Source organism: Martinezella rhizogenes (assembly GCF_007002745.1).
Classification (GTDB): domain Bacteria; phylum Pseudomonadota; class Alphaproteobacteria; order Rhizobiales; family Rhizobiaceae; genus Agrobacterium; species Agrobacterium cucumeris.
The window spans coordinates 506,952-618,815 of record NZ_SGNY01000002.1 but is presented as its reverse complement, the minus strand read 5'-3'; the positions used below and the strand labels follow the sequence as shown (position 1 = coordinate 618,815).

Annotated in this window: 108 protein-coding genes (2 of these 108 running past the window's edge); 55 read left to right on the top strand and 53 right to left on the bottom strand. The window is 59.6% G+C overall.

The genetic code is table 11. The annotated features are described in order from the left end of the window. From EXN68_RS08635 to EXN68_RS08615, 5 genes are all read left to right on the top strand, one after another. Positions 1-391, top strand: the 3' portion of a protein-coding gene (locus EXN68_RS08635; protein WP_142840431.1) for an NnrU family protein. Its footprint begins 194 nt before the window's first position; the window shows 391 of its 585 coding nt (coding positions 195-585); its start codon lies off the left edge, out of view; it ends in the stop codon at positions 389-391. Between the two features lie 155 nt (positions 392-546). Then, complete coding sequence (locus tag EXN68_RS08630; RefSeq protein ID WP_052818143.1) at positions 547-1,218, top strand: tetratricopeptide repeat protein; 672 nt, start codon at positions 547-549, stop codon at positions 1,216-1,218. Between the two features lie 131 nt (positions 1,219-1,349). Further along, the gene (gene der / locus EXN68_RS08625) at positions 1,350-2,780 is read left to right on the top strand and encodes a ribosome biogenesis GTPase Der (protein WP_142840430.1); all 1,431 of its coding nucleotides are present in this window, start codon (positions 1,350-1,352) and stop codon (positions 2,778-2,780) included. A gap of 185 nt (positions 2,781-2,965) precedes the next feature. Beyond that, the gene (locus tag EXN68_RS08620; protein ID WP_142840429.1) at positions 2,966-3,574 is read left to right on the top strand and encodes a DUF2026 family protein; all 609 of its coding nucleotides are present in this window, start codon (positions 2,966-2,968) and stop codon (positions 3,572-3,574) included. Between the two features lie 120 nt (positions 3,575-3,694). Continuing rightward, positions 3,695-4,330 carry a hypothetical protein gene (locus tag EXN68_RS08615; protein WP_161991246.1) on the top strand — a complete coding sequence of 212 codons (636 nt, stop codon included), beginning with the start codon at positions 3,695-3,697 and terminating at the stop codon, positions 4,328-4,330. Between the two features lie 172 nt (positions 4,331-4,502). Here EXN68_RS08615 and EXN68_RS08610 read toward each other — a convergent pair whose 3' ends face one another. Together EXN68_RS08610 and EXN68_RS08605 are read right to left on the bottom strand one after the other, a co-directional pair. Continuing rightward, on the bottom strand, positions 4,503-5,552 hold the full coding sequence (locus tag EXN68_RS08610; RefSeq protein ID WP_142840428.1) for a bifunctional monoglucosyl/glucuronosyl diacylglycerol synthase: 1,050 nt from the start codon (positions 5,550-5,552) through the stop codon (positions 4,503-4,505). A 139-nt stretch (positions 5,553-5,691) separates the two neighbouring features. Next, positions 5,692-6,612 carry a sugar kinase gene (locus EXN68_RS08605; protein ID WP_161991245.1) on the bottom strand — a complete coding sequence of 307 codons (921 nt, stop codon included), beginning with the start codon at positions 6,610-6,612 and terminating at the stop codon, positions 5,692-5,694. 154 nt (positions 6,613-6,766) lie between these two features. Between EXN68_RS08605 and bglA the strand changes: the two genes are divergently transcribed. Both bglA and aac(6') read left to right on the top strand, forming a co-directional pair. After that, positions 6,767-8,431, top strand: coding sequence for a beta-galactosidase BglA (gene bglA / locus EXN68_RS08600; RefSeq protein ID WP_142840427.1), 1,665 nt, complete (start codon positions 6,767-6,769; stop codon positions 8,429-8,431). Next, complete coding sequence (aac(6'), locus tag EXN68_RS08595; protein WP_142840426.1) at positions 8,428-8,880, top strand: aminoglycoside 6'-N-acetyltransferase; 453 nt, start codon at positions 8,428-8,430, stop codon at positions 8,878-8,880. The genes bglA and aac(6') overlap by 4 nt, the downstream gene beginning before the upstream one ends. Before the next feature lie 100 nt (positions 8,881-8,980). Here aac(6') and ade read toward each other — a convergent pair whose 3' ends face one another. Beyond that, entirely contained in the window at positions 8,981-10,675 is a 1,695-nt protein-coding gene (gene ade, locus EXN68_RS08590; protein WP_142840425.1) for an adenine deaminase, read from the bottom strand. Between the two features lie 272 nt (positions 10,676-10,947). Here ade and EXN68_RS08585 point away from each other — a divergent pair, with 272 nt between their 5' ends. Beyond that, the gene (locus tag EXN68_RS08585; RefSeq protein WP_142840424.1) at positions 10,948-11,895 is read left to right on the top strand and encodes a cyclic di-GMP phosphodiesterase; all 948 of its coding nucleotides are present in this window, start codon (positions 10,948-10,950) and stop codon (positions 11,893-11,895) included. On the opposite strand, the gene EXN68_RS08580 is transcribed toward EXN68_RS08585, so the two are convergent. Together EXN68_RS08580 and EXN68_RS08575 are read right to left on the bottom strand one after the other, a co-directional pair. Next, complete coding sequence (locus tag EXN68_RS08580; protein ID WP_161991244.1) at positions 11,892-12,404, bottom strand: GNAT family N-acetyltransferase; 513 nt, start codon at positions 12,402-12,404, stop codon at positions 11,892-11,894. The genes EXN68_RS08585 and EXN68_RS08580 overlap by 4 nt on opposite strands. Next, positions 12,401-14,590 carry an anthranilate synthase gene (locus EXN68_RS08575; RefSeq protein ID WP_142840423.1) on the bottom strand — a complete coding sequence of 730 codons (2,190 nt, stop codon included), beginning with the start codon at positions 14,588-14,590 and terminating at the stop codon, positions 12,401-12,403. The genes EXN68_RS08580 and EXN68_RS08575 overlap by 4 nt, the downstream gene beginning before the upstream one ends. A gap of 282 nt (positions 14,591-14,872) precedes the next feature. Between EXN68_RS08575 and EXN68_RS08570 the strand changes: the two genes are divergently transcribed. Continuing rightward, a complete protein-coding gene (locus EXN68_RS08570) occupies positions 14,873-15,781 on the top strand; it encodes an extensin-like domain-containing protein (protein ID WP_142840422.1) in 909 nt (302 codons plus the stop codon). Positions 15,782-15,837: 56 nt separating this feature from the next. Here EXN68_RS08570 and EXN68_RS08565 read toward each other — a convergent pair whose 3' ends face one another. After that, entirely contained in the window at positions 15,838-18,081 is a 2,244-nt protein-coding gene (locus EXN68_RS08565) for a TonB-dependent hemoglobin/transferrin/lactoferrin family receptor (protein ID WP_142840421.1), read from the bottom strand. Between the two features lie 351 nt (positions 18,082-18,432). Here EXN68_RS08565 and EXN68_RS08560 point away from each other — a divergent pair, with 351 nt between their 5' ends. Both EXN68_RS08560 and EXN68_RS08555 read left to right on the top strand, forming a co-directional pair. Beyond that, positions 18,433-18,954, top strand: a complete 522-nt coding sequence (locus tag EXN68_RS08560) for a TIGR00645 family protein (RefSeq protein ID WP_142840420.1) — start codon at positions 18,433-18,435, stop codon at positions 18,952-18,954. A 100-nt stretch (positions 18,955-19,054) separates the two neighbouring features. After that, the gene (locus EXN68_RS08555; RefSeq protein ID WP_142840419.1) at positions 19,055-19,771 is read left to right on the top strand and encodes a helix-turn-helix transcriptional regulator; all 717 of its coding nucleotides are present in this window, start codon (positions 19,055-19,057) and stop codon (positions 19,769-19,771) included. Positions 19,772-19,798: 27 nt separating this feature from the next. On the opposite strand, the gene EXN68_RS08550 is transcribed toward EXN68_RS08555, so the two are convergent. From EXN68_RS08550 to EXN68_RS08540, 3 genes are all read right to left on the bottom strand, one after another. Then, positions 19,799-20,956 (bottom strand): DUF2333 family protein, encoded by a 1,158-nt coding sequence (locus tag EXN68_RS08550; RefSeq protein ID WP_142840418.1) that lies wholly within the window; start codon positions 20,954-20,956, stop codon positions 19,799-19,801. Positions 20,957-21,197: 241 nt separating this feature from the next. After that, a complete protein-coding gene (locus EXN68_RS08545) occupies positions 21,198-21,650 on the bottom strand; it encodes a pseudoazurin (RefSeq protein WP_065113916.1) in 453 nt (150 codons plus the stop codon). 113 nt (positions 21,651-21,763) lie between these two features. Continuing rightward, positions 21,764-22,345 carry a thymidine kinase gene (locus EXN68_RS08540; protein ID WP_142840417.1) on the bottom strand — a complete coding sequence of 194 codons (582 nt, stop codon included), beginning with the start codon at positions 22,343-22,345 and terminating at the stop codon, positions 21,764-21,766. 385 nt (positions 22,346-22,730) lie between these two features. Here EXN68_RS08540 and EXN68_RS08535 point away from each other — a divergent pair, with 385 nt between their 5' ends. The 4 genes from EXN68_RS08535 to EXN68_RS08515 all read left to right on the top strand — a co-directional run bounded on the left by EXN68_RS08535 (position 22,731) and on the right by EXN68_RS08515 (position 26,583). Next, positions 22,731-23,633 (top strand): choline ABC transporter substrate-binding protein, encoded by a 903-nt coding sequence (locus EXN68_RS08535; RefSeq protein WP_404944520.1) that lies wholly within the window; start codon positions 22,731-22,733, stop codon positions 23,631-23,633. 187 nt (positions 23,634-23,820) lie between these two features. Then, positions 23,821-24,672 (top strand): choline ABC transporter permease subunit, encoded by an 852-nt coding sequence (gene choW, locus EXN68_RS08530; protein WP_142840687.1) that lies wholly within the window; start codon positions 23,821-23,823, stop codon positions 24,670-24,672. Beyond that, a complete protein-coding gene (gene choV / locus EXN68_RS08525; protein ID WP_142840415.1) occupies positions 24,669-25,715 on the top strand; it encodes a choline ABC transporter ATP-binding protein in 1,047 nt (348 codons plus the stop codon). The genes choW and choV overlap by 4 nt, the downstream gene beginning before the upstream one ends. A 544-nt stretch (positions 25,716-26,259) precedes the next feature. After that, entirely contained in the window at positions 26,260-26,583 is a 324-nt protein-coding gene (locus EXN68_RS08515) for an ArsR/SmtB family transcription factor (RefSeq protein ID WP_046797913.1), read from the top strand. 138 nt (positions 26,584-26,721) lie between these two features. Here the strand turns inward: EXN68_RS08515 and EXN68_RS08510 are convergent, their stop codons facing one another. Continuing rightward, positions 26,722-27,897 (bottom strand): DUF3095 domain-containing protein, encoded by a 1,176-nt coding sequence (locus tag EXN68_RS08510; RefSeq protein WP_142840414.1) that lies wholly within the window; start codon positions 27,895-27,897, stop codon positions 26,722-26,724. 286 nt (positions 27,898-28,183) lie between these two features. Here EXN68_RS08510 and EXN68_RS08505 point away from each other — a divergent pair, with 286 nt between their 5' ends. The 4 genes from EXN68_RS08505 (at position 28,184) to queF (ending at position 31,300) form a co-directional block, all read left to right on the top strand. Further along, on the top strand, positions 28,184-29,290 hold the full coding sequence (locus EXN68_RS08505; protein ID WP_142840413.1) for a branched-chain amino acid ABC transporter substrate-binding protein: 1,107 nt from the start codon (positions 28,184-28,186) through the stop codon (positions 29,288-29,290). Positions 29,291-29,358: 68 nt separating this feature from the next. Then, positions 29,359-29,760 carry a glyoxalase superfamily protein gene (locus tag EXN68_RS08500; protein ID WP_142840412.1) on the top strand — a complete coding sequence of 134 codons (402 nt, stop codon included), beginning with the start codon at positions 29,359-29,361 and terminating at the stop codon, positions 29,758-29,760. A gap of 155 nt (positions 29,761-29,915) precedes the next feature. Then, positions 29,916-30,818, top strand: coding sequence for a cation diffusion facilitator family transporter (locus EXN68_RS08495; protein ID WP_142840686.1), 903 nt, complete (start codon positions 29,916-29,918; stop codon positions 30,816-30,818). A gap of 17 nt (positions 30,819-30,835) precedes the next feature. Next, entirely contained in the window at positions 30,836-31,300 is a 465-nt protein-coding gene (gene queF / locus EXN68_RS08490; protein WP_142840411.1) for a preQ(1) synthase, read from the top strand. Between the two features lie 25 nt (positions 31,301-31,325). Here the strand turns inward: queF and EXN68_RS08485 are convergent, their stop codons facing one another. Next, positions 31,326-32,081: a DUF2076 domain-containing protein gene (locus tag EXN68_RS08485; RefSeq protein ID WP_142840410.1), complete on the bottom strand. Its 756-nt coding sequence runs from the start codon at positions 32,079-32,081 to the stop codon at positions 31,326-31,328. Between the two features lie 100 nt (positions 32,082-32,181). Beyond that, complete coding sequence (locus tag EXN68_RS08480; protein WP_142840409.1) at positions 32,182-32,772, bottom strand: HupE/UreJ family protein; 591 nt, start codon at positions 32,770-32,772, stop codon at positions 32,182-32,184. A 232-nt stretch (positions 32,773-33,004) separates the two neighbouring features. On the opposite strand from EXN68_RS08480, the gene EXN68_RS08475 reads away from it, so the two are divergent. Further along, entirely contained in the window at positions 33,005-33,586 is a 582-nt protein-coding gene (locus EXN68_RS08475) for an ATP-dependent Clp protease proteolytic subunit (RefSeq protein WP_142840408.1), read from the top strand. A 174-nt stretch (positions 33,587-33,760) separates the two neighbouring features. Here EXN68_RS08475 and EXN68_RS08470 read toward each other — a convergent pair whose 3' ends face one another. Next, positions 33,761-34,018 (bottom strand): pentapeptide MXKDX repeat protein, encoded by a 258-nt coding sequence (locus tag EXN68_RS08470; RefSeq protein ID WP_142840407.1) that lies wholly within the window; start codon positions 34,016-34,018, stop codon positions 33,761-33,763. Positions 34,019-34,237: 219 nt separating this feature from the next. Here EXN68_RS08470 and EXN68_RS08465 point away from each other — a divergent pair, with 219 nt between their 5' ends. Together EXN68_RS08465 and EXN68_RS08460 are read left to right on the top strand one after the other, a co-directional pair. Further along, positions 34,238-34,753: a sigma-70 family RNA polymerase sigma factor gene (locus EXN68_RS08465; protein WP_161991280.1), complete on the top strand. Its 516-nt coding sequence runs from the start codon at positions 34,238-34,240 to the stop codon at positions 34,751-34,753. Next, a complete protein-coding gene (locus tag EXN68_RS08460; RefSeq protein WP_142840406.1) occupies positions 34,750-35,394 on the top strand; it encodes an NrsF family protein in 645 nt (214 codons plus the stop codon). The genes EXN68_RS08465 and EXN68_RS08460 overlap by 4 nt, the downstream gene beginning before the upstream one ends. A gap of 61 nt (positions 35,395-35,455) precedes the next feature. Here the strand turns inward: EXN68_RS08460 and EXN68_RS08455 are convergent, their stop codons facing one another. Beyond that, positions 35,456-36,538, bottom strand: coding sequence for an esterase-like activity of phytase family protein (locus tag EXN68_RS08455; RefSeq protein ID WP_142840405.1), 1,083 nt, complete (start codon positions 36,536-36,538; stop codon positions 35,456-35,458). A 281-nt stretch (positions 36,539-36,819) separates the two neighbouring features. Here EXN68_RS08455 and EXN68_RS08450 point away from each other — a divergent pair, with 281 nt between their 5' ends. The 4 genes from EXN68_RS08450 (at position 36,820) to leuA (ending at position 40,554) form a co-directional block, all read left to right on the top strand. Continuing rightward, positions 36,820-37,998: a benzoate/H(+) symporter BenE family transporter gene (locus EXN68_RS08450; RefSeq protein ID WP_142840404.1), complete on the top strand. Its 1,179-nt coding sequence runs from the start codon at positions 36,820-36,822 to the stop codon at positions 37,996-37,998. Positions 37,999-38,034: 36 nt separating this feature from the next. Continuing rightward, complete coding sequence (locus EXN68_RS08445) at positions 38,035-38,328, top strand: BrnT family toxin (RefSeq protein ID WP_142840403.1); 294 nt, start codon at positions 38,035-38,037, stop codon at positions 38,326-38,328. Then, positions 38,285-38,527, top strand: coding sequence for a type II toxin-antitoxin system BrnA family antitoxin (gene brnA, locus EXN68_RS08440; protein WP_142840402.1), 243 nt, complete (start codon positions 38,285-38,287; stop codon positions 38,525-38,527). Before EXN68_RS08445 ends, brnA begins: the two co-directional genes overlap by 44 nt. 317 nt (positions 38,528-38,844) lie before the next feature. Beyond that, on the top strand, positions 38,845-40,554 hold the full coding sequence (gene leuA, locus EXN68_RS08435; RefSeq protein ID WP_142840401.1) for a 2-isopropylmalate synthase: 1,710 nt from the start codon (positions 38,845-38,847) through the stop codon (positions 40,552-40,554). 215 nt (positions 40,555-40,769) lie between these two features. Here the strand turns inward: leuA and EXN68_RS08430 are convergent, their stop codons facing one another. Continuing rightward, positions 40,770-41,720 carry a metallophosphoesterase family protein gene (locus EXN68_RS08430; RefSeq protein ID WP_142840400.1) on the bottom strand — a complete coding sequence of 317 codons (951 nt, stop codon included), beginning with the start codon at positions 41,718-41,720 and terminating at the stop codon, positions 40,770-40,772. 66 nt (positions 41,721-41,786) lie between these two features. On the opposite strand from EXN68_RS08430, the gene EXN68_RS08425 reads away from it, so the two are divergent. Continuing rightward, complete coding sequence (locus EXN68_RS08425; RefSeq protein WP_142840399.1) at positions 41,787-42,278, top strand: NUDIX domain-containing protein; 492 nt, start codon at positions 41,787-41,789, stop codon at positions 42,276-42,278. 17 nt (positions 42,279-42,295) lie between these two features. Here the strand turns inward: EXN68_RS08425 and EXN68_RS08420 are convergent, their stop codons facing one another. Next, positions 42,296-43,288 carry a glutathione S-transferase family protein gene (locus EXN68_RS08420; protein ID WP_142840398.1) on the bottom strand — a complete coding sequence of 331 codons (993 nt, stop codon included), beginning with the start codon at positions 43,286-43,288 and terminating at the stop codon, positions 42,296-42,298. Positions 43,289-43,584: 296 nt separating this feature from the next. Here EXN68_RS08420 and EXN68_RS08415 point away from each other — a divergent pair, with 296 nt between their 5' ends. Together EXN68_RS08415 and EXN68_RS08410 are read left to right on the top strand one after the other, a co-directional pair. Beyond that, positions 43,585-44,154: a GNAT family N-acetyltransferase gene (locus tag EXN68_RS08415; protein WP_142840397.1), complete on the top strand. Its 570-nt coding sequence runs from the start codon at positions 43,585-43,587 to the stop codon at positions 44,152-44,154. Positions 44,155-44,477: 323 nt separating this feature from the next. Then, positions 44,478-45,791, top strand: coding sequence for an MFS transporter (locus EXN68_RS08410; protein WP_142840396.1), 1,314 nt, complete (start codon positions 44,478-44,480; stop codon positions 45,789-45,791). 57 nt (positions 45,792-45,848) lie between these two features. Here EXN68_RS08410 and EXN68_RS08405 read toward each other — a convergent pair whose 3' ends face one another. Next, a complete protein-coding gene (locus EXN68_RS08405; RefSeq protein WP_142840395.1) occupies positions 45,849-46,814 on the bottom strand; it encodes an MBL fold metallo-hydrolase in 966 nt (321 codons plus the stop codon). A gap of 87 nt (positions 46,815-46,901) precedes the next feature. Between EXN68_RS08405 and EXN68_RS08400 the strand changes: the two genes are divergently transcribed. After that, entirely contained in the window at positions 46,902-47,855 is a 954-nt protein-coding gene (locus tag EXN68_RS08400) for a LysR family transcriptional regulator (protein WP_142840394.1), read from the top strand. Between the two features lie 122 nt (positions 47,856-47,977). On the opposite strand, the gene EXN68_RS08395 is transcribed toward EXN68_RS08400, so the two are convergent. The 5 genes from EXN68_RS08395 to EXN68_RS08375 all read right to left on the bottom strand — a co-directional run bounded on the left by EXN68_RS08395 (position 47,978) and on the right by EXN68_RS08375 (position 55,330). After that, positions 47,978-48,391, bottom strand: a complete 414-nt coding sequence (locus EXN68_RS08395) for a GNAT family N-acetyltransferase (protein WP_142840393.1) — start codon at positions 48,389-48,391, stop codon at positions 47,978-47,980. An 84-nt stretch (positions 48,392-48,475) separates the two neighbouring features. After that, the gene (locus tag EXN68_RS08390) at positions 48,476-50,560 is read right to left on the bottom strand and encodes a hypothetical protein (protein ID WP_142840392.1); all 2,085 of its coding nucleotides are present in this window, start codon (positions 50,558-50,560) and stop codon (positions 48,476-48,478) included. Position 50,561: 1 nt separating this feature from the next. Beyond that, positions 50,562-53,372 carry a DUF4159 domain-containing protein gene (locus tag EXN68_RS08385; protein ID WP_142840391.1) on the bottom strand — a complete coding sequence of 937 codons (2,811 nt, stop codon included), beginning with the start codon at positions 53,370-53,372 and terminating at the stop codon, positions 50,562-50,564. Then, positions 53,369-54,283 carry a DUF58 domain-containing protein gene (locus EXN68_RS08380; RefSeq protein ID WP_142840390.1) on the bottom strand — a complete coding sequence of 305 codons (915 nt, stop codon included), beginning with the start codon at positions 54,281-54,283 and terminating at the stop codon, positions 53,369-53,371. Before EXN68_RS08380 ends, EXN68_RS08385 begins: the two co-directional genes overlap by 4 nt. A gap of 36 nt (positions 54,284-54,319) precedes the next feature. Then, the gene (locus EXN68_RS08375; RefSeq protein ID WP_065113889.1) at positions 54,320-55,330 is read right to left on the bottom strand and encodes an AAA family ATPase; all 1,011 of its coding nucleotides are present in this window, start codon (positions 55,328-55,330) and stop codon (positions 54,320-54,322) included. Between the two features lie 175 nt (positions 55,331-55,505). On the opposite strand from EXN68_RS08375, the gene EXN68_RS08370 reads away from it, so the two are divergent. The 3 genes from EXN68_RS08370 to EXN68_RS08360 are packed head-to-tail and all read left to right on the top strand — an operon-like array spanning position 55,506 to position 58,023. Further along, positions 55,506-56,135, top strand: a complete 630-nt coding sequence (locus EXN68_RS08370) for a DUF1285 domain-containing protein (RefSeq protein ID WP_142840389.1) — start codon at positions 55,506-55,508, stop codon at positions 56,133-56,135. After that, positions 56,132-56,770, top strand: a complete 639-nt coding sequence (locus EXN68_RS08365) for an NUDIX hydrolase (RefSeq protein WP_080816253.1) — start codon at positions 56,132-56,134, stop codon at positions 56,768-56,770. The genes EXN68_RS08370 and EXN68_RS08365 overlap by 4 nt, the downstream gene beginning before the upstream one ends. Continuing rightward, positions 56,767-58,023 carry a CCA tRNA nucleotidyltransferase gene (locus EXN68_RS08360; RefSeq protein ID WP_142840388.1) on the top strand — a complete coding sequence of 419 codons (1,257 nt, stop codon included), beginning with the start codon at positions 56,767-56,769 and terminating at the stop codon, positions 58,021-58,023. Before EXN68_RS08365 ends, EXN68_RS08360 begins: the two co-directional genes overlap by 4 nt. Before the next feature lie 26 nt (positions 58,024-58,049). On the opposite strand, the gene EXN68_RS08355 is transcribed toward EXN68_RS08360, so the two are convergent. The 3 genes from EXN68_RS08355 to hemF form a co-directional block, all read right to left on the bottom strand. After that, positions 58,050-58,235 (bottom strand): DUF1059 domain-containing protein, encoded by a 186-nt coding sequence (locus tag EXN68_RS08355; protein ID WP_046797940.1) that lies wholly within the window; start codon positions 58,233-58,235, stop codon positions 58,050-58,052. A gap of 133 nt (positions 58,236-58,368) precedes the next feature. Beyond that, complete coding sequence (locus tag EXN68_RS08350) at positions 58,369-58,638, bottom strand: hypothetical protein (protein ID WP_142840387.1); 270 nt, start codon at positions 58,636-58,638, stop codon at positions 58,369-58,371. A gap of 122 nt (positions 58,639-58,760) precedes the next feature. After that, a complete protein-coding gene (hemF, locus tag EXN68_RS08345) occupies positions 58,761-59,672 on the bottom strand; it encodes an oxygen-dependent coproporphyrinogen oxidase (RefSeq protein ID WP_142840386.1) in 912 nt (303 codons plus the stop codon). 131 nt (positions 59,673-59,803) lie between these two features. On the opposite strand from hemF, the gene EXN68_RS08340 reads away from it, so the two are divergent. Further along, entirely contained in the window at positions 59,804-60,076 is a 273-nt protein-coding gene (locus tag EXN68_RS08340; protein WP_142840385.1) for a hypothetical protein, read from the top strand. Between the two features lie 55 nt (positions 60,077-60,131). Here EXN68_RS08340 and EXN68_RS08335 read toward each other — a convergent pair whose 3' ends face one another. Beyond that, positions 60,132-61,784 (bottom strand): Na/Pi cotransporter family protein, encoded by a 1,653-nt coding sequence (locus tag EXN68_RS08335; protein ID WP_142840384.1) that lies wholly within the window; start codon positions 61,782-61,784, stop codon positions 60,132-60,134. 174 nt (positions 61,785-61,958) lie between these two features. Then, on the bottom strand, positions 61,959-62,420 hold the full coding sequence (locus EXN68_RS08330; protein WP_142840383.1) for a tRNA (cytidine(34)-2'-O)-methyltransferase: 462 nt from the start codon (positions 62,418-62,420) through the stop codon (positions 61,959-61,961). A gap of 235 nt (positions 62,421-62,655) precedes the next feature. Between EXN68_RS08330 and EXN68_RS08325 the strand changes: the two genes are divergently transcribed. The 3 genes from EXN68_RS08325 to EXN68_RS08315 all read left to right on the top strand — a co-directional run bounded on the left by EXN68_RS08325 (position 62,656) and on the right by EXN68_RS08315 (position 67,974). Beyond that, positions 62,656-63,531, top strand: a complete 876-nt coding sequence (locus EXN68_RS08325; protein WP_142840382.1) for a phosphodiesterase — start codon at positions 62,656-62,658, stop codon at positions 63,529-63,531. Between the two features lie 379 nt (positions 63,532-63,910). Next, positions 63,911-65,761 (top strand): ABC transporter ATP-binding protein, encoded by a 1,851-nt coding sequence (locus EXN68_RS08320; RefSeq protein ID WP_142840381.1) that lies wholly within the window; start codon positions 63,911-63,913, stop codon positions 65,759-65,761. 344 nt (positions 65,762-66,105) lie between these two features. Then, complete coding sequence (locus EXN68_RS08315) at positions 66,106-67,974, top strand: ABC transporter ATP-binding protein (RefSeq protein ID WP_142840684.1); 1,869 nt, start codon at positions 66,106-66,108, stop codon at positions 67,972-67,974. Between the two features lie 9 nt (positions 67,975-67,983). On the opposite strand, the gene EXN68_RS08310 is transcribed toward EXN68_RS08315, so the two are convergent. Further along, complete coding sequence (locus EXN68_RS08310; RefSeq protein WP_142840380.1) at positions 67,984-68,916, bottom strand: endonuclease/exonuclease/phosphatase family protein; 933 nt, start codon at positions 68,914-68,916, stop codon at positions 67,984-67,986. A 308-nt stretch (positions 68,917-69,224) separates the two neighbouring features. Between EXN68_RS08310 and petA the strand changes: the two genes are divergently transcribed. From petA to EXN68_RS08290, 4 genes are all read left to right on the top strand, one after another. Further along, the gene (petA, locus tag EXN68_RS08305; protein ID WP_142840379.1) at positions 69,225-69,803 is read left to right on the top strand and encodes a ubiquinol-cytochrome c reductase iron-sulfur subunit; all 579 of its coding nucleotides are present in this window, start codon (positions 69,225-69,227) and stop codon (positions 69,801-69,803) included. 14 nt (positions 69,804-69,817) lie between these two features. Next, complete coding sequence (locus EXN68_RS08300) at positions 69,818-71,101, top strand: cytochrome b (RefSeq protein WP_137084964.1); 1,284 nt, start codon at positions 69,818-69,820, stop codon at positions 71,099-71,101. Between the two features lie 22 nt (positions 71,102-71,123). Then, positions 71,124-72,008 (top strand): cytochrome c1, encoded by an 885-nt coding sequence (locus EXN68_RS08295; RefSeq protein WP_142840378.1) that lies wholly within the window; start codon positions 71,124-71,126, stop codon positions 72,006-72,008. Positions 72,009-72,239: 231 nt separating this feature from the next. Continuing rightward, a complete protein-coding gene (locus EXN68_RS08290) occupies positions 72,240-72,782 on the top strand; it encodes an adenine phosphoribosyltransferase (protein ID WP_045019026.1) in 543 nt (180 codons plus the stop codon). 14 nt (positions 72,783-72,796) lie between these two features. Here the strand turns inward: EXN68_RS08290 and EXN68_RS08285 are convergent, their stop codons facing one another. The 4 genes from EXN68_RS08285 to ychF all read right to left on the bottom strand — a co-directional run bounded on the left by EXN68_RS08285 (position 72,797) and on the right by ychF (position 75,833). Next, on the bottom strand, positions 72,797-73,432 hold the full coding sequence (locus tag EXN68_RS08285; protein ID WP_142840377.1) for a class I SAM-dependent methyltransferase: 636 nt from the start codon (positions 73,430-73,432) through the stop codon (positions 72,797-72,799). Positions 73,433-73,494: 62 nt separating this feature from the next. Continuing rightward, positions 73,495-73,962, bottom strand: a complete 468-nt coding sequence (locus EXN68_RS08280) for a MaoC family dehydratase (RefSeq protein ID WP_142840376.1) — start codon at positions 73,960-73,962, stop codon at positions 73,495-73,497. Next, positions 73,959-74,432 carry a MaoC family dehydratase gene (locus tag EXN68_RS08275; protein ID WP_142840375.1) on the bottom strand — a complete coding sequence of 158 codons (474 nt, stop codon included), beginning with the start codon at positions 74,430-74,432 and terminating at the stop codon, positions 73,959-73,961. Before EXN68_RS08275 ends, EXN68_RS08280 begins: the two co-directional genes overlap by 4 nt. Positions 74,433-74,729: 297 nt before the next feature. Then, positions 74,730-75,833 (bottom strand): redox-regulated ATPase YchF, encoded by a 1,104-nt coding sequence (ychF, locus tag EXN68_RS08270; RefSeq protein WP_142840374.1) that lies wholly within the window; start codon positions 75,831-75,833, stop codon positions 74,730-74,732. A gap of 243 nt (positions 75,834-76,076) precedes the next feature. Between ychF and clpS the strand changes: the two genes are divergently transcribed. Further along, positions 76,077-76,388 (top strand): ATP-dependent Clp protease adapter ClpS, encoded by a 312-nt coding sequence (clpS, locus tag EXN68_RS08265; protein WP_046797956.1) that lies wholly within the window; start codon positions 76,077-76,079, stop codon positions 76,386-76,388. A gap of 48 nt (positions 76,389-76,436) precedes the next feature. Here clpS and EXN68_RS08260 read toward each other — a convergent pair whose 3' ends face one another. From EXN68_RS08260 to EXN68_RS08240, 5 genes are all read right to left on the bottom strand, one after another. Then, positions 76,437-76,898 (bottom strand): GNAT family N-acetyltransferase, encoded by a 462-nt coding sequence (locus EXN68_RS08260; RefSeq protein WP_142840373.1) that lies wholly within the window; start codon positions 76,896-76,898, stop codon positions 76,437-76,439. Positions 76,899-76,903: 5 nt separating this feature from the next. Continuing rightward, the gene (gene pth / locus EXN68_RS08255) at positions 76,904-77,620 is read right to left on the bottom strand and encodes an aminoacyl-tRNA hydrolase (RefSeq protein WP_142840372.1); all 717 of its coding nucleotides are present in this window, start codon (positions 77,618-77,620) and stop codon (positions 76,904-76,906) included. 92 nt (positions 77,621-77,712) lie between these two features. After that, entirely contained in the window at positions 77,713-78,441 is a 729-nt protein-coding gene (locus EXN68_RS08250; protein ID WP_142840371.1) for a substrate-binding periplasmic protein, read from the bottom strand. Between the two features lie 16 nt (positions 78,442-78,457). Further along, entirely contained in the window at positions 78,458-80,845 is a 2,388-nt protein-coding gene (locus EXN68_RS08245) for a bifunctional diguanylate cyclase/phosphodiesterase (protein WP_142840370.1), read from the bottom strand. Positions 80,846-81,082: 237 nt separating this feature from the next. After that, the gene (locus tag EXN68_RS08240) at positions 81,083-81,691 is read right to left on the bottom strand and encodes a 50S ribosomal protein L25/general stress protein Ctc (protein WP_142840369.1); all 609 of its coding nucleotides are present in this window, start codon (positions 81,689-81,691) and stop codon (positions 81,083-81,085) included. 305 nt (positions 81,692-81,996) lie between these two features. On the opposite strand from EXN68_RS08240, the gene EXN68_RS08235 reads away from it, so the two are divergent. The 3 genes from EXN68_RS08235 to adh all read left to right on the top strand — a co-directional run bounded on the left by EXN68_RS08235 (position 81,997) and on the right by adh (position 86,818). Next, positions 81,997-84,081, top strand: coding sequence for a putative bifunctional diguanylate cyclase/phosphodiesterase (locus tag EXN68_RS08235; protein WP_142840368.1), 2,085 nt, complete (start codon positions 81,997-81,999; stop codon positions 84,079-84,081). 106 nt (positions 84,082-84,187) lie between these two features. Next, positions 84,188-85,147: a helix-turn-helix domain-containing protein gene (locus EXN68_RS08230; protein ID WP_142840683.1), complete on the top strand. Its 960-nt coding sequence runs from the start codon at positions 84,188-84,190 to the stop codon at positions 85,145-85,147. A gap of 153 nt (positions 85,148-85,300) precedes the next feature. Then, positions 85,301-86,818 carry an aldehyde dehydrogenase gene (gene adh / locus EXN68_RS08225; protein ID WP_142840367.1) on the top strand — a complete coding sequence of 506 codons (1,518 nt, stop codon included), beginning with the start codon at positions 85,301-85,303 and terminating at the stop codon, positions 86,816-86,818. Between the two features lie 133 nt (positions 86,819-86,951). Here the strand turns inward: adh and EXN68_RS08220 are convergent, their stop codons facing one another. Beyond that, positions 86,952-89,216: a methyl-accepting chemotaxis protein gene (locus tag EXN68_RS08220; protein ID WP_142840366.1), complete on the bottom strand. Its 2,265-nt coding sequence runs from the start codon at positions 89,214-89,216 to the stop codon at positions 86,952-86,954. A gap of 187 nt (positions 89,217-89,403) precedes the next feature. On the opposite strand from EXN68_RS08220, the gene EXN68_RS08215 reads away from it, so the two are divergent. From EXN68_RS08215 to EXN68_RS08200, 4 genes are read left to right on the top strand one after another with little or no spacing between them, the layout of a single operon-like run. Then, the gene (locus EXN68_RS08215) at positions 89,404-90,243 is read left to right on the top strand and encodes a glycosyltransferase family 2 protein (protein ID WP_142840365.1); all 840 of its coding nucleotides are present in this window, start codon (positions 89,404-89,406) and stop codon (positions 90,241-90,243) included. A gap of 20 nt (positions 90,244-90,263) precedes the next feature. After that, on the top strand, positions 90,264-90,551 hold the full coding sequence (locus EXN68_RS08210; RefSeq protein WP_142840682.1) for a lipid-A-disaccharide synthase N-terminal domain-containing protein: 288 nt from the start codon (positions 90,264-90,266) through the stop codon (positions 90,549-90,551). Continuing rightward, positions 90,526-92,037, top strand: coding sequence for an ArnT family glycosyltransferase (locus tag EXN68_RS08205; protein WP_161991243.1), 1,512 nt, complete (start codon positions 90,526-90,528; stop codon positions 92,035-92,037). Before EXN68_RS08210 ends, EXN68_RS08205 begins: the two co-directional genes overlap by 26 nt. Next, positions 92,027-92,875, top strand: coding sequence for a phosphatase PAP2 family protein (locus EXN68_RS08200; protein ID WP_142840363.1), 849 nt, complete (start codon positions 92,027-92,029; stop codon positions 92,873-92,875). Before EXN68_RS08205 ends, EXN68_RS08200 begins: the two co-directional genes overlap by 11 nt. Before the next feature lie 290 nt (positions 92,876-93,165). Here EXN68_RS08200 and EXN68_RS08195 read toward each other — a convergent pair whose 3' ends face one another. From EXN68_RS08195 to lgt, 6 genes are all read right to left on the bottom strand, one after another. Continuing rightward, positions 93,166-94,098: a ribose-phosphate pyrophosphokinase gene (locus EXN68_RS08195; RefSeq protein WP_046798416.1), complete on the bottom strand. Its 933-nt coding sequence runs from the start codon at positions 94,096-94,098 to the stop codon at positions 93,166-93,168. A gap of 220 nt (positions 94,099-94,318) precedes the next feature. Then, positions 94,319-95,083, bottom strand: coding sequence for a hypothetical protein (locus EXN68_RS08190; protein ID WP_142840362.1), 765 nt, complete (start codon positions 95,081-95,083; stop codon positions 94,319-94,321). A gap of 89 nt (positions 95,084-95,172) precedes the next feature. Beyond that, positions 95,173-96,324 carry a M24 family metallopeptidase gene (locus tag EXN68_RS08185; RefSeq protein ID WP_142840361.1) on the bottom strand — a complete coding sequence of 384 codons (1,152 nt, stop codon included), beginning with the start codon at positions 96,322-96,324 and terminating at the stop codon, positions 95,173-95,175. 1 nt (position 96,325) lies between these two features. Then, entirely contained in the window at positions 96,326-97,120 is a 795-nt protein-coding gene (gene pgeF, locus EXN68_RS08180) for a peptidoglycan editing factor PgeF (protein WP_142840360.1), read from the bottom strand. Between the two features lie 150 nt (positions 97,121-97,270). Continuing rightward, the gene (locus tag EXN68_RS08175; protein WP_142840359.1) at positions 97,271-98,371 is read right to left on the bottom strand and encodes a class I SAM-dependent methyltransferase; all 1,101 of its coding nucleotides are present in this window, start codon (positions 98,369-98,371) and stop codon (positions 97,271-97,273) included. Between the two features lie 15 nt (positions 98,372-98,386). Then, a complete protein-coding gene (gene lgt / locus EXN68_RS08170; protein WP_161991279.1) occupies positions 98,387-99,199 on the bottom strand; it encodes a prolipoprotein diacylglyceryl transferase in 813 nt (270 codons plus the stop codon). A gap of 308 nt (positions 99,200-99,507) precedes the next feature. Here lgt and EXN68_RS08165 point away from each other — a divergent pair, with 308 nt between their 5' ends. The 4 genes from EXN68_RS08165 to EXN68_RS08150 all read left to right on the top strand — a co-directional run bounded on the left by EXN68_RS08165 (position 99,508) and on the right by EXN68_RS08150 (position 101,889). Continuing rightward, positions 99,508-99,771, top strand: a complete 264-nt coding sequence (locus tag EXN68_RS08165; RefSeq protein WP_046797974.1) for an accessory factor UbiK family protein — start codon at positions 99,508-99,510, stop codon at positions 99,769-99,771. 428 nt (positions 99,772-100,199) lie between these two features. Continuing rightward, on the top strand, positions 100,200-100,700 hold the full coding sequence (locus tag EXN68_RS08160; RefSeq protein ID WP_142840357.1) for a type III secretion system chaperone family protein: 501 nt from the start codon (positions 100,200-100,202) through the stop codon (positions 100,698-100,700). Positions 100,701-100,702: 2 nt separating this feature from the next. Further along, the gene (gene proC, locus EXN68_RS08155) at positions 100,703-101,521 is read left to right on the top strand and encodes a pyrroline-5-carboxylate reductase (protein WP_142840356.1); all 819 of its coding nucleotides are present in this window, start codon (positions 100,703-100,705) and stop codon (positions 101,519-101,521) included. A 26-nt stretch (positions 101,522-101,547) separates the two neighbouring features. After that, on the top strand, positions 101,548-101,889 hold the full coding sequence (locus tag EXN68_RS08150) for a tRNA-binding protein (protein WP_142840355.1): 342 nt from the start codon (positions 101,548-101,550) through the stop codon (positions 101,887-101,889). Positions 101,890-101,937: 48 nt separating this feature from the next. Here the strand turns inward: EXN68_RS08150 and EXN68_RS08145 are convergent, their stop codons facing one another. The 4 genes from EXN68_RS08145 to EXN68_RS08125 all read right to left on the bottom strand — a co-directional run bounded on the left by EXN68_RS08145 (position 101,938) and on the right by EXN68_RS08125 (position 105,395). Then, the gene (locus EXN68_RS08145; RefSeq protein WP_142840354.1) at positions 101,938-103,317 is read right to left on the bottom strand and encodes an ATP-binding protein; all 1,380 of its coding nucleotides are present in this window, start codon (positions 103,315-103,317) and stop codon (positions 101,938-101,940) included. A 30-nt stretch (positions 103,318-103,347) separates the two neighbouring features. Beyond that, positions 103,348-104,061 (bottom strand): response regulator, encoded by a 714-nt coding sequence (locus EXN68_RS08140; protein WP_142840353.1) that lies wholly within the window; start codon positions 104,059-104,061, stop codon positions 103,348-103,350. Between the two features lie 2 nt (positions 104,062-104,063). Beyond that, positions 104,064-104,591: a MarR family winged helix-turn-helix transcriptional regulator gene (locus EXN68_RS08135; protein WP_161991242.1), complete on the bottom strand. Its 528-nt coding sequence runs from the start codon at positions 104,589-104,591 to the stop codon at positions 104,064-104,066. A gap of 198 nt (positions 104,592-104,789) precedes the next feature. Beyond that, positions 104,790-105,395: a DUF1236 domain-containing protein gene (locus EXN68_RS08125; protein ID WP_142840350.1), complete on the bottom strand. Its 606-nt coding sequence runs from the start codon at positions 105,393-105,395 to the stop codon at positions 104,790-104,792. A gap of 233 nt (positions 105,396-105,628) precedes the next feature. Here EXN68_RS08125 and EXN68_RS08120 point away from each other — a divergent pair, with 233 nt between their 5' ends. Then, entirely contained in the window at positions 105,629-106,273 is a 645-nt protein-coding gene (locus EXN68_RS08120) for an MBL fold metallo-hydrolase (RefSeq protein ID WP_142840349.1), read from the top strand. Positions 106,274-106,358: 85 nt separating this feature from the next. Here EXN68_RS08120 and EXN68_RS08115 read toward each other — a convergent pair whose 3' ends face one another. The 4 genes from EXN68_RS08115 to EXN68_RS08100 all read right to left on the bottom strand — a co-directional run bounded on the left by EXN68_RS08115 (position 106,359) and on the right by EXN68_RS08100 (position 109,492). Beyond that, entirely contained in the window at positions 106,359-106,574 is a 216-nt protein-coding gene (locus EXN68_RS08115; protein ID WP_003494703.1) for a cold-shock protein, read from the bottom strand. A gap of 446 nt (positions 106,575-107,020) precedes the next feature. Continuing rightward, positions 107,021-107,923, bottom strand: a complete 903-nt coding sequence (locus EXN68_RS08110; protein WP_142840348.1) for a DMT family transporter — start codon at positions 107,921-107,923, stop codon at positions 107,021-107,023. 184 nt (positions 107,924-108,107) lie between these two features. Continuing rightward, positions 108,108-108,416 carry a hypothetical protein gene (locus tag EXN68_RS08105; protein ID WP_142840347.1) on the bottom strand — a complete coding sequence of 103 codons (309 nt, stop codon included), beginning with the start codon at positions 108,414-108,416 and terminating at the stop codon, positions 108,108-108,110. A 146-nt stretch (positions 108,417-108,562) separates the two neighbouring features. After that, complete coding sequence (locus tag EXN68_RS08100; protein ID WP_142840346.1) at positions 108,563-109,492, bottom strand: EAL domain-containing protein; 930 nt, start codon at positions 109,490-109,492, stop codon at positions 108,563-108,565. 211 nt (positions 109,493-109,703) lie between these two features. Between EXN68_RS08100 and EXN68_RS08095 the strand changes: the two genes are divergently transcribed. Beyond that, complete coding sequence (locus EXN68_RS08095) at positions 109,704-110,906, top strand: pyridoxal phosphate-dependent aminotransferase (RefSeq protein WP_142840345.1); 1,203 nt, start codon at positions 109,704-109,706, stop codon at positions 110,904-110,906. Positions 110,907-111,113: 207 nt separating this feature from the next. Here EXN68_RS08095 and EXN68_RS08090 read toward each other — a convergent pair whose 3' ends face one another. Continuing rightward, positions 111,114-111,864, bottom strand: partial view of a calcium:cation antiporter gene (locus EXN68_RS08090; RefSeq protein WP_142840344.1) — the 3' portion only. The gene runs 356 nt beyond the window's last position; the window shows 751 of its 1,107 coding nt (coding positions 357-1,107); its start codon lies off the right edge, out of view; the stop codon is at positions 111,114-111,116.

Below are 111,864 nucleotides of genomic sequence, written 5' to 3'. Positions count from 1 at the left end.
GTTGTGGTATCCGCCGGTCTGGACGAGCCATCTTGCCGTGACGCTGATGTTGCCCGCGATGATCTGTCTTATCGCCAGCCTCATACCGGCTGGCAACATCGCGGTAAAGACGAAGCATCCGCTCATTCTCTCCGTCAAGATCTGGGCGCTCGCCCATCTTCTGGCGAATGGCGAAACCTCTTCGATCCTGCTTTTTGCGTCCTTCCTTGCCTGGGGTGTGGTGATGCGCATTTCGCTGAAGCGGCGGGAAAGGGCGGGCGAAAAAGTGCTCCGTCCCTTCGTCTCGGGCCGTTATGATGTGGTGGCCATTGTCGGCGGCATCGTTCTCTGGGGGGCTTTCATCCTGAAACTGCACGAATGGTTGATCGGCGTTCAGCCGATCGCGATGTAGGAAATCAACGTTTCCCCCTTACATATCAGGCAAAATAGGCTAGAAGGCCGACCATGATCCGGTCGGCCACGCTTGTGCTTGCCCGGGTAAGCGGCTTGGTATGTCCGCGGACGGATGGATCGGCGACGATCTCCGCGCGGGTAACGGAGAATTTGATGGCAAACGAAAATGATACCTTTATCCGCGAAGTGAACGAGCAGATCCGCTCCGAGCAGCTGTCGCGCTTCTGGGGCCGTTACGGTATCGTGGTTGCGGGCGCCGCCGTTCTCGTGGTTCTCGGCGCTGCCGGCGCAGGCATTTACGAATACTGGAACACCAGCCGCGCTTCCAATTCCGGCGACCAGTTCCTTGCGGCGCTGACGCTTGCTTCCGAAAACAAGACGGATGAGGCGCTGAAGGCCTTTGCCGATCTCGAAACCTCCGGTCATGGCAATTATCCGGTGCTGGCGAAGTTCCGCTCGGCCACGCTGCTGTCGCAGAAGGGTGATGCGGCCGGCGCCATCGCCGCCTTCACCGCCATTGGCAACGACACATCTGCACCGCAGGTCTTCCGCGACACGGCAAAGGTGCGCGCGGCCTGGTTGCTGGTGGACAACGGCACCTATGATCAGGTGGTTGCACTGGCCGAGCCTTTGAGCGCCGAAGGCCAGACCATGCGGGCCTCGGCCCGTGAGGCTCTCGGACTTGCCGCCTACAAGGCCGGCGATTTCGTCAAGGCCAAACAATGGTTCGAGCAGATCGTCAACGACACGCAGGCACCGCGCAACGTGACGAGCCGTGCGCAGATCATGCTCGACAATATCACCGCTTCGGGCAAAGCTGCTTAAAGCCGCTTATCCCGAGCCATCGCCCGGCATTTCTTCGCATTGCCAAAGCGATCCAACTGATTATTTTACGCATGTCTTTTGCCCAAAACAGGTAACGTTTTGGGCAGACTTGCTCTAAGGAACAGACAACAATGAGCTTCACCGTCGCCATAGTCGGGCGCCCCAATGTCGGCAAGTCCACGCTTTTCAACCGTCTGGTCGGAAAGAAGCTGGCGCTGGTGGACGATACGCCAGGCGTGACCCGCGACCGCCGCCCCGGCGACGCCAAGCTTGTCGATCTGCGTTTCACCATCATCGATACCGCCGGTCTGGAGCAATCCGGGCCGGAAACGCTTCAGGGCCGTATGTGGGCGCAGACGGAAGCGGCGATCGATGAAGCCGATGTGACGCTGTTCGTGGTTGACGCCAAGGCCGGGCTGACGCCCGCCGACGAGACGCTGGGCGAAATGCTGCGCCGTCGCGGCAAGCCTGTGGTGCTGGTGGCCAACAAGTCCGAAGCGCGCGGTTCTGACGCCGGTTTCTATGATGCCTTCACGCTGGGTCTTGGCGAGCCTTGCCCGATCTCGGCTGAACACGGTCAGGGTATGATCGACCTGCGCGACGCCATCGTTGCGGCGATCGGCGAAGACGCCGCCTTCCCGCCTGAAGTGGATGAAGCGGAGACGGATATCGTTCTGCCGCGCACTGAACCCGGCAGCGAGGAAGAGGAAGACGAAGAGCCCGTCTATGACGAGACCAAGCCGCTGCGCGTCGCCATTATCGGCCGGCCGAATGCGGGCAAGTCGACGCTCATCAACCGTTTCCTCGGCGAAGACCGGCTGCTGACCGGCCCGGAAGCCGGCATTACCCGCGACAGTATTTCGGTCGAATGGGACTGGCGCGGCCGCACCATCAAGATGTTCGATACGGCCGGCATGCGCCGCAAGGCCAAGGTGACGGAGAAGCTGGAAAAGCTCTCTGTGGCGGATTCGCTGCGCTCCATCCGTTTTGCCGAGACGGTGGTGATTGTGTTCGACAGCACCATCCCGTTCGAAAAGCAGGATCTGCAACTGGTCGATCTCGTCATTCGCGAAGGCCGCGCCGCCGTGCTCGCCTTCAACAAGTGGGATCTGGTCGAAGACCCGCAGGCCTATCTGGCCGATCTGCGGGAAAAGACCGAGCGGTTGCTGCCGCAGGCGCGCGGCATTCGCGCCGTGCCGATCTCCGGCCAGACGGGTTATGGTCTCGACCGGCTGATGCAGAGCATCATCGATACGGACAAGGTCTGGAACCGCCGTATCTCGACCGCCAGGCTCAACCGCTGGCTGGATGGGCAGACCACGCAGCATCCGCCGCCGGCCGTTTCCGGCCGTCGCCTGAAGCTGAAATATATGACGCAGGTCAAGGCCCGCCCGCCGGCCTTCATGATCTCGTGCACCCGCCCGGAAGCCATTCCGGAGAGCTATACGCGTTATCTGGTGAACGGCCTGCGCAAGGATTTCGACATGCCGGGCGTGCCGATCCGCGTGCATTATCGCGGCTCGGACAATCCGTTCGAGAACAAGGCGAAGAAGCGGCGTTGATTTTGACGTGAAGGGTCGCCGCGTCTTTCTTCTCCCCATCGGGGAGAAGGTGGCCCGAAGGGGCAACCTCTCCGCATATCTCGACCCTCGCCCCCTCATCCCGCTGCCGCGGACTTCTCCCCCTCGGGGAGAAGAAACAGGCGGCTGACGCTCATCCAACGCCTTGTTTTGAAGAGTAAAAAACCATGCTGATCAAGCAGACCGACTATCACCGGATTTACCGGGTCATCAACAGCCTGCTCATCAGCCAGAACGCCGATCCCGCCTCGGCCTCGATGTATTTCAGTACCTTCGGTGCTTTCATCCTCAAACAGCATTACAAGGTCAAGGCTGTGCCGAAGGGCGGGCTTGCCGCCTATAATCTCGGTGGAAAGGTCCTGCTGTTTGCGGATCACCGCGATGATGGTTACGTGACGGGTGCTGGCGAGAATTTCCATTGCTGGGTCGAGGCTGATGGCTGGGCGATTGATTTCATGGCGCCGGCTTTTTCAGATGGCGCGCGGGAACTGTCCGTGCCGCCGAAGATGTTTCAGCGGCCGCTTGCTGCAATGGCGGCATCGATCAATGATCTCGGACAATCCGGTGATTTCTTCTACCGTTCAGAAGCAGAAGCGACGGCAAGACGGTTCGCCGACTGGCACAGCCACGCCATGCTCGGTGATATGGCAAGCGTCGCCGCCAGCTGGTTCCGCAAATCGCCAAAGCAGATGTCTGCATCGCTCTCGGTGACGGACAAGGACGGCAAGGCGCGGACTGTACCGCTTTCCGGGCAAATGCTTACCGGAGCATGGTGAAGGCAGGTTTCGCCGCACGGCGTTGATCCCCAGAGGTTTCGGCGGCGAAAGGTCTTTTGATTTATAAGGGCAACCCTGTTACGCAGATTAAACTGCACAGGGACGGGATGACGTGCTCCTATGGCCGATGAAACGATTTCAATAAGCTTCACGCCCGACCCGAAACATGTCCCCGACTATGTCCACGGCTATCAACATCAGGCCTACGAAAATTACGGCATGATTCTCGACAGGTCCTGGACGCGCCATCTTGCCTCGGCAAGAGTGAAGCTGTCGATATTTGCGGGACTGGCGGCCGGTTTTATCTATTCCCTAAGCCTGCCATGGTTCCCGGGTGTCTGGCCGGTGGTCGGTTATTGGGTGTTTGCCCCTGCACCATTTGTGGCCCTCGTCGTCTGGTACATTATCTGGCAGGGCGCGAGACGGGAGGCGAAATCCTACTACGAGGTCCTGGCACACTGGAATATCGCTCACGAGCGTATGTATTCGCCGCACTCGCAGATCGAAATCGGGCCCGATGGCTTCAAGCAGGTCACGCGACTGGACACCGTGCAATTGAGCTGGGCGCGTTATCATCTCGCACTCACGCCGCCGGACAGTCTGGTGCTGGTTTTTCATGGAACAGTGGTTGTCATCCCCAACAGCGCGCTGCCGATGGCGCCGATGCAGATTGTCGAGAAGATCAATGATTGGTGCGCAGCCCAGCAAAAAGAGCTTCTTCCTTTACCCGGAAGCGCATCTCAAGGGGGCGGCTGAGTATCGTCGGGAAATAGGACGGCCAGCGTAATCTCGCGGCAACCGCCTGACGTCAATCAGCAGCCCGACCCCGTTCTGAAGATAACGGCAGTCGCGTCCTGATCGCCTTGTGACATTACCGTCATGTTTCGTCCACTGGCACGGCGCAAAAAAACCGGGGATGTGCTTGCCTTCAGGCAAGCTGTGAACGCGACAGAAGCGGTAGGGATTTTCCCGCCGCATGGATGACATTGTCGAGGAACTGTCGTGAGGCCTTTTCCCAGCTGTAGCTTTTTGAAAGCGCCAAGGCCTCCTGCGGCGAACAATCCAGCGCCGCGAGACAGGCATTGCGAAGATTATCATCCAGCGCGCCGGCGGCCGGGTTGCCACCGAGAATATCGATCGGCCCGGTGACGGGGAAGGCGGCGACGGGCACACCGCTTGCCAGTGCTTCCAGAATGGTGTTGCCGAAAGTGTCGGTTTTTGAGGGGAAAACGAAGACATCGGCCTGCGCATAGGCATCGGCCAGCTCTTCGCCGGTCTTGACGCCGGTAAACAGCACGCCGGGATATTTTTCCTGCAATTCGTGACGGGCCGGACCGTCGCCGATGACGACCTTGGATCCGGGCAGGTCGAGTTCCAGAAATTCCGGCAGGTTCTTCTCCACCGCCACACGACCGACAGTCATGAAGATCGGCCTTGGCAGATCAAAGGGTAGCGTGGTTTTCGGGCGTGGATGGAACAGTTCGGCGTCGATGCCCCGGCTCCAGCGCTTCAGGTTCTTGACGCCGCGTGCTTCCAGCTCGGTCTCGAGGCTTGGGGTCGCCACCATGCAGGTGTTGCCGCCATTGTGGAACCAGCGCACGAAAGCATAAAGCCAGCTTTCGGGGATCGGGAAACGCGCCGCGACATATTCCGGGAAGCGGGTGTGATAGCTGGTGGAAAACCGCATGTGGTTTTTCACACACCAGCGCCGCGCCATGAAACCCAGCGGCCCTTCGGTGGCAATATGCACGAAGGAGGGCTGGCTTTTTTCGATCTCCGCCGCGACACGGCGATAGCCGGCGACGGAGAGGCGGATTTCCGGATAGGTGGGGCAGGGAATGCTGTAGAAACTCTGGGGCGTGACCATGTTCACATCCACACCCAGCCGCGCCAGCTCGGTATTGGTGTTCTCGATCGAGCGAACCACGCCGTTGACCTGCGGGTGCCAGGCATCTGTGACAATCGTGATTCTCGTCATGAAACACTGATCCTGCTCATCTGCGCGCAGGCGAATCCCCATTGCCCGGCTTCCGCCCGTATATGCGGCGCGCGTGTTACAGGATCATGTCAGGCCATATGACTGTCAATATCGTCCCTTTTCAGGGCAGCCTGCCGGCCTATCCGACCAGCGGCAGCAGTTCGGGGCTGATCAGCGCGCCGTGGTGGCCGATGACGGTTGCCGCTGCCCTTGCGGCAAAGGCGGCGGCTTCCTGTGGCGAACTGCCCGTTACATAACGGGCAAGGAAGGCGCCGTTGAAGCTGTCGCCGGCGCTCGTCGTGTCCACCACCTCCACGGCCTTTTCCGCCGGGGCATGGGTGCGGTTGCCGCCGAAATCGAGTGTCGCACCCTTTGCGCCGTCTTTCACCACGATGTTTTCGACGCCGAGGGAACGGTAACGGTTGATGGTCGCTTCCACGGAGGCGTCGCCGAAATGGCTGGCCTCGTCATCAAAGCTTGGCATGACAAGTGTTGCGGCGCGCGCACCGTTGGTAATCGTCTCGAGCATCACGTCTTTGTCTGCCCAGAGGCGCGGGCGGATGTTCGGATCGAAAACCACCGGCTTGCCCGCCGCCCTGGCGCGGCGAAGCTCGGCCAGAAACGTATCGACATCATGGGCGGAGGCGAGGATGGCGAGGGTGATGCCGGAGAAATAGATGACGTCAGCGCTTTCCACCGTTCGGCGCAGGTGATCCGCGTCGGCGGCCAGCTGTCTTGCGGCGGCGGCATTGCGCCAATAGCTGAAGGTGCGTTCACCATCCTTCAGGTTGATGAGGTAGAGACCGGGCGTGCCACCCTTGATGCGGCGGATCTTTTCGGTGCCAATGCCGGCTTCCGCGATGAAGGCGAGCATGTCTTCCGAAAGCGGATCATCACCGAGTGCCGTGAAATAATCGACGGACCAGTCTTCCGGCAGGCAGGCGCGGGCATACCAGGCGGTATTGAACGTATCTCCGGCGAAACCCTTGCGCAGCAGCCCGTTGCCGGCCTGCGACAGTTCCACCATGCATTCGCCAATCGATAAAAACCGTCCGCCCACGCCGTCATCCTCCCGTTTTATCCAGCCATGCGGCTTACGACGAGCGCGCGCCGCTGACAAGGGCGGTTCTGGCCGATTGTGCGTGTGCGAAGTTCCGGTTTACGCGGCCGCACAGGCTTTATATTCTCCCGCCAGACACATCAGGAGATTGCCGATGACGCTACCCCATGCCCCGGTCCACAAACCTCAAGCGCAATCGGACTGGTGGAAGGGAGCGGTGATCTATCAGGTCTATCCGCGCTCGTTTCAGGATACGACCGGCGACGGTTATGGCGATCTCGCCGGGGTGACGAAACGGCTGCCCTATATCGCGTCGCTTGGCGTTGATGCCATCTGGCTCTCGCCGTTCTTCACTTCGCCCATGGCCGATATGGGTTACGATGTTTCCGATTATTGCAATGTCGATCCGTTGTTCGGCACGCTTGCCGATTTCGATGCGCTGATGGCGGAAGCGCATCGGCTGGGGTTGAAGGTCATCATTGACCAGGTGATTTCACACACGTCGGATCAGCATCCTTGGTTTGTGGACAGCCGGGCGAGCCGGACGAACAGCAAGGCCGACTGGTATGTCTGGGCCAATCCGAAGCCTGATGGTACGGCGCCCACCAACTGGCTTTCCGTGTTTGGCGGGCCGGCATGGGAATGGGACGGCGTGCGCAAGCAATATTACATGCACAGCTTCCTTGCCTCGCAGCCGGATCTCAATTTCCACAATCCCGAGGTTCAGGACGCGCTCCTGGAAACCGTGCGGTTCTGGCTGGATCGCGGCGTTGACGGTTTCCGGCTCGATACCGTCAACCACTATTTCCATGACAAGCTGCTGCGTGATAACCCGCCGCTTTTCGACGAGGAGAGCTTTGGTCTCGATGCCTCAGACGTCAATCCTTACGGCATGCAGGACCATCTCTACGACAAGACGCGGCCGGAAAATGTTGCCTTTCTCAAACGCTTCCGGGCGTTGCTCGATGAATATGAGGGCCGCGCCACGGTGGGAGAGGTGGGCGATGGGGCTCGATCACTGAAGACGGTTGCCTCCTATACGTCCGGTAATGACAAGCTCAACATGTGCTACACTTTTGACCTGCTGGGGCCGGATTTCAGCGCAAAACACCTGCGCGGTTCGGTCGAGACCTTCGGCAAGGTGGTGACGGATGGCTGGGTGTGCTGGGCCTTTTCCAACCATGATGTGGTGCGTCACCTCAGCCGCTTTTCCGAAAGCGTGGAGGAACAGACGCGGGTGGCGAAGCTCGCCATCTGCGTTCTTGCCAGCCTGCGCGGTTCCATATGCCTTTATCAGGGTGAGGAGCTGGGGCTGACGGAGGCCGAGCTTGCCTTTGAGGACCTGCGCGACCCATATGGCATTCGTTTCTGGCCGGCCTTCAAGGGGCGTGATGGATGCCGCACGCCGATGGTGTGGGAGACCGGCAAGCCGAATTCCGGGTTTTCAAGCGCTGAAAAGCCGTGGCTGCCAGTGCCCTATGTTCATGCCATGCAGGCTGTGGATGCGCAGGAGCGCAAGCCGGATTCGGTGCTGAACCATTACCGTGCGGTTTTGTCCTTCCGTAAAAGCCATGGCGCATTGCGTGACGGGGACATACACTTCATCAAGACCAATCTCGATGTACTGGCCTTCACGCGCAGCAAGGGTGACGAAAAACTGCTATTTGTTTTCAACCTCACCCGCGAGCCGGTTGAATTTCCCGTGCCCAAGACGATGCGTGTCACGGATATCCTGCCGATGCCGGGTTTTGCGCCGCTATTCGATGCTGATATCGTGAAGCTCGAGGGGCTGGATGTGTTTTGTGGGGTTGTCACATGAGTGGCCAATTCATCATTGGAAATGCCGCCGACCATCGAGATGACTGGTCGCTTTTGCGACATCGCCTGTGGCCGGATACCTCGCCCGCCGAACATATGACGGAATTGCAGGACGTCTCCGAAACCGGGGCTGGATTGATTGTCCATGATCCGGCCGGAGTGGCAATCGGTTTTGCCGAGGTCAGCCTGCGGCGGGACTACGTTAATGGCTGCGATACCACGCCCGTGGCATTTCTTGAGGGAATTTATGTCGAGGAGGCGTTTCGCGGCCAAGGCATTGCTGCCGCACTGGTGGCCGAAGTGACCCGCTGGGCGGTTCGTCAGGGTGTGAGCGAGCTTGCTTCCGATGCCGATATTGCAAACGTCGATTCACATCGCATGCATGCGGCGCTGGGGTTTGAGGAAACGGAACGGGTGGTTTATTTCCGCAAGCTGCTGCCCTCGGATTGAAGGGGAGACACAATGATTTTTGCCGATCCTCCACTCTTGTGACAAGCACAGGAATAGGGATCGGCATTTCATCCGCCCAGCCGGGATGTTTTCCGGTCAATCAAATCAGCGCAAACCGGTCCACGTCCACCATGCCCATATCCGAAATCTTCAGATGCGGGATAACGGGCAGGGGCAGGAAGGCGACCTGCAGGAAGGGCTCTTCCAGCGTGGTGCCGAGCGCATAGGCTGCTTTTCTGAGCGTGTGCAGTGTGTCGCGCACCGTCTCATAGGGTTCGAGGCTCATGAGGCCGGCGACGGGGAGCGGGATTTCGCCGGTCACCTTGCCGTCTTCGACCACCACGAAACCACCCTTGATTTCGCCGAGCCGGTTGGCAGCCAGCGCCATGTCGTCCTCACCGACGCCGACGACGCAGATATTGTGGCTGTCATGGCCGACGGTGGAGGCGATGGCGCCTTTCTTCAGGCCGAAGCCCTGCACGAAACCATTGGCATGGTTGCCGTTCTTGCCGTGGCGTTCGATGACGGCGACCTTGATGATGTCGTTCTCGAGATCGACTGTCGTCTGGTTGCCATCCGTCGGCAGTTTATAGCGGCGATGTTCGGTGATGATCTTGCCGGGAAGCACGCCCATGACGGGTGTTTCGCCTTCGGTGACAGGCACGCCGAAATGGGAAGCGAGCACCGGTCTTGCCTTGACGCTATCAAGCCCAACGGGGGCGACCGGCTTGCGGGTGGCAAACAGGGCGTCATCGACGATCCTGCCGCCGGAAAGCACCATGCTGGCCTTGCAGTTCTGCAGGCTGTCGATGACCACGAGATCGGCGCGCCAGCCGGGCGCGATGAGACCACGGTCGCGCAGGCCGAAGGCCTTTGCGGCGGAAATCGAGGCGGCGCGGTAGATGGCGAGGGGCTCCACACCGCTGGCGATGGCGGTGCGGATCATATAATCGAGATGGCCCTGTTCGGCGATATCGAGCGGATTGCGATCATCCGTGCACAACGCTAGATAGGGCGACAGGCGCTCGGTGATAACAGGCATCAGGGCATGCAGGTCTTTCGAGACCGAGCCTTCGCGCACCAGAATATGCATGCCCTTGCGGATTTTTTCGAGCGCTTCCGGTGCATTCGTGCATTCATGTTCGGTGCGGATGCCGGCGGCGAGATAGCCATTCAGCGCAGTGCCTGACAGAAGCGGCGCGTGGCCGTCGATATGTTGCCCCTGAAAGGCCTCCAGTTTTGCCATGCACACCGGGTCTTTATGGATGACGCCGGGAAAATTCATGAATTCGGCAAGCCCGATGACCTTCGGGTGATTGCGGAACGGCAAAAGTTTCTCGATCGGCAGATCGGCGCCCGAGGTTTCCAGATGGGTCGCGGGCACGCAGGAGGATAGCTGCACACGGATGTCCATGATGGTTTCCATGGCGCTGTCGAGGAAGAATTGCAGCCCTTCCACCCCCAGAACATTGGCAATCTCATGCGGGTCGCAAATGGCCGTCGTGACGCCATAAGGCAAAACGCAGCGGTCGAACTCATGGGGGGTGACGAGCGATGATTCGATATGAAGATGCGTATCGATGAAACCCGGAACGACAATCTTGCCGGTAATATCGACTTCGCGACGGCCTTCATAGTTCTCGCAGGTACCGACGATGGTATCGCCGCAGATGGCGATATCCGAAGCAACAAGTTCCCCGGTCACCAGGTCGAAGAAGCGTCCGCCTTTGAGAATCATATCTGCCGGTTCACGGCCAGTACCCTGATCGATGCGCGTTTCTAGTTTCGAATTCATGCGGTTCTTCTTCAGCTCCTGGTTTACGTCGTAAGCGAGAATTCTGAATATCTACATTCTAAGGTTGTTTCTTGCTTTATTCAGATTGATTCTTCGGTTTTTAAATATATCCTGAGTAAATAATTTTCATATTCGTGCTATCTTATGTTCTGTGTTGCAGAGTTAAATAGTTCGGCGGGCTTATCTTTATCCGTCTCAAGGCTGGTTTTACGTTGGTCTTTACCAATAGCGGGTCACGTTATCATTCCCGGGAAGGAAAATAAAAGCGTCTGATGCTCAAGCGAATTTCCACCCGGCAATTAACTGTTGGCATGTTTATCGAAGCGGTCGAGGGAACGCTGTCAAACCGGCAGGTTATGCAGCGACATCGGTTTCTCCTGCGGCATGAGGATGTGGTGCGCCAGCTGAAATCGAGCGGCGCGGAAAGCATCGTCATCAATACGGCCAGGGGAAATGATGTCGAGGGAAGGTCAGGCGTTGGCGGACCTGCATCAGTAAAACCGGGCAATTCCTCCGAAACCACGGTGGCCGTCAGCCATGCCGTTCGTTCGGCAGCCGATGCGGTTGCGCAGACCTTTGCGGTCGCAGAAGCCGGCGGTGGTGTCTCGCTGAAAGGCGTGGCGGCAGAAACGAGCAAGATTTCCGAAGCGGTGCAGTCGAACCCCGCGATCTTCATCGGCGTCACCCGCCTGAAATCGAAAGACGAAACAACTTTCGTGCATTCGGTTTCCGTCAGCGGTTTGATGATGCATTTCGGCTGCTATCTCGGGCTGGACAAGGCAACGGTGGATCTGCTGGGGATCAGCGGCCTGCTGCATGATATCGGCAAGGTGGAAATTCCCTCGTCGATCCTCAACAAGGCGGATGGTCTTAGCTCCAGTGAGCGGGAGATCATCAATCTCCATCCCGCCTTCGGCCGGGAAATCCTGTCGCGTAACGATCAGATGCCGGAGATGGTTCTGGATGTCTGCTTCAATCACCACGAGCGGATGGATGGCGGTGGTTATCCAAGCGGCCGGTCTGGTGCCGAGATCAGCCTTTACGCCCGCATTGCGGCGATCTGCGATGTCTATGATGCCGTCACTTCGGTCCGGCCTTACAAGAAGCCGTGGACGGCGAATGATGCGCTGACCTGGATGCTGCGCCGTGAAGGCCATTTCGATGTGCAGCTTCTGAAGAAGTTCGCGCTCTGCATCTCAGCCTCGCTGCCGAGGGCTTAATCGCCGAAGATGACCGCCATCTGCAGGCTGTCGATGTAATGCCCGTCGATCAGAACGGCGTCGCGTGACCGGCCTTCATGCACGAAGCCGATTTTTTCATAAAGCGCAATGGCTCTGGCATTGTCCCCATGCACGCTTAATTCAATACGATGCAGCCCACATTGACGGGCGGCATCAAGCGTCCGCCGCATCAGCCGCGCACCCAGTCCCTTGTCACGATAGGCTGGCAGGATACCCATGCCGAGCGTGCCGCAATGGGCGCGGGTTTCTCTGCTCACGCGGCGAATATCGCACCAGCCAATAACTTCATCGTCCACAATCGCCACGAATTGCGGATGGCCGTTTTCGATCATGTCATGCACGAAGGCGCGCACCGCTTCGAGCGGCGGCGCCTCCAGAAAGCTCAGATACTTCCGCTCGCGCGACACCGCATCGAGAGCACGATGAAAGCTTTCAACGTGCTCCGCCCGGATGGGTTCGATGCTGATGGTGTCGGCAGCAACCATCATGCCGCCTTCGTCTTCGCCTTGCGGGTCAGATGGACCACGACGTTTTCGATCATCCGCATGCCGGCATCCTGGCCGAGCGTCATGATCGATTCCGGGTGGAACTGAACGGCGGCCACCGGCTCCTTGGCGTGTTCGATACCCATGATCGTGCCGTCCTCGCTTTCCGCGGTGATGATGAAATCACGCGGCAGGGTGGTGGGATCGGCGAAGATCGAATGGTAACGGCCAACGGTGACTTCCTTGCCGAGACCGGAGAAGACCAGACCGGGTTCCAGTACGCGAATGCGCGAGGGCTTGCCGTGCATCGGCACTGCAAGCTGGCGCAACTCGCCGCCATAGGCTTCTGCCAGGGCCTGAAGGCCAAGGCACACACCGAAGATCGGCAGGTCACGGGCGCGGGCGGCCTTGATCGTTGCCTTGCAGTCGAAATCCGTCGGGCTGCCGGGGCCGGGAGACAGAACGACCAGATCGGGCTGGAAGCGATCGAACACGTCCGCAGCGACCGGCGATCTGACGGTGGAGACAGTGGCGCCCGTCTGGCGGAAATAATTCGCCAGCGTGTGCACGAAGCTGTCCTCGTGGTCGACGAGCAGGATCTTGACGCCGGTGCCAACCTTGGCGGCATCGCGTTTGGTGGCGGCAGAGTTGGTGCCCTTGGCATCACGAATGGCTGATATCATGGCGGAAGCCTTCAGTTCGGTTTCTGCTTCTTCTTCCTGCGGATTGGAATCGTTAAGCAGCGTCGCACCGGCGCGCACTTCGGCGATGCCATCCTTGATGCGGATGGTGCGCAGCGTCAGCCCGGTGTTCATGTCGCCGTTAAAGCCGACCATGCCGATTGCGCCGCCATACCAGGCGCGCGGGCTCTTTTCATGGCCTTCGATGAAGCGCATCGCCCAGAGCTTCGGTGCGCCAGTGACGGTGACGGCCCAGGCGTGGCTGAGGAAGCCGTCAAAGGCGTCCATATCGTCGCGCAGACGGCCCTCGATGTGGTCAACGGTGTGGATGAGGCGCGAATACATCTCGATCTGGCGGCGGCCGATGACCTTCACCGAACCCGGTTCGCAGACGCGGCTCTTGTCGTTGCGGTCCACATCCGAACACATGGTCAGTTCGGATTCGTCCTTTTTCGAATTGAGCAGCTTCAGGATCTGTTCGCTGTCGGCAATCGGATCGTCACCGCGCTTGATGGTGCCTGAAATCGGGCAGGTCTCGATGCGGCGGCCGGAGACGCGCACGAACATTTCCGGCGAGGCGCCGACCAGATATTCCTGATGGCCGAGATTGATGAAGAAGGAATAGGGCGACGGGTTGATCGCCTTCAGGCGGCGTGAAATCGCCGACGGATTGCTTTCGCAACGCTCCATGAATTTCTGGCCGGGAACGACCTCGAACAGGTCGCCGCGGCGGAAGCTTTCCTTGGCCTTGACCACCAGTTCGGAATATTCGCCTGGACGGTGGTCGCCCTTGGGCGGGATCGTATCGGTGGTCTTGAAGGGCTCGGGCGTAATGTCGGAGGACTTGCCGTCCGTCGTCACGCCGGCCTTTTCGAAGTCGTAACGGTCGATCCAGGCCTTGGCGGAATAGTGGTCAACGACGAGGATTTCATCCGGCAGGTAGAGCACCATGTCGCGCTGGTCTTCCGGGCGTGCCAGCGACAGCTTGATCGCATCGAACTGGAAAGCGAGATCGTAACCGAAGGCGCCGAACAGGCCGATGGCCGAATCCGCATTCGAATAGAAGAGATCGACGATGGCTCTGAGCGCCGTGAAGACGGTCGGGATTTTCGAGCGTTCCTCTTCGGTGAAGACGCGGTCCGGCTCATTGACAGTAAGATCGAGACGGCGCGTGGTGGAAGCGCCGAGGGTAAGATCGGGTGTCGTCTTCAGCTTTTCGGTGATGAAGCCGAGCAGCACTTCGCCACGGCCATTATAGGCCTCGATCCACATCTTGCGGCCAAAACAGGAAATGCCGAGCGGTGGGTCGATAATGGCCGTGTCCCAGCGGGTGTAACGGCCGGGATATTCATAGTTGGACGAAAAAACCGCGCCGCGATGGGAATCGAGCTTTTCGATGTAATTATCGATGGCGCTGGCGTAATCGGCGGGCCGACGCTTCCGGCTGACTTTTATGTCGCCTTTCGTCTCGTAGGTTTCCGCTCCGTCATCCTGAATGATCGTTACCATTTCTTTCGTACTTCCTGTTGTTCAGGCCCGATGACAGGCGGCAAAATAACAAAAAAGCCGCCTGAAAATTCGGGCGGCTTGGACTTTGTCTGAAGACATGACTGGTCAAGGCCGCGTAAAGCTGCTCCACCACCAGTTAGCAATGTTCATAGACACGATATTCATGGGAAAATTGTTAGCGTGCACGATCCGCCTTGGCAAGCGGATTTCGGTGGGGGAATGAACCTTACCTGCCGCTGCTGCGTTGCTCTCCTGCCGAAACGGTCAGGAGTACCCCGTATAATGCTTCATCGCCTGTGTCTTCTGGTAGCCAGCCTCGCATTGATTTCCGCCTCGGAACCGCCGCCCCAGGTGCCCGTGCCACAGCCCAAACCGGGTGCGGCGCAATCCTCCACCCCCCCGGAAAAACCCGCTGAGGAAAAGGCGCAAGATCCGGTGGAAGCGCCGAAACCGGTCCCAAAGCCGCAGGCTCCGGAAGAGCAGAAGCCGGATGGTGAAAAGACACCCGCTGATAAGGGTTCGGATGATGCGAAGGGGAAAAGCGAGGGCAAGAACGGCGGGGAACAACAGAAACCGGCTGACGAAGCGGCGAAACCGGAGGAAAAACCGCCGGAGCCGGTAAAGCCGGAAGACCCGGCAGCACTTGAGGCCTGCCTCGGTGCTCTGAAGGAAATCGGCGCGGAATTCAAAAAGCTTGAGCCGATCCGGGACGAGGAACAGGGCTGCGGCATTGAAGCGCCGATTGAGCTTTCCACGGTTCTGCCCGGCATCAAGCTCGAACCTTCAGGCACCATGCGCTGTGAAACCGCGCTTGCCCTTTCCCGCTGGACCAAGGAGATGATGCTGCCGGCGGCAGCCCTTGCCCTGCCGGAGAAGAAGGTGACGGCGATCGCCAATGCCTCGACCTATATCTGCCGCAACCGTAACAGTGCCGAAACGGGCAAGATTTCCGAACATGCCAAGGGCAATGCGGTGGATATTTCCACCATCGGCTTCGATAAGGGCGAGCCGCTGGTGATGAAACCGCGCGGCGAGGACGCGACGCCGGAAGGCGCCTTCCAACGGACGATTACGGCCGCCGCCTGCCTGTTCTTTCGCACCGTTCTTTCCCCCGGCAGCGATGCCACCCATCAGGATCACCTGCATCTCGACGTCCTGGAACGCAAGGGCAGCTACCTCTATTGCCGCTGACAAAAAAGGGGCGACCCGAAGGCCGCCCCGACTGGAGATGATATTTCTGCCCGGTTTTAGAATTTCTGGGTCAGAGAGATTTTGAAGGTGCGTCCGGCTTCGGAATAGAAATCAACCGGCTGGTTGACGGTGCTGGCGGTGTTGGGGTTGATGTCGCGGACACCGACGGCATTCCAATACTTCCTGTCGAACAGGTTGTAGATGCCGGCCTGAATACGCAGGCCCTTCGTCTGTTCAGGCTCCCACCAGCCACTCAGGTTGAAGACGCCGTAACCGGGGGCATCGAAGGTGTTGGCCACCTTGTCGTCACGCATGCCGGATGAGAAGACGCCCGTGAATTCCGTGCCCCAGGTTTCCTGCTCGTAGCCGACGCCGAGGACGGATTTGAACGGCGCAACCGTGCGAATGAACTCATTCGTGTCGGTGTCTTTGCCATAGGCGTAAGCAAGCGAGGCGTGGGCGAAGAAGCCGTTTGCGAGCTCCTTGCGCACCTTGGCTTCCACACCGGAGATTTCGACATTGTTGCGGTTGCGATAGGTGAACAGGCTTCCCGGCGACCCTCTGAAGGAGAAGAGGTTGGTGGTCGTCGTATATTGCTCGATGAAATTCTTGTACTTGTTGTGGAACAGCGTCAGGCTTCCGGCAAGATCGCCGGAGGCGTAGTTCGCGCCGATTTCGAAACCATTGCTCGTTTCTGGCTTCAGTTCGGAATTGCCGATAACGGCATATCCGCCCGAAGTGATGTTCGAGAAGTTCAGATAAAGCTCGTTAATGGTCGGTGCACGGTAAGCCATGGACCATTGTGCGAAAAGCTGCACCTCGGGGGTGAGGTCATAGGTCGCGAGCAGTTTTGGCGAGAAACGCGAGCCGCTGTTGCCACTCGGCAGACCGAAGGTTCTGTAGCCGCTGTTGCTGGATACCGAACCATCCGGATCGTAATCATAGGAATCGAAGCGCAAACCGGGGGTAAGGCGGAAGCCATTGCCGAAGGCGATTTCGTCATCGAGATAAAGACCGAGACTCTTGCCGCTCACGTCAGGCATGTCGGACTGCGACGAAGACGTCACTCCGGCCGTATTGGCGTAAAGCTCCTGGCTGAAATCGGTCGTCATGGCGTTGCCGCCGAAACGGACCGTGTGCTGCACGCCGCCGAGTTCGAAGCCGGATTCAAGGCCGCCGACGATACCAAATGCGCTGTTGCGCATGCTGTCTTCGCGAATATAGAGCGAATTGTTGGTCAGTCGGTCGCCAGCACCGGATTCCTTGGAGAGGCGCGTCCAGTAAAGCGACAGATTGGCGGCATCGATCAGGCCGTCGGTCGAAGGTGCTTCGTATTCGTAGTCGAGAGATACGCGATCTCGCTCCGTATTCTCATAGCCGCGGTAGTCGCCGATCCGATAGCTCGATCCCGTGCCCGTTATGCTGACGCCCTGCAGGGTTTTCATGTCGCTGCGGTTTCTCAGCGAGTAACGCTCTGCTGTCAGGCCGATGCGATGGCCGCCTTCAAGATCCTGACGGATCTTGAACATCAGGTTGCTTTCATAGGTATCGGCGGGGTTGGGCTTGGTGCGGCGCAATCCGTAGATATCGTCCGTGCCCTTGTTATCCGTCTCGTTACCACGCTTGTAGGAGCCCTGGAAGAGAACAGAGGTGTTCTCGATCTTCTTGGCAACGGCAAGCGAGCCGCCGACGCTTCTGTCCTCACTGTCATAGGTGGTTTTGGCAACGCCGCCCCAATCCTTGCCTTCGCCGATCAGGTCTTCCGGCTCGAGTGTGCGCAGCACGAGCGCACCACCGAGAGCGCCGGAGCCGATACGGCTGGAGTCGGCGCCGCGCACCACATCAACCGTCGAAAGCGATGAGAAATCAAAGCTCGAATTCGTATTGCTTAACGTGGTGGTGGCCTGACCCTGGCGAGCGAAGTTTTCAAAGAAGGGGACGGGGATATTGTCGATCAGTGTCACGACGCGTGCGCCGCCGAGGCCGCGAATGAACAGGCCACCAGGCTTGCCGGGCTTGGCTTCGATGAAATCGACGCCTGGCTCGGTGGTGTTTCCAAGATTCTTGATGCTGCCGATATCCTTCTTGCGAATCTCTTCCGCCGTCGTCTGGCTTGCCAGCGGCGTATCGGCAGCGGCGTTGGCGCTTTTAACGCGCTTGCCCTTGACCACGATCTTTTCAAGCGTCGTCGTGCCGTTCGCCTGCGAAGCGGCATCCTGCGCCCGTGCAGGGCCGGCAAGCGGCAGAAGAGACATGGCAGTGCACAGAAGCAGCGCGGAATGTGTGCGCGAGATGGACATTAGTACCCCCGGTATGCGCGCGGATAAACACGGCGCGCGAAAACGCGCCGCACTTGTGCGCGGCTGAAAATGTTCTGAATTGTTACGGGCGAGCCGATAGGTGAGGACTAGAAAACATGATGATAACTGTCAACATATTATATATGACTTTTCGCATCATGTTTTAAAGCATAACGGTATGTTGCAGAAATGTTACGAGCTGTCGTGGCGTCTTCCAGCCGCTGAATGCGGCAAAAACGCCATGGTGCCGCCAAAGTCCCGACATTGCCGCTTGCTAGGATATTCGCAGCCAGTTTACATGGCGAAAGAAAGCATGCTCCAACAGTAAACAGATTATTATCGGATACGGAAATGAAGTCTCTTGAACTGCTCGTCGAGCGGATCATCCTCTCCAGCCGCTGGCTGCTCGTCGTTTTTTATCTCGGGCTTGTCGCGGCGCTGGCGGTTTATGCGTTTTCCTTCGCGCTCAAATTCCTGAAGGTTGCAAAAAACGTCTTTATTTATGACGAGTCGGATATGATCCTCGCCATGCTTGGGTTGATCGATGCGGCGCTGGTCGCCAGCCTGATCGTCATGGTGATGATTTCCGGTTACGAGAATTTCGTCAGCCGCTTCGACAATGCGGATGACGAGGTTTCGTTTCTTGGCAAGCTCGATGCCGGCAGTCTGAAGATCAAGGTCGCATCGTCGATCGTGGCGATTTCGTCCATCCATCTGCTGCAGATATTCCTCAACGCCAACCAATATTCGGACAGCAAGCTGATGTGGTTCACCATCATTCATCTGGCTTTTGTCGTCTCGGCGGTTATGCTCGGTTTTCTGGAAAAACTGATGGCCAAGCCAAAGGGCAAGTCCGAAAAACCCGCGCTTTAATTCAGGTGGTCCGCCGGTCATGAAGGTCGCAACCGTCTTCGCCTTTGCTGTCTGTTCCTCACATTGGGGCATTTTGCGCCCATCGGGTGGTGGTGGCTGAATGTCGAAAACGGAGCGCCAGGCCAGACTTTGCCGTGACCTGTCGGCCGCTGCCGACAGGCAGCAATGGCTGATGGCGCTGCTAGAGGTAATGCGCGCGTTCGGTTATGCGCATGTGACACTGATGAAATTACCCGGCGGCAGCAATGCCTATGCCTTGCCAACAGTTGTGGAAAGCAGCCTGCCGGTCTGGGTTGTGAATGCGATGACGGCGAATGGTGCGCTTGGCGAGTGTCCCGTTATCAAGCGTGGCGCCTCATCGATGATGCCGCAATACTGGTCGCTGGACGACGCGGATATTGCCTGCGGAACCCTGGCGGAAGCGGGGGCATCGCTCGGCAGCATCGGCATCACCTCCGGGCTCATGGTGCCGGTCAGCGGCATGAGCGGAAACCGGCATCTGATGAATTTTGCCGGCGATCGCGATGCCCTCTCACAGGCATCGCTGAATGAACTGGGCATGATCGTGCTGCATGCTCTGGAGGTCTATGACCGTCTTTGCCGCATCGGCTCCAAAAGCCCGTCACCCTTGACGAAACGGGAGCTCGATGTGGTGCGCTGGACCGCGCAGGGCAAGACCTCCGTGGAGATCGCCGAGCTTCTCTCCATCTCGGAGCACACCGTCAATACCTATATGAACAACGCCATGCGCAAGCTCGACTGCGTCAACCGCACGCAACTGGTGGCAAAGACCATACGTCAGCGCCTGATAGATTGAGCCGGCCGCAAAGGGCCGGCATCATTGTCAGCGGTCGAGAACGGAACGGAGCTCGACGAGGTTCGAGCGAACCCGCAGCACGTAAAATCCCATGGTGGCGAGATGCGAGGGCATGATCCAGCCGCTTTCCTCGCCGTTGGAAATGATCGCCGGCTGGATGCGCAGCGCCGCGCGGGTCTGCACCAGCGTGTCGTTCCACAGGTTGGTGAGGTTACGCTCGCGGATGACCTGCGCGAAGTCCGATCCGGCGGCCGAAAGCACGCCGTAATAACCGTAGAGCTGGCCATAGGCGAACCAGAAACGGTCGTCGGCGCGGGTGTCGAACCAGCCGCCATTATAGTTCTCCGAACGCTCGCGCAGAATTGCCGATGTGGAGCCGATATCGCCGGCAATGCGGTCGATGAACTGGATGAGGTTGTCGGCGCGGGTATCGAAAACCGCTTTGCAGGCGGTCAGTTCGCCGTTGAAAGCCTGGAAACTGCGGATGGCGGCGCGGTAGTAGCTGGGTGTCGGCGTCTTCGGACCGAAGGGATCAAGGCCGAAATACCAGGAATATTCGCTGAACTGCATGTTGCCACGCGCTTCCTGGAGATTGTTGTTGATACCAGAGGTGCCGCGCACGCGGCCGAGCGTATCCACCAGTTCCACCGAGGTGCGGCGCACGGCCTGGTTCACGCCACGCTGGAACGAAGCCTTGTTATCCAGAAACGGCGTGCTGTCCCAATCCATGCCGAAGAGGCCGAGACGGTAAAGCAGCATGGAGGAAATCCATGCGTTCTGGTTGACGTTGAAATCGGTGAGATCAGCGGCGGCATCGACGATGGCGGATCGCTGGCACACGGGTGCGGACGTGTTGGCGGCAGCGCCGGTGGCGCCGGCGGCTGCAGCCGGGGTGGCTGCCGGCAATTCCTGTCCGGGCGGCACGGTGCGTTCGGCCAGCTTGTAACGGGAAATGTAATCCGGGTCGAAATTGCTCCAGACCTGCGTCTGCCAGACGAAATATCCGTAGAAGCCGGCAAGCAGGATGAGAACCAGAGCGATCGGTCCCTTGATGATCCAGTTGCGGTCGCGATACCAGCCATGGGCGGCCATGAAGGGCCACAAAAGCCAGGCGACGACCATGCCGGCGGCCTTGCCGATGGCGCTGAAGGCTGCCTGAATCAATGCGGTGATCCGGTCGATCATGTCGTCATAGTCTCCTCTGCCCGTGGGGCTGGACGCCGGAAGAAAAATCCGCGGTTCAACCGGGCGCCCTTCGGTGCTTCGGAAAAACCACGGTCATTTACTGTCTTCCAGATATGTCCCGGTCAACCGGGATACAACATGATTGCGAAACTTTTCTCAACCTGCGGTCCGCGTCGGCCATTCCGGCATGCTCAGACTGCTTAACCGGATATTGCCGGCGCGGAGCCGCGGGGATATGCGGTTACAGGCCGAGTTTGGTGATCTCGGCATTCAGCCGGTCACGGGCTTTCTTCGGCAGCTTGCCGTTCTTGACAGCATCCAGATTGGCCGGCGGTGCGTCGCCAACGACAATGAGAGCGACCATGCCCATGCCCAGATGCGGTGTGCATTTGACGACATAAGCGCCTTCCTTGTCGACCGTCACCTTCACCGTCTCGTTCATCTTGCCCTTGAAGTCGGCGACGCCCTCGGGGATCATTTCCTTGACGGCTGCCGCATCATGGCCCTTGTCGACCGGAACGAAGGTGATGACGTCACCGACGGCGGCCTTGACGGTTGCCGGTTCGAAGACCATCGCCTGGCCGTCGCTGCCCTTGTTGAGCATCTTTACTTCGATTTCAGCCGAGAGGGCGGGAAAGGCGAAAAGGCCTGCGATGATGGCGAGGCTGGCGAATTTGGCAGTTTTGTTCTGCATAATTTTGCTCCTGAGAGAAAGCACATCCACGCGAATGTGTCGTCCTCGTCTTAGCGCAGGAGCAGGGCAGCCATCTTTGCGAAAAATCAAATGCGGCAACCGGACGCAGAGGCTTAGCCGCCCTTGATGGTCTCCACCCAATGGCGGCGGCAGAAGGAAACGTATTTTTCATTGCCGCCGACCTCGATCTGCGCGCCTTCCGTCACGACCTTTCCTTCATTGTCGAAACGGGCCACCATCGTCGCCTTGCGACCGCAATGGCAGATGGTGCGGATTTCGCGAAGCTCGTCGGCGATGGCGAGCAGTTCCTTCGAGGCGGGGAATAGCTTGCCCTGAAAATCCGTGCGCAGGCCATAGGTCATGACCGGAATATTCAGCCTGTCGGCAATGTTGGCCAGCTGCCAGACATGGTGTTCGGAGAGAAAGTTGGCTTCGTCGATGAAAACGCAGGCGACCGGCGCTTCGGCATTAAGGGCCGATACCTCGGCGAAGAGGTCGGTATTTTCATCGAAGGTCAGGGCGTCGGAGGACAGGCCGATGCGCGAGGCGACGCGACCGACGCCCGCCCGGTTGTCGAAGGCGGCCGTGAAGATCAGGGTGCGCATGCCGCGTTCCTGATAATTATAGGACGCCTGCAGCAGCATGGTCGATTTGCCGGCATTCATCGTCGAATAATTGAAATAGAGTTTTGCCATTATCCACTCCCGGAGCGCCTTTGCGTTCGTCAGACGCGTCGCAACCATGCTCCAATTTTCTGAATCGGCGCATCGCGCCTTGCAAAACCGATTCTCATTCCCGAGCCGATGCTGCAATCTGCGTCTTTTGACGGCGAAGAAGCGGGTTGAAAAGTGCGGAGATGGAAAAAACACAGATTTCCGCGGCCTGCCATTCTCGACATTACACGGTTGAAGGCCGACATTTTCACGGTTTTGTCGCAAACGGTGGGCCAAAGCACGCAAATGCACGCGAGTTGATTGTGGCCGGCAGATATTGATAATGGCAAGGGAACGAAAAAAAAGGGAGCAAACAATGTTTGCAAATAGAAGCCGCTGTCTGGCCCTGGCCGCAGCAATCTCCTCCATGACGTTCAGCGCGGCCGGTGCCGCCGAGCCGGCAAGTTGCGGTACGGTGCGTTTCTCAGATGTTGGCTGGACCGACATCACGGCCACAACGGCGACCGCCACCGTACTCCTGAAAAGCCTGGGTTATGAAACCGACGTCAAGCTTCTCTCCGTACCCGTTACCTATACATCCTTGAAAAACAAGGACATCGATGTCTTCCTCGGCAACTGGATGCCGACCATGGAAGGCGATATCGCGCCTTACCGCGAAGACAAATCTGTTGAGACGCTGCGTGAAAACCTGACGGGCGCCAAATACACGCTGGCGACTAACGCCAAGGGTGCCGAACTCGGTATCAAGGACTTCAAGGATATCGCCGCCCATAGCGCCGATCTCGGCGGCAAGATTTACGGCATCGAGCCGGGCAATGACGGCAATCGCCTGATCCTCGACATGGTGGCCAAGGATAGTTTCGGCCTGAAATCATTCGAGGTGGTGGAGTCTTCCGAACAGGGCATGCTGTCGCAGGTTGCCCGTGCGGAAAAATCCGGCGAGCCGATCGTCTTCCTCGGCTGGGAACCGCACCCGATGAATGCGAATTTCAAGCTGACCTACCTGACCGGTGGCGACGAGGTCTTCGGCCCCAATCTCGGGGGCGCGACGATCCATACCAATGTGCGCAAGGGTTATGTCGAGGAGTGCCCGAATGTCGGCGCGTTTCTGAAGAACCTGCAATTTTCCCTGCCCATGGAAAACGAGATCATGGGCAAGATCCTGAATGACGGCCTTGAGGGCGAAGCGGCAGCGACCGCCTGGCTGAAGGCCAATCCGGCAGCGATCGAGCCCTGGCTCGCAAACGTCAAGACCAGGGACGGTAGTGCCGACGCCTTGCCCGCCGCCAAGAAGGCACTGGGCCTTTAACGCAAGACTATGCATGACTGCGTCCGGCCTGTGCGACAGGCCGGATTGCAGCGGGAAATAACGATGCCCATGCATGACCTCAGCCGGCGAATTTTGCCGCATCGCAGGTCACGCGCCAGCACCGCGCCCGGCAGTCCCGCTGCCGGCCGTCGTTTCTGCATTTGTTCACGAAAGGTCTTTTCTTACCGTGGAATGGCTCAGCGCTCCTGAAAACCGCCTGCCTGTCGGCCGATATGCCAAGGAGGCCATCGATTGGCTGACCGGCAATCTCGCTTTTTTCTTCGATTGGCTTTCTTTCATCTTCCAAAGCGTCATCAACGCCCTGCTTTATGTCTTACAGGCGCCGCATCCGCTGATCATCGTCGCGATAGTGACGGCGCTTTCGGCCTGGACACGCCGGTCTGTCGGTATGCCGCTCTTCACGGCGCTCGGCCTGTTGCTCATCATCAATCTCGGTTACTGGAAAGCCACGACGGAAACGCTGGCGCTGGTGATGGCCGCGAGCGCCGTGTGCATGATCATCGGCATACCGCTCGGCATATTGGCGGCGCGGCGCAAATGGATTTATGCCGGCATGCGCCCGGTGCTGGACCTGATGCAGACCATCCCGACCTTCGTTTATCTTATCCCGGCGCTGGTGCTTTTCGGCCTCGGCATGGTTCCCGGGCTCATCGCCACCGTCATCTTCGCCATCCCGGCCCCCGTGCGGCTTACCCGCCTCGGCATCGTCTCGACGCCACCGGCGCTGGTGGAGGCGGCGGTCGCCTTCGGTGCGACGCCGTCCCAGGTTCTGCGCAAGGTGGAGCTTCCCTTCGCCGCGCCGCAGATCATGGCGGGCCTGACCCAGACGATCATGCTGTCACTGTCGATGGTGGTCATCTCCGCTCTCGTCGGCGCCAACGGGCTCGGCGTACCGGTGGTGCGCGCGCTCAACACCGTCAACATCTCCATGGGCTTCGAGGCAGGGCTGTGCATCGTCATACTGGCGATCGTTCTCGACCGGCTTTTCCGACTTCCCGGCGCGGAGGATGACCTATGAGCGACGCCATCATCTTCGGAAATGTCGATATCGTTTTCGGCGACCGGCCCGATGCCGCCCTGCCGATGATCGACAGAGGCAGTACCCGCGACGAGATCAATAACGAAACCGGGCTGGTGCTCGGTGTTGCCAATGCCTCGCTGTCGGTGAGTGAAGGCGAAATCCTTGTGCTCATGGGGCTTTCCGGATCCGGCAAATCGACGCTGCTTCGCGCCGTCAATGGTCTGGCGCCGGTGGTGCGCGGCAATGTCGGTGTGAAGACCAAGTCCGGTTATGTCGATCCCTATCGCTGCCCGGCGAAGGCGTTGCGCGACCTGCGCACGCACACGGTTTCCATGGTCTTCCAGCAATTCGGCCTTCTGCCCTGGCGCAATGTGGCCGACAATGTCGGTTTCGGGCTCGAGCTTTCCGGCGTACCGGAAGCAGAGCGCAAACGCATGGTGGCCGAGCAGCTGGAACTGGTGAACCTCTCCGCCTGGGCCGACCGCAAGGTGGGAGAACTTTCCGGCGGCATGCAGCAGCGCGTGGGGCTGGCCCGTGCCTTCGCCACCGGCGCGCCGATTCTCTTAATGGACGAGCCGTTTTCGGCGCTCGATCCGCTGATCAGGAGCCGTTTGCAGGATGAGCTTCTGGAATTCCAGAGCCGGCTGAAGAAGACCATTCTCTTCGTCAGTCACGATCTGGACGAAGCATTCCGCATCGGCAATCGCATCGCCATGATGGAAGGCGGACGTATCATCCAGTGCGGTACGCCGCAGCAGATCGTCAAGCAGCCGGCCACGCAATATGTCGCTGACTTCGTGCAGAACATGAACCCGATCTCGATGCTCACCGCCGCCGACGTGATGAAGCCCGGTGTCGACGAGCGAAACGGGCGACTGACCGTGGCCGCCACCGCGCTTGCGTCATCGCCGCTGATCGACATTCTCGATGCGCTTGCGAAGCATTCGGGCGCGATCGGTGTCGTCGACAATGGCGCGATCATAGGCACAATCTCCGCCGACGAGATCGTGACCGGGCTGACCCGGCATCGCAAAAAATAATATTCCCCCGCGGTGAAAAAGCAAAAAAGGGCCTTCCGTGATGGAGGGCCCTTTATGCTTTTAAAGCGGGCCTGCGGCGCAAGTTATACCTTCCCACGGTAGCAAAGAATATTTTTGGTATCATAAGTTATGCATGAAAATAATTACTAATAAAAATCATATTGCAAATTTCGAGAAAATTGCGCAAAGTTAATCTAGATTCTGTAGGCCGTTGCTAAATTTAAGGTGGTATAAGATTGCAGCCTCAAAACCGGGCACTGGTCGTCAAGATTTATACGCTCAAATTTTGATCGTTTACTGCTTATAAATACTACTGCTAATACATAAGGTTATTGCTAAATTGATAAAAATCAGGCAAAAAGATTATAATTTAGTCGCGATGTCTTAAGTAAATAAATGGTCAAGAATAGTCTTTGAAAGGGACACGATATAAGCAAGATTTAGGTATATACAACGTATCCGCCGAATTATAAAAACTTCTTTTGGAACACCTATTATAGCCACCATGACGGTCTTTCCGACTGTCATCAGGAGACTTGAGCGTATGGATAACCAATCTCTGTCGGAACATAGCATCGCCGCTGCAGACTTGCTCTCAGCGATGGCGAATCCCAAGCGCCTGATGATCTTATGCACGCTGGTGGATACGGAAGTGCCGGTCGGTGTTCTCGCTTCGCAGGTTGGCCTCAGCCAGTCCGCTCTTTCGCAGCATCTTTCCAAATTGCGTGCGCAACGGCTGGTCAAGACACGACGGGATGCGCAGACCATCTATTATTCCAGCAACTCCGAATCCGTCAAAAAAATCCTCGCCTCCCTCGAGGAAATTTATTGCCAGGTGCAGAAGAGCAGCAGCAAGACCGCCGCTTGATCCCACGGCCATTTTCAGGCCTTCGCGGCAACATATCCGTTGAAACCGGCGCACGACGCCGGTTTTTCGTTTTCAGGTCCTGCGTCTGGATCGGAGGGCCATCAGGCTTAAGAGGTGTACCTCTCACACCGGCGGGTCTTATGGGGATAGCGCCGCCTGCATCTGTTGTTTGAGGCGGCTTGACGCTGCCGCATATCCGCCGTCCGCACCGTCCACGAAATGCATGTGATCCCGCGAAAGCGGCGAGGGCACGATACAGGTCATCAGGGCGGCCTCCTGTTCGTGCAGGCCAAAATAACAGGTTCCAGACAGGCGGGCCTGTTCCAGACGGGCATGGATTTTTTCGAGCCGCGCGGCGTCTATGTCCACCGTCATCTTCAGGCCGTCATCGAATTTCCTGAAATCGGTGTTGCTGGCCACCGAGCGTCGGTAACGCTCCGCATTGAACCGCCCGAGCGACACCCCGGTCAGGCCGAGAAGATTGACGAGCAGGCTTTCGCCGAGGATGCGCAGCGAACGGCGCTTCTGCCCCCAGCCATCGTGATAGGCAGCGCCAGCCTTTGCTTCGAGACCGAGGCCTTCTCCGACAAAACCGAGTTTCGGTCCATCCTCCGGCACGGGGTGGCCATGTCTGGCATCCTGGGCGGCCAGATCAACGAGATCGACGACCAGTTGCCGGAAGGCGGGCATATCCTGCGACGGTCCCGGCACGGCGATGATCGACACCACCTTGCCATGGGTGGCCGGAATGGGGTTCCAGCGGCATGAGAGGCCCGTGAGATCCGGCCGCTCACCCGCTGCGGCGGCTGGCAGGGTATATTGCCCGGCCTTCATCTGCGCTTCCGCCCAGCTGTTGCCGCCGCCCGAAAACATTGCATAGGAAACATCTTGGCTTGCCTGAAAGCGTGCGACCCTGACATCGAAGCCGTTTGTGCGGATGTCTTCGATCGGCACCAGGGCAACCCGCATCGAAAGGTCAAGGTCGTCCTTCACCCAGCGCTGAACGTTCGAAAGGGCGATGCCCGCAAGCGGCATTCCATTTGCCGGCACGGCGACGGCGGCGCCATCGCCACCAAAGACGAATGGCAGGTCATGGCGGCCAAGACTGTTCGAGACGCCTGATATGACCGCCGCGCCAGCCATGTTGACGGACTTGTACCTGCCGGCACCGATCGCGGCCGTCGAATCGACGATATCGGCGATGGCCAGGCCCCATCCCGGCGGCAGGGCGCGGTAAAGCGCCGGGTCTGCCACGTCCTCAAAATGCCGGAAGACGGGAAGGCCCGTCAGAAATGCGTCATCTGCTGCGATCATGCCGGTATTATCCACTTCTGGCAGCCAAACGCCAAGGGTTTACGAAGGGTCGATTATAGGTTCTGATAGCGCAATCATGACGGGCGGGGCGATTGATTTACAGGTAATAGACCTTATCCAACAAAGGTGACTTGCATAAATCATCAAACCTTCCGTATGAGTTGAGATTGAAGGCTCGGAATTCAAACATGGAACGAGTTTTCGCCGGGAGGCGTCCGATAAGTTTCATTCGGTCAACGCCCATGGCGCTCACCGGGTCCGCGACCCCTTTTAAGGAGACACCAGGATGAAACTGAAGACATTGACCAGCGTGACGCTTGCCGCGTCCTTCGCATTCGCACCCCTTGCCCATGCCGAAATCGTCATCGGCCTGATTGCGCCGCTCACCGGTCCCGTCGCTGCCTATGGCGACCAGGTCAAGAACGGCGCGCAGACGGCAGTCAATGAAATCAACAAAAAGGGCGGCATCCTCGGCGAACAGGTCGTGCTGAAGCTGGCCGACGATGGCGGCGAGCCGAAGCAGGGCGTTTCCGCGGCCAACCAGCTTGTTGCCGAAGGCATTCATTTCGTCGTCGGTCCGGTGACGTCTGGCGTTGCCATTCCGGCATCGGATGTCTTTGCCGAAAACGGCGTGCTGATGATCACCCCCACGGCAACTGCGCCGGGCCTGACCAACCGTGGCCTTTCCAACGTCTTCCGCACCTGCGGTCGTGACGACCAGCAGGCCGAGGTTGCGGCGAAATACGTTCTCGCCAACCTCAAGGACAAGAAGATCGCCATCATTCACGACAAGGGCGCCTACGGTAAAGGTCTTGCGGATGCCTTCAAGGCAACGCTGAATGCCGGTGGCGTGACCGAAGTTCTCTATGATGCGCTGACACCAGGCGAAAAGGATCTCGGCGCGCTGACAGCCCGCCTGAAGTCCGACAATGCCGATGTCGTCTATTTCGGCGGTTACCACCCGGAAGCCGGTCTTCTGGTGCGCCAGCTGAAGGACATCGGCTCCAAGGCTGCCGTCATCGGCGGCGACGGCCTGTCGAACAGCGAGTTCTGGAACATCGGTTCGCAGGCTGGTGAAGGCACCATCTTCACCAACGCCTCCGACGCGCTGAAGAACGACGACTCCAAGGCCGCAGCCGAAGCGCTGAAGGCTGCCAACATTCCGGCGGAAGCCTTCACCCTCAATGCCTACGCCGCCGTTGAAGTGCTGAAGGCCGGCATCGAGAAGGCTGGAAGCGCCAAGGATGCCGAAGCGGTTGTCACGGCTCTGAAGAGCGGTGATGCTTTCGCCACGGCAATCGGCAAGGTCACCTATGGCGAGAATGGCGACCTGACGTCGCAGACCTTCTCGCTCTTCAAGTGGCAGGACGGCAAGATCGTCGCCGCCGAATAAGCTGACGATACCGGCCGCACCTGTTGCGGCCGGTATTTTTTCATGGCCTTAAAAACGGGAAAGTGCGCATGCGCGACGCCGAAAAGCACAGCCTTTCAGAAATCGGTTTCGAGCGGACCTTCCCGATCGTCAGGATTTTCGACGAGGCCAAGGCCCGGGAATTTTATGTCGATTTTCTCGGTTTCGAGATCGACTGGGAACATCGCTTCGGCGACAATTTCCCGCTCTATATGCAGGTGTCGCGCGCTGGAATGGGGCTGCACCTCAGCGGCCATCACGGCGATGCGACGCCGGGCTCCAACATCTTTGTCACCATGCGCGGCGTTCACGCCTATCGGCAGGAACTGGCGGCACATGACTATCGCTTCATGAAGCCGGGCGTCGAAGAACTACCCTGGGGCGATGTGATGGAAGTCACCGATCCCTTCGGCAACCGCATCCGTTTCTGCGAACAGAAAAGCGAGGACTGAGGTTGTTGATGCGATCTTGAGGCTCTTGACCTTGCCTGCGGTTTGAACGATAGAAAATCCCAATAGCGAACCGCGCGCACGGAGACCCCGTGCGCGCGGTTCGTGCGTTTTGGCAGTCGGTCATGCAATTCGTTCGCATCCGCACGGGGGCAAAAATGAACAGTGAAGGCAATGCACTGGTAAGGAAGCTCGCATTCTGGGGCATTCCACTTTCTTTCGGCGTGCTGGGCCTCAAGCTTCTGGCATGGTGGGTCACGGGGTCCGTCGCACTTCTGTCCGATGGTCTGGAATCGACCGTCAACGTGGTCGCGGCCTTCATCGCCTATTTCGTCATTCGTTATGCGCAGAAGCCCGCCGATGACGACCATCAGTTCGGCCATCACAAGGCGGAATATATTTCCGCCGTGGTTGAAGGCGTGCTGATCGTCGTAGCCGCGCTCCTGATCGTGCAGGAAGCGTGGGGCAGCCTTTTCAGTCCGAGGCTGCCGGAAGCGCCGGTTCTCGGTCTTGCCATCAACGCCTTTGCAGCCGTGATCAATGCCGTCTGGGCGACAACCCTGATCCGCGTTGGTAAAAAATACGCCTCGCCGGCGCTTGCGGCCGATGGCCATCACATCATGTCCGATGTCGTGACCTCGGCGGGTGTTCTCGTCGGCCTCATTCTGGCGCTTCTGACGGGTTACGCCATTCTCGATCCGCTGCTCGCCATTCTGGTTGCCATCAACATCCTGTTTCAGGGATCGAAGGTCATCCTGCATTCGTTGGGCGGGCTGATGGACCGGGCGGTGGAGCCGGAAGAAGACGAGGCGATCAAGAAGGCGATTGCCGAACATTCCGGCGGCGTGATGGGGGTGCATGACCTGAGAACCCGCCGTGCCGGTTCGGCGGCTTTCATCGATTTCCACGTGGTTGTTCCCGCCACGATGACGGTGCGGGAGGCGCATGATATTTGCGACCGCCTTGAAGATGCCATAAGGGAGGTCATACCGGGCGCCAGCCTTGCCATTCACGTCGAGCCTGAGGGCGAAAAGGCGCATGGCGTCAAAGTCATTGTATAAGTAATCAGGAGTTTTCCATGTCCGTGACGGATGTTTCCGGCCTGTCGCAGCTGGGCACGAAGGTCGATACGCCCGAGAGCCCGGAAAAGGCCATTCTTGAAAAGGTGCCGAACGGCAATGCCGGCACTGATTACGTGGTGCGCTTCACCGCGCCCGAATTCACCTCGCTTTGCCCGATGACCGGCCAGCCGGATTTCGCCCATATCGTCATCGATTATATTCCGGGTGATTTTCTGGTGGAATCGAAGTCGCTGAAGCTGTTCCTGCAGTCCTTCCGCAACCACGGCGCATTCCACGAGGATTGCTCCGTCTATATCGCCAAGCGTCTGGTGGAACTGCTGCAGCCGAAATGGCTGAGGATCGGCGCGTACTGGTATCCGCGTGGCGGCATTCCAATCGACGTCTTCTGGCAGACTGGAGCTGCGCCCGAAGGCGTGTGGCTGCCGGATCAGGGTGTCCCGACCTATCGCGGTCGGGGCTGATCCGGCTGTTTACAGGCATGACGATTCAGGCGAACGACCCGTCGTCGCCTGAATCGGAATCCATATCGTCGGCGCTGTCGTCATAATCGGCCTGCTGGATATTATCGTCATCGTCGTCGTTATTCTGCTGGTTTGCGCTGTCGCCGTAATAATTGTTGACGACGGTTTCTTCGACGGGGGCGTTGCCTGCGGCATTACCGCCGCCGAAGGGTGAACCCAGCCCCAGCGACGACATGTGGCTGCCGAAAATGCCGCTCAACGAATTGGCAAGCAGCATGCCGCCCGCGACGCCGGCGGCGGTGCCAAGCGCACCCTGCAGAAAGCCACCACCTGAACGTCCGACGGCATTGGTCTGCTGGCTCCAGGGGCCGCCGGGTTGCTGCTGACCGGCCGGCGATCCCCAGGGGCCAGCCGTCTGGCCGGCGGTATCATTGCGCCATGAGGTTGGGGCGGCAGCCGGGGCTGGCGTGGGTGCGGGTGGCTGGGGCTGGCCGGTGCCGAAAATGGAACTCAGGAACCCGCCCTGTGCGGCCGCCTGCGGGGCGTTGTTACCGCTTTCCAGCGCATGGATGCGGTCTTCGAGCTGCCTGATATGGGCTGCTGCCGCCTCCAGCCCTTTTTCCTGAACGATTACCGCCTGGGCGAGATAATAGGGGGCTGCGGGCTGATCGCGCACGGCGTCTGCGATCAATGTTTCCGCCTCGCGGTCACGCGGGGTGGCGGATGCGGTTTTGGTCCTGTCGAACAGGCCCTTGAGAAGCTGGCTTTCTTCCGGTGACATGTGCTGCCTCCTTACCGTGAAGCGTAAATCCACGATAAGGAGGTAGGCCTCAATTCTGGCTTTTCAAAGCGGCCCGAATTTTAAATTTCGGTAATGATCGTCAGCCGCCGAGGGCAAGCGACAGGCCGGCGATTGCCGTCAGCGCGCCGATGGTGCGGCTTGCCGCCGAGCCGAAACGGGCAATGCCAAGGCCGAGCGCGATGCCGGCCAGATGCAGTAGCGCGGTGGCGATCATGAAGCCAAGGCCGAATTGCCAGGCGCCGGCACTGCCCAGTTCACCGCCATGGGCATGGCCGTGGAAAAGCGCGAAAGCGCCGACAACCGCTGCCGCCGCTGTGGCGGGAAGCTTTGCCGCTGTGGCAACCAGCAGGCCGAGACCAATGACGGAGGCGAGGATGGCGGGTTCGACGAAGGGAAGACCGATACCGTAAACCGCCATCAGAAACCCGACGGCCATGGTGCCGACAAAGGCGGACGGCACGATCCACAAGGCTTTTCGGTCACTGTTTGCGGCGGCGATCTGCGAGGCCCATATGCCGACGGCCACCATTGCCAGAATATGGTCCGCGCCAAAGAACGGGTGGGAAACGCCGGCCATGAAGGAGCCGTGTTCTTCCGGGTTCAAATGGGCAAAGGCGGGCAGGGCGGTAACGCCGAGCGCTGTAGCGGCAAGGCCTAATCTTTTCAGCATGTTTCCCTCTTTCGATTGTTGCCGCCGGTCCGGATCCTGGGCTTCCGGTATGGGCGGCGCTGCAATGAGGGGACGACGATATCGTGAACGCAAAGAAGCTGTCCATGCGTCATCTGCCGGGGGTACTGTTTATTGTTCAGGCGCGAACCTTGTCTTTTTCGCTCATTGCCTTACGTAACAAGTCGCACTATGTCCGAAGGGCATGCAAGAATTACGCTGGAGAGAGCCGTTGATGAACGAAGACGAAGACGACAAGAGCAAGGAACTGCCGATCGGCAAGGAAACGGAAGCGAATCTTTTCAAGTCGCGTTCGATCTTCATCTATGGTGGCATCACGCAGGAACTGGCGCAGAAGGTCTGCACGCAGCTGGTCGCGCTTGCCGCCGCCAGTGACGACGACATTCGCGTTTACGTCAATTCGCCGGGCGGTCACGTGGAATCAGGTGATTCCATCCATGACATGATCAAGTTCATCAAGCCGAAGGTCTATATCATCGGCACGGGCTGGGTCGCTTCCGCCGGCGCGCTGATCTATGTTTCGGTGCCGAAGGAACGTCGTCTTTGCCTGCCGAACACCCGCTTCCTGCTGCACCAACCCTCCGGCGGTACGCGTGGCATGGCATCCGACATCGAAATCCAGGCCCGCGAAATAATCAAGATGAACCAGCGCCTGATCAAGATCTTCTCCAAGGCCACCGGCCAGAGCGAAGAAAAGATCGCCAAGGATATCGATCGCGATTACTGGCTGAGCGCGGATGACGCCAAGGATTACGGCCTCGTCGGCAAGATCGTCGAGAGCCAGTCGGAACTCTGAGTTTCTGAGATTATCTGTTGAAAAAGCCCGTGCCGGTGAAAACCGGCGCGGGCTTTTTCCGTTCAGGCTAGGGCATCTCCAGTAAAGCGGGATCGCTTTTGCGTCAGGACAATGGGTAACAACAAAGCGACAGAGTGTTTTCGCGTTTCGGAGAAAAGCGGAAATGCCCCGGTGTCATTTCATGGCGTCACAGGCCTTCATCATGTCGGCCTTCTTCATCTTGTTCATTTCCATGCCAGCCTTGTGCATGCAGTCCTTCTTGCCTGCCATGGACATGCCGTCTTTTTTCATCGTCTCCATTTTCATCTTGTCGCCGTGCATGGCATCCTTCTTCATCGTGTCGGTTTTCATGCTGTCGGCATGGGCGATGCCTGCGAAAGACAGGGCGGACAGCATGGAAGCGACGGCAATGGTGCCAAAAATCCGGGTCATGAAAGATCTCCTCTGGACGTCCTTTTATGTCCGCCAGCGTTGTGCCGGGGGCTCACGACTGTCCATTCGGTCGGAAACGGCCCATCGTTACAGCTTCACGTGCTTGTGAGAGCATATTCGGGCGAGATTATTTTTAAGCCATTATGTAACAATATCCTGCGGACTGCGAATAACCCGATAGTGACGATGACAGGCAGCCTTTCGGAAGAAACATTAAAGATACTGATGCTGCGTTCCCTTGACGGGGACGATAGCGCCTACAGGCATTTGCTCCACGCCTTGCGCCGGCTGCTTATCGCCTATTATGGGCGGCGCATGGCCTCCACTTCCAGAGGCGATGTGGAGGATCTTGTACAGGAAACCCTGTTGTCGCTTCACGCCAAACGGGGGACCTATGATCGTGCGCGACCTTTCACGGCCTGGTTTTTTTCGATCGCCCGTTACAAGCTCATCGACCACTATCGTGGCAGGGGTGGGCGCATGCTGGCGGAAGTGGAGCTCGATGAGACGCTGGAGGCCGAGCCAACCATCGATGCGGTGACGGCACGCATGGATGTGGAACGGCTGCTCGACGACTTGCCGGAACGGCAACGCGACCTCATTCGCAATGTGAAGCTTGAAGGGCAGTCGATTGCCGAAGCGGCAAAAAAATCCGGCCAGACCGAGCTTGCGGCAAGGGTCGGTATTCACAGGACACTGAAAGTCCTGGCGGCAAAATTGCGGGGAGATTCGTGAGAAAGACGGACGACATGATTGACCAACTGGCGGGTGACCTCAGGCCCGTGCCCGCTTTTGCGATGGAGCGCAGGCTCGTGCTTGCGGTTCTGCCCGCGCTTGGCATTTCGCTGTTGCTGATGCTCGTCATTCTCGGGCTGCGCGTCGATATGGATGATGCCTTCACCGAACTGGGTTTCTGGATCAAGTCTGCCTACAACGCCCTGCTGGCCGTGGCTGCATTTGTCGCCGTCAGACGCCTTGCCAGCCCCGATGGGGACAGCGGTCTTTTCTTCGTTTGGCTTGCGCTGATTTTCGTCGCGATGGTGGCGATAGCGCTTGTCCAGCTCGGTTTTGCCGTGCCGGGTAGTTATCGCGCCCTTATTCTGGGGCGGTCGGCGCTGCATTGCCCGTTTCTGATCGCGGCTTTTTCGGTTCCCGTCTTTTTGGCGAATTTCGCCGTTCTCAAACGCGCCGCCCCGGCTGACCCGACGCTTGCCGGTTTTGTCGGTGGCCTTGCAGCGGGTGCGGCCGGAGCGTGGGTTTATTCCTGGTTCTGCACCGAAAACGGCATGGCATTCGTATTGATCTGGTATTCGCTTGGCATTCTCATGATGGGCCTGATCGGCGCCTTTGCGGGTTCCCGTTTTCTTCGCTGGTGAAAGGCGCTCCTTGCCGGCTCCGAACGTGGTCCGGAGCCGGTATCTCCTGTCGTCACGGATTTCATTGACCCAGATTGGCGGGAATTGCGAAGGCCGCGAACTGGGTGAACTGCTTGCCCGCATTGAAATTGTCGTCCGAGGCGATGACGAAAAGCTGCTTGCCATCCACCACCGGTCCGAAGGCGAAGCTTTCGATATTGTCGATGTCGAGACCGAAATCGCCTTCGTTGATCTCGAACCACGGGGTTTTCGATACGGCGCGCACATTCGCCGCCTCTATCTTGTCCTTGCCGAGGATGTTTTCCGCGCCGGACAGGTCGGCAATGAAAAAGCGGATATGGTTGCCGACGCCGGAAGCGAAATTGCGCTCCACCGTGACAAACCGGCCATCCGGCATGGCGGCGATGGCGGAGAGACCATTGTCGTTATATTTCGGTTCGGCGGCTGTCGGGGTCTTCGAGATCGCCTCGGTGACATAGACATGTTCGGCAACCGGCGTCAGTGTCGCCGTGTCGATGACGAGAATGCGGGACGGGCTGCCGGCCTGCGGGGTGGCCTTCTGGCCATCCTGGGTCAGCGCGTTTTCCGTGGCGGCGATGAGCTTGCCGGATGTCAGCGTTAGCCCCTCAAAGCCGAGATTATTCTGCACGCCTCTCGTCTTTGCATCATTGACGAGATAGGCCTCGGGCAGTTCCAGCCGCCTTACATCGCTGCCATCGAGGTTCGAGACATAGATCGCCGGCTGGTTTTTCAGGTCGCGTTCGGACGACCAGTAGAGCTTGCCGGCCTTGCGGTCGAGTGCGATGCCTTCGGCGTCGATGCCCTTCAGCGCGAAGGCTGCGCCGGTCTCGTCCTTCAATTCGCGGGTGGCGGCGATGTTCAGCGTGACGGCACCTTCCGTCACGGCCAGTTCCAGTTCGTAATAACGGGCTGGGCCTTTTTCGACACGGTCATCGGAAATGGCCAGATAACGGCCGGTTTCGCTATCAAAAGTCAGATCGGAAATGCCGCCGAAAGCAACGCCATTGATGGATAGGCCGGAGGGCACGACGATCTGGCCGAGAAAGGCTGGCGGTGGCGGGGTCTGGGCGGCGGCCGGAAGGGCCACAAGGCAGAATGCGGCGATGGCGGCGATGCGAAACATGGAGACGATCCTTCTTGTGGCGGCTGCCCTGTTGGGATGGATGCCGCGAGGATTAGCGCCCTGCCGCTAAACTTTGATGACGTTTTCCGTATCTCCGTACCTGAAGTCCGGCGGCTCATCTTGCCAAGCCTTGTCTTTTTTGATCCTGAATATAGTCATGCTTCATCCAAAGCGTGTCGCGCTGTCCGGATTCGCGCCCTACGCTTCAAATTTTGTTCCTGCCTGTCGCCCCGCCGTCCGTTGCGGTTCTTGCGACTGGCAGCAGGCCCGCAGAGTGCTTCATGCTGAAAGATTTTTCCGTCCAGAGCCTGTTCATGGGATGCCTTACCGCCTTTGTCGGTTTTGCCAGCTCCTTTGCCGTCGTGTTGCAGGGCCTCAAAGCCGTCGGCGCGACGGATTTCGAGGCGGCCTCCGGGCTGATGGCGCTTTCGGTGGCGATGGGGCTTTGCGCCATCGTTCTTTCCGCCACCACCCGGCTGCCGGTCAGCATTGCCTGGTCGACGCCGGGTGCGGCCCTTCTGGCAACCACCGGTGTGATCGAGGGCGGGTTTCCGGCGGCGGTGGGCGGGTTCATCATCTGCGCCGTGCTGATCATCATCGCCGGCCTGTTCAAGCCGCTCGGGCGCGCGGTCGCCTCCATTCCCGCGCCGCTCGCCAATGCCATGCTGTCAGGTGTCATCATCGGCCTGTGCTTTGCGCCGGTAAAGGCGATCGGCTTTAACCCGGCGCTTGGTTTGCCGATCATTCTTGCCTGGATCGTGGTGGGAGCCTTCAGGCGGCTTTTCGCCGTGCCTGCCGCCCTTGCCGCCTTCGTACTTGTCATGATCTTCGGCGTCGATATTCCGGCGGGGGCGCTTGATAGCGTGGCGCAATCGCTGACGCCGCCGATGGAATGGGTGACGCCGGTCTTCAGCCTGCACGCCGTCGTCTCCATCGCGCTGCCGCTGTTCATCGTTACCATGGCCTCGCAGAACATTCCCGGCATCGCGGTGCTGAAGGTCAATCATTACGATCCGCAGCCTGGTCCACTCTTCGCCACGACGGGTTTCTTCTCGCTGCTTTCCGCACCCTTCGGCGGCCATGCCGTCAATCTCGCAGCGATCACCGCGGCTATGTGCGCGGGCGAGGACGCCCATGCGGACCCCAAACGGCGCTATTGGGCAGCGATCATTGGCGGTGTCGGTTACATCATCTTCGGTCTGTTGGCCGGTGTGGTCACGGCCTTCGTGGCTCTGGCGCCGCCCATCCTAATTCAGGCGGTGGCGGGGCTGGCACTGGTCGGCGCCTTTTCCGGTTCCGCCGTCGCGGCCTTCAAGGAGCAGGAAACCCGCGAGGCGGCGGCGATCACCTTTCTCATTACGGCCTCGGGCCTGTCTTTCGCCGGCGTTTCCGGTGCATTCTGGGGGCTTATCGGTGGCGGGCTGATGATGGCGTTGCAGCGGGTAGTGAAGCGTGGTTAGATGGTGGAAACGGTATAGTTTTTATATTATATTCTCATGGTATTCGAATTTGATCCGGTAAAGAGCGCTGGCAATAAAGACAAGCACGGCATCGATTTTGTCGATGCGCAGGCATTGTGGCACGATAAATATGGTTTGACGGTTGCCGCCCACGGTATTGGCGAAGAGCGGTTTGCGCTCATCGCGCTTCTCGGGGAGAAGCTATGGTTGGCTGTCCACACACTGCGGGGCGGCCGTATTCGCATCATTTCCGTGCGTCGTGTCCGGGAGTTAGAGAGGCATCACTATGAAGACAATAAGCGCAGAAGAATTCGACAGGATGGCCGATGATGGCGAAGACATCAGCGAATATCTCGACTGGTCGACGGCTCGGCATCTGAACATCGAACCCAAGCGCGTGAATATCGATTTTCCGACTTGGGTCGTCAACGATCTCGACAATGAAGCGCGGCGCCTCGGTGTGACACGACAGTCACTTGTCAAATTGTGGATCGCCGAAAGACTGGAGACTGGCCGTCACGTAAAATAAGCCGGTCATCACAAGATCACTTGTCAGACTGCCAGTCGCTGTTTATACACGTCGCCATGAGCAACAGCATCGCAATCATTTTCGGCATGAGCGCGCAGATTTCTGCGAAGGCCTCGCCGTGCGGTGCACTCTCGCTTCTTAGCCTCGACCTTACACGCGGTTGCCGGGTCCAGTGAGGAGCGCCCGGCGGCCGAAAGCCCGCTGGCGCAAACGCTCCTCATCTCGAAATCTCATTTTATACTGGATTTAGGCTCTCAAGGGCCGCGCATCCGCCGATGGCTTGAAGAAGCCCGCGGACTGCGCAAGGAGGAAGCGACATGGACGGCAAGATCACCAATATTTCCAAGGGCATGAACGACGCGAGCGTGAAGTATCGCCCTTACCCGACCATCAACATCCCTGACCGCACCTGGCCGGGCAAGATCATCGACAAAGCGCCGATCTGGTGTTCGGTGGATCTGCGCGACGGCAACCAGTCGCTGGTCAACCCCATGGGCCACGACCGCAAGGCCCGCATGTTCAAGCTGCTGCTCGAAATGGGCTTCAAGGAAATCGAGATCGGTTTTCCTTCCGCCTCGCAGACGGATTTCGATTTCGCCCGCTGGTGTGTGGAAGAAGGCAATGTGCCTGACGATGTGTCCCTGCAGGTGCTGGTACAGTGCCGCCCGGAGCTGATCACCCGCACCTTCGAGGCGCTGGAAGGCGCCAACAAACCGATCATCCACTTCTACAATTCCACTTCGGAACTGCAGCGCCGCGTGGTGTTCGGCAAGGATGTGCACGGCATCAAGCAGATCGCCGTCGATGCGGCCAAGATGATCACCGACATGGCGGCCAAGGCCGGCGGCGGTTACCGCTTCGAATATTCGCCTGAGAGCTTTACCGGCACCGAGCTGGAAGTGGCGCTGGAAATCTGCAACGCCGTGGTCGAGGTTGTGAAGCCGACGGCCGACAACAAGCTGATCCTGAACCTGCCTTCGACGGTGGAAATGGCGACGCCAAACATCTATGCCGACCAGATCGAATGGATGTGCCGCAATATCGATAATCGCGAAAACGTCATCATCTCGCTGCATCCGCACAACGACCGCGGCACCGGCATTGCTGCGACCGAACTCGGCCTGATGGCCGGTGCGGACCGCGTCGAAGGCACGCTGTTCGGCAATGGCGAGCGCACCGGCAATGTCGACGTCGTGACGCTGGCGCTGAACATGTATACGCAGGGTGTCGATCCGGAGCTGGATTGCCGCGATATCGAGCGCATCAAGGCGGTTTACGAATATTCCAACGAGATGACGATCCCCGAGCGCCACCCTTATGTCGGCGAACTGGTCTATACGGCCTTTTCCGGCTCGCATCAGGATGCGATCAACAAGGGCATGAAGGCGATCAAGGTCGCCAACCATCCCGTCTGGGAAGTGCCCTATCTGCCGATCGACCCGAAGGATGTCGGCCGCTCCTACGAGGCGATCATCCGCATCAATTCGCAATCCGGCAAGGGCGGCATCGCCTATATTCTGCAGCAGGATTACGGCATCAACCTGCCGCGCAACCTGCAGGTGGAGTTCCGCGAGGATATCCAGCGCATTACCGATGAAGAGGGCGTGGAACTGCCGGCCAAGCGCATCTATGAGCGCTTTATCGAGCGTTACGTGACACAGCCGAAGGCGCGCATCAAGTTCGTCGATCACCACACCTATCCGGCCGGCGATTTCAAGGGCGTGCGCATCGTTGCCGCCGAGATCACCGATAATGGCGAGGTGAAGCGCATCGAGGGCAAGGGAACCGGCCCGATTGACGGGTTCATCAATGCGCTGTCGGTCTATCTCGGCATTGACCTGTCGGTAAATGATTATTCGGAGCATTCGCTGCAGCATGGCTCGAATGCTTCGGCTATTGCCTATGTCGAGATGGAGCATCCGGGCGGCAAGCTGTTCGGGGCGGGGGTCAATACGAATATTGTGGCGGCTTCGCTGGAGGCGATCGTTTCGGCGGCCAATCGGGTGCTGGAAGAGCGGGCGCGGTAAGTGGGCCTTGAGGGTGGGCAAGGTACCCCCCTCTGCCCTGCCGGGCATCTCCCCCACAAGGGGGGAGATCGACAAGCGGCAAGGTCTCGGCCATCTCGATGTTTAAGAATGGAACGGCGATAGTGCTTCTGGCCGATCTCCCCCCTTGTGGGGGAGATGCCCGGCAGGGCAGAGGGGGGTAAAGCCCCACGCACCAACCTTCAACGTTGCGGCCGCTATTCCCCCAGCCGCGAAAACCCCAGCGGACGCCCGTTGTCATAAAACACCCGCACATCCTCCAGCGCCACGCCCGTCCCCGTCTCATCAAGGCTGTGCCGTTCGCAGGTAACGTTCCATGTGCCGGGACCACCGGAAATGTGGAAGAGATTATAGGCCGCGCGCGGTTTTTCCCCACCCGGTCCCTGGCTGGCCGAGGCGATGCCGACGACCGGAATATGGTCTTCCCCGTGATGCGTATTCAGCCAGTAAACCGTGTTGAGATGGGTATGACCATGCAGCACGAGTTCCGCGCCGCCGACGCCCAGCGCCGCTGCGAAACGGCGGATGCCGATCATGCGTTTGTGGGTGGCGGTGGCGCCGCGGATGGGCGGGTGATGGATCATCACCACGCGGAACAGCCCCTGTTCGCCAGCTTTTTTCAAAAGTTCCGCCGTGGCACGCGCCTGCCGGTTGCCGAAGTAACCGGTGGCTGAAAAGGGCGGCGTGGCAATCGAGGTTGAGCAGCCGATCAGCGCCACGGGGCCACGCACGCGCATATAGGGGAAAATCTTGCGGTCATCGTCCCATTCCGGCGGGTCGCCATCGCCGCGCACGTAAGGATACCAGGCCTGCATGGCCTTGTCATGCGCGCCGGAAACATAGGCGTCATGATTGCCGGGAACGACGGATGTTTTTTCAGGATCGCCCACTTCCTCCAGCCAGTCGGCGGCGGCGCGAATTTCAATGCCGGTCGCAAGATTGACGAGATCGCCGGTAATAGCCAGATGATCCGGTGACTTTGTCTCGAGATCGTCGAGCAGCTTTTCCAGCGTATCGGTAAAGAGATGCTTGCGGCGGTTGCGGTGCCAGTTGACGAAACCGGTGATACGCTTGGATGCAAGTTCCCGGAAAGTGAGTTTTGGCAGTGGCCCCAAATGGACGTCTGAAATATGCGCAAGTTTGAACATGGCGGCAGAGATAACCTATGATATGCGGCACGTCCAATAAAAGCCTGCCGGCGGGGAGAAACCAGGGTGAATGACGAGACAACCGGGCAGAAGGCCCGTCCGTTCCACATGCGTGTCTTCATCCGCTTTCTGCATTTCATTTTTCTGCTTACGCGGGGCGCCACGCTTGGTGTGCGTGCGGCCTGTTTCGATGAAAAGGGCAGGATTTTTCTGGTGCGGCACACTTATCTGCCGGGCTGGTATCTGCCGGGCGGCGGGGTGGAGCGTGGCGAGACGCTGATCGCGGCACTGCACAAGGAAATCCGCGAGGAAGGCAATCTCGAAGCGGCTTCAAAGCCTGAGCTTTTCCACGTCTATCTCAATCTGGAAGGCAGCAATCGTGATCATGTCGCGCTTTACCGGCTTGATGTCACCCAGACCCGGCCGAAAAAGCCGGATCATGAAATTGCCGAAAGCGGCTTTTTCGACCTTTCGGCTTTGCCGGAAGGGGTGACAGCCGCCACCCGCCGCCGCCTCGCCGAACTTGCCGGCGAAGCGGAAATCGCCGACCACTGGTAGCAGCGGGAGGCGTTCTGTCAGGAAAGTGCCTCGCGGCCATGGGCCATGGTCAGGTCCAGCTCCGGGCCGACGGGCACGATGCCGGTCGGGTTGATGGTGCGGTGGCTGCGGTAATAATGTTCCTTGATGTGGCGCATATCCACCGTGTCAGGCACGCCCGGCGTCTGGTAGAGATCGCGCAGGTAACCCGTCAGGTGCGGATAGTCGTGGATGCGGCGGATGTTGCACTTGAAATGGCCGACATAAACCGGGTCGAACCGCACCAGCGTTGTGAACAGGCGCCAGTCCGCTTCCGTCTGTTCTGAACCGAACAGGAAGCGCCGGTCCTTCAGGCGGTTCTCAAGCATATCCAGCGTTTCGAAGACCTTCACGGCATTCTGTTGATAAGCATCCTGCGTGGTGGCGAAACCGGCCTTGTAGACGCCGTTATTGACGGTGTCGTAGATGACGTCGTTCAGTGCATCGATCTCGGCGCGCAGCGCCTCGGGGTAATAATCTGCCTTCGATCCGGTGAGATCGTTGAAGGCAGAGTTGAGCATGCGGATGATTTCCGCGGATTCATTGGAGACGATGGTGCCGCGCTGTTTGTCCCAGAGCACCGGCACGGTCACACGTCCGGAATATTTGGGGTCCGCCCGGGTATAGACCTGCCAGAGCGTGGAGGAACCGAAAAGGTGGTCTTCCGTTGCGCCCGGTGTGCGTTCGCTCTCAGGCTTGAATTCCCAGCCGTTTTCCAGCATCAGCGGATCGACAACGGAGACGGAGATCAGGTCTTCCAGCTTTTTCAGCTTGCGGAAAATCAGGGTCCGATGCGCCCAGGGGCAGGCGAAGGAGACGTAGAGGTGGTAGCGATCCTTCTCCGCCTTGAAACCGCCTTCTCCCGAAGGGCCGGGGGCTCCATCTGCTGTAACCCAATTGCGGAATTGCGAGGCGCCGCGCTTGAAATGCCCCTTGGTTTCCTTGGTGTCGTACCAGACGTCTTTCCATACGCCTTCCATCAGCATGCCCATGACGATCTCCTTGATTGTTTCCTTGACGGCGATCCTAACCGTTCCCTGTCGTCTCGCGAACCCGCAAGGCGTTGAACAATGCGTTTCTGCTCTTGCATGGGCTGAATGGGGCAGGCATAAGATTTGTTCTGGACGGGTTTGAATTTTCCTGATAATTGCGATTTTCACAAATCTGAGGAAATTGCTGACTATGATCGAACCACGGATGCTCCGACGACGCTGACGCTCCTGAACGCCCTTACCGGCGCAGCCGTCATCTATTGTCGCATCCGCATTCTGGAAGTTTCGGTCTTTTCATGTCCAAGCACGATCTTGTCTACCTCACCGAGGACGCGTCGCACGACGCCATCATCGAAGTCATCAACGAAGAAGCTTTTGGTCCCGGCCGGCACACCCGTGCGGCAGCGCGCATCCGCGAGCAGGGGCCACATGACCGGTCTCTGTCCTTCGTCTGCGCCGATGATGGTGAGACGATTGCCTCGGTGCGCATGACGCCGGTTCTGGCCGGCGGGGTGAAGGGCCATATGCTTGGCCCGCTTGCGGTGCGGCCCTCGCACAAGAACAAGGGCATCGGCCGGGAACTGGTGCGGATCGCCATTGCGGCGGCCCGGCGGAAGGGCTCCGAAGCCGTTATCCTGATTGGCGATCCGCCCTATTACATGCCGCTCGGTTTCGAGAAGGTCGCTTATGCGGCGCTCGATTTTCCGGGTCCGGTCGACCCGAACCGGGTGCTGGTGGTGCCTGTTGGTGACGACGTGCACCAGCGGCTGAAGGGCAAGATCGGCTGGCGCAAATGCGAGGCTGCGATGCCGGCCGCCGCGGCGGACGATGAGGGTTTTGAGGAGCCTCTTCGGGTTTACGGCTGAGGGTTTTCTTCTTGCCATGATACTATCCCATCTGTCATTCCGGCCTTGAGCCGGAATCCAGCCAACCCAAGTCTTTGGGCTGAAAGGACTCTTCCCACGGCGCAGACGCGCCGTGACTGGATGCCGGATCAAGTCCGGCATGACGGAAGGGGCGTTGCGCGCTATGGCAAACATCGAGACTGCCGTGCACATCTTTTTGTGTGGTAAAATCTTCTTCCGATGGTCTGTCTCGAAACAACGCGTCTCCCCTCCACAGAATTCAATTCCGTTTCCTCCCCCTATACGATAGCTAGTGAAAGTCGATTACTGCGAAGGGGCGGGGCATGACGGCGATTACCATGAACGATGCGCTGGAGCGCGCGGGCGCAGGCGCCTATCAACGGCGGCTGATGGGCATTTTCGGCCTCGTCTGGGCGGCGGATGCCATGCAGGTTCTGGCGGTTGGTTTCACCGCCGCCTCGATTGCCGCAACCTTCGGCCTGACGGTGCCGCAGGCCTTGCAAACCGGAACGGCGTTCTTTTTCGGCATGTTGCTCGGTGCTGCCGGTTTCGGGCGGCTGGCGGACCGTTACGGCCGCCGACGTGTGCTGATCGTCACCGTCGCCTGTGACGCCCTGTTCGGTGTGCTTTCGATATTTTCGCCCGATTTCACCATTCTGCTTATCCTGCGTTTTCTCACTGGCGCGGCGGTGGGCGGCACGCTGCCGGTGGATTATGCGATGATGGCGGAGTTCCTGCCTGCCAAAAATCGCGGCCGCTGGCTGGTCTTTCTCGAGGGCTTCTGGGCTGTCGGCACGCTGATCGTGGCGTTGGCTGCCTGGGGTGCAAGCCTTGCCGGTGTGGCCGATGCCTGGCGTTATATTTTCGCTGTGACGGCTTTTCCGGCCGTTCTTGGTCTTGGCCTGCGTTTTCTGGTGCCGGAATCGCCGCTTTACCTGCTGCGCAGCGGGCGATTGGACGAAGCCAAGGCCGTCGTCAACCGTATGCTGGTGACGAATGGCCGTGCGCCTCTCGATGCCGGGACGGGGCTTTTCCAGCCTGATGTGGCCAAGGGGCAGGGGATATTTTCACCGGCACTCCGGCAGCGCAGCATCATGATCCTTGCCATCTGGTTCCTCGTCTCCGTTTCCTATTACGGGGTCTTCACCTGGATGCCGGCTAAACTGGTGGGCGACGGTTTCGGTTTCGTGCGCGGTTATGGATTTCTGGTGCTGGTGGCGCTGGCGCAAATCCCCGGTTACGCGCTTGCCGCCTATGGCGTTGAAAAATGGGGCCGCAAGCCGACGCTGATCGGCTTCTGCCTGCTCTCCGCGCTCGGATGCCTGCTTTTCACGCTCGCTTCCGGCGGCGCGATGATTGCCGCCTCGCTCCTCATCATGAGTTTTGCCCTGCTCGGCACATGGGGCGCGCTTTATGCCTATACGCCGGAGCTTTACCCAACGGAATCGCGGGCGACCGGCATGGGGGCCGCGGGCGCCATGGCAAGGCTCGGCGGTCTGCTGGCACCGTCGCTGCTCGGTTATGCCATTGCGCAGGGCTTTGGTGTCGCGATCGGCATATTTGCCGGACTGCTGGTGCTGGCTGCCATTGCGGCCACGATGATCAATGCTGAAACGCGGCAGGTGGCGCTGACTTAGTTGCCGCCAAGGGTGATGGCCTGATCTGATCCACGATCAGGCCATTCTGTTCTGCGCTTACAGCGTCGTATAATTGACCGGAAGCCAGTCGTAATTGGTGCTGTCGGTACGCACATGGCCGATGCCGGGGAAAGCGATGTGAGCGCCGGCCACCAGATATCTGCCCTCCACCGCCTGTTTGAATGCCAGATCGCGTGCCACGACGGCGGCCTTCTGGTCGACATCGAACTCGATCGCCACGTCAGGCTCATCAAACTGGAGGATATCGCCATGGGTGATATCGCCCCAGAAGACGATCTTCTGGCCGTCGCTTTCCAGAACAACAGCGCTGTGGCCGGGTGTGTGGCCGGCGTAAAGGATCGAGCCAAGACCGGAGACCGGTGCGGCATTATCGCCGAAAGTCTCGAATTTACCGGCATCAATATAGGGCTGGATGCTTTCCTTCGCTTCGGCATAACCCTTTTTCAGCGCTTCAGGGGCTGCCTTGGCCTTTGCCTCGTCAAGCCAGAAGGCGGCTTCGCGCGCATTGACCCGGAGCGTCGCATTGGCAAAGACACGCTTGCCATTCGAGGAAAGCCCGCCGGAATGGTCCGTGTGGATATGGGTGAGGACAATGTCGTCTATCTCGTCGGTTTTGTAACCGGAGGCCTCGATATTGGCGACGAGCCTGCCAAGGCTCGGACCGAGATAGGTGCCGGTGCCGGCATCGATCAGCACCAGCCTGTCTCCGGTGTTGACGAGAAATGCATTGACCGATGTCGGCGTCTCTTCCGGCAGGAAGGCATCGCGCAGCACCTTGGCGGCATGTTCCGGCGTGGTGTTGGTGTAGATTTTGGCGAGCGGCAGCGCAATGACGCCGTCCGAAAGGGCGGTGACTTCCACCTTGCCGACCATCAGCCGATAAAAGCCGGGTGCCTGTGTGGCGGCCAAAGGCGCCTTGGCGAATGCGACGGTGGGCGCCACGAAAGGGGCGGCGAAGATGGCGCTGGCGGCGCCTTTGAGAAGCGAACGACGTGATGGCATGGGTGGCTCCTGAGTTTGGGGAACGTCTTGAAAGTTTCCGAACTCCAGCTAAGTGTAGAGAGGCCAGCAATCAAATCGATGTGACTTATGCAAACTATCGATCATTTCAATCTCCGTTCCTTCGACCTCAATCTTCTCATCGCCTTTGATGCGATGATGGAGGAAATGAATGTCACGCGCGCTGCGCGTCGGTTGAAAATCCAGCAGCCGGCCATGAGCCATAACATCTCCACCCTGCGGACATTGTTTCAGGATGAGCTTTTCATCCGCGTGGGGCAGGAGATGAAGCCGACGGCACGGGCGCTCAACCTGGCCGGGCCAGTGCGGCAGGCGCTGAGGCAGGCGCAGGCGGCAGTGCTGACGGCGGATGTTTTCGATCCGGCCACGGAGCGCCGCACCTTCCGGCTGGGCATGTCGAGCGAGGTGGAACTGCTGCTGCTGCCGGACCTGACGGCGCGGCTGCGCGAGATCGCGCCCGGCATCCGCATTCTGGCCCGCAGCGGGCAGGAGCAGGAAATCACCGCGATGCTCGATACGGGTGTGATCGATATGGCCGTGGGATGCGCCTATTCGCAGGAGCAGCGTCACCATTGCGAGCCGCTTTATGTCTCAAGCGTTCTTTGCTGCTTCAACCCGAATTTGCTCGATCTCACCACGCCCGTGGGGCTTAATGCCTATATGGCGGCAAAACATGCGGTGATATCGCAGACGGACAGTTTGCAGGGCTGCATCAAGGACGCGCTGGAATTGAGCGGCGTGGAAATCGATGTCATTGCAGCCGCGCCGGATTTCCTCTCGGTTCTGGCAACAGCGCGATCATCAGCAGTGCTGGCGACCGTATCTTCACGCATTGCGTTGCGTTATGCGCCGATGCTCGGGCTTGAAGTGAGCCCGGTGCCGGTGACGCTGAATTTCCCGCCGGTTGCCATGGTCTGGACCTTGCAGACCGATGCGGATCTCGGTGCCATGTGGCTTCGCCAGCAAATCCGCGAGGTCATGGGCCGAACCGTTGATTGTGGGATATCGGGGATCGCGGCCTAGACACTCGCCTGAACTCTGGATCGCCTCCTGTTGAAACGGAAGTGTCAGGGAGGACGCTCTATGCCTTTGTTTCCATGTGTTTTCCGAACGTAAAAACGCCACGCATTTTGAGTTGAAATGCTCTAGAAGCGCTTCTCCAGCCATGTAATCGACTGGCCGCTGGAAAGCGGCGCGAGCGAGCCGATCCTGGTGAAACCGTAGCGTTCATAAAGCCGCAGCGCATCCGGGTTCATGGTGTCGATATAGGCGCCGGTGCAGCCGCGCTTTCTGGCTTCTTCCTCCGCCATCGCAAGCAGCTTCGCAGCCGTGCCCTTTCCGCGCATGGTTTCCGGCACGAAAAGAAGCTGCACATAAAGCCAGCCGCGGCCGGTATATCCCACCAGACCGCCGGTCACAGCGTTTTCGTCATCGCGGATGGTGATATTGAGCTCGCGTTTGTCACTTTCACCGAAACGGGCAATATTATAGGCCACCAGCGGATCGCGGATGGCCTTTTCAGCGTCCGCATCCGCGACATCGCTCAAAACGAAATTCATGATTTTCTTTCCCGGACGCCGGGCGGCGGCCGTTTGTCGTTTTCCAGTTCAAGACGCGGAAAGTCTTGCACTACTGCCAAGGTTTTACCGCCCTTCACGCCACCAGAGCGCGGAGAAGGCAAGCAGGAGGGCGCCAAGCCCGGCAAAACCGGCAAAGAGCGGCAGGGTGTTGACGCCTTTCAGCACTGTCTCGTCGGTCAGACGTATCAGCATGCGATCCTCGTCGGCAACCCTGATGTCACCCCGCACCGGCAATATATCGGGCAGCGCGATGCGGCCGGAATTATCGGCGACACGGTGCACGCTGCCCCTGGTGGCGTCGGCCAGCGGCTTCAGCGTCTCGGTCGTCGAAATCATCGCCTTGAACTCCGGCGCATCCACCGCGCCGACATGGACGAGGGTGGTGAAATCGCCGTTCTTGATTTCGAACAGGCCGGTTTCGTCCATGCGGCGCTCGATCTTGTAAAGACCGGGCTCGGTGGTGGTGAAGGCCATGTTTTCGGTCTTGCCGGAGGGGAAACGCACGCTTGCCTGACCGGGATCGTCGCCGATGGTCTGGCGGGTGATTTCCAATGTGCGACCGTTGGCCCGCGCCGTCAGCGCCTCTTCTTCAAGCTCGGGCTCCTTCATCAGCCAGTGGGCGATGCGGCGATAAAGCGCCACATGCGGGCCCCCGCCTTCAAAACCACGCGCCCACAGCCAGCCCTGATCGGACAGAAGCATGGCGACACGGCCTTCGCCCTGACGGTTCAGCACGAGAAGCGGGTCCTGCCCATCGCCCAGCATCACGGTCTGGCCCTGCGGCGGGTCGACGCTGATGGTGCGGAACCAGCGGCCCCATTGCGGCGGCTCGTTGGCCGATCCATCCAGCCCGCGGGTGACAGGGTGCTTCTTTCCCGCTTCCGAAAGGCGAGGATAGAATGCCGCCTGATGCACCTGACCCGTGGGTTGAGCCGGCAGCACGGAGGCGAGCGGCGTCATTGCGATCGAATCCTGACCGGCATGTTCCGGGCCTGCGGCAATCAAGAGCGCGCCGCCCTTTTCGACATATTGGGCGATGTAATCGTAATAGAGGATCGGCAGCACGCCGCGATGCTGGTAGCGGTCGAAGATGATGAGGTCGAAATCCTCGATCTTTTCGACAAACAATTCGCGGGTCGGGAAGGCGATCAGCGAGAGTTCGTTGATCGGCGTGCCATCCTGTTTTTCCGGCGGGCGCAGAATGGTGAAATGCACCAGATCGACCGAGGCGTCGGATTTCAAGAGGTTTCGCCAGGCGCGTTCACCGGCATGCGGCTCGCCGGAGACGAGCAGCACGCGCAGGTTCTGGCGGATGCCTTCGATCAGGTGAACGGCGCGGTTGTTGGCCGCCGTCACTTCGCCGGGAAGCTCGGCGACGGAAAATTCCATGACATTGTTGCCGCCACGCGGAACCTTGAAGCTGAACGGCGTCGGCTGGCCGGGTGTGGCCTGAAGCGTGGCGATTTCTTCGCCATTCATCTTCACCGTCACTTCCGCCGAGCCGCCGCCTGCGGGGCGGCCGTCATCAAAGACACGCAGCGTCAGCTGCTGCTCTTCATTGACGATGCCGAAGCGCGGGGCGCGGACGATCTCGATGCGGCGGTCGAATTCATCGGCCTTGCCGGTGATCAGCCCATGCACGGGGGCGCGGAAGCCGAGCGCCTGTTCGGCATTGGGCAGGGCATTCGGGATATCGTGGATCTGGCCGTCGCTGAGGAAAATCGCGCCGCCGACGCGGGACGGTGAGACATCGGAAACGGCCGAGGAGAGCGCCGAGAAAAGCTGGGTCGAGGGCGAATCACTCTCGCCATCGTCGCGCACCTCCACGATGCGCGGTTCGATACGCGGGAAGCGCGACAGCCGGTCTTTCAGTGTCTCCAGCGCCGTAACGGTCATTTGCGGCCGGTCCTGCACGTCCTGGCTCTGCGAGCGGTCAACGATGACGGGCACGATGGTGGAAAGCGGCTCGCGTTCCTCCTGCGTCAGAAGCGGATTGGCTATCGCCGCAAGCAAGGCGGCAAGCGCCAGCCCGCGCAGCCATGCGCCACGCACGCCACGCCACAGGCCGATGAAAGAGAGCGCAAGAGCGGCGACGGCCAGAACGGCGATCACGATCCACGGCAGGAATGGGGAGAAGGTCAATGTCATGTCACTGCCCCAACCGTTCGAGAAGTGCGGGAACGTGAACCTGATCGGCCTTGTAGTTGCCAGTCAGCATATACATCATGATGTTGACGCCGGAGCGGAAGGCGTGTTCGCGCTGCATCTCGTCCGGCGGCACGGTGGGCAGAACCGGCGCGCCCTGCGGATCGACGGCCCAGGCGCCGGCGAAATCATTGCCCGTTATCATGATCGGCGTCACGCCATCGCCGGAAGAAGAGAGGCCCGAGGTGGTCTTGGCGGCTCCCTGTCGCGATTCCACCCAGAGTGGCGAACCATTGTAACGGCCGGGGAAATTGGTGAGCAGGTAGAAGGACCGCGTCAGAACGTGGTCTTCCGGCACCGGCTCCAGCGGCGGAATATCGATATTGGCGAGGATCGCCTGCAGTCGTTCGCCGTTAGGGCTGGTCGCGCCGGTATCGAGCGAAGAGAACTGGTCGCGCGTATCGAACAGCACGGTGCCGCCGGCGCGCATATAGGCGTCGATGCGCGAAATCGCCGCGCTCGACGGCATGGGGGCCGTCGCCGATACCGGCCAGTATATGATCGGGTAGAAGGACAATTCATCCTTGGAAATATCCAATCCAACCGGCTGGCCGGGTTCCAGCGTAGTGCGCCAGGTCAGGAATTCGCTGAGACCCTGGAGACCCTGCTCGGAAATGCGGTCGACATCATCCTCGCCGGTGCGGACATAAGCGAGATGGGTAGTGTCCAGCCGCTCGAAAATCTGCTCGTCGCCGGGTTTTGGATCGTCGGCGCGGGCATCGGTTGGCGACATGGCGGCAAAGGCGCCAAGCGCCAGCAGCAGGGTGGCAACTGTCGCGCTGCGGGCTTTCGGCAGGCGCGCGAAGGCGCCGTTCATGAAGAGGACGATCAGGCTGTCGGCAATCAGCATCAGGAAAGCGGCGATGAACAAAGCAGGGCGCAGCGATTTCGCGGTTTCACCGATCAGCGCTTCACTGGTGGTGCTGACACCGGCGACGGATGCGTCAAGCGGGCGCAGCGTCGCGCCTGCGGGCAGGAGGTTGAGAGCCACGAAACCATCCTCTGTGCCGTAAAGGCCGGGGGGATTGTCGAAACCGGTGCGCGGTGGCTGGCCGGCGCGCATTTCCAGCGGCCGGGCAGTGCCGGTTTCGGCAGATAGCGCGCCTTCGGCTGTCAGGAGGCGGAACGGGGGCAGGGCTGCGGCCGGGGCATTGGCGGAAGCCGAAGCGCCGCCCGCTTTCGACAATTGCACGATACGGCGCAGCATATCGACGAAATGGCCTGAGATCGGCAGGTCGGACCAGCTTGCCTCGGCGCTGACATGGAAGAGCACGATGCGGCCTGCCTCGACAGTGCGGGTGGTGACGAGCGGCGTGCCGTCGGCAAGGCTTGCCCAGGTGCGTTCAGCCAGATCGGGTGTCGGTTCGGCCAGAACCTGGCGTTTGACGAGAATGCCATCGGCCTTCGGCATGCCGGCAAAGGCGCCGAAAGCAGGGAAATCGGCAAGCGGCTGTGGCTCCGCCCAGGAGAGCGCGCCGCCAAGCGCGCGTTCACCCTGCCTGAGCGTCACCGGCACCAGCGGATCGTCGGCCGGGGCTGCGGCAAGGCGCGGCCCGGCAAAGCGGATCAGCGTACCACCGGCTGCAAGCCAGCGCTGCATTGGCTCATAGGTTTCCTGTGGCAGTCGGCCAATATCGGCCATGACGATGACCGACGGATTGGATTGCAGGATCTCCGGGATTGCCTGCGCCAGATCGGCCTGCCGCTGCGGAATGAGATCGACAAAAGGTTGAAGCGCGCGGCTGATATAATAAAGCGGCTGCAGCAGCGGCTGGAAATCATTGCCGGTTTCGCCGGCGAGCAGCGCCACGCGGCGGCGGCGGAAACCGTCATCCAGAAGATGCACGGCGCCCGCCGTCGAAACGCCTTCGAGGGAGAGGCGGGCGAAATCGTTGCGCAGTTCGAAGGGGGCTTCCACCGTTGCCGTTGTTTCGGCCTCGCCGGGGGCGAAGCTGGCTGTGCCATTGGCGAGAATGCGGCCTTGGCTGTCCTGGGCATTGACGGTCAGCCGGGCGGCTTCGGCCGTGTCGAGCCGCGAAAGGGTGACGCTCATGGCATCGGCATTGTTGGTAGCGCCGGTAATGGCGGCGATGGCCTTGCCGTCGCCCTTCACGATGCGGAATTCGGCCGGCGAGAGGCTGGCAAGCGTTCGCATCGCGTTTTCATCCTGCGCGGTCTGAACACCATCGGCAATATAAGCGAGTGTGCCGGGGGTTGTGCCGTTCAGCGCCTCGGTGATGGCTTCGGCCGTGCGCACGCGGTCCGGCATCAGCGGTTTCGGCTTGGCGGCGGCGAGCTTTTCCAGCGCCACGGCTGTCGTTCCCGATACGGCATCATGTTCGGCATCGGCGGTGAAGCTGATGGAGACGGGGCGGTCGGCCCGCTCCGCATCGCCGATCAGGGCCTGAGCGGTGGCCACGCGTCTTTCCCAGTCGGGCGCGGCGGCCCAGCTATTGTCGACCACCAGCACCAGCGGGCCGCTGCCGGCAATGCTGTTGTTGCGCGGGTTCACCACCGGATCGGCCAGCGCAAAAATCACGGCGGCGGCAAGCGCCATGCGCAAAAGGGTCAGCCACCATGGGCTTTTGGAGGGCGTTTCCTCGCGTTTCAGCACCGTCGCCAATATCTTCAGCGGCGGAAACACTTCCGCCTTGGGGCGCGGCGGGGTGAGCCGCAGCAGCCACCAGATGGCGGGCAGCGCCAGCAGGCCGAAGAGGATGTAGGGGCTGGTGAAGACGAAAGGCAATGCGCTCATCGGTGCCCACCGCCCTGTGCCGGCTCGCCGGAAAGATACATGTGAACGGCCACAAGCGCCTCGGAAGCCAGATGATCGGTGCGGTGGAAGACGAAGTTCCAGCCGAGACGGCGCAGCGACGAGGACAGCGCCTCGCGTCTTGCGAGATAGGCGCGGGTGTAATCCTCGCGAATGGTCTCGGCGCGGCCGGATACCAGTTTTTCGCCGGTTTCCGGATCGGTAAACTCGGTGCGGCCGGAATAGGGGAAGGTTTCTTCGGCCGGATCGGCGATTTCCACCACATGGCCGCGCAGGCCGCGCCGGGCGAGAGGCGAAATCCGCTCCATCACGTTTTTCGCATCATCGAGAAAATCGCCAATCAGAACAATGTCGCTCGCGCCACGGATCATGCCCGTTTCCGGCATACCCGTTGTCAGCGGCGCATGCATGATGGCGGCGGCCAGCCGTTCGGCGGCGTTTCTGGCCGAGACCGGCTCCATGATGCCGGGGCAACCGATGCGTTCGCCAGAGCGCGCCAGGATTTCCGCCAGCGCCAGCATCAGCACCAGCGCCCGGCTTTCCTTGGAGACGGAGCCGAGGGTGGATTTGAACATCATCGACGGCGACATGTCGGCCCAGAGCCAGATGGTGTGGGCTGCCTCCCACTCCCGGTCGCGCACATAGGTATGGTCGTCGCGGGCCGAGCGCCGCCAGTCGATGCGCGACAGGCTTTCGCCTTCGGCATAGGGGCGGAACTGCCAGAAATTTTCGCCGATGCCGCGTTTGCGGCGGCCGTGCCAGCCGGCGGTGACGGTGTTGGCGATGCGTTTTGCCTCGACCATGCAGTCCGGCACCAGTGCGGCACGCTGGCGCGCGCGCGCCAGAACTTCGCTACCCGGCGTCTTGTCTACGATCTGGCCGATGGATGCCACAGGCACTCCTTTCGCGAAAGGTTAGGCACGTGTCTTTTAATTCTTCGCCTGCTCCACGAGGGCCGCAATCACATCGCGCACCGACATGCCTTCGGCGCGGGCCGCAAAGGTCAGCGCCATGCGGTGTTCCAGCACCGGTTCGGCGAGCGCATGGACATCGTCCAGCGACGGGGCGAGCCGGCCTTCGTAAAGCGCACGGGCGCGGGCCGTCAGCATCAGCGACTGGCCGGCGCGCGGGCCCGGACCCCAGACAACGTGTTTGTCGGTCAATTTGTTGCCATGGCCGGGGCGGGCGGAGCGGACGAGCGAAAGGATCGCGTCCACGACCTTGTCGCTGACCGGCATCTGGCGGATGAGGGCCTGGATTTCCATCAGGCGCTCGGCACCGATCACGCCGCGTGCTTCGCCGGAGGCGGTGCCCGTCGTGTCGAGCAGGATCTGGCGTTCGGCGGCAAGCTCGGGATAACCGACATCGACCTGCAGCAGGAAACGGTCGAGCTGGGCTTCGGGCAGCGGATAGGTGCCTTCCTGTTCCAGCGGGTTCTGGGTGGCGAGAACGTGGAACGGCTTCGGCAGCTCATAGGTCTGGCCGGCCATGGTGATGTGATATTCCTGCATGGCCTGCAAAAGGGCGGACTGCGTGCGCGGGCTGGCGCGGTTGATTTCATCGGCCATCAGCAGCTGGCCGAAAATCGGACCCTTGATGAAACGGAAGGAACGGCGGCCGTTCTCGTCCTGATCCATGACTTCCGAACCGAGGATGTCCGAAGGCATCAGGTCCGGCGTGAACTGGATGCGGTTGGCATCGAGGCCAAGGACAGTGCCGAGCGTGGTGACGAGCTTGGTCTTGGCGAGGCCGGGAACGCCCACCAGCAGCGCATGGCCGCCGGACAAGATGGCGAGAAGCGTGTTCTGCACCACTTTTTCCTGGCCGAAAATGACCTTGGAGACCTCCGTGCGGATGGCCGCAATGTCGGAAAGCGCCTTTTCGGCCGAGGCGACGATGGCCTTTTCATCGAGGGTTTCGCCGGTATTCATCACGCCCATGTCGCTCTCCTCATACCTTCGCCGCTGTCACATTCGCATCCCGGTTTTGCTGGTTGCCAACCGGGGCGGATTTTGCGCTGCATCTAGCTTATTGCTCTCTTGGCCGCTGACAAGCGCCATTCGAATGACTATGTCGTGACTTAGTATTTCCTTATCGGCAAAGCGAGACTCGAATATGGCAGCGGAGACGATAAATTCGGCTGATGATGCGGCGGGGCTTGCGGCGATGATTTCCCGTGCCGCCGAACAGAGCGGCGATGCCAAGCGCGGGCCGGCCCCGGTGGAGCGCTGGAATCCGCCTTTTTGCGGTGATCTCGACATGGAAATCCGTGCTGACGGCACATGGTTCTACCTCGGGACGCCCATCGGACGGGCACCTCTGGTTCGGCTGTTTTCCACGGTTTTGCGCAAGGATGAGGATGGCAGGACCTACCTTGTAACTCCTGTGGAAAAAGTCGGCATCCGGGTGGTGGATGCACCCTTCGTCGCCGTGGAAATGACGGTGACTGCGGCCGGTGCGGATGGCGAATCCCTGCTGACCTTTCGCACCAATGTCGGCGACGTGGTGGAGGCGGGGCCGGAGCATCCGCTGCGCTTTGAAATTTTCGGTGAAAACCGCGAATTGAAACCCTATCTTCTGGTGCGCGGCCGGCTGGAGGCGCTCGTCTCACGGGCCGTGATGTATGATCTCGCGGCGCTCGGCGAGGTGATCGACGTGGATGGCGTCGACATGTTTGCGGTGCGCTCGGGCGGGGTGATCTTTCCGGTGATGCCCGCCAAGGAACTGGAACGGCTTTCGCAATGACGATGATGACGACGGGCCTCAAGGCTTTTACCGCCACCGATTTCCGCCGCCGGGTGCTGCAGGAAGGCGAGGGCGTGGCGGAGCGGGAAAATGGCGACCACGTGCTCAATCCGGGTGTGGTGCTGTCTGGCAACGGCATCCGGCTGAAGGATGCCGCAGTGCTGATACCGGTTATCGACGATGGCAACGATGCGCGGGTGATCTTCACCCAGCGCACCGCAACCCTGCGCCAGCATTCAGGCCAGATTTCCTTTCCCGGCGGCGGCATCGATGCCGAAGACCGCACGCCGGAAGAGGCGGCGCTGCGCGAGACGGAAGAGGAGATCGGCCTGTCGCGTTCTTTCGTGGAGACGGTTGGACGGCTGCCGGATTATATTTCCGGGACGGGTTTTCGCATCAAGCCGGTGCTGTCAGTCGTCCGCCCGGGCTTTGATTTAACGCTTAATCCCACTGAGGTGGATGAGGTTTTCGAGGTGCCGTTGTCCTTTTTGATGGACCCGGCCAATCACGGGCGTGGCAGCCGCATCTTTCAGGGGAAGGAGCGGTTTTTCTACGAAATGCCCTATGGCGAACGCTATATTTGGGGCATTACGGCGGGCATCGTGCGAACGATTTACGAGAGGTTTTATACATGAATAGCCTTGCCGGGCGGGACTGGTTTGAAAAACCGGCGCTGAAGCGCATCTTTACGCTTCTGAATGCCGATGGCGGCGAGGTGCGGATCGTCGGCGGCGCGGTGCGCAATGCGCTGATGGACCTGCCGGTCGTCGATGTCGATATGGCAACGACGCTTACTCCTGACGTGGTTGTTGAGCGGGCGAAGGCTGCGGGCATCAAGTCGGTGCCAACCGGCATCGAGCACGGCACGGTGACGCTGGTGATCGATGGCGAAGGCTTTGAAGTCACGACGTTGCGCCGCGATGTCGAGACCAATGGCCGCCATGCGCAGGTTGCATTCGGCACCGACTGGCAGACCGATGCCGAGCGGCGGGACCTCACCATCAACGCCCTTTACGCCAACGAAAAGGGCGAGATCATCGACCTCATCGATGGTCTTCCCGATGTGGAAACCCGCACTGTGCGCTTCATCGGCGATGCGGCGATGCGGATTGCGGAAGATTATCTTCGTATCCTGCGGTTTTTCCGGTTTTTCGCCCATTATGGCTCAGGTCGGCCCGATGCCGACGGTTTGCGTGCCAGCGCCCGGGCCAAGGACAAGCTTGGGACGCTTTCGGCCGAACGCGTCTGGAGCGAGACGAAAAAACTGCTTTCCGCCCGCGACCCATCCCGCGCCCTTTTGTGGATGCGGCAATCGGGCGTGCTGGCGGAAATTCTGCCCGAAACGGAAAAATGGGGCATCGACGCCATTCACGGCCTGGTGGCGACGGAGCAATCCCTTGGCTGGGCGGTTGACCCGATGCTGCGGCTTGCCGCCATCGTGCCGCCCGACAAGGACAGGTTGGCGGCCCTTGCTGCGCGGCTGAGGCTGTCCAAGGCTGAGGCGGGATATCTCGCCAATTGGGCTTCCGCCCCGGCGATCGACCCGGAAATGAAGGAGACGGCGCTTGACCGGCTGCTTTATCGCCAGGGTGTCGAAGGTGTGAGGACGCGGCTGAAGCTCGCGCTTGCCTCGGCCCGCGCCGACCTTTCGGCGGGAGATGCGGCGATGCAGAAAGTGGCGCGTCTTTCGACGTTGCTGACGAGAGCGGAAAAATTCAAAAAACCGGGATTTCCGTTGAGCGGTGCTGATGTGATGGCCGCCGGCGTCGAGGCTGGCCCGAAGGTTGGCGAGGTGCTGAAAAACCTCGAGGAAAAGTGGATCGACGTCAATTTTTCGCTCGACCGGGCAGCGCTGACCGCCCGGCTTAAAACCATGCTGGAGAATTGAGATCGCAGCGATGACGGCGGTTCGGCTTAAGCCGCATTTGCCTCGTCGCGGATGCGGGCCTTGATATTGTCGATCATGTTTTCGCGGATCGTGGTTTCGCCATGGGCCGAGCGCATATGTTCCACCGTGCGGCGGACAACTTCGGCGTCGTCATCGGCGCGTGTATGCCAGGCACAGCCGGGCACGAGCGTTCCACATTCAAACAGTCTCATTGGTTTTACCTCCCTGTTTCGAGTGAGGGACAGCATTGAAAGGACATGCTGTCCCTCTGCCAAGAAACGAACGGTTGCCGCTTATGTTCCAGAGCGACACCCTTCGACCCTGTTCGGGTCTCTATTCTGGCCCCTATTCCGGCATTGCCCAGCACTGGAAAACAGAGGATGTGCCGGCTGCCGGAATTTTTGTACGAGGCATTTCGTCATTGGCCGCCCGCCGTGCCGTCGTTTGTCCGGCAAGGGTGCGCTTTACCTGTTCGACATAAAAGGAATGCGGCAGTTCACGATCGCCCGTGGCACGCATTTCCGCTGCCAGGCGGTCGATCAGTTCGGGGGTATCGATGGATTGCGGTGCTGCCTCGGGGGCAGCAGAAATAGGCATGCTGTTCGAAGTAATCATGACGATAGCTCCTCCAGTACGTCTGCGGGAGGAGACTATCACTGCCTTGATTTTTCCATAAGTCCTAATTTGCGCTATTTGCGACAAATTGGCTGATGAGCGTCAAATTTGCGTGAGGTTTTTTAAGGCCAGCGCACTACCGGCGGCAGAGACGAGAGGATCGATTCGACATTGCCGCCGGTCTTCAGGCCGAAGATGGTGCCGCGGTCGTAAAGCAGGTTGAATTCCACGTAACGGCCGCGGCGGATAAGCTGCTCGTCGCGATCCTCTTCCGTCCAGTTCTGGTTGAAATTGGCGCGAACGATCTTCGGATAGACCAGATTGAAGGCGCGGCCGACATCCTGCACGAAGGCGAAATTGGCGTCCCAGCCGCCCTTTTCTTCTTCCGGGTGCAGCCAGTCGAAAAATATGCCGCCGATGCCTCGGGCTTCGTTGCGGTGCTTCAGGAAGAAGTAGTCATCGCACCAGCTTTTGTAGCGCGGATAATCGGCGACCGGGTGGCGTTTGCAAGTGATCTCGAAGGCGCGGTGGAACAGCTGGCTGTCCGCGTCCTCCTGCGTCCGTCTGCGGCCCAGCACGGGTGTCAGATCCGCACCGCCGCCGAACCAGTGGCTGGTGGTGACGACCATGCGGGTGTTCATGTGCACGGCCGGGACATTGGGGTTGACCGGATGGGCGATCAGCGAAATGCCCGAGGCCCAGAAGCGAGGGTCTTCTTCCGCACCCGGTATCTGCTGGCGGAATTCCGGCGAGAACTCGCCATAGACGGTGGAGGTGTGCACGCCGACCTTTTCGAAGACGCGGCCTTCCATCATCGACATCTTGCCGCCGCCGCCTTCGCCATTGTCGCGCAGCCAGTCCTTCTGCACGAAGCGGCCGGGCTCCTGATCCGCCAAGGGGCCGGTCAGGTCGTTTTCGAGCGTTTCGAAGGAGGTGACGATGGTGTCGCGCAGATGCTGGAACCACGCCTGGGCAACGGCCTTCTTGTCTTCGATGTCCTCGGGCAAGCCCTTCGGCAAGATTGGCCGTTCCATATCTCTTCTCTCCTGCGGTGAAGTCCGTTCCCTGCCGCGTCTAGCAGGTGTTTGCGCCGCGCACAAATTCGACTCGCCAAGGCGGCGTGCCGACACTATCTTTATCGATGTAGGTGCCAGAGGTGAATATCATGACGAAATTTGCCGGACCGCCCCTCGACGGGCTGAAGCGCAGGATTGCCAATCACCGCAGGGAACGCGAAAGCGCCGGCGGTGAACAGAAACGTGACGGCATGTTCGTGCGCCAGACCTTCTGTCTTGGGCGTGAGGAGGCCCGCGCCAAGGCGCGCGAATGGTTCGACAGCTTTCCCAAGGCCGCCTATTGGACGGAAGTGGAAAGCTGGCGGCAGCTGGAAGGCGATCGCATCGAATTCACCATGCGCAGGCTTCCCTCTGCCGATTGAGTTTCAGAGCGGTTTTGCGTTTCCGGGCGGAAAGCCGGGGACCACTTTTCCTCGCTCAGGCGCGCGGTTCGGCATAACGCAGGCGGCTTTCGATCAGCACGCCGCTTTCATCCAGAATGGGGTGGGCCACCGTTACGATATGAGCGTTGATGCGCTTCAGATCCCGCAGCATGTCGAGATGCAGCGAGCTGGTTTGCATGCTTTCCGCCAAGCCGTCCCGCAGCCGCTCCAGATGGCGGTTTGAAGATTGTTTTTCGAGGCGGCGTATATCCACCTTGCTCTCCATCAGCCGCCGGGCGAGATCGAAATCGCCGGTGACCAGAATGCTTTGAGCGGCCCGCAGGTTCTCGATGGTCATGTCGAACAGGGTCTTCAGCTCCTCATACCCGTCGTCGGAAAATTTGAAGCTGTTCAGCACCTTCTTGCGGATCTGCTCGCAGATGCCTTTTTCGATGATATCGCCGATATGTTCGAGATTGATCGCATAGTCGATGATGGCGATCGAACGGCGCGCTTCTTCGTCGGCAAGCCCCTTGCGCCCCAATTGCGAAAGATAGACCTTCACCTCCTGCTGACGGCGGTCGACCTTCTTTTCGAGCAGGGAAACTTCCTGAAGCGGTGCCAGATCATTGTGCTTGAAGGCGTTTTCGGCGCGGATCAGCATCCGTTCTATGCTGTCGCCGACGCTCAAAACCTCGCGGGTGGCGTTGGCAAGCGCGACGACCGGCATATCAAGCGCCTGCTGGTCGAGGAAATTCGGGCCGTCTTCAGCCTTCGGATCGCCCGGCACGAGTTTCGCCATCAGATCGGATATCAGGCCGGAGAAGGGCCAGGCCACCGCCGCCAGAATGACGTTGAAGATGAGATGCGCATCAACAGGCAATTTGGCCGGCGAAAGCGGCAATTGCTGCAAATACGTCGCACCGTAAGAGGCGAGCGGCATGGCGATGAGGCAGCCGATCGTGCGCACCACGAGGTTGCCGATGGTGATGCGCCGCGCGGAGGCGGGGCCCGAAAGTGTGGCGATGACCGGCGGAATGGCGCCACCGAGATTGGCGCCGAGAATGAGAACGATGATGAGCCCGGTGGACAGGGTGCCGGTGGCGGCCAGCGACAGGATCAGCACCACGACGGCGAGGCTGGAGGAGGAGACGAACGCCAGCACCGCGGAAAAGATCAGCGCGACGGGCCATGCACCATCCAGCAGGCCGATGAAGACGCCAAGCGCGGGGGAGGCGCGCATCGGTTCGGTGGCCCCGCTCAAAAGATGCAGCGACAGGAGCATGAGGCCGATGCCGATCACTGCCGTTCCGCCGCCCTGTCTGGCATTGGAACTGCCCTTCTTGAGAATGATGCCTGAAAGGATCAAAAGTGGTGACAGCCATTCCACGCCGGCTGCCACAATCCAGGCGGTAACGGCGGTGCCGACATTGGCGCCAAGCAGCACCACCTGGGCCATGCGCGGTTTGATGAGGTCACGTTCGGCGAAGGAGGCGACTGTGAGTGCCGTTGCCGTCGAGCTTTGAAGTGCGACGGTGGCGAAGAAGCCGGAAAGGAAGGAACGCGGGCCGTTCTGGGTGCCTGTGGCCAGCACGCTTCTGAGTTTCATGCCGAAGGCGCGGGTGACGCCGTCCTTGACCTGCGCCAAGCCGAAAAGCAGCAGCGCGACCGCGCCGAGAAGGTTGACGATGACAATGGTGGATTGCATTCTACGTCTCCTCACACCCGCCGGCGGATTGTTCCGGCGAGGGTGGTTTTTAATTGCCCGGCTAATCAGTATAGGAGCGTGAACGCGTCCGGTACAGGCCATGTTGCGACAGTTTCGCGATGAAACCGGTCAATTTTCATATTTGCCTGAAAAAATGGCTGCAAAGATGGCAGGTCAGGCCCATTCCGTCTGGCGCAGGACCTCGCCGGTGATCATCGCCGCCGACATGGCGACGTTGATGGAGCGTTGTCCGGGCACCATGGGGATGATGATTCGCTCGTCCGCCTTTTCATGCACATGGTCAGGCACGCCGGCACTTTCCCGGCCGAAGAGCAGGATATCATCGGTGCGGTAGCTGATATCAGTATACGGCAGGGCGGCCTTGGTGGAGGCGAGAACAAGGCGGCGGCCGGTGGTTGCACGCCATTCCTCGAAGCGATCCCAGCTGACATGGCGCGTCAGCGCCGCCGCGGCAATATAATCCATGCCCGCCCGTTTCAGATTGCGGTCGGAAATATCGAAGCCGGCCGGCTCGATGATATCGACGCCGAGGCCAAGGCAGGCGGCCAATCGCAGTATGGTGCCGGTATTGCCGGGAATATCAGGCTGATAAAGGGCTATTCTGATTTCAGGCATGGTTTTCTCATGGCGATTGGAGTGCCTGCCCGATTATCACGGGCGGCGGGCGGGCAACAGATGCGGCACAAAAAGTCCCTTTCCGGTGCCGTTGCCGGCCGGATATTCATTCGCGTGACACACAGGGCGGCTACCCATTCACCAGCACATCGTCAGGCCTGCCCGCAATATCGGACATGGCCGTTACGATATCTTTTCGAGCCGGATTTTCTGCACGCAACAACAGGAGGACGCCATGTCCGAACGGGTGAATTTTGTCCATCTGACTGATCTGCATATCGGCAATCCGCAGGTGCAGGATGATGATCTTTATTCCGAGACATCGGCCACGCTGTCCGCCACCCTTACGCAGATCAAGGCGCTGGTGCCGCCGCCGGAATTCATCGTTGTCAGCGGCGATCTGACCAACCGGGGCGATGCCGGCAGCTATGAAGAACTCAAGCGTCTGATGGCTGAGGCGGAACTGGATGTGCCGGTGCTTTTCGCGCTTGGCAATCATGATCGTCGCGACGGTTTTTATCCCGTCATGCTTGGCCGCCACGAAGATCTGGACGCACCCTACGACCATTCGCAGGTGATTTCGGATATCCACGTCATCGTCATGGATACCAGCGTTCCCGGCAAGGTCGGTGGCGCTTTCGAGCCCGGCCAGATCGAATGGCTCGAGGAGGAACTCGAAAACCATCCCGATCTGCCGAAGCTTCTGGTGATGCACCATGCGCCGGCGCTCGATTTCGACCGTCCCGACGCGGAGTGGGAATCCCTGTCCTTCGACGATACCGAGGCGCTGGACGAAGTGTTGTTTGAACACGACGTCATGGGCATTCTGGCGGGCCATATCCATTATGATCGCATGTCGCACTGGCAGGGTATTCCCGTTGTCGTCGGCATCGGCCAGCATTTCGCGACCGACCCGTTGTGGCTGCATGAGGGTGTGCGCATGCTGTCAGGTGCATCTTTCGCCATCGGCACGGTGCGGGATACCGGTCTGACCGTCACCTTCGCGCCGCAGCCCAGCGATCGCCGGGAACTCAAGCGTCATACGCAGGCCGGCATGGTTGAGCTCGTTACGGAATATGAGAGCGGGCAGGCGCAGGACGCAGCTGAATAAGACGACACAATCGGGTTGAGTGATGGGCGGAAACCTTTGCGGGTAAATCCGCCCATTTTGCTCTGTTCAACGCAATCGGGAGTTTTCTGGCGCATCCAGTATCTTTCCGACTGGTCATTGATTAATTTTTGCGCTACAAGGCCACATCTTCAACACCAGCTAGGGAGGTTCTCATGGATATTTACGTTCGCTTTCGCCTCCCGGCCCCAGTAGTGCCGCTGCTGGCTTAGGTGTTACTCCGCGGTTTGACCGCGTTTCCCATTTCTCGATTCGTCATGTGGCTGTTACGGCCATATCCAAAGACTTTTCCGTTCCGTCGTGAGCCATATTTGCGTTTGCTCACCTTTCGATGGGGCGATTGATTGCCGGAGCTTGGCCTATGTTTGGCTGGTTTGAAAAACGCCTCGATCCTTTTCCCTCTTCGACGCCGGATGTGCCGCCGAAGAAGCTGTTGCCGTTCCTGTGGCATTATGTGAAACCGGCCTGGCCGTGGCTGCTGCTGCTTGGCCTGATGTCCATGGGCATCGCCATTGCCGAAGCCATGCTCTACAAATTCCTCGGCAATATCGTCGACTGGCTTTCCACGGCCGATCGCGCGACGTTTTTTGCCGATGAGGGCTGGCATCTGATCGTCATGGCCGGACTGGTGCTCGTGGTGCTGCCGCTGATGGGCGCCGTCCACACCATGACGATGCACCAGACGCTTGCCGGCAATTTCGGCATGATCGCACGCTGGAAAATGCATCGTTTCCTGCTGCGTCACTCCATGAACTTTTTCGCCAATGAATTTGCGGGCCGGGTTTCGACCAAGGTGATGCAGACGGCGCTGGCGATCCGCGAAGTGGCGCTGAAGGTGATCGACGTCTTCGTTTACGCCATCAGCTTCGTTGTCTCGATGCTGTTCATGGTAGCGGCGGCCGACTGGCGGCTGGTCATCCCGCTTCTGGCATGGCTCGGCATCTATATGTGCATTCTTGCATATTTCGTGCCGAAACTCGGTCGGCTGGCGCAGGAGCAGGCGGATGCGCGCTCGATGATGACGGGACGGATCGTCGACAGCTACACCAATATCTCGACGATCAAACTGTTTTCCCATGCGGGCCGCGAGGAGAGATATGCGCGTGAGGGTATGAATGTGTTCCTTGGAACCGTTCACCGCCAGATGCGCAAGATTTCCGGCTTCAACATCCTGATCGACCTCAACAATGCCGTGGTACTGTTTTCCACGGCGGCGCTTGGTCTTTATTTCTGGATGCAGGGTTCGGTGACGGCCGGTTCGGTCGCCATCGCCATCAGCCTTGCCATGCGCGTCAACGGCATGTCGCAGTGGATCATGTGGGAAGTCACGTCGCTGTTCGAAAATATCGGCACGGTCTATGACGGCATGTCGATGATGACGAAACCGCACGATATCGTCGATGTCGCCAAGGCGCCGCAGCTTGCGGCACCACAGGGCGCCATCCGTTATGACAATGTCCGCTTCCACTATGGCAAGAACAAGGGCGTGATCGACGGGCTGACGCTCGACATCAAGCCGGGCGAGAAGGTTGGTCTCGTCGGCCGCTCGGGCGCCGGCAAGACGACGCTGATGAACCTGCTGCTGCGCTTCTATGATCTGGAAGCGGGCAGGATCACCATCGACGGGCAGGACATTTCCAAGGTGTCGCAGGACAGCCTGCGCGAACTGATCGGCGTGGTGACGCAGGATACGTCGCTGCTGCACCGGTCGATCCGCGACAACATCGCCTATGGCCATCCCGAGGCCACCGACGAGCAGGTAATCGCGGCGGCAAAGCGGGCAAACGCCTGGGATTTCATCGAAACGCTGGTCGACATGCATGGTCGCCAGGGTCTCGATGCCCAGGTGGGCGAACGCGGCGTGAAACTGTCAGGCGGCCAGCGCCAGCGTATCGCGATCGCCCGCGTCTTCCTCAAGAACGCACCGATCCTGGTGCTGGATGAGGCGACCTCGGCGCTCGACAGTGAAGTTGAGGCAGCTATCCAGGAGAACCTGTTCTCGCTGATGGAAGGCAAGACGGTGATTGCGATCGCCCACCGCCTTTCGACGCTGACGGAAATGGACCGGCTCATCATCCTCGACAAGGGCCAGATCGTCGAGGCGGGCAGCCATGCGGAGCTGGTGGCGATGGGCGGCATCTATGCCGATCTGTGGCGGCGCCAGTCCGGCGGTTTCATCGCCGACCACGAGGCGGAAGTTGCGGCGGAATGATGAAAGAGAAAGGGCGGGAAGCATGTTTTCCCGCCCTTATCGCTTATGATATGTGCGCCAAGCTCTCCTCCGTCATGCCGGCCTTGAGCCGGCATCCAGCCACGGCGCGTCTGCGCCGTGAGGAGTGAGTCTTTTGCGATCAAGGACTTGATCGCGCTGGACCCCGGATCTCGTCCGGGGTGACGGTGTGGGGATGCTGCCGATGCGCAAAATGTCGCTGGGTAGATTTGAGGGCGGGGGAACATTCTCCGCCCTTTTTCATTCTCGGAATGTTACCGAAATATAATCTCTTCCCCAACCCTCTGCGGCTGTTCCGGCGACGGGAATCCGCCTATATCCGGATGATGGTCATTACGCGCATCTTCGAGTTCTTCGAGAACTGGATTAGGCCCTTCGCCCGCAAGGACGACCTGCGGCCGCCTGAAAACACATTCGCTTTCATCTGGTTTTACATTTCGCAGGCCAAGGCGCCGTTTTTTGCGATGCTGGTGCTCGGCGGGCTGACGGCGGCCATCGAGGCGGCGCTGTTCTGGTTCGTCGGGCGGCTGGTGGATATTCTCTCGACCGTGAAGCCGGAAGAGGGCTGGGCTGGGTTGCTTTCCGCCCATGGCGGCGAACTGGTGGGCATGCTGGTGTTGATCGGCGTCGTGCGTTTCATCGTCACGATGATCACGGCACTGGTGGACCAGCAGATCATCACGCCCGGCTTTTACAATCTGGTGCGCTGGCAGTCCTACATGCATGTGGCGCGGCAATCGCTTTCCTTTTTCCAGAATGATTTTTCCGGCCGCATCGTCACCAAGGTCTGGTCGGGCGGTCAGGCGGCGGGCGATCTCGTCACCTCGCTGATGGAAAGCGTCTGGTTCGTCGGTATTTATTCCGTCTCGATGCTGTTTCTGATCGGTGGGCTGGACTGGCGGCTGGCGGTCGTCGTGCTTGTCTGGGTGCTGATCTTTTCGGCGCTGGCGCGCTATTTCGTGCCGCGCATCCGCTATCATTCGAAAGAGACGGCGGAAGCCGCTTCCATGCTTTCCGGCCGCATGGTGGATGCCTATAGCAATATCCAGACGCTGCGGCTGTTCGGGCGTGACGATGCGAATGACCGCTACATGCGGCAGGGTTTCGACATCTTCCAGAATGCCACCATGACCTTCACCCGGTTCATCACCGGCGTGCGTGCTTCCATGGCGTTGCTGTCGGGCGTGATGATCACCTCCATGGCGGCGCTGTGCATTGATCTGTGGCTGTCCGGCAGGATCAGTTCTGGCGCGGTGGCCTTCACGCTGGCGCTGGTGCTGCGCCTCAACTTCCTGCTCGGCCGCTTGATGACGCAGTTTAACGGCATCATGCGCAATTTCGGCACGGTGCAGAATGCCGCCGAGTTGATCTCGCAACCGATCGGCCTGGTTGACGCGCCGGATGCGGCGGTGCTGGAGGTCAAGAAACCGAGCGTTCGCTTCGACAATGTCAGTTTCCATTACGGGCGGGCGAATGGCGTCATCGACAATCTCAATCTGGAGATCCAGGCGGGCGAGAAAGTCGGCATCGTCGGACGCTCCGGCGCGGGCAAATCCACACTCGTCAATCTGCTCCTGCGGTTTTATGACGTTGAGAAAGGCCGTATCCTCATCGACGGGCAGGATATTGCCAAAGTGACCCAGGAATCGCTGCGCGCCCATATCGGCATGGTCACGCAGGATACCTCGCTGTTGCACCGCTCCATCCGCGACAACATCATGTTCGGCCGCATGGATGCCACCGAAGCGCAGTTGCGGGAAGCGACGCGCCGGGCCAAGGCGGATGATTTTATCGAGAGGCTGGAAGACCAGCGCGGCCGGACCGGTTTCGACGCCCATGTTGGCGAACGGGGCGTGAAACTCTCCGGCGGCCAGCGGCAGCGCATCGCCATCGCCCGTGTGATGCTGAAGGATGCGCCGATCCTCGTGCTCGACGAGGCGACCTCGGCGCTCGATTCGGAGGTGGAGGCGGCGATCCAGAGCAATCTGGATGAGTTGATGCAGGGCAAAACGGTGCTCGCCATCGCTCACCGACTATCGACGATCGCGGCGCTGGACCGGCTGATCGTAATGGATCAGGGTCGCATCGTCGAGCAGGGCAGCCATTCCGATCTGGTCTCCCAGGGCGGACTTTATTCGGAGCTTTGGGCACGGCAATCGGGTGGTTTTCTCGCTGCCGAGGAAGCGGCCCAATAAAGACGCGCGCTATTTTCCGATCATGAAATCCGCCATCAGTCCGTAATGATTGGAACCCAGACTGTCGGGCAGGCGGGTCGTCTTCATCAGTGTTGCCGGCGCGCGGGCGAAGATGTGGTCTATGGCGATGCCGAAGCGGCCGGCTTCCGTCGGCCAGGTGGCGGGTTCCCAGGTCGCTTTCTTCAGCTCGTTGGCGGAAAGGAAAGCGCGCATGTCGGGGGCGATGCTCGCCGAATTGAAGTCTCCCGCCAGAATGAGCGGGCCGGTGACGCGAAAGAGAATTTCGCTGACCTCATCCAGCTCATCGCGGTGATAATCGTCGAAATAGGGTTTGGTGATGTGCCCGGCGGCAAGCGTCAGTTCCGTGCCGTCGACATCGACGCTGGCGATTGCGAAACGGTCGCGGCGCAGATCGCTAAGGCTGTGGAAACGGCCTTCCAGCAACGGTCGCTTCGACAGGATCAAAAGGTCGCAGGTCGGTGTTCCCGAATAACAGCCAAGCCTGTGGGGATAGGTTTGCTGAAGCCGTGGCAGAGCCGATTGCAGCGCCGCCGCTTCGAACAGATAGACCGCATCCGCGCCTGATTCGAGAATGGTGTCGGCAATCGCATCCGCGTTGACGGCATTGTCCATCAGCACGTTGAAGGACAAAAGCCGGAAGGGCCTCGCATCCGGTGGCGGATTGGCGGATGTGGAGAATTCCATCAGCATGGCGATGGCGTGGATGGCAAGCGCCAGCGACCAGACCACGAGCAGGGCGGAAACCGCATCGCGCGTCACCCAAAAGACGAGGCACGACAACAGGATACAGACAATGGCGATGTGGAGCTGGAAACTTGTGACGAAGGCGAGAAGCCAGAAATCCGTAACATAACGCAGGCTGGCGATGAAAAGAACGGCAGCCACCACGGTGGAGACCATGCAAGCGAGCTTCGCCGTCATCCGAATCCCTGCTTTCCAAGCTCTCCCTGCGCGTCTCGTACCATGGGGCACAGGCGGGCACAATGTTGCCCGCCTGCCAAGGCTCGGGAAAAATGCGAAACAAATCGGCCCCCTCAGGCAGAATTACGGCAGCTTTGTGTGCTTTGCTCTTGCCAAGTCAGTCAATATTTTGCGATCAAACACAATGACGCGGTTTCTTTATGCCGCAGTTGTGTCCAGGACGATGGGACGGAGTTTGTCCTGGATCAAATCATAGCGGGAGGACTCATGCGATTTACGGCAAAAACAGCGCAGAGGATGGTGTAGCGGTGAGCGAGCACGTAACCAATCACGACGCCTCGGGTGAACCGACCCGTCGCGATTTTCTTTATCTAGTAACCGGAATGACGGGCGCCGTTGGCGCTGCTGCAGTCGCATGGCCTTTCATCGACCAGATGCGTCCCGATGCATCGACGCTGGCGCTCGCTTCCATCGAAGTGAATGTCGCGGCGGTCGAGCCGGGCATGTCGCTTACCGTGAAGTGGCGCGGCAAGCCGATTTTCATCCGCAACCGCACGGAAAAGGAAATCGATGAAGCCAAGGCGGTCGCTCTCGGCGATCTCAAGGATCCGGTGGCACGCAATGCCAATATCGCCGTCGACGCCCAGGCGACGGATATTGACCGTTCGGCCGGTGAGGGCAAGGAGAACTGGATAGTCATGATCGGTTCCTGCACCCATCTCGGTTGCGTTCCGCTCGGCCAGGCCGGCGATTTCGGCGGGTGGTTCTGTCCCTGCCATGGCTCGCACTACGATACGGCGGGCCGCATTCGTAAGGGTCCGGCGCCGCAGAACCTCGCCATCCCGACATTTGCATTCACATCCGATACCGTGATCAAGATCGGATAAGGGGACAGATATTCATGAGTGGCCATTCCAGTTATCAGCCGTCCACCGGCATCGAAAGGTGGATCGATTCGCGGCTTCCCTTGCCGCGCTTGATCTATGACAGCTTCGTTGCCTATCCTGTCCCGCGTAACCTGAACTACGCCTACACCTTCGGTGCGATGCTTTCCGTCATGCTGATCGTGCAGATCCTCACCGGCGTCGTGCTTGCCATGCATTATGCCGCTGAAACGACGGTTGCCTTCAATTCCGTCGAAAAGATCATGCGTGACGTCAACCACGGCTGGCTGCTGCGTTATATGCACGCCAACGGCGCGTCGTTCTTCTTCATCGCGGTCTATCTGCACATTGCCCGTGGTCTTTATTACGGGTCCTACAAGGCGCCGCGCGAAATCCTCTGGATCCTCGGCTGCGTGATCTATCTGCTGATGATGGCGACGGGCTTCATGGGCTACGTCCTTCCCTGGGGTCAGATGTCCTTCTGGGGTGCGACCGTCATCACCGGCTTCTTCACGGCTTTCCCGCTGATTGGTGAATGGATCCAGCAGTTCCTGCTCGGCGGCTTTGCGGTCGACAATCCGACACTCAACCGCTTCTTTGCGCTGCATTACCTGCTGCCCTTCATGATCGCGGGTGTCGTCATCCTGCATATCTGGGCGCTGCATGTGACCGGCCAGACCAACCCGACCGGCGTGGAAGTGAAGAGCAAGACCGATACGGTCCCCTTCACGCCCTATGCGACGTTGAAGGATGCGCTCGGCGTTTCGGTGTTCCTCATCGCCTATGCCTGGTTCATCTTCTACATGCCGAACTTCCTCGGCCACCCTGATAACTACATCATGGCGGATCCGCTGAAGACGCCGGCGCATATCGTGCCGGAATGGTATTACCTGCCGTTCTACGCGATGCTGCGCGCCATCACCTTCAATATCGGGCCGATCGATTCCAAGCTCGGTGGCGTTCTCGTGATGTTCGGCGCGATCATCGTGCTGTTCTTCCTGCCCTGGCTCGATACGTCGAAGGTTCGCTCCGCAGTCTATCGTCCGTGGTACAAATTGTTCTTCTGGATTTTCGTGGTCAACGCCATCCTGCTCGGCTGGCTGGGTTCACGTCCTGCGGAAGGCCTCTATGTCGTCATGTCGCAGATCGGCACGCTGTACTATTTCGGGTTCTTCCTCGTCATCATGCCGATCCTCGGTCTGGTCGAAACGCCGCGGCGTATTCCGAATTCCATTACCGAGGCCGTTCTTGAAAAGAACGCCGCCAAGAAGGGTGCCGCGCCAGCGGCCGCCCAGATCTGAGCGCGAAGGAAGGATGACGACAATGAAGACGCTTCTCACGAGCATCGCGCTCATCGCCGCCATTGGCTGTTCCTCCGCCGCATTCGCGGCCGAGGAGAGCCATGACCTTGCCACCAAGACCGAACATGCGGTTGCCGGCGGTCACTTCCCGGTCATCAAGCCCGAGGAGCAGAGCTGGTCCTTTGCCGGACCTTTCGGCAAATACGACAAAGGCCAGCTGCAGCGTGGTCTCAAGGTCTATAAGGAAGTCTGCTCCGCCTGCCATTCGATGAGCCTTGTTTCCTTCCGCACGCTGGGAGATCTCGGTTATTCGGAAGATCAGGTGAAGGCTTTCGCTGCCGAATATGAAGTGCAGGACGGCCCGAACGCCGATGGCGAAATGTATAGCCGCAAGGCCGTACCTTCCGATCACTTCCCTTCGCCGTTCCCGAACCACGAGGCGGCAGCCGCCGCCAATGGCGGGGCCGCACCGCCTGATATGTCGCTGCTTGCCAAGGCGCGTGGTGTTGAACGCGGGTTCCCGCAATTCATCATCGACATGATCCCGATCATCGGCGGTTACCAGGAAGGCGGCCCGGATTATATCCATGCGCTGCTGACCGGATATCAGGATGCGCCGGCCGGTGTTGAAGTGTCGGAAGGCACGCATTTCAACCCGTATTTCGTCAGCGCCGTGGCGCTGAAGATGGCGCCGCCGATCAGCGCCGATCAGGTGACCTATGATGACGGTGCACCGCAGACGGTGGATCAATATTCCAAGGACGTCTCTGCCTTCCTGATGTGGGCTGCGGAGCCGCATCTGGAACAGCGCAAGCGCACCGGTTTCATGGTCATGGTGTTCCTGTTCATCTTCACGGCACTGATCTATCTGACCAAGAAATCGATCTACGCCAACAAGGAGCATTGAGCCGGTTTCAAGCGGCTGCAATCAACGGCCCCCACGGTTTCCGTGGGGGCTTTTTTGTGGCCTGTCGAACAAGGGAGCGTTGTCTGATCGCAGCTCACGCGACCCGAAAGTTGAGGTTCAGTACCAACGGAGGAGGGCTGACGGTCGCGGTCCTTTTTTGTTGGTCCGCCGCCATCAAGTTGATAGGGTGGCCTGAACCTTCTGATCATTCCCATACTAAATGGAAATACCATGACCGTTATCGCTTCGGAGCTTTCCGCTGCCATCCGCTCCATTCCCGACTATCCGAAGCCGGGCATCATCTTTCGGGACATCACCACATTGCTCGGCAATCCGCGGGCTTTCCGCCGGGCGGTGGACGAGCTTGTACAGCCCTATGCGGGAACGAAGATCGACAAGATCGCCGGCATGGAAGCCCGCGGCTTCATTCTGGGCGGGGCGGTGGCGCATCAGCTCTCGGCCGGCTTCGTGCCGATCCGCAAGAAGGGCAAGCTGCCACACACCACGGTGCGGGTAGCCTACAGCCTGGAATATGGCGTGGACGAAATGGAGATGCATGTGGATGCCGTGCAGCCCGGCGAGAAGGTCATTCTGGTCGACGATCTGATTGCGACCGGCGGCACTGCCGAAGGCGCGGTCAAGCTTTTGCGGCAGATGGGCGCGGATATCGTTTCCGCCTGTTTCGTCATTGATCTGCCCGATCTCGGTGGTCGCAAGAAGCTGGAAGACCTTGGCGTCGAGGTACGGACGCTGGTGGAGTTTTCCGGCCATTGAGGCAGAAATAACGGTCAGGGCTGCTGCAGCAGCCCGCTCGTTCTGCCGGTTTTTCGCAAGGCAATCCATGTCCAGTGAACGCCCAGAGCGCGGTTCCCGGCCTGAATGGAACCCACCTCCGCTTCCCGGATTAACGTGAAGCCAAGACGGGCGGCCTCGTTTATGGTTTCCGCCGGGGAAATGGCAAAGGCGCGGCGGCCCTCGGGTGCCGGACCATGACGCAGTGACATGATCAGAAATCCGCCTGTCGCCGTCATCGCCGAGAGGCTTTCCATCGCAGCGCGCCTTGCATCATGATGGATGTGGTGCCAGACGCCGCACAGGGCAACCAGATCGAAGGTGCCATAGCAGCGAGCCCTTGTCAGCGCGGGCAAGGTGTCATCCAGCCACGTTATTTTCTCCGATGAATGTAATTGCATGCCGGGTTCACGGAGCTCTCCGACCGGCTCGACGGCGAGAACCTCATGGCCCTGCGCGGCAAACCATGCGGCGTCGCGGCCGGTGCCGCTGCCAATATCTGCGATCCGGGAGGGTGCCGTCGGCAGCAGGTCGATGACGGGTGCGTAAACTGCTCCGCAGTCGAGATTTTCGAACCTGGAAATCAGGTCGGGCGTTGCTGCCTCGGCATAACCCTTGAGAATATCATCCATATTTACCGGCCCGCCGCGATTCCTGCTGAAGGGTATCGCGGCGGCGTGATATGGGCCAGTGCCTATTCGAACTCCAGAACCCCGCTGCGGAAGGTCAGCACCGTTTCTCCCGACTGGTTCACGCCTTCGTTGAAGGTGGTGTTGAGCCAGACGCCGGCGCGGGATTCCAGCGGGCGGGTATCGAGCAGGGTGACGAAATAGGTCACATCATCACCGGCAAACACCGGCTTCTTCCATTTGAGCTCTCGAAACCCCGGTGAGGGGCCGAGCCGCGGTGGCTCAATGCCCTGCTGTTTCAGCCTTTTGACCTCTTTTGCCCAATGGGACAGGAAACACTTCATCCAGCCCGCGCCCGTGTGCCAGCCGGAAGCGCAGAGACCGCCGAAAACGCTGTTTCTGGCGGCCTCGGCATCGAGGTGGAACGGCTGCGGATCAAAATCGCGGGCGAAACGAATGATGTCTTCGGCGGAAAAATGCAGCGTGTCGAGGGTGACGCGCTCGCCGATGGGGGATAATTCTGCCAGTCTCATGCTGCAAGGCCTCCGTCTGCCCGCATCAGGAACATTACGGTGTTTTCGCCCTGCGCGACCAGAATGCCACGCTGATTGTAAAGCTCATGGCGGAATTTCACGAGGCCGATGCCAGCGCGCGAGGCGGAAGGGCGCTGTTCCAGAACGATGGATTTTCCCGAAAGCGTATCTCCGGCCAGAACCGGCTTTTTCCAGTCGACGTAATCGATGCCGGGGCTGCCTTGCGAGGTTGAACCGGCAATATAGCTGTCTGCCATCATCCGCATCAGCAGGCTGCAGGTGTGCCAGCCTGATGCCGCCAGCCCGCCGAGAATGCTCTGGCGGCCGGCTTCTTCGGAAAGATGCATGGGTTGCGGGTCGAATTCGCTGGCGAAAGCAATGATCTGCTCCGCGGAAATCGATTGCGGTCCGAGGGGAAATTCCCGTCCAACGGAAAAATCCTCATAGGTGTAAATCGCGACCGGCGTCATGGCGTCCTCCCTTCGCACAGTCAAAGTCGGCGCATCTAAGATGATTTTTCCCTTTACGTAAAGGTCAAATCGAAGGTGTGATGCGAGGGAGGGATGGCGAGCGGGTAAGGCCCGTTTCTTCTCCCCGCCGGGGAGAAGGTCGCGGCAGCGGGATGAGGGGGCGAGGGTAGAGATATGCGGAGAGGTTATCCCTCATCCGACCCTTCGGGCCACCTTCTCCCCGGACGGGGAGAAGACACAAGCGGTATGTCCGCCCCACCTAGCGCTTCAGAGGAAGCAAGCCCCGTCCAAACCAGATCAGGTGTTGAAGCGGAAGTGGATGACGTCGCCATCCTGAACGACATATTCCTTGCCTTCGTCGCGTCCCTTGCCGGCTTCCTTGGCGCCCACTTCGCCCTTATAGGCGATGTAGTCGTCAAAGCCGATGGTGAAGGCGCGGATGAAGCCGCGTTCGAAATCGGTGTGGATGACGCCGGCGGCGGCGGGGGCTTTGGTGCCGCGCACGATCGTCCAGGCGCGTGTTTCCTTCGGGCCAACGGTGAAATAGGTGATGAGGTCGAGCAGGTGATAGCCGGCGCGGATTAGGCGGTCGAGGCCGGCCTCGTTAAGACCGAGCGCCGAGAGGAATTCCTCGGCTTCATCAGCCGGAAGCTGTGCAACTTCGGCTTCGATCGCCGCCGAGATGATCACGCATTCGGCGCCCTGCTGCTTTGCCATCACTGCGACGGCCTCGGTATGCTCGTTGCCGGAGGATGCATCGGCTTCCGAGACGTTGCAGACATAAAGCACCGGGTGCGACGTCAGAAGGTTGAGGCCCTTGAGGATTTCGATCTCCTCGGCTGCCAGCGTCTTCAACAGCAGGCGTGCCGGCTTTCCGTCGTTGAGTAGCGTGATGACGGCTTCCATGACGGGCAGTTGGGCGAGGGATTCCTTGTCCTTGCTGCTGGCGCGCTTGCGGGTCTGCTCGACGCGGCGTTCCAGGCTTTCGAGGTCGGCGAGCATCAGCTCGGTCTCGATTGTTTCGGCATCGCCGACCGGGTTGATGCGGCCTTCCACATGGGTGATATCGTCGTCTTCAAAGCAACGCAGCACGTGCACGACGGCATCGACTTCGCGGATATTGGCGAGGAACTTGTTGCCGAGGCCTTCACCCTTCGATGCGCCACGCACCAAACCGGCAATGTCCACGAAGGAGATGCGGGTCGGAATGATTTCCTTCGAACCGGCGATGGCGGCAAGCTGCTGCATACGCGGATCGGGCACCGCAACCTCGCCGGTGTTCGGCTCGATGGTGCAGAAAGGATAGTTGGCGGCCTGTGCGGCGGCCGTTTTCGTCAGCGCGTTGAAGAGGGTGGACTTGCCGACATTCGGCAGCCCGACGATACCGCATTTGAAGCCCATGGCTTGAAACCTGTCCGTTTGAAAGAATTCGTTGAGGAGCCTTTTGCGGAAAGGGCAGGGCAAGGTCAAGCCCGCGGGCCGATTTGGGCTGGCAAAGCCCTGCGAAAGGTGCCGATTTCCGGGCAGGCTTGCCGATAGCGCGGTTGCGGCGCAATATAAGCGGGTCCAAAGCGCGATCTTTCGCCATCCAGCGGGATTTTCCCCCTGAACCACGATGATGAACCACCATGACGAGCGACAATCATGAGTGACAGTCCTGTCGACCTCAAACCGAAACCGAAAGTCAAACCGAAGCTGGAGCGGCCGAAGCTCTACAAGGTCATGCTGCTGAATGATGACTATACGCCGCGCGAATTTGTCACCGTGGTGCTGAAGGCCGTCTTTCGCATGAGCGAGGAGACCGGCCACCGGGTGATGATGACGGCGCATCGCTTCGGCAGTGCGGTGGTTGTTGTCTGTGAGCGCGACATCGCCGAGACCAAGGCCAAGGAGGCGACCGATCTCGGCAAGGAGGCCGGTTTTCCGCTGATGTTCACCACCGAGCCGGAAGAGTGAGCGTATTTTGTCTTACGCATTTTCCGGACGTAAAACCGCTACGCACCTTTACTGGAAATTCTCGCTCCGGATCTGAAAGCCGGTCTTGTTCTGCACAAAACCGCAGCTTTCGTAAAAGGCATGAACCGCGGGGTCGTCACGGCCCGTCAGCAGCATGACCTTGTAACAGTTTGCGGCAAAAGCGGCCTTGATGGTATGGCGCACGACCTCGCGGCCATATCCCCGGCCGCGCAGGGCTTCCAGCGTCACGACATTTTCGATGAGCGCATAGGGGCGGGCGGCGCGCGTCAGGTTTGGAACAACCAGAAGCGTGGCGGTCGCAACCGGCTTTCCGTCATGCATTGCCAAAAACACGGTCAGGCCAGGTTGCTCAAGCATGGCGGCGAAGGGCGCGCCAGCCTCCTGCACCGTCAACGCGGGGTCGGATGGATTGAGCGCCTGGTAAAGTTCAAGCAGGCCAGGCAGATCGCCGGGACCGGCTTTGCGCAGGGCAAGGGTCTCTGAAGGCATTCGAGTTAGTCTTTCTTGCCGAACATTCGCTTCAGCATTTCTGCCATCGGCCCGGTTTCCGGCAGTTTTTTCGGCTGGGCGCTGTTGCGCGCCTGATGGATGTGGGACTGCCCGGCGGGTTTGGCCGCCTTCACCGGTTTTTCGGCCTCCGGCTTGCTGCCTGTGGCCAGCGCCAGCTTGTTCATCAGCTGCGAATCCTCACCCTTCACCAGCATGGCGGCGTTGTCGGCAATGGCGTCCAGCAGCGGATCGAGCCAGACCCGGTCGGCCTTGGCGAAATCGCCGAGTACGTGGCCGTGCACCCGCTCCTTGTCGCCGGGGTGGCCAATGCCGAGGCGCAGGCGACGGTATTCCTTGCCACAATGGGCATCGAGCGATTTCAGGCCATTATGGCCGCCATGACCGCCGCCCGTCTTGATGCGGGTGCGGCCGGCAAGAAGATCGAGTTCGTCATGGATGGCGATGATGTCGCCGGGCGAGAGCTTGAAGAAGCGCATGGCTTCGCCGACGGATTCGCCCGAAAGGTTCATATAGGTCAGCGGTTTCATCAGCAGAACTTTCTCGCCGGCGATTTCACCTTCGGAAATCTCCGCCTTGAACTTTCGCGCCCAGGGCGAAAATGAGGGCAGGCGCTGCAGCGCGTCGACGGCCATGAAACCGATATTGTGGCGGTTTCCCGCATATTGTGCGCCGGGATTACCAAGTCCTGCGATGATCTTCATGGGGGCATGTCCGCGTTTTACCTGATGATGCTGTTGTCACCACCCCGAAATGCGCCGACTGTCAATCTTTTTATGGATGTGCAGGATGCCGCTCAGGGGCTGACGAGGTTGTAGCGGTCGAATATGCGCTGTTGGGTTCCGTCAGCGATCAGCCCGTCCAGCCGAGCCTGCAATTTTGCGATGAGCGCGTCGGGAACGCTCTTGTTGCAGGCAAGGCCCAGTTGTTGTCGCGTCAGGGTAATCACTTCCCTGAACGTGTCGGCCGGCAGAGTTTTGAAGGTGCTTTCCGACATGGGCATCAGGTCGATGCGCCCTGCTTTCAGCTTGTGAAGGGTGATCTGGAAATCTGCACCGACATCCACCAGCGGGAAGCCGAGCGTTTCCAGAAGCGCTTCGGTATAGTCGCCGCGCTGAGTGCCGATGCGGTATTTCTTTGCGTCCTGAAGGCTGGAGACATTGATATCCGCCTTGCGACGCGCCACGAGAATGTTGCGATCGGTGTGGATCGGGGAGACCCATTTGAAGAGTTTTTCCCGCTCCGGCGTTCGCGCCGTGGCGAAGACGCAATGCATCGTCTGTGTCGCGGCCAGCGCAATTGCCCGCGCCCAGGGCATGACAGCGACTTCATAGCTGGTGCCGGTTTCCTCCAGCATGATTTTCAGCTGGTCGAAATAGACGCCCTGCACGCTGCCATCGGCAGCCTGCAGATTATACGGAGGATAGACTTCGGTCGTCAGGAAAAGCTTGGCCGCGCTGGCCGGCCATGGGGCAAACAGGAGTGCGAAAGCAAGAAAGATCAGACAAATGCGGATCAATCCCATGGCTCTGCCCACCGCCTCACGCTTGCCGTGCCGCAGCGCGGCCAATATCGGACATTGCGTCCAGTGTGGTGATCAGCCTTTCGACGGGCTGTGGCCTTGCGAAGAAATAGCCCTGTCCGTAATCGGCGCCTATTTCCGTCAGAAGTTCCTTCTGCTCTTCCGTCTCGACGCCCTCGGCAATGACGGTGCAGTTCATCTTGTGCGAGATGGCGGCTATGCCTTCGACCAGCATGCGGTTGCGCTGCCTGATTTCCACTGCGTCGTCGCAGATGGAGCGGGTGAAGGACTGGTCGATCTTGACGATATCGACCGGAAAACGGCTGAGATAGCTGAGCGAGGAGTAACCTGTGCCGAAATCATCCAGCGCGATGCGGCAGCCGAGCTGGTGAATGGCGTTGAGGATCGCCCGGATTTGCGGGTCGTCCTTCATGATGACGGCCTCGGTTATCTCGATGACCAGTCGGCTCGGAACAATGCCGTGCCGGTGCAGAACGCCGGCGATCCGCGTCGGCAAGCCCGGTTCGAATTGCAGCGGTGAAAAATTCACGGCCACATAGGTCTGTTCCATGCCCGGCAGGCGCGACAGCCTGGCAAGGTTGGCGATCGACTGATCGAGAATGACATTGCCGATGCGATTGATGGTGCCGTTTTCTTCCGCAAGGCTGATGATGGCGGCCGGCGAGAGCAGACCCTTTTCCGGGTGGTTGAGACGCAGCAAGGCCTCGAAGCCCGCTGTTCCGCCCTTTGCGAGGTCTTGAATCGGCTGGAAATGCGCCTCGAACCAGCCTTCGGAAAGCGCCTGTGCGATATCCCGCTCCAGTTCGGCATGTTCGCGTGCCCGGTCCATGATCGAGGGATCGAAGATCTGCGAGCCGTTCTTGCCCGTTCTTTTGCGGCTATACATGGCCATGTCGGCATTCTGCAGAAGTTCGGAGGCGCTGGTGGCGTGCAGAGGATAGACTGCCATGCCGATGCTGGCGCTGAGGCGGATGCTGTTGCTGCCGATCTCAAAAGGCGTATCCAGTATGGCGCAAATCCGCTCGCAGAACTGCAGGGCACGTTCTTCCACCGTGTCGCCGGCAAGCAGGATCGCGAATTCATCGCCGCCGAGACGCGAGGCGCTGTCGAGAGGCGTCAGCAGCGGTTCGAGTTTCAGCGTGAATTCACGCAGAACAGCATCACCCACCGCATGGCCGAGATTGTCGTTAATGGATTTGAACCGGTCCAGATCGATGAACAGGCAGGCCAGTTCGCTGTCGTTCGTGTCCGCTTCACGGATCTGCAGGTCTAGGATCGCCTCGAAACCCTGACGGTTGAAGAGGCCGGTCAGATGGTCGGAAATGGCCTGCTGGCGGTTGCGTTTTTCCGACTGGCGCAATTCCGTCACGTCAGTCATGACGCAGAGGCATGTGCTCTGCTGTGCCGCATCGCCGGAATCAAGGGCTTTTTCAAGGATGAGCGCATCCATGACGCTGCCACCCATGCAATGAAAGCGGATGGTGATGCCGACCTGCGAAGCCTCGGGCGACTGTTGCGCCGCCTTGCGTTCCCGGAACAGGGAACGGTCATCCGGGTGGATAAGATCGGCGAAGTTGAGGCCCAGTATCCGGGCGCGGCCATAACCCGTCGCCTGCACCCAATAATCGCTGACGGCGGCAATCCGGTCGTACCTGTCGAGCGAGAACAGCATGGCGGGTGTGCGGTTGTAGATTTCCGTCTTGCGCTCATGGGCGTTCTTGATTTCCAGCTCTTCCTTTTCAAGCTGGGTCTGCATTTCGTTGAAGCTTTTCGCCAGCCGGCCGATCTCATCCTTCGAGCGCCAGTCGACATGATGGCGGGAGCCGAGGCGACGTGTCGCCTCTATCGCTGCCGCTAGCCGCATCAGCGGGCGGATGACCATGAAGCGGTTGCCGGCAATCGCCGCCAGAACGATGGTGAGGATGGCGAGAACGAAAATGGTGATGAAAGCCATTTCGGTGCGGCTGAGAGAGGTGAGAAGGCTGACATTGTCGTAATAGACCGTCAGTTCGCCAACGGTGACAGTGCCCTTCGTCGTCTTGTAGGTTACCTCGCGCGTGGTTGAGGCAGCATCCTGAATGAAATCGCTACCGGCCGTCTGCACGATATCGAGCTGTCCGGACGTATCCTTGACCTCGACCATCTTGATCATCGGGTCGGAAACAAGGGTTCCGGTAATCTGGTTTATGGTGTCGTCATCCATATCCCATAGGGGACGGGCGAGCGCCTGCGAATTTGTCGACAGCAGAATCTCAAGGTGATTGCGCTGGCTACGGATGGCCTCGTTGTAGGAGAGCGTCAGCAAAAGGGTAAAGAGCGGAGCGACCACTGTAAGAAGTGCGCCGGAAACAATCGCGATAAAGCGGCTTTCGACGGAATGAGCCATGTTTGATTGTAGCTACCCTTTGCCCCTGAATTTTTGCGCGCCGTTTTCATCCGTCCAGAGTTTCCACGACAGCGCGAGGGTATCGTTTCATGGAAGTGTTAATCGACGCTAAAACAGGGTGGGCGTCCTGCACGGTCGGCAGGCTTTCTGTTTTTAAAGTTCATAAAAACTAAAAGGCCCGTTCCGAAAACGGAACGGGCCTCAATGCGCAAAGCTATCCGGCCTTGCGGCCGCCGATTATTCTTCGGAAGCTTCTTCGGTCGTTTCGTCTGCAACGCCTGCAGCCGGAGCGACGATCGTTGCGATCGTGAAGTCACGGTCGGCGATAACAGGCGAGATGTTCTTCGGCAGCTTCACATTCGAGATGTGGACGCTGTCGCCGATCTTCAGGCCGGACAGATCAACCGTGATGAATTCCGGAATGTCGTTGGCCGGGCAGTGGAATTCCACCGTGTGGCGAACGATGTTCAGAACGCCGCCGATCTTGATGTCCGACTTTTCTTCGTTTTCGAAGTGAACCGGAACTTCAACGTTGACGAGCGTGTTGCCCGAAACGCGCAGGAAGTCGACATGCATGGTGAAGTCGCGGACCGGATCAAGCTGGTAATCCTTCGGGAGAACCTTGATCTTCTTGCCGTCGACGTCGATGGTCGCAACCGTCGTCATGAAACCGCCAGCGTGGATACGCTTGGTGACTTCGTTGGTCGAGAGTGCGATAGAAATGGGGGCCTGCTTGTCACCATAGATGACAGCGGGAATCAAACCGTTGCGGCGAAGTTCACGAGAGGACCCCTTACCAACTCGTTCGCGCGCCTCGGCCTTGAGCTCATACGATTCTTTGCTCATGGCAATTCCTTTCGAGGTTATATGGAGAGTTCACGCCGACGATGCGGCCTGAACTGGAGAGGCCCATAGAGCCATCCCGCCCGCGTTGCCTCCAAGGGTGTCTACACGGGTGCGGGCGCTATAATACAAAAGACCCATAAAGACAAGAGCAGCCGGTTTTCACGATCGTCTAGCCAGGATTTCATTAGTTGCAACTAATTCACTCTTTTGTTGCAACTTTTAATATGTGCTTATCCATGCATATAAACTAGCTGAAAACCTGGCAAATGATAAAGCTGCACGGAATTCCAATTGTGTAGACAACAATGCTGACCGTTCTCCAGTGCCTCGCCATCAATCATGACTTCCGATACACCGCCGCAGCGGTTTTCGTGTGCATGTTGGGAAGCTTCGTTACAATACGTCTTTTCTCGAGAGCGCGTCTGGCGACCGGGCTGCAGAAGGTCAATTGGCTGTTTCTGGCGGGTGTGAATGGTGGCGCTGCGATATGGACCACCCATTTCGTGGCGATGCTGGGTTATTCCGCGGCAGGCGAGGTGGGCTACGATCCCTATCTGACGGGACTTTCGCTCCTTATCGCCATTGCCACCACGACTGCCGGCTTCGGCATTTCCGCCTATGCCGGACGCAGTGCGCTGGTGGAAGCCGGTGGCGTCATCCTGGGTCTTGGCATCGCGGCGATGCATTACACCGGCATGGCCGCTTATAATGTACAGGGCGTGATTTTCTGGAACCAGGCTTATGTCATCGCCTCGCTGGTGCTGGGGGCGGTGCTGGGCGGGATTGCCGTCAACAGAGTGGCGCGGCCGCTTAACCGGTTCTGCCAATATAGTGCGGTGACGTTTCTGATCCTCGCCATCGCCTCGATGCATTATACCGGCATGGCCTCGATGTCCTTCGCGTTTGATCCTCGCGTCGTCATTCCCGAGAACCTGCTGCCGCCGGCCATCATGGGCGGAGGTGCCATCGCGGTCACGCTTCTGCTGCTGGCGCTCGGTCTTTCCACCTATGTCATCGATGCCCAGTCCACCCAGCAGGCGGTTGCCCGCTATCGTCATCTTTCGCTGCACGATCCGCTGACGGGCATTCCCAATCGCGCGGCCTTCATCGAACATCTCAACCGCCGCACGCGCCATATCTCCCTCGGCGCGCATACCGCACTTCTGTCCATCGATCTCGACCGCTTCAAGGAAATCAACGACGTGCACGGTCACGCGGCGGGGGACGCGGTGCTGCGCGCCATTGCCGACCGGGCGAGTTCCGTGCTGAAGGCCGGGGAGTTTCTGGCGCGCATGGGTGGCGATGAATTCGTGGCGATGACCCATTCCTATTATACCCGTGCCGATGGCGCGGAATTCGCCCAGAGACTGATCGAGCAGATCAGCAAGCCGGTCGAGTGGAACGGGCAGACATTTTCCGTGGGCGCGAGTGTGGGCATATCGGTCCGCAACAGCGGCGCCATCGATGCCGACACGCTGATGGCGCAGGCCGATGTCGCCATGTATCGGGCAAAGGGCGGCATTTCGGAGACGATCTGCTTCTATGACAAATCCATGGACGAGGCCGCCCGCGAACGCAACGCGCTTGCCATCGCCATGCGCAGTGGTCTCGCCAACAAGGAATTCGAGCTTTATTACCAGCAGCAGAACGATACCAAAAGCGGCAGCATCGTCGGTTTCGAGGCGCTTTTGCGCTGGAAGCACCCTGAACGGGGCATGGTTTCTCCCGCTGAGTTCATTCCGATTGCCGAACAGACCGGCTTTATCGTCGAACTCGGTGAATGGGTACTGCGGGAAGCCTGCGCGCAGGCCGCGCTCTGGAAGAAGTCGCTTTCCATCGCCGTGAATGTCGCGCCGCAGCAGCTCGCTGACAATGATTTCCCCGAAAAGGTCGAGAGGATCATTCTGGAGACCGGACTTGCGCCGGAGAGGCTCGAACTGGAAATCACCGAAGGCAGCATCATCGCTGACCACCGCCACGCGCTGGTCACGATCCGCAAGCTCAAGTCGCTCGGCGTAAAGATCGCCATGGACGATTACGGTACGGGCTATTCCTCGCTATCGACCCTGCAGAGTTTCCCTTTCGACAAGATCAAGATCGACCGCGCTTTCATCGATGGCCTGTCGACCAACGTGCAGTCGGAGGCAATCGTCCGCTCGACGCTCATTCTGGCGCACAGCCTCAATATACCGGTGCTGGCGGAAGGGGTGGAGACCAAGGCCCATATCGAATTCCTGCGCCGTGAAGGCTGCCTGCAGGTGCAGGGCTTCTTTTTCGGCAAGCCCGGTCCGCTGAATTCCATCGCCAATCTCGTCGATGACACATTTCTTTCGGTTGAGGAGGAAACTGACGCGGGTGACGGCCGGCGTTACTTCAAGGCGGCTCGATAGGCTGGCCGCAGCCCGCGGTTGCGCCCGGCCATGCCGGTCGCGAAGTTTTTAGTTGAAACATGAACGCTTCCAGCGCACCATCGCCGAAAAGCTTTGGGAGGAGCGTATGCCGACCGACATCGCCCATGCAGAACGCGTGTATGAAACAGCGCGCCACCGTTCCGCAGCCGCAAGTTCTCCGATTGTCGCTTCATGGCGCCGCTGCATGGTCAAGCATCGTCTTGCGCCGGAGGAAAACCGCAAGCCGATCTTTCTCAGCGAATTCGAATTTCGCCGCGCCCGCGAAAGTGCTGCCGGCCTGATCGCCGAAAGCACCGACGAACTCGACCGCATCTTTCACAGTGTCGGCAAATCCGGCTGCTGCCTACTTTTGACCGATGCGCAGGGCGTTGCGCTGGAACGGCGGGGTGCTGCCGGCGACGACCGGGATTTCCGCGCGCTCGGCCTCTGGTCCGGCGCCGTCTGGAGTGAAGCGAGCGTCGGCACCAACGGCATCGGCACGGCGCTTGTCGACGAGCGCTCGGTGGTGGTCTATCGCGACCAGCATTTCTTCACGTCGAACACCGAACTCTGCTGCACCACCGCGCCGATCCGCGATCACACTGGCCGGGTGACGGGTGCGCTCGATATTTCCACCTGCCGTGACGACATCAACGAGATGACCTTCTCGTTCGTGACCCAGGCGGTGAGGGATGCGGCGCAGCGCATCGAGGGCAATCTCTTCCGCCGGGCCTTTCCGGGCGCACGCATCGTCGTGGTGCCGAGCGGTTTCGGTGCGGCGCTTTCGCTACTGGCGGTGGATCAGGACGATCTCGTTCTCGGTGCGACACGTGCCGCCCGTCTGGCGTTGAAGCTTGACGACCATGCCATTGCGCAGGGTTTGCCGGCTGCCGATATTCTGCAGGAGGAGCGTCATGACAGCGGCTCCGACCTCGCCGAAGCGGAGCGTTCGGCGCTGCGACGGGTCCTGTCGCGCACCAATGGCAATGTCACGCAGGCCGCATCGCTGCTCGGCATCAGCCGGGCCACGCTGCATCGCAAGATGAAGAAGCTTGCCGTGCATTGAGGCTGTTTAAGCCATCCCGCAGCGGGTCTGTCGCAGATGTGAGACAATGTGCGCTGCGGAACCGCGCCGCCCCTCTACCCGACCGTACTATCTAGGCCCACCTTCCTCCCATGCGATCCGTCACGGATCGTTTTCATCAGGGAGGATGAAATCATGAATATTCAGGTTCAGCAGAAAGCCGGCGAAGCGCCCTTCAAGCTGAAATACGGCAACTACATCGGCGGCAAATGGGTGGAGCCGAAATCCGGCCGCTACATGGATAATCTTTCCCCCGTTACTGGCCACAAGATCTGCGAAGTTCCGCGTTCAGACGCATCCGATATTGAATTTGCGCTGGATGCCGCCCACAAGGCCCGCGACAAATGGGGCAAGACGAGCATAACCGAACGCTCCAATATCCTGCTCAAGATCGCCCAGCGCATCGAGGAAAATCTCGACCTCATCGCCCGGGCCGAAACCTGGGATAACGGCAAGCCGCTGCGCGAGACCACCAATGCCGATATTCCGCTGGCCATCGATCATTTCCGTTATTTTGCAGGCTGCATCCGCGCGCAGGAAGGCACGATCGGCCAGATCGACAACGACACCGTCGCCTATCATTTCCATGAACCGCTCGGTGTTGTCGGCCAGATCATTCCGTGGAACTTCCCGATCCTCATGGCCGCGTGGAAGCTTGCACCGGCGCTTGCTGCCGGCAATTGCGTGGTGCTGAAACCGGCGGAACAGACACCTGCCTCCATTCTCGTCGTGATGGAACTGATCGAAGATCTGCTGCCGCCCGGCGTTCTCAACATCGTCAACGGCACGGGCCTCGAAGCCGGCAAGCCGCTGGCGCAAAGCAATCGCATCGCCAAGATCGCCTTTACCGGTTCCACCTCGGTCGGCAAGGAAATCATGCGTTATGCGGCCGATAACGTTACCAACATCACGCTGGAACTGGGCGGCAAATCGCCGAACATCTTCTTTGCCGATGTGATGAACGAGGACGACGCCTTCCTCGATAAGGCGCTCGAAGGTTTCGCCTTCTTCGCGCTCAATCAGGGTGAGGTCTGCACCTGCCCGTCGCGTGCGCTGGTGCATGAATCGATCTATGGCCGCTTCATGGAAAAGGCCATCAAGCGCGTTCAGGCCATCAGCCAGGACGATCCGCTCAATCCGTCGACCATGCTGGGCGCACAGGCCTCGCAGGAACAGTTCGACAAGATCATGAGCTATCTGGAAATCGGCAAGAAGGAAGGCGCCAAGGTTCTGACCGGCGGCGACCGCAAGACGCTGACTGGCGATCTGAAGGACGGTTATTACATCCAGCCGACCGTCTTTGAGGGCAACAACAAGATGCGGGTCTTCCAGGAGGAAATCTTCGGTCCTGTCGTTTCCGTCACCACCTTCAAGACGGTGGAAGAAGCGCTCGAAATCGCCAATGACACGGTTTACGGATTGGGTGCCGGCGTCTGGAGCCGCGATACCAATATCGCCTATCGCGCCGGTCGCGGCATCGAGGCGGGCCGTGTGTGGACCAATTGCTATCACGTCTATCCGGCGGGTGCGGCATTCGGTGGCTACAAACAGTCGGGCATCGGTCGCGAGACCCACAAGATGATGCTCGACCACTACCAGCAGACCAAGAACCTGCTCGTTTCCTACAGCCCGAACAAGGTCGGCTTCTTCTGAGCTCCTCCCCGGAAGCCGGCGAGGGTCATCGTGATCTCCCTTCGCCGGCGCGTTCCCAGGGGCTTTGGCCCCTGGGAGCCCGGCACAAATAAAAAGGCCGGAGGTTTTGCCTCCGGCCTTTTTTCGTTGCGGCTTATGCCGCGTAACGCTGATCCCGCTGTTGGGTATGGCCGACGGAGAATTGCCCTACCTGTTCGGTCAGGCCATCCGCTTCGTTGGCCAGCGAGAAAGCCGCTGCCGTGGTTTCCTCCACCATCGCCGCATTCTGCTGCGTCACATGATCGAGTTCGTTGACCGAGGCATTGATCTCGCCAAGGCGGCCGGACTGTTCGCGCGAGGCCGTGGCAATCGCGCCGATCTGGTCGTTGACCGACTGGATGCGTTTCTGGATCTGCTCCAGGCTTTCGCCGGTCTTCAGCACCAGCGCCACGCCGCTTTCCACATCGCCCGCCGAAGTGGCAATCAGTGTGGTGATATCGCGGGCGGCGGCTGCAGATTTCTGCGCGAGTTCGCGAACTTCCTGCGCCACGACAGCAAAGCCCTTTCCGGCTTCACCGGCACGCGCCGCTTCCACGCCGGCATTCAGCGCCAGAAGGTTGGTCTGGAAGGCGATCTGGTCGATGACGTCGATGATCTGGCGGATCTTGGACGACGAGGTTTCGATACGCTCCATGGCGACGATGGCTTCTTTCACGACAGCCGTGGATTTATGGGCGTCCTGCATGGTTTCCGCTGTCGTACCAACTGCGACATCGCAGCGTGAAAGCGAAACATTGACGGCCTGCGTCATGTCGCCCAGTGCGGCTGCCGCTTCTTCAAGGGCGGCCGCCTGCCGTTCTGTGCGCCGCGACAGATCTTCCGATGCGCTTTTCAGCTCGCCGGAGCCGGAGCGGATGGCATTGGCGCTTTCGCCGATATTGGAGATTGTCGCTTCCAGCCCCGCCATGGAGTTGTTGAAGTCGATGCGCAGATGATCGAGCGACGGCACGAAGGATTTTTCAATGCGCAGATCGAGCCTGCCGGCTGCAAGATGGGCAAGGCCGGAGGCAAGCGCATCGACGGCCTCTTCGAGTTCCTTGGCGCTTCTTGCCTTTTCCATCTCGCGCTGGGCGCGTTCCTCGTCCAGTTCTTCGCTCTTGCGATGGGACTCGGCTTCCATGTTCTGTTTGTCCAGAATGCCCTGACGGAAGGATTCCAGCGCGCGCGCCATGGTGCCGATCTCGTCGCCACGGGAAACCGCCTTGATCTCGATGTTGTTTTCACCACCGTTCAGGCGCTCCATCAGCCTGGCAAGGCCAGTCAGCGGCTTGGTGAGGCTGGCGGAAACGAAGATGCCGACAAGCGTCATGACGGCAAGCACCGCCAGTGTCGCCAGCGTCGCCCAGAAGGCCAGATCATTGGCGGCGGCGAGAACCTTGCTTTCCTGCTGGCCGATGGCCAGAAGATGCTTCTGACCGAAGACGGAGACCGGGCGATAGGCATAGAAGATCTTGCCCGCAGATGTCTGCGCCATCACCGTTCCGGCTTCGCTGGTGCCGGAGAGGGCCGCGAGGCTTTCCGAAACCGCGGCATCTGCGCCGCCCGAGAGCACGCCTGCCCGGCGCTTGCCCTCCGCCGTCAGAAGAACGGCGTCATCGATGGTCTTGCCGGTTTCTTCCGGCGTGACCACCGCGCCGATGCGGTCGGCTGAAATGCGCATGATGACGGCGCCCTTGCGCTGCAGCTGGCCCCAGTTGGAGACCGCGAGCGGCATGCCGACCATGGCTGAATCATTCGCGCCGCCGCTAAATCCGGTCGTGCTGACGACACCGTCCTTGCCAGCTTCAACGCGATCGAACAATTCCTTGATCGCGCTGTTCTCCGGGTCCTTGACACTGGTCAGGAAGTTTTTGCCCTTGGTGACGGAATAGATAATCAGCCCGGTCTTGTCGATCACATAGATATCGCTGACCCGGGTGTTGCGCCAGACGCTGGCGATGGTCGCGTTGATCGTCGCGTGGCGAATGGCGTAGAGCAACCGCAATCCTTCGCCGTTGAAGGAGGCGCGCTCTTCCTCGGAGACACCTTCGCGGCGGAAAGCCTGGATGATCGCATCCTTTTCCGTCGGAACGACATTGGTCATGGTTTCCAGCGCCTGGGCGATCGCGGCATTTTGCGACAGTTCGGAAATGCTCTGCTCAACCCGCAGCGTATAGGCGTCCAGCTGCTTGGACTGATTTCCTGCAACCGTCTCCAGCCTTATTTTGCTGGCGTCGATCAGGCCCGACTTACCCATCTCATAGGACAGCAGCCCCACGGACAGGCAGGAAACCAGCGTCGCACCGGTGACGAGCGCCGCAAATTTGGCCTTGATTGACAATGATTTAGCTCTGACAGCAGTCGGATTTGCACCCGGCATCTGTTTCCTCCCCCAAAAAAACGTTGCCGCAGCGTCGCAACAATTGTTTACGGCCACGTTAAAGGGCTGAAATTTGTATGATTATTTCCCGCATACCGCGAAAAAATCGCCGACCTGTTCAGGCGTCGTACCCGTTATAAAACTGCAACAGAACGGGCGCATACCGTGCGAAGTTCAACGGTCGTTCATGTTCATGCAAGCTTTTCGCGCTCCATCTCCTGCCACTATCGATGATGTTTGCGCCACCCGCGCAGACGGATGTGACGGAGCCACTTTGCGATCGACGCCGGATTTCGCCGTTATCGTGCCCATGCACAATGAAGAAGCGAGCGTGGAAACGCTCGTGGCGGAGATCGTGGCTGCCTGCCAGCCGGTCGGCCAGTTCGAGATCGTCGTGGTGGATGACGCTTCCTCCGACCGCACGGCGGATACCGTTCTTGCGCTCGGCGATCGTTATCCCATGCTGCGGCTGGTGCGGCACAACCGTCAGGGCGGGCAATCGGCGGCGATCCATAGCGGTGTGCAGGCGGCGCGTGCGCCTGTCATCTGCATGCTTGATGGCGACGGCCAGAACCCGCCGGATAATCTGCCGGCGCTTCTCGCGCCGCTTCTTGCCGCCAATGCCGCCGGCCGCCTAGGGCTGGTGGCCGGCCAGCGCGTCGGCCGGCGCGATACGCTTGGAAAACGGCTTTCCTCACGCTTTGCCAATGGGCTTCGGGCGCGGATATTGAAGGACGGAACGCGCGATACCGGTTGCGGCCTCAAGGCCTTCCGCCGCGATGCCTATCTCGCCTTGCCCTACTTCGATCACCACCACCGCTATTTCCCGGCGCTGTTTAACCGCGACGGCTGGCAGGTCGCCCATGTCGATGTGACGCACCGGGCGCGGCAGCATGGCAATTCCCATTACACCAATATCGGCCGCGCGCTTGTCGGCATTCACGATCTGATCGGCGTCGCCTGGCTGTTGCGCCGGCGCAAGCGGGCAAGCTGGGCCGAAACTTTCAAAACGGAGACATCGCCGTGAATACACCGGCCATATGGTCCATGCTGCATGTGAACAGCTGGAAGGAATTTCTGTGGGTCATGACCGGCTTCATGGGCCAGATGCTGTTCACCATGCGTTTTCTGGTTCAGTGGATTTCGTCGGAACGGGCCAACCGTTCGGTCATCCCGGTGGCCTTCTGGTATTTTTCCGTTCTCGGCGGCCTTGTGCTGTTGTCCTATGCGGTTTGGCGTCGCGACCCGGTCTTCATCATCGGACAGGCGTCCGGCCTGTTCATCTATGCCCGAAATCTCTGGTTGATCCATGCAGAACGCCGCCAGCATGCGTGACGGGGCAGCGGCTTTGCCCTATGCGCAGGCGAGCCAGCAGCGCCAGTGGATGACGCTGGCGCTTGCGGCCATCGTGTTTGTAACGGTGCTGCGCGTCCTCGGCCTTGCCTTCAATCGAACCGATCTGTTCGTCGATGAGGCGCAATATTGGCTGTGGGGCCGGGAGATGGCTCTCGGCGCCTATTCCAAACCGCCGCTGATCGGCTGGCTCATTCGTGCATTCAGCATTCTGGGCGGCGGCGAGGGCACCTTTCAGGTGCGGTTGGCCGCACCCGTGGTGCATGGCGTCGCGGCGGCGGCCATCCTTGTTCTCGGGCGCATGATTTACGATGTAAGGCTGGCGTCGCTCGCCGCCGTCGTCTATCTGACGTTGCCCGCCGTGACGCTCGGCAGCCTGCTGATTTCGACCGATACGCCGATGATGCTGTTCATAGTGATGTCGATGATCTGCGTGCGCAAGCTGGCGCAGGCTCGGAGTGAGGGCAGGGCGGCAGTGGGCTGGAGCCTTGCGCTCGGTCTCTGTTTCGGCCTCGGCCTGATGTCGAAATATGCGATGATCTATTTTCTGCCCTGCTTCATCGCGGCTGGCTGGCTTTGCATGGGCTGGCGCATCCGGCTGCGGGACGCAGGCATTGCCGCCCTTGTCTGCGTCACGGTCATAGCTCCCAATCTGTGGTGGAATGCGGCACATGATTTCATGACTGCGCGCCATACGGCCGACAATGCCAACTGGAACGGCATTCAGCTGAAAATCGGTCCGGCGCTTGAGTTTTTCTTCTCGCAGGCGGGTGTTGTCGGGCCGTTTGTCTTCGTCGCCATGATCGTCGCGACCTTCCGGGCAAAGAGTGCCGAAACCCGGGCGCTGGTCGCCCTCTCGGTGCCGATCGTGCTGTTGATCACGGCGCAGGGTTTGATGTCGCGGGCGCTCGCCAACTGGGCTGTCGGGGCCTATGCCGCGGGTGTGCTTCTGGCGGTGCCGGTGCTGGCATCCCGGCGCTGGCTGACGGTCTCCACACTCGTGCTCGGTGGCATCGTCGCCGTCGCGCTGCCCGTCATGACGATTGCCGGGACGGAACTGCGCCTGCCGAGCGGCGAGCTGGCGATGAAGCGTTATCTCGGTCGGTCGGAATTGGTGTCCACCGGTTTTACGCGGGCGAAAGAGGCGGGGGCGGATGCCATTGTCGCTTCCGATCGCTCCATATTGGCCGAGCTTTTTTATCAGCTGCGGGATGAAAAACAGGTTCTGACACGCGCATTGCCGGAAACCGGCGTGCCGTCCAGCCATTATGCGCTTCTTTATCCGCTGAAAGCCGGTGAGGCCAAAAATCCCCTGTTCCTGGCAAGCATGGATGGCCTGCCGGCCTGCCTTGCCAGTGAGGCGCCGGTTGCGCGCTGGACTGCCGGGCCGGGCTTCCTTGAAGGCAGGGAAATCGGGCTGTGGCGCCTGCTGCCGCAGTGCATTCCGGGAGGTGCCAATGGACAATGACCTTTCGCATATGCGGATCACCATCTGGGTAATGTTCGTTACCCTGGCGCTTGTCATCCTGTTTGCGACCTTCCCATCTATCGATCTTGGGTTCTCTTCGCTGTTCTTCTCTCCTGAGGGAAATTTGTGGTCTGGCCGCGAGCCGCTGCCTGAGTGGTTTCGCGACACATTGCGCGAGCTGACGGAGCTCGCCACCATTCTGGCCTTCATCGTCCTTATCGGCAACATCCGGCTTGGCTCCCTGCAGCGCACCGGCTGGCGGGTCTGGGCTTTCCTCTGCGGGCCGGTGGTTCTGTGCGCCGGGCTTCTGGTGAACGGCGTGCTTAAGGCCAATATTGGTCGCGCCCGGCCATTCAGCGTCAGCGATTTCGGCGGGCAGCAGCTATTTACGCCGCCTTTCCAGTTCAGCACGCAGTGTTTTTCCAACTGTTCGTTTTCCTCGGGGGAAACGGCGCTGATCGCGAGTTTTTTCCTGCCGCTCTGCGCGCTCGTCTGGCCCGGCCTGCAATGGCGCGGTCGTGTTGCGATGGGCAGCTTCGCCGCCGGCGCGGTTATCCTCATGTCCGGTCTTCGTATCGCGGCCGGTGGGCATTTCCTCAGCGATGTGGTGATGTCTGTGCTGTTTTCAGCCCTGACGACGCTGTTTCTCTACCGGGCGCTGGCAATTGGTCGCCATCGACATCTGTTTACGAGTGATGCCGTCACGGCCGATACCGTGAGCCTGTGGCGCAATGGCAGCCATGCGGTGCGTGTGCGGGCCCGGCGCTTGTGGCCGAAAATCAAGGCTGCCGCCACACGCCTGCAGCGTCCGCCGGATGCGGGTGCGGCATCGCCTTGAGGGATGCAGAATGATTCTTGAGATTGCGCTTTAACGCGTCAATGGTTTCCGTAAGGCGAAAGGCAGCGACCTTTGGTCGAGAATACGTGCTGCAGGGCGGCTTGTGTTCCCAACAATATAAATCGTGCGATTTTTTGACTTGAAACGCGCATGCGTTCAGCGAACGCTCGGATGCGAGGTTTTCAAACCCTCAGTCATCCTCGGGCTTGACCCGAGGATCCATAACTCGTTGAAATCAAAGAATCCTCGGGTCAAGCCCGAGGATGACTGAGCGCGAGATGACGGCAGCGTCAGTCGAACAGGCCGGACACCGACTGTTCCTGCGCGGTGCGGTTGATCGCTTCGCCGAGCAGGCCCGCCGTGCTGATGACGCGGATATTATGCGCGGATTGCACGCCGGTGGTGGGCTGGATGCTGTCGGTGATGACGAGTTCGCGCAGCTTCGAGGAAGCCACGCGGGCAACTGCGCCGCCGGAAAGCACGCCGTGGGTAATATAGGCGGTGACGCTGGTGGCGCCCTTCTTCAACAGCGCTTCGGCCGCATTGCAAAGCGTGCCGCCGGAATCGATGATGTCGTCGATGAGGATGCAATCCTTGCCGGAAACATCACCGATAACGTTCATGACTTCAGATTCACCCGGACGGTCGCGGCGTTTGTCGACAATGGCCAGCAGACAGTCCAGACGCTTCGACAGGGCGCGGGCGCGCACCACGCCGCCGACGTCGGGTGAAACGACCATGACGTTGTTGGTGTCGTAATGTTCCTTGATGTCGCGGGCCAGAATGGGGGCTGCGAAGAGATTGTCGGTCGGGATATCGAAAAAGCCCTGGATCTGGCCGGCATGAAGATCGAGCGTCAAGACGCGGTCGGCGCCGGCTTCGGTGATCAGGTTGGCGACGAGCTTGGCGGAAATCGGTGTGCGGGGGCCGGCCTTGCGATCCTGGCGGGCATAACCGAAATACGGAAGCACCGCGGTGATGCGCTTTGCCGAGGAGCGGCGCATGGCATCGATCATGATGAGCAGTTCCATCAGATGATCGTTGGCCGGAAACGATGTGGACTGAACGACGAAAACGTCCTCGCCACGTACGTTTTCACTGATTTCTACGAATATTTCCTGATCAGCAAACCGCTTTACGGTGGCATTTCCGAGAGGAACGTTGAGATACTTGCAGATCGCTTCGGCAAGGTGCCGGTTCGAATTGCCTGCGAAAACCTTCATTGCGGCCGCCTGTTTCCATGCCATCGCCTTGCGCTACGGAAGTCTGTCTGCCGTAACCAAGCGTCGTTCAAGGGGAGGAACATCCGGCCGAAAAGCCTTTGCCGGACACGCCTTGTTGCCATGCGCGCCTTAATAGCGTTGTTGCTTCCGATTGCAAGAGGACTCAGCGCTTTCGCAATGATTTTCATGAAATCTCTGTGACTTCTCCCGCCGTTTCACCTCATCCCCTTTGAGACTGCTTCCATGATGAATAGTCATTGAGCGTTTTTGCGGCGATATCCTGCATCACCCTGTCGGTCACGGCGGCCCATGGATCGCTGCCCTTTGCGGCCACTGTCTCCTGTCCCTGAAGACGGTGAAGCCGCACGCCATTGGCATCCAGAACGTCCCAGACGTAAATGACATTGACCTTGCCGCCATCGGCGAAGGCGGAGAAATATCCTTTCAGGATGTTCTCTGCCGAATTGTCGTTGGAGGCGCGGATGGTCAGTCCCTTGGCCCGTGCTTCGGCACCCAGTTGCCGCGAGAGCGGCGTGACGGCCTGAACGGGCGCGCCGATGATCGGCAGGAAGCGGATGGTATTGCCGGAACCCGCCGGAGCAAGGGCGGCCGTCTGTTGCGTGGGTGGTGGCTGGCCACCTGCAGGCGATGCTGCGGATGAAGGGGCCTCGCCAAGCGGCTCACCATACTGGTTGCCGCTCGAAAGCGCCTGTGCCTGCGCCTGCAAGGAATTCTGTGGCGCATAGGCCGGCACGGACGATGCGGTCGCCGAAGCGCCTGGCGGCGCGCGGTCGGCGGCGGCGGCCATCTGGTCGAGATCGCCCTGGGTTACCGGCGTCGATTGTGTAGCGTTGTGGCCGACGTCCACCTGCGGGGTCAGCGCCTCCGTGGTGTTGCAGCCCGCGAGGGCCAAAACCAGCGCTGGAACGGCAAGAGCTGGAAAGACAAAGGCTGGGAGAGGGGGGACGAACCCCGTCCGGCTCATGTGACGTTTTCTCTCATGTTCCGCTCCTTCTTGCCCAAGGTGCGGCAATGTAAGGGCGGTTTTCCCGCTCTGTCAAACCCGGCGGTGATTTAAGCTGTGAGAAGATCGAGGCTATGGCGTGAGAGCGGCTCGGGAGCGCCGTCGGTGGTCAGATAGGTCTGGCCGAGCGTCATGGCGGTGCCGGCGTCGGAGTCCATCACGATCATATGCACGAACAGCGTCATGTCGCTGGTAATCTCCTGCGGATTGCCGGCATGGAACATCTGATGCTCCATCCAGGAAGGGGAGAAACGCGCTCCCAGCGAATAACCGCAGGAGTTCAGCCGGTGGCGGGTGAGCCCGCGCTCGTCCATGACGCGGGCATGCACGTCGAAGACATCGCCGAAGGTCTTGCCCGGCCGCAATACATCCTCAATGGCGGTGAGGTTTTGCAGGCAGGCGCTGTAAAGCTCCTTCTGGCGGAAGTCCTGTTCGCCGATTACCACTGTGCGCATCATCGCGGCATGGTAATGGGCGCTGACGCCGGCCCATTCCAGCGTCAGCTGGTCCTTGGTGTCGAGCCTGCGGCGGCCGGATTTGTAACGGCACAGCAGCGCATCCGCGCCGGAGCCGATGATGAATTCATTGGCGGGATAATCGCCGCCGCCCGCCAGAACCGCGCCCTGCATCGCTGCAAGAATTGCGGCTTCGTCCGCGCCGGCCTTGATGAGCGGCAGAGCGGCGTCTAGGGCGTCGTCGGCCAGCTGGCCGGCCTTGCGGGCATAAGCAATCTCGGCCGGGCTTTTGACGAGCCTGAGCGTGCTGACGAGGTATGAGGCGTCAACCATCTGGCCAAAGCTGGCAAGCTGGTTGTCCAGCAGCCGGGCAACACGGCCGGTCATGCCGTGGGTATCGTATTCCACGCCAATCTTTGCGCCGAGCAGGTCGAGGTCACTCAGGAGATTTTTAAGATCGAGCGTCGGGTCGGCATTGGGCCGGTCGACCCAGATGAGGATATTTTCGATGATCGAGGTATTGCGCGCCTGGCGCAGGTCGGCCGAGCGGGTCAGCAATGTCATCGAGCCATCCGACTTGACCACCAGCGTCTGGAAGAAGCAGTAGCCGAAGGTGTCGTAACCGGTCAGCCAATACATGCTTTCCTGCGCGAAAAGCAGCAGGGCATCCAGCTTCTCTTCCGCCATTTTCGCCATCAGCCGTTCGCGGCGGGCATCGAATTCCGAAAGCTCGAAGTGCAGGGCCATGTCAGTCCTCCAGAATTGCGATTGCGGAAATCTGCCGGCCGTAATCGGGTTCGGCGCGGTGGGTCGTGCGGCGATAGGAATAAAAACGTTCTTCGTCAGGATAGGTGCAGAGGCCGAGATTTTCCGCCCTGACGCCGGCTTTGGTCAGGCGGTCGATGGTAAACCGCTTGAGGTCGAAGAGCGCGTGGCCCTGCTTCTCGGCTGCGGTGAAATAATCCGCGTAAGCCGGATCGATATCGGTGAAGCGTGCCACATATTCCGGCCCGACCTCGTAATTGCTCTGGCTGATGGAGGGGCCGAGTGAGGCGACGATACGCTCGCGGCTGGCACCCAGTTTTGTCATGGTCTCGATGGTGTTTTCGAGAACGCCGAACAATGCACCCTTCCAGCCGGCATGGGCGGCGCCCACGACGCCGGCTTCGGCATCGGCAAACAGGATCGGGCCGCAATCGGCGCTCAAGACGCCGAGCACGAAACCCGGTGTCGCCGTCACCATCGCATCGGCCTGCGGGCGGTTGCCGTCATAGCTTTCATCGACCACGAGAACATCGGGGGAATGGACCTGATGCACGGTGGCAAGGCGTTCAGCCGAAAGGCCGAACCATTGCGCCACGCGCCGCCGGTTTTCCTGCACAAGTTCCGGCTCGTCATGCGAGCCGAGACCGACATTGAGACCCTGATAAAGCCCCGAGGAGACGCCGCCCTGCCGGGTGAAGAAACCGTGGCGAACACGGTTTTCACCAGAGGCGGCGAGCAGGGGGCTCTGGATGGGGAGCGGCAGCGTTTCGTTCTGCATGGTGCGGGAGTTCCTTGGAGAATATCGCTGTTGGCCGGTGGGGTGCGTTAAGCGAGATGTTTCCTGTTGCTGCGGCGTTGCGCGGCGTGTGTGATGCAGTGTGCCTGCTTCGTGTGTCGCGGCGATGTTGGCCCAGAGGTTATTGCGCTGTCAATCCACCGCACGAAACGGCATGAGATGAAGCGCGGGACTTGAAACGGCGACGACCTTGAAAAGTTCCCCCATCTTGCCGGCCCCTTCGCCGGCAAGGCGGTTGACCGCTTCGGCAATCGCCAGCGTCTGATCGGGTGTAGCCTTGGCGGCAAGGGCTGCTGCCCGCTCCTTGAGGCCGAGGCCATAAAGAAAGTCGCCCTGTCTCAGGGTGCCGTTGACATGCACGCCGGTCGCTTCGGCCGTTCTGACGAGGCTTTCGAAATCGACATGGCTCGTCAGGTCGGCCTCGCCCGGATGTGCCAATGGCGGGTCGAAGGCATGGTTGCGCATGGCCTGCAGGGTGTCACCAAACCCGGCAACCAGATGGCCGTAATCGGTGGCGAGCGCTGTGCCGCCATGGGCCGACAGGCGCTGGCAGATGGCTGTCATCACGGCTTCGCGGGCAGGTGAAATTTCGAATATGGTACCAAGCGGCTGTCGTTCAGGCTGCGGCGGCAAGAGGGCCGGGTCGATGCTGGCAAGGCCCGTCGAGAAGACAAGCTCGTCATTTGCATCGAGACTGACAACCCGTTCGCGAAAACCCTGAGGCGTCTTGACGAATTGCCGTATGGGGATGGCGTCGAAAAGTTCGTTGGCGACGAGGAGCAGGAAACCTTCGGGCACCACGTCGAAACTTTCATGCCATGTCAGCCGGCCGGCATGGTCGGCAAGCGTTTCCTTCTGGATCGTGGAAAGGCGGGGACTGGTTTCCACCAGATGCACCCGCATCGTCTCGTAAAGCGGCGGCGCGATGCGGCGGATGACGCGCAGCATGTCCGACATCATGGTGCCGCGGCCGGGACCGATCTCCACCAGCTGGGTTTGCACCGGTGCGCCGTGCCGCTGCCAGGCATGGACAACGAAAACGCCGAGCATTTCGCCGAACAGCTGGCTGACCTCAGGGGCGGTGATGAAATCACCCGAGCGGCCGAAGGGTTCACGGCTCTTGTAATAACCGTGTTCGGGATCAGCGAGGCAAAGCGAGAAATAATCGGTGACGCTGAGCGGACCGTTGAGCCGGATAAGGGATTTGATGCGTTGCGCGAGCGGTGTCGTCATGGCAGGCCATACCGCTTAGGCGATTTTTGCCGCGCGGCGTGCGCGCAGGACCGCCCAGAGGCCGAGAAGGAACATCGGTGTGGAAAGCACCATGCCCATGGTCAGCCAGTTACCGGCGAGATAACCGATCTGGGCATCCGGCTCGCGGAAAAATTCCACGAAGATGCGTGACAGCGCGTAACCGCAGACGAAGATGCCGGTGACGACGCCGGGCGTTTTCAGCGCCCTGAAGGCATAGATGGCAATGGCCAGAATGATGACGAGCACGAGGCCTTCGAGGCCGGCTTCATAAAGCTGGCTCGGGTGCCGCGCAAACGGGCCGCCGGTCGGGAACACGACTGCCCACGGAACATCGGCGATGCGTCCCCACAATTCGCCATTGATGAAATTGGCGATGCGGCCGAACAGCAGGCCGATGGGTGCCACGGCCGCAATGACGTCGAACATGCTCCAGACCGGGATGCCGTTCTTGCGGGCAAAGAGGATCATGGCGACGGTGGTGCCGATCAGGCCACCATGGAACGACATGCCGCCGTTCCATATTTCCAGCGCTCTAATCGGGTTGACGGCAACGGCGCCGAGATCATAAAACAGGATGTAGCCGATGCGGCCGCCGAGCACGATGCCGCCAGCTGCCCACAGGATGAAATCATCAAGGTGCTGCGCCGAGATCGGCGACGTCTCGTTTGGCCACAGGCGATCCGTGCGGGCGAGGCGACGGGCATAAAACCAGCCGAGCATGATGCCGGCGACGTAGGCAATGCCATACCAGTGGATCGCCAGAGGCCCGATGGAGAGCGCAATCGGATCGATATTGGGAAATGGCATGATGGCAAGTTGAGTGGGAGCGGCTAACAATCCGTATATTCCGTCATCGTTGCTGGGCGGACAACAGAATGATCCATTGCCTCGAGGGGCCGGGCGATGATGCTCACCGGTCTCCCTGACGCCAAGGAAAATGGCGATTGCCGAGGCGGCGGTCAAGGTGATTTTTCGTGAGCGGATTGCGATGTCGGGCGCTGCAGCGAAAGGCCGCATTTTTCGATTTCGCTTGCAAGGCGGCTGTCGAGCACCTACCTGAAAGGCATCAACAGCAGGGAATGGACTGCTCCCTGAACCGACGAAGGAACAGCGCCATGAGCACGACAGGCACCAACCGTATTCTGGATGAATTCGCCAAGCTGATGACCGATGCGGCCGGCGCGGCGCAGGGCGTGCGCAAGGAAGCGGAAGCCGCCCTTCATGCACAGGCCGATCGCTGGCTGAACAGTCTTGATGTCGTCAAGCGCGAGGAATTCGACGCGGTGCGTGAGATGGCCATCAAGGCGCGTGATGAAAACGACGCGCTGCGCGCCCGCATCGAGGCTCTGGAAGCAAAGCTTTCGGCCACTAACGACTGATTCTTTAGCGCTTTTTCCTGATGGGTCCCGGATCGCCTACGATTCCGGGACTTTTTGTTTGCGGGCCATGCAACCCGAAATAATCTCCGGTTGCCGAAACCGGCCTCTGGCGCGATTTTTTTGGTGCCTGTGGACACTTCCAAAAAACGCAATCGCCAGAGTCGCTTATGTATCTCGCCTGAGGTGATGGGGGAGAAGATATCCACTGTTCAAAAAGCAAAAATGGCGGACGAGGGGTGGCAGCAGGACTCGGTCATTATACACTGATTTTAAATGATGATTCGAAACGACCTGGTAAGCTCCGGACAGGGTGAATGCGTAATTCTGTTGGTGTCGGGCAATCGTCTCAAATGTTGAATCCGGTTTGTGTGTGCGTTTTGTGCCCGGCGTTCAAAACAGAACATCCATACCGGCTGAGAAGGTGCCGCATGAGCCTGATAGAATTTGAAATTGAGCGTCAGTCCAATCCCGTGGACATGATCGAGATTGTCGCTGCCTCGAATGACTGGTCGTTCGAGCGTTCCGGCGAAGACGAGATCGCCATGACGGTGGCTGGTCACTGGGCCGACTATCACGTTTCCTTTGCCTGGATGGAGGATTTCGAAGCGCTGCATCTGGCTTGCGCTTTTGACATCAAGGTGCCCGACCACCGCGTCAACGAAGTCATTTGCCTGCTTTCGCAGGTCAACGGCCAGGTGCTGATGGGTCATTTCGATCTGTGGCGGCAGGAAGACGTGGTGATCTTCCGTCAGTCCCTGCTTCTGGCTGGTGGCGCCGAACCGAACAACCAGCAGGTGGAAGTGCTGCTTTCCAGCGCGCTTGAGGCCTGCGAACAATATTATCAGGCATTCCAGTTCGTCGTCTGGTCGGGGCTGGATGCGAAAAGTGCAATCGAAGCGGTCATGTTCGAGACCGTCGGAGAAGCGTGAAGATGGTATACAAGGCTTCCGGTCCGCTGGTGCTCGTCGGCGCCGGCAATATGGGCGGCGCCATGCTTTCGGGCTGGCTGAAAAAGGGCGTGCCGGGATCCCAGGTCATCGTCATCGATCCGCGGCCTTCCGATGCCATGCGCACAACGATTGCCGAAGCGGGTGCAACGCATAGCCAAAGCGTGCCTGACGGCATCAAGGCAGGCATTCTTTTCGTGGCGGTGAAACCGCAGATGATGGAAGCCGTGCTGCCGTCCCTCAAAGCCCTTCTGGGAGCGGATACCGTCGTTGTCTCGATTGCGGCGGGCACGACGATCGGCACCTTCGTGTCGCATTTCGGTGCGGTTGCCGCCGTGCGGGCCATGCCCAACACGCCGGCCATGGTCGGGCGCGGCGTGACGGGGGCCTATGCCAATGAATTGGTAACGCCGGAGCTTAAAGCTGTGGTGGACGGATTGCTGAAGGTCAGCGGTCCGGTCGAATGGGTGGAAAGCGAAAGCGATATCGACGCGGTGACCGCGGTTTCGGGCAGCGGCCCGGCCTATGTCTTTTATCTGGTGGAATGCATGGCCGAAGCCGGACGCAAGGCCGGTCTGCCGGCGGATGTGGCCATGCGTCTGGCGCGGGAAACAGTGGCCGGCGCGGGCGAGTTGCTGCACCAGTCTCCCGATGAGGCGGCGCGGCTGCGCCAGAATGTGACCTCACCGGGCGGAACGACGGCCGCGGCACTTTCCGTGCTGATGGCTGACGATGGCATGCAGCCGCTTTTTGACAAGGCGGTTGCGGCGGCAAAGACACGCGCCGAAGAACTTGCTGGTTGAAGCATTGCAGGCAGATGGGGCAGGCTATGAGCGGTGAAATTTCCTACGCCGATTTCGAGAAGGTCGATATTCGTGTCGGCACGATCATTGAGGCCGAGCCCTTTCCCGAAGCCCGCAAGCCGGCAATCAAGGTAAAAATCGATTTCGGACCTGAGATCGGCATCAAGAAATCTTCGGCACAGATTACGGTGCATTATACGCCGGAAAGTCTGGTTGGCCGGCAGGTGCTGGCTGTGGTGAATTTTCCGCCGCGCCAGATCGGCCCGTTCCGCTCCGAGGTCCTGACGCTGGGCTTTGCTGACGGTAACGGTGATATCGTGCTTGCCGCCGTTGAACGGCCGGTGCCGAACGGCGAGAAAATGTGCTGAGATAACAAAACGGGTGCTCGATCTCTCGGATTGAGCGCGGGATATATCTTACGCCGGAATTTTGACGATTACCCGCAGTCCGCCCAAGGGGCTGTCATCCAGCGAGACGTCGCCGCCATGGCTGCGGGCGATGTCGCGGACGATGGAGAGGCCAAGTCCCGTACCCGAAGCGTTGAGGTTGCGCGCCTCATCCAGCCGGAAGAACGGCTTGAAGACATCCTCTCGAGAAGCTTCCGGAATACCCGGGCCATCATCATCGAAGGTCATGATGATGGAGCGCGGCGCCTTGCGGATATCGATGTGCAGATTGGTCGCATAACGCCGGGCATTCTCCGCCAGATTGGCGACGAGGCGGGAAAGAGCATTCGGGCGCGCGATGATGCGCTCGATATTATAAAGCTCGTAGCTGAATTTCTTGCCGTGAAGCTCGAAATCATGGCCGATCTTCTCCAGAAGTGCGGGAAGCTCGAGCGTGCCGACATCCTCTTCGACATCGGTGCGGGCAAAGGTCAGATAGGCCTCCAGCATCGACTGCATGTCCTCGACATCCTTGTCCAGCCCTTCAAGGTCCGGATTGTCGCCCGCCAGAGCCAGTTGCAGCTTGAAACGGGTGAGGATGGTGCGCAGATCGTGGCTGACGCCGTTGAGCATGGCGGTGCGCTGTTCCATCTGCCGCTCGATGCGTTCGCGCATCAGGATGAAGGCGAGACCCGCCCGCCGGACTTCATCTGCGCCACGGGGAGAATAGGCTGTGAGTTTCTGGCCGCGGCCGAAATTTTCTGCCGCTTTGGCAAGCGCTTCGATGGGCTTGATCTGCCCGCGCAGGAAGAGGATCGAGATTGCAATCAGCACCAGCGATGCGCCGACCATCCAGACGAGGAAGATATGGGTATTTGAGGCATAGGCCGCGCTGCGGCTGGTAAAGACGCGCAGGGTCTTGTCGTCCAGCTGGACGCGGATTTCGACCAGCGAGCCGTTGCCATAGGTGTCGATCCAGAATGGCCTGCCGATCTGCTGGCGCAACTGATCGGCCAGAATTCTGTCGAGGATCGAAAACAGCGGCTCGGGCCTCGGCGCGGGCAGGTCTGCCTTCGGTTCGATATAGACGCTGAGATCCAGCTTCTCGCGGGCAATGCGGATGACACGCTGGTAGTCATCTTCCTCGGGGTCGGTTTGCAGCAGCTCGATGATCGCGGCAATATCGCGCGTCACGGCGGCGGAAAGACGCTCCGTCACCAGCTGCCAGTGGCGTTCCATGAAGACGGCGGCGACCACGCCCTGAAGCAGGATCATCGGCAAAATGATGATCAGCAGCGAACGTGTGTAAAGCCCGGTGGGCAGCCAATGGCGCAGCCCTCTGGCAAACGAGCGCCAGGTCTTTGCTATGCCGCTTTTTTTGACCGTATTGAGAAAATCGAGGCTCGCCATGGCCGTGCGCCCGCCTTTCGTTTGTCCTTGTCAGTCCACGCTTAGCCGGTAGCCGATGCCGCGCACCGTCTGCAGATAGACCGGATTGGCAGGGTCGTCCTCGATCTTGCGGCGAAGACGGTTGATCTGCACGTCGATGGTTCTTTCGCCCACTTCCGATTCCGCCTCGACCAGTTCATGCCGTGGAATGGTGTCGCCGGCGCGGAGCGCAAAAAGCAGCATGATCTCCTGCTCGCGGTCCGTCAGGCGGATGGTTTCGGGGCCGCGGCGCAATTCCCTTTTGGGAATGGAGAAGCTGTAGGGGCCGAACATGATCTGCTCGATCTTCGGGGTATCCGGCGAGGTGTTGCGCCGCAGGATGTTGTTGATGCGTAGCACGAGTTCGCGCGGATCAAAGGGTTTGGCGAGATAGTCATCCGCCCCGGCCTCCAGCCCCTCGATGCGGGAATCCGCTTCCGAGCGGGCGGTCAGCAGAATGACCGGCACGGATTTGTCCTCGTTCAGCGAGCGGGTGAGCGAAAGTCCGTTTTCTCCCGGCATCATCACGTCAAGGATGAGCAGGTCGAAGCGGATGCCGATCATCTTGCGCCGGGCTTCGGCCGCATCCCCAGCGACGGAAATGCGGTATCCCTTCTCACCCAGAAAGCGCTGGAGAAGGTTGCGAATGCGGGCGTCGTCGTCAACGATGAGAAGGTGGGCGGCGTCATCATCCGCCGGCGGGCGCTTTGTCGTTGCTGTCGCCATCGTCAGTCGCCTTCCCCTGTTGTCGGGCTGCGCATCTGCGCCAGGAATTTCCGCACGCAGGCGCGGGCATCGGGACCAAGGCCCTCCAGCGCACGATCAATACGCCGCGATTGCGGTTCGCTCAGCGCCAGGGCCAGTTCGCGGCCGGTCAGTGTCGGATAAAGCCGGCGCTGGCGGCGGTCTTCGGGGCCGGCCATCTGGCGGATGTAACCGTCATCGATCAGTTGCTTCAGCACGCGGGCGAGGCTCTGTTTGGTAATCTGCAGCGTGTCGAGCAGATCCGCCACCGTCATGCCCGGCTGCCGGCTGACGAAATAGACTACCCGGTGATGGGCGCGGCCATATTCCAGCTTCGACAGGATGACATCAGGGTCGGAGACGAAATCGCGATAGGCAAAAAACAACGCCTCGATCGTATCGAAGTCAATCTTGCCGTCGTCAACCTTCGGGAGTGCCGGTATTTGTCTCGCGGCGGCGGTTTTGAGCGATTGCGGTGGCACTGCGGTTCCTTCATATCCTGCGGCTGACATACGTCGATGCGCCAATATTCTGTAAACATAGCCGAAAATGCGTCCGCTCGGGAGAATGTCGCCGATCATTTTCTGTTGCGGTGGATAATATGCTGCGGGTGCGGGTGCAACTGGAATCCTGAGTGGCCTTTACCGGAAATAGAAAAGAGCGCGGAAAGCCCGCGCTCTTCAGTTGTTTCATACGATTTAGCCAGGGGTCTACTGGTAGACGTAGACGATCCGGTGGGTTGATGGCTCGACCAGAACCGGCACGTCGTTCACCCGGACATATCGATACTGATAATCGGGAACTTCGACGAGACGGGTATCGGACGGCAGGGTTGTGCCGACGACCACGTCGCCATCAAAGGTGACGGTGTCTGCAGGATGCTCGTCCATGTAGGTGATAACCGCTTCGGGCGGGGTGATGTCGACATCACCGACGCGGCCGAGGTTCGGATCACCGGGATTGGGTTCAGCCTGCACGCTTGCGGTTTTCTCATACGTAACGACAGGCACACTGAGTTCGGTGCGACGGTCTTCGAGAATGACGGGAGAACCCTCATACATGACATTCAGATAATCGGCATGCGCCCAACCTCGCAGGCCATTGACCTCGATGCGGCACCAGCTGCTGCCGTCCATGCAACCATCCAGCACGGCATTGCTGCCACGTGTGGCCAGACCCAGTTCGGGATAGTCTTCGCCGGGGCCTGAACGAACGGAAATGTCCGATGCGGTGGTGGCGACCATGGCGGCGTTTGCATAACCGGCCATCAGGGCGAAAGCGCCGCCAGCCATGAGCATTTTAAGCGTCTTGTCCATGTGTCTCACTCCTTTCAAGACTGGAGCTACAACGTCGGGGCCACCCGGGTGTTCCACATTTTTTGGGAGTACTTCCTGTTTTAAGAAGTAATATACCGATTATCTTATTGAATTTTATCGCAATTTTTAGGGGCGATCTGGCAAAGGAAAAGCCGTATCTTTTCTCCGCCATTGTACTGTGATCGGTCGCAGTCTATACGAGGCGGGATTTTTCGGACAAGGAGACACGGGATATGGGAAAGTTGCAGGCGGGCATTATTCCGGTCACGCCGTTCGAGCAGAACTGCACCATCCTCTTTGATCAGGATACCAAGGAAGGTGTTGTCGTTGATCCCGGCGGCGATGTGGATGTCATCCTTCAGGTCGTCGCTGAAAACGGCATCACGCTCAAGGAGATCTGGCTGACCCATGGACATCTCGACCATGCCGGTGGTGCAGAGGAACTGCGCGCGAAACTCTCGCTGCCGGTCGTCGGTCCGCATGAGGACGACCGGCCGTTGCTGGAGAGGATCGAGGTGCAGGCCGAAAAATACGGTATCGCCGGTCTTCAGAACGTCGTGCCGGACAAATGGCTGAAGGACGGGGACAGGGTATCCTTCGGGGATCATGTCTTTGAGGTCTATCACTGCCCGGGCCATGCCCCCGGCCATGTCATCTATTATAATCGCGACCAGCAATTTGCCCATGTCGGCGATGTGCTGTTTTCCGGGTCGGTGGGACGGACTGATCTGCCCGGCGGGAACCATGAGCAATTGATGGCGTCCATTCGCGACAAGCTTTTGCCGCTCGGCGACGATGTCGGGTTCATCTGCGGCCATGGTCCTGGCGGTCGGCTGGGCGATGAACGCCGCAACAATCCCTATCTTCAGGGGATCTGAGCGCGTTACGCATGGCGTGTGCGCAGGCATAAAAAAACCCGGCATTCCTGCCGGGCTTCAACTAGAAAAGAAAGCCGTTTTAGGGTCAGCCAGCAATCTGCAGATTGACTGCCTTCGGGCCCTTGCCGCGACGATCCGGTTCCGTGTCGAAGCTCACTTTCTGATTTTCTGAAAGTCCGGACAGGCCAGAAGCCTGTACAGCAGAGATGTGAACAAAGATATCAGCGCCACCATTGTCTGGCTTGATGAAGCCGAAGCCTTTGTCTGTATTGAAGAATTTTACGGTGCCAGTTTCGGCCATGCATCAGGTCCTTTTCGCTCTGCCCGCGTTCAGCTACAGGCAGCATTACAGTTTTGCCCCGCGAGGGCGTTGGCAGGCAGTTCTTGACTATTGAGAAAATGGACCTTCGCAGCGGGAAGTAATGGCGTTCTCATCCAACGTTTTTCGTCCCACCGCCCGAGGTTTATAGCGTCCCCAGTGCGCAAAATTATAGGCCTTCCCATGCTCGCAAATTGCCCGAACCGCGGTAGAGTGATGCGTTTATGGAAAATTGGCAAGCAAAAGTTTTCACGGGCTTTTTGTCAGATAAAAAACCTGCGGTAGAATAACGGCGTGCAATCGCACATTTTTTTCGCATAGGCGATATTTGATGAAATAATTGCCGGTTAGGGCGGGCGTTCCCGGCAAAATTTTGGATGCCGAAACGCGTTTTTGACGCGGAGCGAGAAAAAACGGTTCTTTTTGCGTCAGGCCGTTCCAGCCACGGTTTTTTGCCGTTTTCGCGTCAGTTCAGGCACCAGTTCCACGATCAATATGGCGATGAATATGATCAGGCAGCCGACATAACCGGCGCGGGAAATGGTCTCATTCAGGAAAAGCGAGGCCATCAAAGCGCCGAAAAGCGCCTCCGAGGACAGGAATATCGCCGCCTGCGGCGCCGTGGTGTAACGCTGGCCAATGACCTGCAAAACGAAGGCGAGGCCGGAAGATACGAGGCCGACATAGAGGATTTCCGCCAGCGAGGCTTCGATTGCGGCCATGCTGATGGGTTCGAAGGCAATGCCGATCATGCAACTAGGAAGGGAGCAAACCGCGAACTGGGTGCAGGAGAGGGCGAGCGGTCGCCCGCTCTCGGAGACGAAGCGGCCGGCAAGCGTGATCTGGATCGCCCAGAAGAAGGCGCAGATGATGCTGAGAATATCCCCCCTTGTCAGCGCCTCGAATGCGCCGCCGGACAGGAGGAAGATGCCGCCGAGCATCATCAGCGCGCAGGGCCAGACGATCCAATGGGGATGCCGCCGGTAAAGCACGACAGCGATCACGGGCACGAAGATGACGTAAAGCCCGGTCAGGAAGCTGGAATTTGTGACGGTCGTGGTCAAAAGCCCGACCTGCTGGGTGGTGGCGCCGCCGAACAGGGCAAGTCCCACCAGGATATAACTGCCGATTTCCTTGCGGCGCGGCGGTGATTTCTTCGACCGGGTTTCCATCATGGCGAAGGGCAGCACGGCGATTGCGGCAATGGCGAAGCGCAGACCGACGAACCAGAAAGGGCCAATGGAGGCCATGGCGGAGGACTGCGCGACAAAGCCGCCTCCCCAGATCGCTGCGGCGAGCAGAAGCAGCATATTGGCCTGAATACGCGTCATTGTTGGCACCAGCACACAAGAGGCCGGAAGATCAGTCCATCGCGGCCTTGGCAATTCGGGGATTTTTTGAAATGTCGATCAGACGGTTTCCCGGGTGCTTTAGCAGCAACCTGCCGGTGCCGCAAGCCGGCGAAAGGCGGTCACCGTCAGACGTTGCGACTGCCGTAGCTTGTTGAGCGCCAGCTTATTTGTAGCGGCGGGCCTCGTCCTTGAGACTGCGGCGGGTCAGCGTCAGGCCGCCGATGCCCAGGCCGATGAAGGCCGCAGCCGAGAGGATGATGAGCAGGAAGTGCGGACCCGCCCGCGATGTGGCCGCTTGCGGAATAGACGCGGTGTGCAATGTATCGACGGCTTGGGCCGCCGCATTGGCGGATGTCGCGATACCCGCGGCCATGGTGACGATGACAAGAAAAGCAGCCGCTGCCATCCAGAGGGAAAACAGCGTTCTCTGCGCCCTTAACCTTTCAACGGAAGTCCGGTCGTTGGTAAACATGGCGATTGCCTCTTGTCCCTGTCCATGAAGGATAAAAGAGGCTTCGAAATGGACGGCTTGGAGACCGAATTCTGGCGTTCCGCGGCATTTATTGCGGCAATATTGTGGCAAGTGCGACTACGGGCGGCTGCTTGCCGCAGATAGCCTCAGAGGCCGCGTTTTCCGAAGGTGCGGGTCTGGCGTTGCGGATGCGGCTCAGCAGGGCGCTCTTCGCGCAAAAATGGCGGCGTCGTGCCGTTCCGGTCCGTCCGCGGCGCGGTGTTGAAATAGGCGCTGCCGAGTTCGGGAAAGCGTGCGTCGAAGCTTGTGGGTGCGAGTTCCGGTTTGGCGAGAGCATAACCCTGCATCAGCAGGACGCCGAGGTCCTCACACAGATCGACCTGCCAGCCGCTCTCCAGCCCTTCGAATACCGGTTCTATTCCATCGTCGCGAAACTGGCTGACGATGACCCGCAGAAGGGCGGCTCCTGCGGAATTCTGCATGAAATCGCGCACCCAGCCGGCTTCGAATTTGACATAATCGGGCTTGATGAGCTTTACCCGGTCGATGTCGGAATCACCGGCGCCGTAGTCGTCCAGCGCCACGCGAAAGCCGATGTCATGCATGTGGTAGGCGAAGTCTGCGACCATCTGCGTGTCGGAGGCCTTTTTCTCGGAGATTTCGCAGACAATGCGCTCTGCCGTCATGCCGGCCTCGTGGGCGGCAAGACGCATGCGCTCCACTTCCTGGCGCATCTTGGCCGGGGTCTGGAACAGGCCCGGATGGAAGTTGACGAAGATACGGGCGCGGGAACGGTTGAGCCTGCCGGTATTGAGAATGTGAATTGTGCGCAGGATGCTGTCGATAGTCTCGATATCGTCAGGCTCCACCAGCGAGAAGAATTCGCCTGGCGTCACCGGTTCGCCATTGCGATGGGGCCGCACCAGACCTTCGAAGGAATCGATATCGAGCGCGCCGCTCGGTGTTCGACGGAAAATGGGCTGCAGGGCCGATTTGAGGTTGAATGTTTGGTAGGCCGTGGACCATGTGCCATCGACCTCGCGGACAAGACTGGAAAAGATGCTTTTGGGCGCCATTTTTCAACCAGCTATAGAGACACGACCCCTAGGCTCGCGAATGTAGCGTATCAAGCGTTACTTCCGGGTTAAGGAAGGTTTAAATTCTCTGCTACAGCACATAAGCCGGCTTTTGACCTTGAAAGACGGCCTGTCTTTCGACATAGAAAGTGCCGCAGAAAACAAGTTTTTCAGCTTCTACCGATGTCAACCCCAATAGGACCGATTAAAAATGGCCTTCCTTGCCGACATTCTCTCCCGCGTAAAGCCATCCGCCACCATCGCCGTTACCCAGAAAGCCCGCGAGCTTAAAGCGAAGGGCCGCGATGTGATCAGCCTTGGCGCCGGCGAGCCGGATTTCGATACGCCCGAAAATATCAAGGAAGCGGCCATTGACGCCATCAAGCGCGGCGAAACGAAATACACGCCCGTTTCCGGCATTCCGGAACTGCGCAAGGCTATCGCCGAAAAGTTCAAGCGCGAAAACGGCCTCGACTACAAGCCGGAGCAGACGATTGTCGGCACGGGTGGCAAGCAGATCCTTTTCAACGCCTTCATGGCCACCCTCAACCCGGGTGACGAAGTCGTCATTCCCGCACCTTACTGGGTCAGCTACCCGGAAATGGTGGCGATCTGCGGCGGCACGCCCGTATTCGTCGACACCACGCTTGAAGACAATTTCAAGCTGACGGCGGCAGCGCTGGAAAAGGCGATCACGCCGAAGACGAAGTGGTTCGTCTTCAACTCGCCTTCCAACCCCTCGGGTGCCGCCTATTCGCATGACGAGCTGAAGGCGCTGACGGACGTGCTGGTCAAGCATCCGCATGTCTGGGTGCTGACGGACGACATGTATGAGCACCTGACCTATGGCGACTTCAAATTCGTCACCCCGGTCGAAGTCGAGCCTGCGCTTTATGACCGCACGCTGACGATGAACGGCGTCTCCAAGGCCTATGCCATGACCGGCTGGCGTATCGGCTACGCGGCCGGCCCGCTGCCGCTGATCAAGGCCATGGACATGATCCAGGGCCAGCAGACCTCGGGCGCCAGCTCGATCGCGCAATGGGCGGCTGTTGAAGCGCTGAACGGCACGCAGGATTTCATTCCGACCAACAAGAAGATCTTCGAAGGTCGCCGTGATCTCGTCGTCTCCATGCTCAACCAGGCCAAGGGTATCAATTGCCCGTCACCGGAAGGCGCATTCTACGTCTACCCGTCCTGCGCCGGCCTGATCGGCAAGACCGCGCCATCTGGCAAGGTCATCGAGAGTGATGTGGACTTCGTCTCCGAGCTTCTGGAAGCCGAAGGCGTTGCCGTCGTGCAGGGATCGGCTTTCGGCCTCGGCCCGAACTTCCGCATTTCCTACGCCACGTCGGAAACCCTGCTGGAAGAAGCCTGCAAGCGCATCCAGCGTTTCTGCGCCGATTGCCGCTGATCGGTTGATTTAGTCTTGAAGGAAGCCCGGCAGCGATGCCGGGCTTTTTTGTTTTTGATAGATGCCCGCACATTCTACGTCATCCTCGGGCTTGACCCGAGGATCTACAACCCGGGACGATGGATTCGGGTCAAGCCCGAGGATGACGGAGGAGAGGTTTCGGCGACGCCTTGTTAGATGCTCGAAATCCAGGCGCAACGCTCGTTTTTAAAGCCCCAGAAACAGCAGCATGACGAAGGTGGCGAAGAGGATAAAATGTGTCATTCCCTCGATCGCATTGGTCTCACCGTCGTTGAGATTGATGGCGGCGGCGATGAGGGTGATGAAGACCATGACGGTTTGAACCGGTGTCATCGCCATGATGAAGGGCTGGCCGGTGTAGAGCGCGATGCCCTCCATGACAGGCACTGTGAGAATGACCGTCGACAGCGATGCGCCCATGGCGATGTTGACCACGGCCTGCATGCGATTGCGCAAGGCGGAGCGGAGTGCGGTGAGGATTTCCGGTGATGCCGAGATTGTCGCCACCACGACCGCCATCAGCGCCGGTGGCGCGCTGGTGCCTTCGAGGCTGACGCTCAAAAAGCTCGACATGAATTCCGCCAGCACGCCGATCAGCACCACACCGGCGATGATGAGGCCGATGGAGAGCGGCACGCTGCCTTCGTCTTCTTCCTCGGCATGGCTCTCCGATGGTTGGCCGGCCGGATGCGCCTTGCGGGGATAGGCATAGCTGAAGAAATAGCTGTGCGGACCGACCTGCATTTTCAGGAACAGGGCATAAAGCGCGATCATGGCAACGATGGTGAAGGCGGAATAGACGTGCCAGCTTTCATCGGGAATGAATTCCGGCACTATCATCGAAATGCCCATGGCGGTGAGGATCATCACCCCGTAGGTCTTGCCGGAATCGTCATTATAGGGCTGCTCGCCGTGGCGCAGCCCGCCGAGCAGGGCG

Excerpts from the sequence above, each read along its gene's own strand:
- EXN68_RS08320 (WP_142840381.1), top strand. The coding sequence starts at position 63,911 with ATGTTTGGCTGGTTTGAAAAACGCCTCGATCCTTTTCCCTCTTCGACG.
- EXN68_RS08470 (WP_142840407.1), bottom strand. The coding sequence starts at position 34,018 with ATGACCCGGATTTTTGGCACCATTGCCGTCGCTTCCATGCTGTCCGCC.
- EXN68_RS08610 (WP_142840428.1), bottom strand. The coding sequence starts at position 5,552 with ATGACGAGAATCACGATTGTCACAGATGCCTGGCACCCGCAGGTCAAC.
- EXN68_RS08095 (WP_142840345.1), top strand. The coding sequence starts at position 109,704 with ATGGCCTTCCTTGCCGACATTCTCTCCCGCGTAAAGCCATCCGCCACC.
- EXN68_RS08100 (WP_142840346.1), bottom strand. The coding sequence starts at position 109,492 with ATGGCGCCCAAAAGCATCTTTTCCAGTCTTGTCCGCGAGGTCGATGGC.
- EXN68_RS08560 (WP_142840420.1), top strand. The coding sequence starts at position 18,433 with ATGAAGTCTCTTGAACTGCTCGTCGAGCGGATCATCCTCTCCAGCCGC.
- proC (WP_142840356.1), top strand. The coding sequence starts at position 100,703 with ATGGTATACAAGGCTTCCGGTCCGCTGGTGCTCGTCGGCGCCGGCAAT.
- der (WP_142840430.1), top strand. The coding sequence starts at position 1,350 with ATGAGCTTCACCGTCGCCATAGTCGGGCGCCCCAATGTCGGCAAGTCC.
- queF (WP_142840411.1), top strand. The coding sequence starts at position 30,836 with ATGTCCGTGACGGATGTTTCCGGCCTGTCGCAGCTGGGCACGAAGGTC.
- EXN68_RS08310 (WP_142840380.1), bottom strand. The coding sequence starts at position 68,916 with ATGACGGCGAAGCTCGCTTGCATGGTCTCCACCGTGGTGGCTGCCGTT.
- EXN68_RS08405 (WP_142840395.1), bottom strand. The coding sequence starts at position 46,814 with ATGCCATCACGTCGTTCGCTTCTCAAAGGCGCCGCCAGCGCCATCTTC.
- EXN68_RS08360 (WP_142840388.1), top strand. The coding sequence starts at position 56,767 with ATGAATAGCCTTGCCGGGCGGGACTGGTTTGAAAAACCGGCGCTGAAG.
- ade (WP_142840425.1), bottom strand. The coding sequence starts at position 10,675 with ATGAATTCGAAACTAGAAACGCGCATCGATCAGGGTACTGGCCGTGAA.
- EXN68_RS08350 (WP_142840387.1), bottom strand. The coding sequence starts at position 58,638 with ATGATTACTTCGAACAGCATGCCTATTTCTGCTGCCCCCGAGGCAGCA.
- EXN68_RS08410 (WP_142840396.1), top strand. The coding sequence starts at position 44,478 with ATGACGGCGATTACCATGAACGATGCGCTGGAGCGCGCGGGCGCAGGC.
- EXN68_RS08230 (WP_142840683.1), top strand. The coding sequence starts at position 84,188 with ATGCCGACCGACATCGCCCATGCAGAACGCGTGTATGAAACAGCGCGC.
- EXN68_RS08455 (WP_142840405.1), bottom strand. The coding sequence starts at position 36,538 with ATGTTTCGCATCGCCGCCATCGCCGCATTCTGCCTTGTGGCCCTTCCG.
- EXN68_RS08355 (WP_046797940.1), bottom strand. The coding sequence starts at position 58,235 with ATGAGACTGTTTGAATGTGGAACGCTCGTGCCCGGCTGTGCCTGGCAT.
- EXN68_RS08150 (WP_142840355.1), top strand. The coding sequence starts at position 101,548 with ATGAGCGGTGAAATTTCCTACGCCGATTTCGAGAAGGTCGATATTCGT.
- pth (WP_142840372.1), bottom strand. The coding sequence starts at position 77,620 with ATGAAGATCATCGCAGGACTTGGTAATCCCGGCGCACAATATGCGGGA.
- EXN68_RS08580 (WP_161991244.1), bottom strand. The coding sequence starts at position 12,404 with ATGATGGTTGCTGCCGACACCATCAGCATCGAACCCATCCGGGCGGAG.
- EXN68_RS08430 (WP_142840400.1), bottom strand. The coding sequence starts at position 41,720 with ATGTTCAAACTTGCGCATATTTCAGACGTCCATTTGGGGCCACTGCCA.
- EXN68_RS08570 (WP_142840422.1), top strand. The coding sequence starts at position 14,873 with ATGCTTCATCGCCTGTGTCTTCTGGTAGCCAGCCTCGCATTGATTTCC.
- EXN68_RS08200 (WP_142840363.1), top strand. The coding sequence starts at position 92,027 with ATGGACAATGACCTTTCGCATATGCGGATCACCATCTGGGTAATGTTC.
- EXN68_RS08400 (WP_142840394.1), top strand. The coding sequence starts at position 46,902 with ATGCAAACTATCGATCATTTCAATCTCCGTTCCTTCGACCTCAATCTT.
- choV (WP_142840415.1), top strand. The coding sequence starts at position 24,669 with ATGAGCGACGCCATCATCTTCGGAAATGTCGATATCGTTTTCGGCGAC.
- leuA (WP_142840401.1), top strand. The coding sequence starts at position 38,845 with ATGGACGGCAAGATCACCAATATTTCCAAGGGCATGAACGACGCGAGC.
- EXN68_RS08110 (WP_142840348.1), bottom strand. The coding sequence starts at position 107,923 with ATGACGCGTATTCAGGCCAATATGCTGCTTCTGCTCGCCGCAGCGATC.
- bglA (WP_142840427.1), top strand. The coding sequence starts at position 6,767 with ATGACGCTACCCCATGCCCCGGTCCACAAACCTCAAGCGCAATCGGAC.
- EXN68_RS08215 (WP_142840365.1), top strand. The coding sequence starts at position 89,404 with ATGTTCATGCAAGCTTTTCGCGCTCCATCTCCTGCCACTATCGATGAT.
- EXN68_RS08235 (WP_142840368.1), top strand. The coding sequence starts at position 81,997 with ATGCTGACCGTTCTCCAGTGCCTCGCCATCAATCATGACTTCCGATAC.
- EXN68_RS08340 (WP_142840385.1), top strand. The coding sequence starts at position 59,804 with ATGACGAAATTTGCCGGACCGCCCCTCGACGGGCTGAAGCGCAGGATT.
- EXN68_RS08475 (WP_142840408.1), top strand. The coding sequence starts at position 33,005 with ATGAACGAAGACGAAGACGACAAGAGCAAGGAACTGCCGATCGGCAAG.
- EXN68_RS08205 (WP_161991243.1), top strand. The coding sequence starts at position 90,526 with ATGCAGAACGCCGCCAGCATGCGTGACGGGGCAGCGGCTTTGCCCTAT.
- EXN68_RS08545 (WP_065113916.1), bottom strand. The coding sequence starts at position 21,650 with ATGCAGAACAAAACTGCCAAATTCGCCAGCCTCGCCATCATCGCAGGC.
- EXN68_RS08395 (WP_142840393.1), bottom strand. The coding sequence starts at position 48,391 with ATGAATTTCGTTTTGAGCGATGTCGCGGATGCGGACGCTGAAAAGGCC.
- adh (WP_142840367.1), top strand. The coding sequence starts at position 85,301 with ATGAATATTCAGGTTCAGCAGAAAGCCGGCGAAGCGCCCTTCAAGCTG.
- EXN68_RS08500 (WP_142840412.1), top strand. The coding sequence starts at position 29,359 with ATGCGCGACGCCGAAAAGCACAGCCTTTCAGAAATCGGTTTCGAGCGG.
- EXN68_RS08450 (WP_142840404.1), top strand. The coding sequence starts at position 36,820 with ATGCTGAAAGATTTTTCCGTCCAGAGCCTGTTCATGGGATGCCTTACC.
- EXN68_RS08120 (WP_142840349.1), top strand. The coding sequence starts at position 105,629 with ATGGGAAAGTTGCAGGCGGGCATTATTCCGGTCACGCCGTTCGAGCAG.
- EXN68_RS08630 (WP_052818143.1), top strand. The coding sequence starts at position 547 with ATGGCAAACGAAAATGATACCTTTATCCGCGAAGTGAACGAGCAGATC.
- ychF (WP_142840374.1), bottom strand. The coding sequence starts at position 75,833 with ATGGGCTTCAAATGCGGTATCGTCGGGCTGCCGAATGTCGGCAAGTCC.
- EXN68_RS08445 (WP_142840403.1), top strand. The coding sequence starts at position 38,035 with ATGGTATTCGAATTTGATCCGGTAAAGAGCGCTGGCAATAAAGACAAG.
- EXN68_RS08300 (WP_137084964.1), top strand. The coding sequence starts at position 69,818 with ATGAGTGGCCATTCCAGTTATCAGCCGTCCACCGGCATCGAAAGGTGG.
- EXN68_RS08485 (WP_142840410.1), bottom strand. The coding sequence starts at position 32,081 with ATGTCACCGGAAGAAAGCCAGCTTCTCAAGGGCCTGTTCGACAGGACC.
- EXN68_RS08285 (WP_142840377.1), bottom strand. The coding sequence starts at position 73,432 with ATGGATGATATTCTCAAGGGTTATGCCGAGGCAGCAACGCCCGACCTG.
- EXN68_RS08565 (WP_142840421.1), bottom strand. The coding sequence starts at position 18,081 with ATGTCCATCTCGCGCACACATTCCGCGCTGCTTCTGTGCACTGCCATG.
- EXN68_RS08615 (WP_161991246.1), top strand. The coding sequence starts at position 3,695 with ATGGCCGATGAAACGATTTCAATAAGCTTCACGCCCGACCCGAAACAT.
- EXN68_RS08275 (WP_142840375.1), bottom strand. The coding sequence starts at position 74,432 with ATGACGCCGGTCGCGATTTACACCTATGAGGATTTTTCCGTTGGACGG.
- lgt (WP_161991279.1), bottom strand. The coding sequence starts at position 99,199 with ATGCCATTTCCCAATATCGATCCGATTGCGCTCTCCATCGGGCCTCTG.
- EXN68_RS08540 (WP_142840417.1), bottom strand. The coding sequence starts at position 22,345 with ATGGCAAAACTCTATTTCAATTATTCGACGATGAATGCCGGCAAATCG.
- EXN68_RS08160 (WP_142840357.1), top strand. The coding sequence starts at position 100,200 with ATGAGCCTGATAGAATTTGAAATTGAGCGTCAGTCCAATCCCGTGGAC.
- EXN68_RS08505 (WP_142840413.1), top strand. The coding sequence starts at position 28,184 with ATGAAACTGAAGACATTGACCAGCGTGACGCTTGCCGCGTCCTTCGCA.
- EXN68_RS08390 (WP_142840392.1), bottom strand. The coding sequence starts at position 50,560 with ATGACATTGACCTTCTCCCCATTCCTGCCGTGGATCGTGATCGCCGTT.
- EXN68_RS08335 (WP_142840384.1), bottom strand. The coding sequence starts at position 61,784 with ATGCAATCCACCATTGTCATCGTCAACCTTCTCGGCGCGGTCGCGCTG.
- pgeF (WP_142840360.1), bottom strand. The coding sequence starts at position 97,120 with ATGCAGAACGAAACGCTGCCGCTCCCCATCCAGAGCCCCCTGCTCGCC.
- EXN68_RS08420 (WP_142840398.1), bottom strand. The coding sequence starts at position 43,288 with ATGGGCATGCTGATGGAAGGCGTATGGAAAGACGTCTGGTACGACACC.
- EXN68_RS08260 (WP_142840373.1), bottom strand. The coding sequence starts at position 76,898 with ATGCCTTCAGAGACCCTTGCCCTGCGCAAAGCCGGTCCCGGCGATCTG.
- EXN68_RS08295 (WP_142840378.1), top strand. The coding sequence starts at position 71,124 with ATGAAGACGCTTCTCACGAGCATCGCGCTCATCGCCGCCATTGGCTGT.
- EXN68_RS08365 (WP_080816253.1), top strand. The coding sequence starts at position 56,132 with ATGACGATGATGACGACGGGCCTCAAGGCTTTTACCGCCACCGATTTC.
- EXN68_RS08515 (WP_046797913.1), top strand. The coding sequence starts at position 26,260 with ATGGATAACCAATCTCTGTCGGAACATAGCATCGCCGCTGCAGACTTG.
- EXN68_RS08145 (WP_142840354.1), bottom strand. The coding sequence starts at position 103,317 with ATGGCGAGCCTCGATTTTCTCAATACGGTCAAAAAAAGCGGCATAGCA.
- EXN68_RS08250 (WP_142840371.1), bottom strand. The coding sequence starts at position 78,441 with ATGGGATTGATCCGCATTTGTCTGATCTTTCTTGCTTTCGCACTCCTG.
- EXN68_RS08385 (WP_142840391.1), bottom strand. The coding sequence starts at position 53,372 with ATGAGCGCATTGCCTTTCGTCTTCACCAGCCCCTACATCCTCTTCGGC.
- EXN68_RS08195 (WP_046798416.1), bottom strand. The coding sequence starts at position 94,098 with ATGAAGGTTTTCGCAGGCAATTCGAACCGGCACCTTGCCGAAGCGATC.
- EXN68_RS08175 (WP_142840359.1), bottom strand. The coding sequence starts at position 98,371 with ATGACGACACCGCTCGCGCAACGCATCAAATCCCTTATCCGGCTCAAC.
- EXN68_RS08330 (WP_142840383.1), bottom strand. The coding sequence starts at position 62,420 with ATGCCTGAAATCAGAATAGCCCTTTATCAGCCTGATATTCCCGGCAAT.
- EXN68_RS08510 (WP_142840414.1), bottom strand. The coding sequence starts at position 27,897 with ATGATCGCAGCAGATGACGCATTTCTGACGGGCCTTCCCGTCTTCCGG.
- EXN68_RS08210 (WP_142840682.1), top strand. The coding sequence starts at position 90,264 with ATGCTGCATGTGAACAGCTGGAAGGAATTTCTGTGGGTCATGACCGGC.
- EXN68_RS08290 (WP_045019026.1), top strand. The coding sequence starts at position 72,240 with ATGACCGTTATCGCTTCGGAGCTTTCCGCTGCCATCCGCTCCATTCCC.
- EXN68_RS08140 (WP_142840353.1), bottom strand. The coding sequence starts at position 104,061 with ATGGCGACAGCAACGACAAAGCGCCCGCCGGCGGATGATGACGCCGCC.
- EXN68_RS08105 (WP_142840347.1), bottom strand. The coding sequence starts at position 108,416 with ATGTTTACCAACGACCGGACTTCCGTTGAAAGGTTAAGGGCGCAGAGA.
- EXN68_RS08190 (WP_142840362.1), bottom strand. The coding sequence starts at position 95,083 with ATGAGCCGGACGGGGTTCGTCCCCCCTCTCCCAGCCTTTGTCTTTCCA.
- EXN68_RS08415 (WP_142840397.1), top strand. The coding sequence starts at position 43,585 with ATGTCCAAGCACGATCTTGTCTACCTCACCGAGGACGCGTCGCACGAC.
- EXN68_RS08585 (WP_142840424.1), top strand. The coding sequence starts at position 10,948 with ATGCTCAAGCGAATTTCCACCCGGCAATTAACTGTTGGCATGTTTATC.
- hemF (WP_142840386.1), bottom strand. The coding sequence starts at position 59,672 with ATGGAACGGCCAATCTTGCCGAAGGGCTTGCCCGAGGACATCGAAGAC.
- EXN68_RS08280 (WP_142840376.1), bottom strand. The coding sequence starts at position 73,962 with ATGAGACTGGCAGAATTATCCCCCATCGGCGAGCGCGTCACCCTCGAC.
- EXN68_RS08495 (WP_142840686.1), top strand. The coding sequence starts at position 29,916 with ATGAACAGTGAAGGCAATGCACTGGTAAGGAAGCTCGCATTCTGGGGC.
- brnA (WP_142840402.1), top strand. The coding sequence starts at position 38,285 with ATGAAGACAATAAGCGCAGAAGAATTCGACAGGATGGCCGATGATGGC.
- EXN68_RS08325 (WP_142840382.1), top strand. The coding sequence starts at position 62,656 with ATGTCCGAACGGGTGAATTTTGTCCATCTGACTGATCTGCATATCGGC.
- EXN68_RS08185 (WP_142840361.1), bottom strand. The coding sequence starts at position 96,324 with ATGGCCCTGCACTTCGAGCTTTCGGAATTCGATGCCCGCCGCGAACGG.
- EXN68_RS08575 (WP_142840423.1), bottom strand. The coding sequence starts at position 14,590 with ATGGTAACGATCATTCAGGATGACGGAGCGGAAACCTACGAGACGAAA.
- clpS (WP_046797956.1), top strand. The coding sequence starts at position 76,077 with ATGAGTGACAGTCCTGTCGACCTCAAACCGAAACCGAAAGTCAAACCG.
- EXN68_RS08550 (WP_142840418.1), bottom strand. The coding sequence starts at position 20,956 with ATGATCGACCGGATCACCGCATTGATTCAGGCAGCCTTCAGCGCCATC.
- EXN68_RS08165 (WP_046797974.1), top strand. The coding sequence starts at position 99,508 with ATGAGCACGACAGGCACCAACCGTATTCTGGATGAATTCGCCAAGCTG.
- EXN68_RS08240 (WP_142840369.1), bottom strand. The coding sequence starts at position 81,691 with ATGAGCAAAGAATCGTATGAGCTCAAGGCCGAGGCGCGCGAACGAGTT.
- EXN68_RS08220 (WP_142840366.1), bottom strand. The coding sequence starts at position 89,216 with ATGCCGGGTGCAAATCCGACTGCTGTCAGAGCTAAATCATTGTCAATC.
- EXN68_RS08370 (WP_142840389.1), top strand. The coding sequence starts at position 55,506 with ATGGCAGCGGAGACGATAAATTCGGCTGATGATGCGGCGGGGCTTGCG.
- EXN68_RS08375 (WP_065113889.1), bottom strand. The coding sequence starts at position 55,330 with ATGGGCGTGATGAATACCGGCGAAACCCTCGATGAAAAGGCCATCGTC.
- EXN68_RS08480 (WP_142840409.1), bottom strand. The coding sequence starts at position 32,772 with ATGCTGAAAAGATTAGGCCTTGCCGCTACAGCGCTCGGCGTTACCGCC.
- EXN68_RS08535 (WP_404944520.1), top strand. The coding sequence starts at position 22,731 with ATGACGTTCAGCGCGGCCGGTGCCGCCGAGCCGGCAAGTTGCGGTACG.
- EXN68_RS08115 (WP_003494703.1), bottom strand. The coding sequence starts at position 106,574 with ATGGCCGAAACTGGCACCGTAAAATTCTTCAATACAGACAAAGGCTTC.
- EXN68_RS08245 (WP_142840370.1), bottom strand. The coding sequence starts at position 80,845 with ATGGCTCATTCCGTCGAAAGCCGCTTTATCGCGATTGTTTCCGGCGCA.
- EXN68_RS08315 (WP_142840684.1), top strand. The coding sequence starts at position 66,106 with ATGGTCATTACGCGCATCTTCGAGTTCTTCGAGAACTGGATTAGGCCC.
- EXN68_RS08135 (WP_161991242.1), bottom strand. The coding sequence starts at position 104,591 with ATGTCAGCCGCAGGATATGAAGGAACCGCAGTGCCACCGCAATCGCTC.
- EXN68_RS08555 (WP_142840419.1), top strand. The coding sequence starts at position 19,055 with ATGTCGAAAACGGAGCGCCAGGCCAGACTTTGCCGTGACCTGTCGGCC.
- EXN68_RS08125 (WP_142840350.1), bottom strand. The coding sequence starts at position 105,395 with ATGGACAAGACGCTTAAAATGCTCATGGCTGGCGGCGCTTTCGCCCTG.
- EXN68_RS08620 (WP_142840429.1), top strand. The coding sequence starts at position 2,966 with ATGCTGATCAAGCAGACCGACTATCACCGGATTTACCGGGTCATCAAC.